Genomic DNA, 107,501 nt, shown 5'->3' with positions numbered 1-107,501 from the left:
CGACGATTCTCCCGAGCCCATCTCGGAGCTACGCCCCGAGGTCGAACGGTTGTGCATCCTCCTCCGCGATCTCGTCGTGGCAAACGGATCGAAGGCGCCGGTCATCGGCCCGAGCTGGCACACCGCGGCCCGGTTGATGCTCGTCAACGATGGGCGCGACCCTGTGGCCGTCGAACGACTCATGCGCTGGTGCCAGGCGGACAGCTTCTGGCGCGGCAATGTCCTGTCGATGCCGAAGTTCCGGAAGGGCTACGACCAGATCCGTCTCCATGCCGAGAGGCAGCGGATCGAACGGCAAGAGCAAGTCAAGGTCCCGAAGGATCAGCAGATCCTCGACGTCATCGAAACGGGCAGGCGAATGCAGGCCGAACACGACCGAAAGGCGCTGAGCGCATGAATTACGACGACATTGGCAAGCTCATCGCCCGGGTGAAGGTCGGCGATAACCGCGACGTCGGCAAGCTCGGCCTGCTGCACGAGGAATGGTTTCAGTCCCTCGGCCATCTGCCCCTCGACGAGTGCTTGGCCGCAGTGGTCATGCACCGACAGGAGCGGCCCGGGGTGTACCTCGAGGCCGGGCACATCATCGCGAACGTGCGGCTGATCCGATCGAGGCAGGAGCGCGCCGAGCGGATCGTGACCGCCATTCAGCGCGGCGCGATCGCGGCGCCGGTGATCACGCTCGACCGGGCCAAGTTCGAGGCCGAGACTCAGGCTTCGATTCGCGAGCATCGCATTGCTCGCGGTGTCGATCCTGATACGGGCAAGCCTTTCGCCTCGGTGGATCCGTGATCGACATGGTGAGCGTCTCCGTGCAAATGACGGCCGTCGACATGTGGAAGCTCGAGTCCATCGCTGAGCGCCGCGGCATGACGCTAGCCGACTTCCTGTTCCGCTCGGCTCTCGCCGTGTGCGGGGCAGGCGCACCGGTCGGCGCCGAGTCGATCGTGATCTTCCACCGGGCCGGAATGAAGGTGTCAGAGATCGCCCGCCGCCTGGACATGACGAACCTGGCAGTGAAGGACCGGCTGCACCGACTGGGGCTCAAGCCGAACAGCAACACCAAACGAAAAGAGACCAGGAAATGACCGCACGAGCAACACCGGGCACCGGCGATTCCTTCGACTGCGGCTGCCCGGAATGCCCCGATTTTGACAAGACAACGATCGGGACTTCCCGCACCATGGCAGCCCTCGCGGCACACGACAAAAAGTTCCATCCGCTGACTTACGAGCCTGCACGGCACCCGCGGAGTGTGCGGGATTTGCCCGCCATGATCGACCCTGCGCCCGCTGACGGGGTCACAAGCGAAATGCAGACGACTGCACGCCGAAGCCGTGAAATCGACGGAGACGGGCGCGTAGCGCTTCCGAGTATTCGACAAACCATCAATGAAATGAGCAGGAATTGAGCACACCAACACCCACCGTCACCGTCTACACGAAAGACGATTGCCGCCAGTGCGTCGCCACGAAGGCGTGGCTGACGAAGCGCGACATCGCATTCACCGAGGTCGACATCCTCACCGACCCGAAGAACCTCGAAGGGGCCAAGTCGCTCGGCCTCGGCTCGGCGCCCGTCGTCATCGTGTCGTTCGGGAATCCTCTCGACGACGTCGCCTGGGCCGGGTTCAACCCGAACAAACTGACCGAATACCTGAGCACCACCAATACCGAAACGAGCAAGTAGCCATGGCTGGAGAGACCGTAATCACTGTGGTGGGCAACCTAACCTCCGATCCAGAACTCAGGTACACCCAAAATGGCCTGGCCGTCGCCAACTTCACCATTGCGAGCACGCCACGCACCTTCGACCGGGCCAAAAACGAATGGGTCGACGGCGACGCCCTGTTTCTCCGCGCGTCCGTCTGGCGCGAGTTCGCCGAGCACGTGGCCGGCAGCCTCACGAAGGGCGCTCGCGTCATCGCCTCTGGTCGCCTCAAGCAGCGGTCGTATGAGACGAAAGAAGGCGAGAAGCGCACGTCGATGGAACTGGAGATCGACGAGATCGGCCCGTCGCTGAGGTATGCGACGGCGAGCCTGACCCGTGCGCAGTCGGGCAATCGCGGCGCTCCCGCACCCGGTGGCCAAGGCAACGACGAGCCCTGGGCACCGACCGGGCCCGCCGCGCCGGCCGCTGCAGGCCCGGCATCCGGCGGCGATGTTTGGAACAAGCCGGGCAACTTCTCGGACGAGACACCGTTCTAAGCGCATGACCCGGGGGCGGCGCTCGTCGCCCCCGCCAACAATTTCACAGAGGGCAGGTCGCATGAAGAAACTACTCGAGGCGAATGTCGCCTACGGCCGCCGTCGGATCGCGCAAGTCTTCGGTGACTTCTGCGAGCTGGCCGCCCTGGCGATCCGCAACACCGTTGACCCTAATGGGCACGCCGAGCGGGAAGAACGATACATGCGCATCATCGGCGAGTACTCCCCCGAGGAGGCTGCCCGGTTCGGCGAGATCCTCGCGAAGCTCACCGAGCAGCTGGGCGGCGACTTGTCCGACGTGCTCGGCCAGCTGTACATGAGCTTGGAACTCGGCAGCGACGACATGGGCCAGTACTTCACCCCGTTCGACGTGTCGCGGATGATCGCGCAGATGACGTGCACCGGGTTCGAGGAGGTGCTGGCCAACCAGGCGTTCATCACCGTGTCGGAGCCGACATGCGGCAGCGGCGGCATGATCGTCGCTCTCGCGGATCGGATGCGGGCGGCGGGTTTCAACTACCAGGAGCAGCTGCACGTGACGGCGCAGGACCTCGAGCGCACCTCGGTGCACATGACGTACATCGCGCTGTCGCTTCTGCATATCCCGGCGGTCGTGATTCACGGGAACACGCTCACGGTCGAGGTCTTGGACAGCTGGTACACGCCCGCGCATATCCTCGGCGGCTGGTCGAGCAGGTTGCGGGCCCGGGAGGCGGTGCGGCAAGTCGCCGCGCTGACTGCCGCCCCTGCAGCAGCGCCCGCCGTCGCGCCGAGACCGCTCGCCCCGCCGGCGCCCGCCGCGCTCCCTGCCGATCCCGGCGCGGATATCCCGCTATTCGATTTCGACTTCGCGTAAATTCGCCCACCTATTCACAAGGCACCGTCATCTGGCCGGTGCCTTTCGCTATACCCCAAAGAGGGAATCATGACGGAGCAGTTCGCAGCGTGCGGGGATCACTCGGCGCTGAACAGCATGGAGTTTGAGCGGGCGCTGGAAATTGCCCGCGAATGCGATGAGTGCCTGGTCCAGGTGAGGACGTGACCGTGTTCGCGATCGGGGATCTCGTCTACGAGCAGCTCTACGACCCGAGCAGCCCGCGCTGGAATGCCTCAATCGAGGAGCGCATCGCCGAGGGGCATGTCTACGGGCAGCGCAAGCTCATGCTGCTATCGGGGATCATCCCGAACTACAACGGCTCGGAGTACGCGCAGAGCATGGGCCGCGACCTGCCTAACCGCATCGTGACCCGATACTGGCTGGTCGATCCTGACCGGCCGAACGACGAGTCGCACATGTCGTGGGTCGAATCCGACTGGTGCGTGCTCGAATCTGCGGCAGCCGACGAGGGGATGCTCTGGTGAGCCGCCCGAGGGCCCTCATCAGGTGGGCATCACGGCATCTCGCTGCTGAGCGTGACGGGCTGGTGCTCGACCCGGAAGAGACCGAGATGGCAGAGGCCGCGTACGCGCACGCATTCGACGAGCAGATGAAGGGCGCTCGCGGACTCAACCTGCTGTTCCCGAACGGGGAGCGGGTAGCCGCATGACCTACAAGCCGGGGATGAACAGAGACCAGATACTTGCTATCGCTCCCGCAAGTAGGCCAATACCGACCAGCGAAATATCCCACCTGACTGCGGTGCGGTTCTCTCGTGGCGCGACGGTGATGTCAGACCAGACCTTGTCGTGGTCGGCGATTGTTCCGACCACTGATCCCCGACTTTCAACAAGGAGGAGCGTCTTGGCGAGCGCCCGGTTCGAGCGCCGCAGCAGCCGAGCGAATGCCAAAACAGGCAGCACGGCAGCAATGACGAAAAGCAAGCTCAACCACGATCGAATCTCCATGCTTCGCACTCTATCGGGACAGGGGTGACCGCCCCGACATGGCCGGCTATCGCAGCCGCCGCCGATTCACTCCGCACCGTAGGCGGTGTCTACGACTACGTAGCTGCCGCCCTTGAGTACGACCACCGGGGCTTAGCCCCCACAACGAAAGCGACGAAATGACCAACTACGAAACCATCTATGACGAGGCCAGCAGGGAGAACTCGCCTGGAATTGGCCGTGGCAACTTCCCGGCCGGCATCACTGCTGTGGTGGCGGCTGCGAAACGGGAGGCGCTGACCGACTTGCTCGTGCAGTTCCCGTCTCATGGGTTGCTCGGATTCAAGGCTGTCATCGAGCAGCGACTCAGCGAAGTTCAGGCCACCCAGTGACCCGCCGCATCCGCACCACGCGCCAAGCACGCCGACTCCGACACAAGGCCAGCCTCGTTGTGGCGAAGCGCAAGGTGGACGCGCTGCACGCCGAATGGTTTTGGGCTGCGGTCGCTGCGGCTGCGGTTCAGCTCGACAACTGGGCCGTGGGTCGCGCTGGGCAGATTCAGGCCGAGCGCGCCGAGGCTGTGGAGCGGGCAGAGATCAAGGGAGAGCAGCAATGACAACCAAGATATCAACGGAGCGAGTGCGCGACCTGTTCTCATTGGCGACTGCCTGGCGGAGTGAGGACCCACGAGGCGGCACTGACCTCAGCGGTCTGCGCGCATCAAACCGGGCCGAGTTCGACATGTGGCTGGCCGAGCACGACCGGACTGTAGCTGCAGATGCCCGGAACGATGCGATGGTCGATGCAGTTGCTTGGGCGCGGTCATGCTCTGGCGAATCTGCCGATATGGCTGCTGACTATATCCAAGAAATGGCCACCCAGTGACCCCGTGGGAGATATTCGGCATGGTAGCGGCCAGCGTCGGGTTGGTGTTTGTCATCATTGCGGTCGCGCTGATTCTGGGGCGGATTTTTTACCGGCCCGAACCAGAGCGTTTGCCGAAATCGCCGACGTGGACCGAAACGCGGACCTTTCCGCAGTCTCAGGCATCCCTCGACAAGCGGGCAGAGATGAAGCGGGGCGACGAATGAGGACGTGCGGGCGGCAAGGATGGCCCGACGACGAGCAGGACTATGACAACCCTTGCGTCTGCGGTCTCGCCACCGGCCATAAGGGCTTGCACCAGTGCGACCAAGAGGACGGCCAGTCATGGGCAGGTGGCATCCCCGCCGCCCCTGAGTCGCCCGCAACATCAGGGGGCGACTCGTGAGCAAGTCGGCGGATGAGCTGAAAAAGCTGAGCCCGGACGAATTCCGCAAGCGCCAGTTGATCATGACCTGCGTTTTCCGGTCGCTGTCCGACGCCGAGCGCGACGAGCTCACCTCGCTGATGGTCGCGACGGCCCGCCAGCCGCCCGCTCAGCCCCTCGCAGCACAACCGGCACCACCAACCCACACAACGGCCGTAGAGGCCAGAGACGAGCAATCATGATCAAGACCACCCGCAAGCCCGCACTGATCGCGACCCTGGCAACGGCAGCGGTGGCGACTCTGCTGCTGTCCGGCTGCACGAGCGATGCAGACCGGGCCAGCTACAACCTGTCGAAGTCGGCTGATCAGTTCGAGATCGAGCGCCGCGTCGTGTTCCTGAACGGGATCACCGACACCTACCTGCTCAGCATTGAGGGCCGCTGCTCAATCCAGGAAACGGGAGATCAGCTCGAAGTGACATGCAGGCTCGGCCCGGACGATTACAAGAAGCACTTTCTCGGGCTAAGCGACAACGTGTCCTACTTCGTGGAGCAGATGGAACCGGTTGACGTGAGCGTCTACCACTACCGGGTGATATTCAAGCCGGAAAACATCATCCCGGACATCGATGTTGAGGCGGGAAAGCAATGAGTAACGCGGAACTGAAAGCGGAGGCGCGCCAGCTCGCTGACTACTACGGAGCGACGGATGCAGGACCCCTGCTGCTCAAGTTGGTAACCGCGCTCGAAGCCGCTGAGTCGCCGACCAGCCAAATGCTGACCGAAGACGGCAGATCAACCGTCGTCGCGCTTGGTGACTACCTATTCGCGCACCACCCGACCGCCGAGCCTGACATCGCGAAAGCTGCGCTGGCTACGATCAAAGCCCTCGAAGCGGAGTCGCCGACCACTGTTGAGTGGGCGGATCGCGACGACATAACTGGACACGTGACCGTATGGCACATGCAGAAATGGCTTGAGAATGCACACCCTAAGGACTACCCCGGGTGCACCATCGTGAGCCGCAACGTCAGCCCGTGGATCACGGTGCAGGCATGACCGCCGCACGCCTCGTCGCCTGGGACTTGGGCGACTCCGAACCTGAGGGAGTCATCTCGGTGTGCGAGTCGGACGGTGACACCGACGGCGAGGACAGCATCTGCTGGGGCCGCACCCACGACGGAGACTGGAAAGGCTACAAGAACGGCGGCAAGGTCTACCTGTCGTGGGACGAACTGACCCGACGATGGGGACCTATCGCAGAAATGGTGACGGGATGACCGCCGCACGGGATGAGCTGGCACGCGCAATCGAGTCCGGCCAGCCGCCGGCGCCCATCCCACGGTTGAAGATCACGTCCCTGGTCGGTGGCGGTCACGAGATCCGCGTCAAGCAATCCGAGATCAACGGCCTGACCATGAGCGAACTCACCGCGGCGATCTGCTCCCTGCGCATCGGAGGCAGGCGCATCGGGCCCGACGACCTCAGCCCCGCTATCGAGAAACAGCACCCACACCGATGGGTGATCCCCATCAAGAACGGAGACACCGAATGGCCACTGACCTGCTCGACGCGCTCGATGCCCTGACCAAACCGCGAACCACGAAAACCGTGCAGGAGAAAAACGGGATCACCTGCGTCTCACCGGTCGAGCTCCCCTCGCTGCTCGACCGGCTCGAAGACGCCATCCGGGGCACGGTCGGGATCGGTGGAGGTGGCGCGCTAGCCAACGAGCGGAACATGCTCAACGCCGGCAACCTTTACACGGCCGTCATGATCACAACGATGGTCAAGGAGTGGGCGAGGGGTGCAGGGATCGTCACGCACCCCACGGACAAGCCCGGCCCGCTGCTGCGATCCTGGTACGTGCTGTTCTCGCAGACGGAACGCTACCGAGAAGACCACAGCTTCTACCTGCGAAAAATGCAAGGGTGGGCCAAGCAGATCGAGGGACTGTTCGACCCGCCGCGAACCCGTGACCTGCCCAACGAATGCCCGCTGTGTGGTGCTGGCACATGGTGGAAAGACGGCAATGAGTATCAGCGCCCACTGCTGCTCACGTTCCACGACGGACCCGAGATGATCGAGGCTGGCAAGGGCGAGTGCCGGGCATGCGAAGCGGTCTTCGGGCTGCGTGAGTTGTCCTATGCGATCGACGCGAAAGAACAATCCGCACGCTGACCCGTTTGGCGTGAATTTGTGGCATAATTGTACCGATATCGGATACGTGTCACTTCTTCCGGTTCAACCCTTTCAGAATGGCCGTCACCTTCCCCCAAGGTCGCGGCCATTCTGCATTTAAGCTTTCGGTCGCACCCCGACACACATACGCCCTTTCATAGGCCACCTCGGCGAGTCGCGACCGGAACCTCTTGCCAGGCCCTCTCTCCTGGTCATGCCGGTACTGGATCTCCGGTGCAAGAAGAAACGATCTGGCGGGTGAAGTGCAGGGCCTACGAGCCTGAGTCACCGCCATCCGCCCCCAACACTTGCCACTGTTGCCGAAAGGTTGCAGCCGCACACCGGGAGCTCACCGGCGGCAAGAATCGAGCGACAACTGAACACGCGCGAGCCACGACGGTAGATATCGGGGCGCATTGGGACATGGTGCAGCGGCAAGCACGGCGGTCTCCAAAACCGCAGACCGAGGTTCGATTCCTCGTGGCTCAGCGAACACAGGGTAGCGACCCACCGCGCGCACGGGAGAAGCCTTGGTGGACCGAGGGGAATGCCCGTGCGCCACACACTTGGCCCCGCCGCCAATCATCGACATTCGAGCGGGGAAACAGGCTGATGACCCACCATCTGCTCGCGGGCGTGAAAGCCACGGCGAGAGTCCACGGGTACCTAGATCCGCGTGGACACCACAAATCTTGCGTGGCCTTCGACGGCACGCGGCCCAACACTGATCGATCGGTGCTGGGTGTCAACTGGCGCGAAGACCCGGCAGGGTTGCCAGCTACCGCCGACCAACTTTCGAGGGGTGGCCATGAGCGCACAGACGAAGCGCGACCTTGATGCCGCAATCGCCGCCCATTTCGGTGACGCATGGGACGGCGCAATCCTCACCGGGTACGTCCTCCAAATGGCCGGCGTCACCATGGCTGATATTGAAGACGGCGAACAGACTTCCTTTTTCCGTGAAGTTGCGGAGGTCCAGGCCAGCCACGTCACCTNAGACGGCGAACAGACTTCCTTTTTCCGTGAAGTTGCGGAGGGCCAGGCCAGCCACGTCACCCTCGGGCTGCTCGATTACTGCCACACCATGTTCCGTAACAACATCACGCGACGGAGCGACGATGAAGGTTGACCCGCGCACCTGTTCCGAGTGTGGCCGCCGCTATCCATGCATCTCACTTGCCACGTACTGCTCCCACCTGCCGGAACCAGCACGGCCGTGACCTACGACCCCGACGAGATCGAGGAAGCGTACAACTCCCAGTTCGACGCCGAACACGAGGTTGACGAGGCTTTAGCTACTTGGCGTCGCGCTTGGCGATGTACGCCGCGTAGGCCTTGTGCACGCCGGTCTCGGTCATGCCGAGGTGCTGGGCGATCTCGCGCCAGGTGATGTTCTCGCGGCGCGCGGTTTCGATTCGCTCGCCGCGATCCTTGTTGTAGTCGTAGGCGCCGATGTACTGGAGGTCTTCGATCACGGCTTCACGGTTAGTCATAGTGTCAGCATACAGAGGATATTACCGAAGTAGATATAGACAAGTGTCTAGTAACTGTTGTATAGTAAAGACATGACAACGACACAAAACCACGAGCACACCATAGTCGCCCAGAACTGTGCACACCGCGAAGACCTCACCTGGGCCAACGATGGACGCAGCCAGTACATTCGCGCAGACGGCGTGATGATCAAGAAGGTCGTCGGCGTCTCCGGTTGGTGGCAGGTACTACTCCCGAACGGCGACTCGCCCCAGACGCCCACCGAAAGCGGCGCGTGGCTCACGAGCATTTCCGCATCCGGCAACTCGTTGAGCTGGTGCAAGTACCTAGCCGCGATGATCACGCCCGAGTCGCCCGTGTTCACCCCGCCCGTTTACGTCAGCCGGGCACGCTGATGACCCGCAGCAAGGCGGTTCAGGCGATGCTCAGGCCGGTTGCGAGCGAGACGACCCGCACGGACCTCGTAGCCCTATTCGTCCGGTACAACAACGCCGAATCCGCGCGCAGCATCGCAGGCTATCAACGGTTCACGAACGCCGCCACGAGCGCCGAATACAAGGCTGCCGCAGACGCCGCACTCGCCGCTCATCAGGCCATGCTTGACGGGATTCTTGCGCTGGACATTCCCGCATGAGCGTCGACCTCGCCAATCCTGCACGAACGAATCTCAGCCTAGAGATTCGCGGCCTGCGCCTCACGCTCGCAATCACCAAGGACGAGCGCGGAGCAGCCACGCTGGCGCTGAACATCAGCACCACATAGTCTCGCCCCGGCCAATCGCCGGAGCATGGCGGTACGGCTCACTGGGAGCGCGCCGGGATAACCGATACGTAGGCGGTTCGAAACCGCAGCCGCCAACCAATCAGCGCTCATCCTCACGGGTGGAGCTAAAGCTTTGAGAGAGAGCAGACCATGGCCCGCATTACCAGAGCAGCAGCACTCGATCCTGACGGCGACGGATGGTTCCTAAACAAACTAATCTCAACTCTTGTCTCGGCCACAAACCCGGACGGCACACCCTACGCCCTACCAATTGCCGCATCAGCGCCGACCCCATCTGACATTGTTTCCGGCCGGAAATCATTCAGCATCACAACCGTTGCAACGACACTGGTTACCATTCCGGCCGGAAGAACATGGTCGGGACAGATCGGGGCATCCGTCTCTTGCTCGGTTGCGGCGGGCACCACAGTGCCCGGGCTGGCATCAGCACAAATTTCTATCGCGGGCACAAGTTCAGCGCCGGCCGCAGGGATCTATCTAGGTGTTGATGCACGGGCAGGGGCAGGACTCTCAAGCTCGGCGAACGGCGCACAGTCGGCAAACTTTGCTTCCGTACCTATCGTCATTGCCGCTCCCGCTGCAAACAGCGTGTCGGTGCAGGTGGCTTCCACTACCAGCGGCACCAGCGCCTTGGTCGATGCGTTCGCCCTCGGGAAGCTGCTCTGACCCGCGATCGCAACTACCGCAGACGCCAACTCAGTAGGCGTTGAATGCGTCCACGACTGGTGCGTCATTCGTGCCAGAAACTGTGCACTCTACAGTGACTCGCATCTCAGCATTGAACTGATTGACTACCTCTGTTCCAGCCTTCAGGAACATCGTGTCGCCCTCGACAATGTGAGTGCCATCCCACCGCCAGGCGGCGTCGAACCCATAGGGGAATTCAGTGACTCCCGACTGGTCACAGGCAATGATCGAAGCGCTAAACGTCAGTCCAGAGGGAGTCACATCTCCTGATGCCACCACGGGAGCCTGCGTCTCCTCCAGCGTCGGCTCAGCGGAGGGTGCGACTTCCTCCACTTCGCGCGGCTCGACCTCAGGCTTACTGATGGACAACACAACTTCGGCGCCATCGTCCACGGACTCGCCAGCCGCCGGCACAGTCGCCCCAGCATCCCAGTTCGACGCCACAAACACGGGCCCTGAAGCATCCCACTCGACGTCGAAGCCCGCCGCCTCCAACTCATCCCGAGCATCGGCACCGTTCATGCCCGATACGTCAGGCACGATAACCGCCGACGAGCACCCGGTGAGCAGCAGGATCGCTGCAGCGGCCATAGCAAGCGTGATCTTAGACATAATTCCCCCGACGGTAGATGTCAGGTCAGGCTAACAGGGTCACGGCTTCCACCACCGCCTCTGCATGCTCGTGATCGTCACCACACGCGCCTTCGCGATTTGGGCCAGCGCCTCCGCATACTTCGCCTTCCGCAGGATCTCGCGCCGCTCAAACGTGGCACGCCGTTCCGCCTTAGATTTCATGCCCAACAGCCTAGCGAGGTGACCGTGAGCCAGCACCATAAGTCGACCCGCAACATGCGCGAGCTGAAGCGGGTATTCCGTGAGGAATGCGAGAGCGAACCCCAGGCTGACGGATCTATCGGCGCCCGGTGCTGGCTGTGCCGGCAGCCCATCAACTTCGATGAGGACGGCCGGGAAGATTCCTTTCAGCTTGACCACTACTACCCGGCGAGCACCCACCCCGAGCACTACGAAGACCCCGCCAACTTTAGGCCGTCGCATGGGTCCTGTAACCGTGAGCGCGGCAACAAAGCACCACGCCCCGGGCTCGGCATTCTCAGCCGTGACTGGCTGGCATAGACCACCAACAGAGAAAGGCCACCCATCATGGCTCGCATTCAAATCCTCGAACTGCCCAGCGAAGTCGTGGGCGAGTACGTGCGCACCCCGTTCGCAATCGTCATAGATCAGGTCGAGACAGAACAAATCCCGACCTCGATCCATGGCGTCTCCTCGACTGAGTACTCGATCAGCCGCGCTGACTCCGAGGGGATCAAGGCCGCTACGGGAGCGGGCGGAGTCATCCTGAGCACCACCACATTGGACGTGGTGCTGTAATGGCTCAGCACGTCGGCAGCATCGAGGCCAAGCTACTCATCCAGATCGCAGACGGTGAACCCGTAGAGGTCGGCATGCTCGACATCGCACTCACCGGGGTCGCTACTTCATCCGGTGTCGAGCTCGGAGGGATCCAGAATGGGCTCGGCGCTGCGCTCATCGAAGCCGGCCAGTCGCTGCAGGGAGAGTCATGAGCACACATCTCCCACCCCGACAGCTAGATTTACTCGAGCAGGCAGTCATCGACGCGGCCCGCAACGCTGCAGCTCGACCCGGCCCTATCCCCATGGCCGATCTGAAAGACGCAGTGGCTTCGCTCGACCGGCAGCGTGCCTATATCGAGGAAGCCAAGCAGTTCAGCCAGGACCTGCCGTCCAGCGAGGTCATCACCGGAGCGCGAGCAACGGGCAAGACCACGGCCGCCGCCGAATGGGTGAAGGATGGCCGACGTTACCTGCAACCGGACGGACGCATGGTCAATGACCGCGTACTCTGCACCCTCGATATGCATATGGCCGAAGAGCACATGCTCAACCATGGCCTGACGAAGACTGAGGTCACGAGCTACCGCGTCCTGCGCGAGCAGCGAGGTGGCCCACGCGGTGAAGGCGCCAAGCAGTACGCGCTGGACGAATCGAACCACGTGCTCGCCCAACTGCTCAACCTGCGCAGCCTGCCCGCCCTGATGATCGTCCTCACGCCATGAACGCGCGACACGCTCGAAGGATCCGTCGCGGTGTCCTCATCGCCCAGTACCTCATTGCCGCCACAAGCCCGCGTGCCATCGTCACCTACACGCGTGAGCGCTGTAGCTCACGGCTCATCGCTCGGGCAGTCGAACGAACCCTGTCTAGACACCCGACAGTCGTGCGCCGGCAGGTAGAGCGCTGGCATGCAGCCCACGTCGACCACATGGATCAGATGGGCATCAGCATCAGCGTTGAAGCCATCATCAAAGCCTGTGTGACCTATCCCAAAGACGGATTCACCACCCGGGGGTAGGGGCGTCAAGATTTCAAAAGTCTGAATCGGCGGACTACCTCCCCACTTGAGGCTTCCTCTCTCCCCAACTTTTAGAGGGGGTCACGCGCATGCGAGAAAGGACGGTGAGTCATGGACCTGATCGCTGCGACTGAAATGTCAATCGAGGCTGCGGGCCTAAAACCCATTGACGCCGGCGCTGTGGAGGCTTTGCGGGCTCTGGCTCGAAAGATCCAGGCGTGGGACGTGATTGTCGAGTTCGCTCTCGATGATGCTGCCCAGTCCGAGTCCCGGCCTTCCGTCCCTCAGAACGACAACGTCTCAATCTCCGCATATCTGAAGTACTGCGACCAGCTCGGGTTCACACCTGCAGGTCGTAAGGCTTTGGAGCCAAAGGGCGGGCCGCTCCCCGCGCCGAAGGTTGAGAACGAACTTGAGCGTTTCAAGCGCGAGCAAGCAGAGAAGCGGCAGCAATCCGCGTAACGTCGTCTACGGCTTCGAGGAACCGCGCATCTGGACGAAGCCTCTCCGGCCGCTGACGCGTGCAACGTCGATGGGGTTCGAGGTCGTCGACTTCGCTCAAATGATCCTCGGTGTGACGCTCTACCCTTGGCAGATTTTCTTCTTGATCCACGCCCTCGAGATTCACGATGATGGCACCTACCGATTCAAACGGGTAATCGGCCTCGTCGCTCGGCAGAACGGTAAGACGAAACTGATCACCGTGCTCGCCGCGTGGTGGCTATTCGTTGATTCTGACCGGTTCCCCGAAGATGTGCACCCCCGCGACTTCAAGGTGCTCGGCACGGCGCAGAACCTCGACATCGCCCGGGATGCGTGGGCGGCAGTCGGCCGGTTCTGCGACCCGCTCGATGATGACTCGATTCCTGCACTCAGTGGCGGGACGAACAAGATCAGCGGCTCGCACGGGTTCGAAGCACTCATCCTCAAGAGCAAGACGGTCTACGAGATCCGCGCGGCCAACCGTGGCGCCGGCCGTGGCAAGTCTGCCGCTCGGGTCATCATGGATGAACTGCGCGAGCAACGAACGTGGGATGCCTGGGCAGCGATCTCACAGACGACGAAGGCTGTCTTCAACTCGCAGCTCATCGGCATATCGAACGCTGGCGACGCGGGCTCTCTGGTCCTCTTGCATCAGCGCAAGGCTGCGCTGGAGTTCATCGCCGCATGGGATTCGATGGTCGAGTCTGGCATTCAGGATCTGGAAGATTTCGCCAACGGGCACGACATGAGCCTCGGTATCTTCGAGTGGTCGGCGCCTGAGGATTGCGCCCCTGACGACGTGGCCGGCATCCTCCAGGCCAACCCCTCTATCGGGCATGGCGTCATCACTCTCGACTCGATCCGTGCCGACCGCGATGGCATGCCCGACCGCGAGTACCGCACTGAGGTGCTGTGCCAGTGGGTCACGGCCGCCGTAGCTACCTACCTCGACAACGGCGCGTGGATCGATTGCGCCGATGAGCCTGACGAGTTCTCAGCGGGTTCCATGCTCGCCGACGACTCTCCGCTTGTTCTCGGCATCGATACCTCGATGCCCTCACGTGCGATGACGTTCATGGCTATCGCAGGGTACCGGCCGGACGGCCTCATTCACGGCGAGGTCATCGTGATGCGCGCGGGAATGCTTTGGGCGCCGGCCGTCGCGGTAGCAGTATGCAAAGAGTTCGGTATCACCCACGTGGCCATCCAGTCCCGCGGGTGTGCGGCTGCCGAGTTCGTCGAGCCGCTGCGCGAAGCGGGCATCACGATCATTGAGATAGCCGGCACCGCCCTCGGGTCGAGCGCTGGGCGCACTCGAGACCGCATCCGTGACCGCACTATTCGCCACCGCTCGCAGCCGATCCTCAACATGGCTGTATCGGGCGGTGTGACCAAGCGCCTCGGCGAGGTCCAGGTGTGGGATCGCACGGCATCCGTCGTCGACATCGCCCCGCTCGTCGCCCTTTCGAATGCGCTCTACGGCCTCGAGACTCTGCCAGCCACCGACTCAACCGAAAGCTATTACGAGGAAAACGACCTCTTGGTCCTCTGACCTGAAAGGAGCCCGCATGCGCGAGTTCAAGCTGCTCACTGGCCAGCGCGTCATCGTCGTGAGCGACAGCGCGTCTCTCCGCGGTGTCGTCGATTCGGCCACTCGCTCGTCGATGACGCTGCGCGACGTTGAGTCTGTCGGCGGCCCATCGCCGTATCCGGTCGACGGCGTGGTCATCGTTCCGATTTCCAAGATCAACTATGTGCAGGTGACGTAATGGCGGCAACATTCCAGAGCCTGGGCACGATCGGCACGTGGGCGAGCACCTCGGGCCCGCTCGGTTTCGAAGTGCAGGATGACCGCAACCTCATGCTCGGCGGTGATAGCCAGTACGGTCCCGCCTGGGAGAACCAGCCCTCCATCCGCAAGGTAGTCGGGTTCGTCGCCCGCAACATCGCTTCGGTGCCGCTGCACATCTTCGAGCGCCGATCCGACGATGACCGAGTGCGTGTCACCGAGGGAAAGCTCGCTGATCTGCTGCGCCGGCCGTCGCGGGCGCCGGGAATGACGCCCTATCGGTTCTGGGAGAGCCTGCTCATCGACGGACTGGTCCATGACAAGTACTGCGCGAAGATCCTAAGCCACGATGACGGGTTCGAGCTCGTGCGAATCCCAGCTGTTTCGGTCCGATTCCTCAATGATGGGTTCGGCCAGATCCGCCGCGTGAAGATTCTCGGCACCGGTGGCCAGTCCAAGGACTTCGATCCTTCCGAATTCCTCATCGATGTCGGCTATTCAGAGCGTGGGGTCAACGGCACATCGCCGCTGCGCACTCTCCGCGACCTGCTCAGCGAGCAGAAGGAGGCGGTGGCCTACCGTCGATCGGTCTGGAAGAATGGCGCGCGCATCCCCGGCGTGCTCGAGCGCGAAAAGCCGTGGTCCTCCGAGACCGCGCGTGACCGGTTCACTCGCTCATGGCGTGCATTCACCGGCAGTGGCGGTCAGTCGGGTGGGACTCCGGTCCTCGAAGACGGCATGAAGTACAAGGAAGTCAACGCGTTCCGACCTCGGGACACGAACGACCTCGAAGGTCGCCGACTTTCGGACATCGAAGTGTGCTCGGCCTACTTCATCGCCCCCGAGCTGGTCGGGGCCCGCGAGGGCACCTTCGCCAACGTCAAGGCGTTCAAGCAGATGTTGTACGGTCCTGCGCTGGGCCCGTACATCTTCGCTTGGGAGCAGCTGCTCAATTCCACGCTGGTCGCTCTCATCGAACCCGATTCCAAGATCTACGTCGAAGCCAATATCGAGGCCAAGATGCGCGGATCGTTCGAAGAGCAGGCCGACGTCATGTCGACTGCAGTCGGTGGGCCATGGATGAGCCGGGCCGAAGGTCGCGCCCGCATGAACCTGCCTCACATCGACGGCACCGACGAGCTGATCGTGCCGCTGAACGTGCTCGTGGGCGGCCAGGCATCCCCGCAAGACGGCAAGGCGTTCGCTGACGTACTCGTGAAGTTCACGGAACATCAACGCCAGGTCGTCGCCTCCAAAAAGGCCGCCGGCGTTCTTGACTTTTGGGATCGCGCCCGGTGGGACCGCGAGTTGATCGATGACCTCGTGAAATCGGGTGTCCCCGAGTACACGGCTCGACCATATGCGCGGCTCGCGAACGATGCGGCCGAGCGCGAACTGCTCTCACCCGTCGAATAAGAATCTACCGAAAGAGGCCACCCACCCGGGTGGCTTTTTTATGCCCGAAGGAGGGCTCATGAAGACCAAATCATTCACCGTCGACCTGAAGGCAGACGGGCTCGCAGAGGGCCAGTTCGAAGGGTACGCGGCCGTCTTTGGAAACAAGGACAGCTACGGCGACATCATCATCGCGGGGGCGTTTGCTGACTCCCTGGCCGAGTACGGGCCGAAGGGCGCCGGCGTCCCCTGCTACTGGGCGCATCAGATGAACGACCCGTACATGAACATCGGCGTCACCGTCGAGGCCAAGGAAGACGATCACGGCCTGCTCGTCCGGGTGCAGCTCGACCTCGAGACGAATAACGCCAAGCAGACCCAGAAGCTGCTGCGCGAGGGCCGCGTCACGATGATGAGCTTCGCCTACGACATCATCGAGGGCGCCTACGTCGACTCCGAAGAAAAGGGCTTCTACTACGAACTCCGGAAGCTGAAGCTTCACGAGGTCTCCGTGGTCCCCATCGGGGCAAATCAGGAAACTGAAATTCTTTCCGTCAAGTCGGCAACCGAGTTGCTGATTGCGGATATCAAGTCTGGCCGGCCCCTGTCGGCCCAGAGCGAGGGCGATGTCCGGGCTGCTCATGCAGCGCTCGGGCACGTGCTCGAAACGGTCACAAGTGACGAGAAGTCATCCGGTGCCCCCGAGGTCAAGGACGAGGAACCCACACGGGTCAAGTCCGAGGAACCGACCGGCGCGCCCGCACTTCGAGACATGACGGCACAACTCACTATCTATGCCCTCCTGGGCAAGGAAGGGGATCAGAAATGACCCTCAAGGAAAAGCGTGCCGCTGCTCTCAAGGCAGCGGAAGCAATCATCAACGGCGCCAAGACCGCCGGCCGGTCGGCCACTGACGAGGAGATGACCCAGTTCGACGGGTTGGTCACCGAGGTCAAGGGTTTCGACACCGAGCTCGAGCGCGTCGCCCGGTCCGAGAAGTCGTTCGCCGACATCAAGGGGCTCTTCCGTGAGGAAGCCCCCGCAGCCAGCGCTACCGGCGAGGTTGAGGCCAAATCCCTCAGCGAACACTTCATCAAGAGCGTTGGTGTCGAGTCCCTGGCACGCACCCGTGGCGTCAAGGGCGCAGGGGTCTCCACCAAGACCGAGTTCAAGGCGGCGATCGATACGCAGGTGACCGGCGGCGGCGCGGTGGGCCCGCTCGACGCGTTCCTCGTGGAGACCGACCGCACTCTCGTGCGCGGCGCACAGGACCTCACCCCCGTCTCCAGCATGCTGGGTCAGGGAACGATCACCATCGGAAGTGCGATCCAGTACTTCATCGAGGGTGCTATCGAGGGCGATGTCGACGCGGTTCTCGAAAATGGCACGAAGGCGCAGCTGCACATCGCTGACCCGACGCCGCAGATCGCGTACCTGCGTACCCTCGCGGGCTACACGAAGGTCACCGACGAGTACTTCGAAGACCTCGCCCTGCTCGCTGGCGAGATCGACGGCCGCCTCGTGCGCCGCCTCGCCCGCGCCATCGAGCGCGAGGTACTGACCGGCAACGGAACCGGCGCCCACCTCACCGGCCTGCTCAACGTGTCGGGCGTGCAGACGCTGACCGCCACGGCCACGGGTGTCCCGCTCGCCGAGGCAATCCTCGACGCGACCACGCTCATCGAAACCAACACGGATGGGCTCTCGGCTGACGCCGTGCTGCTCAACCGTGCGGACTTCGTGTCCATGCGAAAGGCGAAGGACAGCAACGGCCAGTACTACGGCGGTGGATTCTTCTCCGGCGCGTACGGCAACGGCGCAGTCATCGACGGATCGTCCCTCTGGGATGGTCTGCGGATCGTCGTCTCCCCGTTCGTGCCCGTCGGCACCGCGCTCGTCGGCGCGTTCCAGGACGCAGCCACGCTCTACACCAAGGGCGGCGTGCGCGTCGAGATGACGAACTCCAATCAGGACGACTTCATCAACGACCGCGTAACCCTGCGCGCCCAGCGCCGCGCCGCGCTCGCCACCCGCGTTCCGGCCGGTCTCGTGAAGATCACGGTTACCCCCGCCATCTAGCTCCACTCCGCGGGAGGGGTTCGTGCCCCTCCCGCCCTAACTTTTGAAAGGAGCCCATCATGGGTTTGAGAAACTACGAGTACCGCGGTTCGACGTGGCAGTTCGACGAAGGCAAGCAGCCCGAAGGCGCGAAGGCGTGCAAGAGCCCGGCTGCCGCTGAGACCGTGCACGTCAAGGTCGACGCAGCGGCAATCGCTGCAGCAAAGGCGCTCACTGAGGCTGAAGCGGCTGCGGCGAAGACCGAGGCCGAGAAGGTCGCTGCCGAAGAGGCTGCTGTGCTCGCTGCCGCTGAGGCCGAAAAGTCCAAGACGCCGCTGAACAAGGCCGCCACCCCGGCGACGAAGTAGGAGTTGGTGGGCGTGACTCTTCCAGCAATCATCGGAGCTCAGGCATTCGATCAGGCGTTCTGGTTGAAAGCCGCGAATCAGACCGTTCGGAGCTACTGCGGTTGGCACGTCGCGCCCATCATTACCGAGTCGATCACCTTGGACGGCAACGGCAGCAAGACGCTGCTGCTGCCGTCCAAGAGGGTCACCGACGTCGTGAGCGTGCTCAACGATGGAATCGACGTGACGGCAACCGTTCGGAAATCTGAGAAGGGCATGCTCGAGCTCACGCGCGGCTGCTGGTCGGACGAGCTCGGCGCCATAGAGGTCACCTTCACGCACGGGTATGAGGCCGCGGATGATGTGGCCGGCGTAATCGCCGCCCTTGTGTCGCGTGCAGCATCCTCACCGGCGGGCATCGCTGCTCAGGCAGTCGGCCCCGCGAACGTGAAGTACGCGACGGGCCCGGGCGGTGTCCCGCTGTCTATTCCGCTTATGGCTGGCGAAATGCTCACGCTCGATGCATATCGAATCTGACCGGAAGGATTCCACGAATGGCTGCTCTGCAGAACCTCAATGGCTACACCGTCATCGTCCCCGATGATTCCGTGGACGCCTACCTCGCGACGGGCTGGTTCTTCGCGGGTTCGGAGCCCGCGCCCGAGCCTGTCCCGAAGAAGCGCGTGCGCAAGTCGCGCGCGCAACCGGCGACCTGATGGAATTCGCCGCCGGCCAGTCGGTACTCTGCGACCGGCGCAAGCTGATCACGGACCCGTACAACCCTGATTCCACCACTCAGGGCCCGTGGTCCGATGCACTGACGATCTCCGTCGACGGCGCGTTCATTGCTTCGTCGTCGAGCACGGCCGTGTCGAGTGCCACGCGGACTCAGATCCTTTCGGAGAAGAGCCTGTACTGCCCGCCTGAGGCGGATGTCGTGGAGGGTGACCGGGTTCGCCTGGGTGCTCGCACGTACACCGTCGAGGCTATCCCTGAGGCCGACACGAACCCATTCACGGGGTGGCAACCGGTCCAAGAAGTTCCGTTGACGGAGGTGCTCGGGTGAAATTCAACGAGTCATTCTTCGTAGAAATGGGCAAGTCGGCCGGCGTGCGGCGTCTGGTCAAGGACGTTGCTGATGAGGTCGCGATCGTGGCGCGCATGACTGCCCCGGTCGATACTGGCAACTACCGGAACGGCATCGTGGTGCGGATGCGGGAAACCTCGAACCGTGCTTTCGCCATCGTTACCGGCACCGACTGGAAGACGTTTCTGGTCGAGTCCAAGACGGGCAACCTCGTCAATGCTCTGCGGTACGTGGCTCGTGGCTGATCCGCTGGTTATCCACGCCGACCTGTCGATGTTTCTCACCACATGGTTTCGTGCTGCGCTCGCTGCACGGCCCGAGGAATACTGCCAGGGCGTCGTCGTCACCATTCGCGAGACGGATGATGCTCGGCAGTTGATAGTGCGCGTCGACGGCGGCCCCGATACCTCGGTGGTCAGCGCCAACAAGGATGTCGGTCTGTCGATCCTGGCCGGCACCAAAGAGAACCCGAAGGACGCGATCGATCTGGCGCTCATGGTTCATGCCTTGCGCTCGCAGATCCCCGGCCTCGAGCCGGGCAATCCGGTCGCCGCCGTCATCTCATCGCAGGGCCCGTTCGCCGTCGCTGACCTGCAGCCCATGGCGAGGCAGTACATCACCCTCGTTCTCGCCGTCACTGGCACCCCGCTGTAACCGAATTCCAACACTCACCGCCTCCGGTCACCGGGGGCATTTTCGCTTCTAAGGAGCAAACATGTCCATTGACAGCCTCGGAAATGACGTCACTGCCGTTGGAATCCCGGTAACGGGTTTCGCCGGTTTCGCCCCCAAGGGCACAGTTTTTCCCACCTCCACGGAGGGCGCCCTGCCCGGGTTCGTCCTCCCCGTCGATTTCGTCAAGGCCGGTCTCCTCACGGAGGACGGCGGCTTCGAGTGGACTCTCGAACCGGACGGCGACCCGATCAAGTTCTACCAGGACGGCTACTCGATCCCCTCGGGCCTCGCAAACGCGACCCTCGTGCTGAAGCTCGCGCAGTACGACGCCATGGTGCGGAAGCTGTCCTACGGCAAGACCGCCGACGCGAACGGTTATCTCACTATCGACGCCGGCGGGCACTCCATGGAGTTCGTCGCCTTCACCGAAGAGATCTTCAAGTCGGGCGCGATTCGTCGCCGCATCGCTGAGGTATCCGTCACGGGCGCGAAGGTCGACAAGTCCGAGCGTGGCGCCGTCAACGGCACCGAGCTCACGTGCGCTGCCAAGCGTTCCGCATCGCTGAACAACGACCACATCGGTGAATGGTGGCTTCCTGCATCGTCTGGCACTGCGCCGACTGTGACCGCCGCCAGCCCGTCTGGTGCAGCGACGGCCGCGACGGTAACGATCACTGGTACCGGATTCACCGGGGCCACCGCAGTCAAGTTCGGGGCGACCAACGCAACGAGCTTCAGCGTGGTCAACTCCACGTCGATCACGGCCGTCATGCCGTCCGGTACCTCCGGTTCGGCTGCGATTACGGTCACGACCGCATACGGCACGTCCAACTCGTTCGCATACACGCGAGCCGCGTAACCCGCTTCACCGCGGGCAGGGACCGTGATGGGAGCCCCTGCCCGCTTCATCCCATCGACCCATCCTTACCGGAAAGGCCATCATGGCAACCGCAAAAACCGCTCCGACTCCCGGCCCCAAGCCTGACTTTCTCGTGGTAGAGAACCACCTGAAGTGCCAGACCGGCGACGGCGAAGTCTCGCTCGACCTCCGCATCTCGCTCGAAAAGCTCGAACTCTTCATGAACATGGAGGACATTGAGCCGAAAGCACTGCCGCGGCACATTCTCAACGACATCGTGAACGCCGAAGACAAGGCGCGTCTCGAGGGTCTGACCGATGGTGTCGAGGCCTACAAGATCATCATGGAGTTCGCGAAGGCGATCGGCGGCCGTCTGGGGATGGGCCTGGGGGAATCCGTGCCCTCTATCGCTTCGTCGGAAAGCACAGAGCGGCCCTCCGATACGACTTCCGACACCGATTCGGAGTAAGTCTTTCCGAGATCGGGCGCAGCATCCCATTCGATGAAGCGTCCGATCTGATTGACGGACTCATGCGGGACTACGGCTCTCACCTTGGCGCTGATATGCGCGGGTGGGATTTCGCCGCCGGGTACGGCGAATTTATGACGGGGCTGCACGCTGCCGCATTCATGAACTCGAGCCGTGATTCGAAGATCCAGAAGGACCCGTTCGACCTGCCATTCCCCTGGCCCAAGGTCGCGGCCGTCGAAGACGTCACACCCGAAGAACGCGCCGCCTTGCGCGCATCACTTGAGCGCCGGTCGGCGTTCGCTCGCTAATCCCTGATAGGAGCTGCCATGTCGACCGTTGGAACCGCTGACGTTGCCATCTTCCCAAGCTTCAAGAACTTCCGGACGACGGTGGTTTCTGAGGTCGATGCAACCGCGTCCGATTCAGGCTCGCGTTTCAGCAATGTGTTTAGCAACGCAGTCAAGGGCATTGGCGCAGGCATCGCTGTCGGTGTCGGTGCTGCGATTGCGGGGATCGCTGCCGTGGCGGGCGCCGGACTGAGCCGCTCGCTCAACCTTCAGGACGCCAAAGCGCAACTGACGGGGTTGGGGCACTCAGCAGAGACTGTAAGCCAGATCATGGACAACGCGCTGGTGGCTGTCGAAGGTACGGCGTTCAGGCTTGATGCGGCTGCGGGCCTCGCGGCATCCGCTGTAGCGGCTGGTATCAAACCTGGTGAAGCTCTTACGCGCACGCTGCGCCTCACCGCTGACGCCGCGACCATCGGTAAGGCATCACTGTCCGAAATGGGCGACATGGTCAACAAGGTCGCTACAAACGGCAAGTTGACCACCGAGGTCCTGCAGCAGTTCCAGACCCGCCAGATCCCGCTGCTCCAGTTGGTTGCAAATGAGTACGGCGTAACTACTGAGGCAGCGTCTGAAATGGTCACGAAGGGCGAGGTTGATTTCGCCCGGTTCCAGTCCGCGCTCGAGGCCGGCGTCGGCGGGGCTGCACTGTCCTCCGGCGCAACGGCTCGCGGCGCCTGGGCAAACGTCGGCGCAGCGTGGTCGAAGCTTGGGGCCATGTTTGTGGGCTCGGCGGTCGACGGTGCGCCCGTACTCTTCACGGCCATTTCGGGGGCGGTGAAGCGATTGACAGTCGCACTCACTCCGCTATCTGAGCAGTTCAGTGGCAAAATGACCCCGGCCATTGCCGCTTTCGCCGGATGGATCGACACCATCGATTTCAGCAAGATCATCGGTGGGTTTCAGGGTGTCTACGACCTCGTTGCCAAGGGTGATTTCACCACCGGCCTACGGAATGCATTCAATATCGAGGAAGACAACCCGGTCGTCAACGTCATCCTGACGATCCGCGACGGTATCACCGGCCTGTATGCCCTGCTCGTAAACGGCGACTTCACCGGCGCTATGCACCGCGCGTTCAACGTCGAGGAAGACTCTCCGGTAATCGGTTTCCTGCTGGATCTCCGTACCGCTGTCGGCGACTTCTTCTCCGAGGTTGGCGCGGCGTTCAGCACGGGCGATTTCAGCACGATCTGGGATTCATTCGGGTCCATCGGGGCAACGCTCAGCCCGCTAATGCCTGTTTTCGCGGCTGTTGCCGAGGGTATTGGAGCGATCGCAGGCACCGTGGGCGCCATGATCTCAGCGGGTATCGGCGCGCTCGTGCCAATCATTGAGGCGTTCACGGGCGCCCTGGTCTGGCTCGGTGACCACAGCGAGATTATCGCGCCCCTGATCATTGGAATCGCGGCGGCGTTCGTGATCTACAAGACTGCTCAGACGGCTTCGAACGTCGCGTCTCTGCTATCCCTGCCGATTCAGGCGGCGCAACTGGCTACGTCCACTCTCAACTCGGCAGCACTATTCACGATGGCCGCTGCAACTCGGGGCGCTACGGCTGCTCAGGGAACCGCGAACATCGTCAACCGCGCGGCCACCCCGCCCTTGCTTAGCGCTAATGCTCAGCTCTTGCTGGGCACCGGGCACAAGATCAGGAGTGCAGTCGTCACTGGTGCGCTGGCGGTCAAGACCGGGGTGCTCGCGGTCGCGCACGGCGTAGCTACGGCTGCACAGTGGGCGCTCAACGCAGCCATGACTGCCAACCCGATTGCGCTTATCGTGATCGCGATTGCGGCGCTCGTAGCCGGCCTGATCTGGTTCTTCACCCAGACGGAACTTGGACAGGAAATCTGGGCTAATTTCAGCAGATTCCTTACTGAGGCATGGGCAAATATTCAACTCGTTGCGACGGCTACATTCACGGCCCTGGCTGCATTCTTCTCCGATACGTGGACGAATATTCAGGCCGCAACGGTCGCTGTCTTCGACGCAATAATTCAGTTCTTCACGGACACGTGGGCAAATATCACTGGAATGTTCTCAACGGCTATCGCGTTCTTGCTTGATCTCTTCTTCAAGTTCCATCCGTTGGGAATTATAATCGCGCACTTCGATGAGATCGTGGCGTTTCTAGCGGGATTCTGGCGGGGCGTACAGGACACTTTCGCTATCGCGTTCGCATTCCTGTTGGATCTGTTTTTGCGGTTCACCCCGCTTGGTCTCGTCATCACGAACTTCGACAAGATCGTCGCCTTCTTTTTCGGATTCTGGGAAGGCCTCAAGGCTGCTTTTGGGGCTGCCGTGGCATTTCTTCTGGACCTGTTCCTGAGATTCACTCCACTCGGCATCCTCATTTCTAACTGGGGCAAGATCACAGCATTCTTCGGAACGGCAATGTCGCATATCGGGTCCTCCGTGTCGACCGGAATCGATAGCGCGATTGGATTCTTCCGCGATCTCCCCGGCAGGGTCCTGGGCGCTCTTGGAAACATGGGCAACTTCCTGCTGGACGCCGGTAAAGACCTCATGGGCGGCTTCATCGACGGCATAGAAAGCATGCTCGGGGGCATCGGTGACGCCGTAGGCAACGCTATGGATTTCGTGGCCGACTTCTTCCCGCACTCGCCGGCCAAGCGCGGCCAGTTTTCCGGATCTGGTTGGCGCAAGGTGCTCGAGGCGGGGCAAGCGGTCGGTGATCAGTTCGGCGCCGGGCTTACCGCGGCTGAACCCAGCCTGACCGCGAAACTCGGCTCGATGGTCAACGCGAAAGCATTCTCCCCTCGGGTAGATACCTCAGCGCTAACCACCACGTCATCTGAACGTGACATCAAGCTGACTTACAACAATTTTGCAACACCGGGGCTTTCGAGTGCCGAGGAGTTATTCAAGCTCGGCCCCCAGCTGAAAGCGAGGACACGTTGAAAATCTTCTTGGAATCCCAGTCGGGTCGAATCGAACTCGTAACCGGACGCGACTCGGAGTTCCTGCTCGGGGAAAAGACGAGCGGGCTTGGGGTCGCTCAGAAGGTGTCGCGGTTGACTCGTGGCTCAGGGGTGGGGGCGTCGTATCGCGGCACTCGAACTGAAAGTCGACTAGCTGATCTGCATGTCTTCGTGCGGGGTGCCGATCGGACTGCCACTGGCACGCTGTATGAGCGCCTGGTGAGCATCGCCGTTCCTCGCGCGGGGGGACCCCTACCCCTGCTGGTCGCCGAGTATGCGGATGGACGTACCTTCGAGTTGCCGTTCGTCTATCTCAGTGGACTTGAGCTGTCGGGAACGGCATCCGGCCCGCGAATGGCAGAGTCGCTCATCTCCATCGAGTGCCCGGCCCCATTCTGGACAGCGCGCGACGCTCTCTCCTTCAGTGTGGCGAATGAGTCGTCAGGCGTGGGCCTGCTCCCAAATCTGGCGCAGTTGCCGGTTTCTCGGTCGGCGGCGATTGGCTCGATTACGTTGGAGAATCCGGGCGATGTTGATTCGGATATTTCGTGGACGATTACGGGGCCGGGTGGTCCAACTCCGATCAGTATCAACGGGGTCGGTTTCGTCTTCGAGGCCGTGTTGCAGTCGGGTGAAGTGATCACGATTGTGCGAACACCCACGGGCGTGAAGGTGCTCGATCAGGCCGGGGCGAATCGGTACGCCGATCTCGGGCCTGCTCCAAAGTTTCCACGCTTGCCGGCAGGAATCTCGGTTGTTGATATCGAAATGGCGAACGCGAGCCCCGGCGGGTGGGAGCCGACGACAGACATCATCCAGACGAACCGGGTCACGTCGCCGTCGTTGCGGGTGTCTGCTGAGGGTTGGCAGGCGTTCGGTGCGGGGTTGGCGCGAACGGCGACCGGGTTCTACGGCTCGGATGCTGGCTTTCTCGCGTTGACGTGGGCGGCGGCTTCTACCCCTGAGGCGGCCGTGCAGGTGCAGGTGCCAGCTGCGGTTGGTGATGTGCTGTCTGCGAGCTTGTCGGTGTTGTCGTCGGTCGCGCAGACGGTGCGGGTGATGACGCAGTTCGTGGACTATGCCGGCGCACCGGTCGGGCCGCTGACCCTTGGCGGGTCTGTCGAACTGCCGGCGAACACTCCGGTGGTCGTCGGCGTCGATAGTACCGATCTGGATCCGGCACCCGAGGGCACGGTGGGTTTCCGGTTCATGGCGTCTGTCGATGTCGTCGGCGGGCGGAGCTGGGCGGTGGGTGACACGTTCGCGGCGTCGCTCGGTATCGTCACCGCGTCCCCGGCCCGGACGGTGTTTTTCGATGGGTCGTTCGAGGGTGCGGGCTGGGCTGGCACAGCGGATGCGTCCGAGTCCGTTCTCTTTGATCGGGTGCGGGTGAATCAGTCCACGGTGCAGGGCTTCTACAAGCCGCGCAGAGAGGTCGTGTACTAATGGACGCGTCCGATCTGACTGTGGAGGTACGCGGCGCTGACCTCGTGCGGATCGGGCAGCTGGTCGATTCTGACCTGACTAACTTCGTGTGCGTGCCGCGCGAGAACGAGGTGGGTTCGTGGTCGGTGAAGCTGCCGGCCACGTACATCAACGAGGACGGTATCGAGGTTCCGCACGAGTTGTGTGCGGTGCTGCGCCGCCCAGCGTCAGGGATTGTGGTCACCGGCACGCACGGGAAGATCCTGTCGGGGCCGATGACGTACGCCGCGCAGACGCAATCAGCCGATGACCCTCCGGGAACGTGGACGATTGAGGGCATCTCGGACATGGCGGTCGTGAAGCGGGCGCAGGCGTACCCGAATCCGGCGTTGGTGTCGGCACAGGCATCGTCGCAGTCGCGGGCTACGGACTATCGGCGGGCCGCGGCGGAAACCCTGATGCGCGCCTTCGTGACCGCGAATATCGGCCCGAGCGCGCCGAGCGCACGCCGGGTCGCCGCGCTGACTCTGGGCACAGACCTGGGGCGTGGGCCGACATTGACAAAATCTCCCCGGTTCCAAAACCTGCTGGAGCTATTGCAAGAAATCGGCACCGGCTCCGGTCTGTTGTTCGATGTGGTGCAGGTGGGTGACGGTCTCGAATTTCAGGTGTCGGAACGCCTGGACGTGTCGGCTTCTGAGCGGTGGGACGTGGAAAACAATCAGCTCTCGTCGGTGAAGTACGCCTTCACAGGTCCCGGTGTGACGCACGTCATCGTTGCCGGGCAGGGCGAGGGTACCGCGCGGAAGATCATCGAAGTCACGACAGCCGCGTCACTGGCAGCTGCTGCCATCTGGGGCCGGTCGGAACGGTTCGTGGACCAGCGCAACACTAATGACGACGCCGAGCTGCTACAAGCCGGTCTGGAAGTCCTGGCCGATGAAGGCGCGGTCATCACGTCGCTAGAGATCGTACCGAGTGCGGACATGGCTGACGGATTCGGCAGCACATGGCTGCTGGGCTCGTGGGTGACGGTCGTCGTCGGGGATCAGGAGATCCGGGCACCGATCAGTGAAGTGATCCTCTCGGTCACATCGGAGGGGCTGCTCGTCGGCGCGACAGTGGGCGATCCGACCGGGTTCGAGTGGGATTCCCTTCTCAGCGCCCGCCAAACCAAAANGCCACGTACTGCTCCCACCTGCCGGAACCAGCACGGCCGTGACCTACGACCCCGACGAGATCGAGGAAGCGTACAACTCCCAGTTCGACGCCGAACACGAAGTTGACGAGCGATAACACGCTCCCCCGTGAGCATAGACAGCGTGAATAGTCTCCCGAAACACGGGGGTTAGACATTCCGCCAAACGGTGAAACCGCATAAAGACGCGGAAGTCGCCCAACCCAGCACCACCCGAAGCCCTGGCCGTCATGGTGAGGGCTTCCCTACGTTAGGACTCTCCCATGGCCCGCATTCAGATTCTCGAGTTGCCGATGGTCGAAGTTGACGGAGTGATGACCACCCCGTTCTCGATCATCATCGACCAAGTGGAGCATGAGGACATCACGGGCTTCGGCGGAGTGTTGATCCGGCGAGTCTCGGAGCTCACCCAAGATGAGGCTGACAAGATCGCCCTTCGAATGGGTGCTGTGTCTGCGATCCTCACCGCTTGCACACTGGACCTTGCCTAATGGCCGCCATGGGAACTGCACACGTCAAGATCATTCCCGAGATTGACCCCGCCGAACTGGATGCCGCGATGATCGAAGCGATCGCCGTTCGAGTGGCGGCAATCAACCGCGGCCCGAAGCTGAAGCTCGCCAAGTCCATCGTGATTGACGGAGACAAGGGCACGGTCGCCATTGACGGCACCTTGCTCGGGTATTTCCTTGACAAGGATGGGCCAACGTTCGAGCGGTCCGATCGCCCGGGTGGCCTCACCGTCGTGAATCTGCGCATCCTTACCCAGAGCGCCAAGTACACCGGGCCGGCGCGAGCATGAACCCCTGGCAGATCCTCGGCAACCTCGCCGCATGGTCCCTGATCGTCATCCTCGTGCTGGTCGTGGCCATGATCGCAGTCGCCGTCATCGTGAGCATCGACCGCACACTGCGTCCCAAGCGCATGATGCAGGCCAGCAGGGACCGACGAACGACGGTGTTCAGCGGTAAGCGACCTAGCTAACGCAGTCCAACGCTTCATCCGCGCCGGCCTCGCTTGAGCTGAAGTCGCTGGTTCCCCAGTCAGAGAACGCTGACGCCTCACCATTCACCGAGAACATAGAACCTGAGTACGGGTCAACCGTGATGTCGTCGTTGGTGGCCCACAGCCCGACGACATCTGTCATGCCCTCGCCATTGATCGTCGCCGCAACGAACCACACGTTCTCTCGTTCGCCAGCACGAACAGCAACGGCCGACGTGATGTTGTTCGCCGGCTCAATGCCAGCCACCCCAACATTGATCGCGTTTACTGTGGACTGCGCTACAGCGATGCACTCCGCCACCTCTGCTTCAGGAGTCGCTTCCGGGGCTGCTTCCGGCGTCGCGGTTTCGCTCGCTTCAGGGGCCACGTCGACAGTCTCGGCAACAGGTGCAGCAACCGGCACAGCAGATGAGCACCCGGCGAGCAGCAGAACGGCAGCAGCGGCCAACGTAAACGAGATCTTAGACATAGTTCCCCCAGTAGGTATTAGGGGCTCAGGCTAGCAGGGGGTGGCTCGTGGGCTGGGAGACATCAGACCGCCGTGACAGGCTTCCCCGAGACTGGCCCCGCCGCGTAGAGAACACTCGCGCAATAGCGGGCGGTCGATGCCAAGCAATCATGAACGCCGGCACACGCTGCGTCGAAGTTGGTACTGACTGCGACCACATCGAGCACGGCGACAATCACGACCAGGACAACCTGCAATGGCTATGCGGCTGGCACCACGACCGCAAGACAGCGAGAGAAGCACGAGCGGCACGGGCGCTGATGCCACGAGTGAGCGCGTACATGGAACCTGAACGGCATCCTGGGCTCAGATAGGATATAGAAAGACCCCCGCGACGCGTCAACGTCCGGGGGCATGACCAACCGGATAAGGGTTGATATGACCAAGAGTACCTGTACCGTCTGCGCCGTGGAGTTCACGAGCACGAATAAGAAGAAGTACTGCACGCCGCTCTGCGCCTCCCGTGCATACAACGCCGCACGCAAGGCGGACGGCCGACTCGCCACCCTCAGGGCGCAACTCAAGGATGAGCGCGCAACATGGCAGGCGGCCAATGCTCACAAGTATCGGGGCAAGTACTGGGACGCCCGTGAGTGTGAAGCATGCGGGATAAGCTACCGGGTTCGATCGAGTGAGCCGACGCGGGCGTGCAGCCTCTGGTGTGGCACGTTCCTCACGTACGGGGCATGGCCTCAGTGCAAGCTCAACATTGCCACGTGCCTTGAGTGCGAATGCCACTGGGTAGACCGAACGGGATACAGCCGATACTGCGAAGCCTGTGGGCGTAGTGGCGTCCATCACTTCAAGATCGACCAGGGCTTGCGACAGCGACTGTACGCGCTCGACAAGTGGACATGCTGGTTGTGTGGTGAAGGCGTCGACATGGAGGCTGACACGAACTCGGACTACGCGCCGTCGCTGGATCACGTAACTCCGCTATCACGTGGAGGTAGGCATAACAAAGCAAATCTGCGAACTGCTCACCGTATCTGCAATTCGTTGCGTCAGGATCGACCGGCATAAAAACGAGAGGGGGCAGGGGCCTCCTGCCCCACCCTTAGCTTTGCCGGGGAGGTGCTGTCTGTCAAACTGCCTACGGGTCTGGGAAATTCAGCACATGCGCCGCCATGAGCTATCGCGTCACGAGCTTTCGGCCCGTTCGCGGATTTAGTCAAACTTCGTAATTCCTGAGCCTTTAGTGAGCTTCGACAGTCCCACATTCCCTACACTTCCGCGTAATTACGCGGTTTATCCGTAACAATTCCTGATAGACTCAGGTTATGGAATTCACACGCTGCGAGCACTGCGGAATCCTCAACGCGCTCTCCCGCTCCGGTGCCCGGTTCTGCTCACCGAAGTGCCGCGTCTACTGGCACCGGGCCGCGGGCAAGCTCCCCTCTGAATTGACATCCCATGATCGTTGGATTCGACGCTCTGCCGAGAAGGTTCCACTGCAGCTCGACGGCCGTGCAGCGAGTTCGACCCGATCTTCTACATGGTCATCGTTCAAGGCGGCTTCCGCGTCGACGGTGGGCGCCGGCCTGGGGTTCGTTCTCAACGGCGACGGTATCGGCTGCTACGACCTCGACCACTGCATGGTTGGCGGCAAGCTCACCCCGACAGCCGCAGCGTTCATCGCGTCACACCCGGGCTTCTACTCCGAGGTTTCACCATCGGGTGACGGCGTGCACATCTGGGTTCACGCCGAGGGTCAGCGTGGCTCGAAGCGAGTCATCGACGGATTGAACGTCGAATTTTACACACGCGGTCGGTACATCACGATCACGGGCAAGGCAATCAAGACCACCGCATAACCGAAACGGCTGACGGTGTAACCCGAAACGGGAGGCACCACATGTCAGGCACCGGCCCCCCGCCGAAAGATCCGAGCAAGCGCGCTCGCACCAATAAGGATGTCGTCGCGCTCCGTATCCTCACCGCCATGCCGGCGCAGCAGCCCGAGCTTCCGTCGTTCACCGTTCAGGTCACGATCGACGGCGAGCTCGACACTCAAGAGTTCGAGTGGCCGTCGATGACGCGCGACTGGTGGGACATGCTCTCTCTGCATCCGCTCGTGGATGAGTTCATCGAAACTGACTGGTCATATCTGCTTGTAACGGCTCGAATCCATGCTGAATTCTGGCGCGGCAAGATGGCCCTGGCTGCTGAGCTGCGATTGCGTGAGGCCAAGTACGGGTTCACCCCTGAGGATCGCTTGCGCCTGCGAATCTCCCTGGCTCAGACCGTAGAGGCCGAGGGCAAGGTCGGTTCTAAGAAACCATCATCGTCGCGCGATCGCTTCGCGGGCATGGAAATCGCCGCTGAGGCATCTGGAGAATAACTCCGAAGGGGTGATTGCGTATCCCTTGGAAGCCGATGGATGGTGACCACTTCCCCTCGCTGGGTTATCACGTCGCCGACCAGATGCGCGAATACCTGGCCGCGCCCGACAACACGGATTTCACGCCGTTCGAGGTTACTCGCGAGCAGCTGGAATTTCTGGTGCGCTTCTACGAGGTAGATCCTCACGACGGGCACCGAGTAAAACACAGAGCCGTCTTGTCTCGCTCACGCGGGTGGGGCAAGAGTCCGTTCCTCGCGGCCATCGGAATTGCTGAAGCGCTGTTCGAGGTCAACTGGGCAGGTTGGGATGCTGACGGGCAGCCCGTGGGAAAGCCGTGGTCAGTCGATCGCACGCCGCTGGTACTCATTACCGCCGTGTCCGAAGATCAGGCGCGACGGAACACGTGGGGCCCGCTGCTCGAGATGATCCGTGAAGGTTCCGTGCTCGATGAGTTCAACGTCGACCCGATGGATACTTTCGTGGCGCTACCGAAAGGCAAGATCGAGATGGCGACCGCGGCTGCTCGAGCGATCAAGGGTTCTCGTGCAGTGTGCGCGATCATGGACCAGACCGAAGAATGGGTTCGAGGTAACGGCGGGGTTCGCCTCGCACAGACGCTCCGTAACAACGCTACGAAAATCGGCGGCGTGACGATTGAGTCACCGAACGCTTTCACCCCCGGTGAGAAGTCAGTCGCTGAGGATTCGGCGCGGTTCTGGGAGAACACGCAGTCAGGCAAGTACGCGAATCTGAAAGACGTTCGCTCGCTGCTCTACGATCACCGTGAAGCGCCGGCTGACACCGACATCGCGGATCACGAATCGCTGATCCGTGGCCTGCGCATCGCGTACGGAGACTCGAGCGGGCATCCTGGCGGGTGCATGATCCATAACCCGCCGTGCGCGCCGGGTTGGGCACCGATCGAGCGCATCGCCCTCGACTTCTACGACACCTCAAACGACCCGCAGACGATGCGGCAAGACTTCCTATCGCAGATCACGCACGCCTCGAACGCCTATATCTCGGCGCCCGAGTGGCGTGCGATTCTCGACACCGAAAAGGTAGTCACGAAGGCGGAGCCGATAACCCTCGGGTTCGACGGCTCGGAGGGCCGAAAGGTCGGCATGGGAATCGCCGACTCGACGGTCCTCATTGGCTACTCGGTAACACAGAAGCACCTGTTCCAGATCGGAGTATGGGAGCAGCCAGACGGCCCCTCTGGGGACAACTGGCGGCCGCCGACACTCGAGGTTGAGGCCGCGGTGCGTGAGGCGTTCAAGAACTACAACGTGATCGGCTTTTACGCTGACCCGTCTGCAGGTTGGGCTGGCCAGGTGAAAACGTGGGAGGCCGAGAATTTCAAGAAGCTCAAGGTCAAGATGACCACGGATGAGCCGATCAAGTGGCGCCAGAAGGACATCGGCCGCACCGTCGATGCTTTCGCCAACATGCATTCAGCAATCGTGAACGGCGAGATGACGCACGATGGGTCGAAAGCCCTGACGGCACACTTCCTCAACGCCCGCCGAGACCCCCGCCGAAACGGCTATGTGCTCATGAAGCCTGAGAACGATCAGGACTACTCCAAGATCGACGCCACATGGGGCGCGGCTTTCGCGCATGCATGTGGGATCGACGCGCTCGGTAAGGGCATCCAGAACACCAAGCAGAAGACAGCCCCCCGGCGACTTTATTAGGAGGTCAACGTGACGCCCGACGAATACCTCCCGCTGCTGACCAAGCGGCTCGACTCGGCACAGAAGCGCATCGCGCTGAATCGTCGATACTCGACAGGGAACGCACCCATGCCCGAGATGGGGCAGAACACCAAGGCGTCGTGGGTCGCATTCCAGAAAAAGGCGCGAACGGACTTCGGGGGGCTCACGTGCCGATCGCTCGCCGGCCGGATCATCCCGAACGGTGTGCGCGTCGGGGAAACGTCGACGGGCGCCGGCGTGCTGGCAGCTCGGAAGATCTGGCGCGACAACCGCCTCGGCGTCGTCTTCGCTGACGCGATCTGGAACATGCTCAGCGTCTCACGTGGCTATCTCGTCACCGGCGTGCGTGACGGCCTGCCGATCATCACGAGTGAGCTTCCCGAGCAGGTCATCACGATCCCCGATCCGGTGCAGAAGTGGCGCGCACGGGCAGCCCTGCGCGCGTGGCGGGACACAGAGACGGGTTTCGACCACGCATGGGTTCGGATTCCCGGCGTGCAGCAGAACTACATCCGCAAGTCGGCCAAGGCGAACGGCATGACGCGGGACACTGTTTCCGGGACCGACTGGGAGCAGTACGGACCGCCACAGCTGCACGATGGCGGCGTTGGCGTGTTCGTGCTCGACAACTACCTCGACGTGGCCGAGTTCGAGCCGCACATCGACATCATCGACCGTATCAACATGGGCAAGCTGAACCGGCTGGTCATCACGGCCATGCAGGCTTTCAAGCAGCGCGCGATCAAGGGTGGCCTGCAGAAGACGGACGAAGACGGCAACGACATCGACTGGGCCGGGATGTTCGAGCCCGCTCCTGGCGCGCTCTGGGATCTCCCTGAAGGCATCGACATTTGGGAGTCCGCACCAACCGACATTCGGCCGCTGCTGGAAGGTGAGAAGGAGGATGCACGCGACTTCGCGGGCACGACTCAGACGCCGATCGACGTGTTCATTCCTGACGGTCAGAACCAGTCGGCGACGGGCGCGGCCAACTCGCAGAAGGGCGAGATTTCCAAGGCGAAGGATCGCATCGAGCGTGCGGCCGCGGGAATGTCTGCGGCGATGCTCGACGCGCTGCGGATCATGGGGCTCGATGATGGCTCAACTGTCGATGTGCTGTTCGAGGCACCGGCGCACGTCTCCTTGAATGAGAAGATGCTCGCAGCGACTCAGGCGAAAGCGGCCGGCATGTCGGATCGGTGGATTGCTCGCAACATCATGAACATGACGCCGGATGAGATCGCCGAGAACGAGGCTGATCTTGCCGACCAGGGCCTATCGGCTCTGCTGGCGGGTGTGAGCAGTGGCGCAACCATCGGTTAGCCAACTGTCCGAAGCTCACCAGAAGGCGATGGCACTCATTCGCGAGCGGGTCGTGCTCTACGGCTCGACGGCGTGGGGCCAGTCGCGGGCGTTCCGTGACGCCGACATCGAGCGGATCATGGCGCGCGTGATTCCGGTCGTGCAGGCCGGGCAGATGCAGGCCGCGCAGGTCACGAACGCATACATTGGCCGCCTAGCCGTCCTGGCCGGCGTCACGTGGACGCCAGGGGTCGACCGTGACGCGATTATCGACTACCGCGGTATCCCTGCCGAAGAGGTGTACCGCCGCCCGGCCGTGGCGACGTACTCAGCGCTCGCCAAGGGCACGCCGTATCTCGATGCCGTCAAGGTCGGCGCGGCGCGTCTCGTGGGCATCATTGCCACGGACATGCAGCAGGCAAGCAACCGGCAAGCCAGCGCGGCAATCGCCGGATCTGGATTCTCTGCATTCCGGCGTCAATTGTCGGGCCGCGAGAACTGCGCGTTCTGCGTCATCGCATCGACGCAGCGCTACCTCAAGGGAGATCTGCTCCCGCTACACCCTGCGTGTGACTGCGAAACGATGCCGCTGCTCAGCGCGACCGATCCGGGTCAGGTCATCAATCGCAACTTGCTCGAGATGACGCATGCGGCCATCGATAAGCAGCTCGGTTTCACTGATCGCGGCGCGCGGGATCTCGACATCGGCAAGGTCAGTTCATCCGGCCAGCCGCTGTCGGACTATACGGACCTGATCGTCGTGAACGATCACGGCGAGCTAGGGCCGGTGCTCGGCTGGCGCGGCGCGAAGTTCACCGGTGCTGACGACCTGCATTCGCACTAACCAATCCACAGAAAGGCCCCGCTAACCCCGGGGCTTTTTTGTGCCCAAATTCTTCCCGCCAAGCGCGGGATAAGTCGCCGCAACGGTGGCTTTCACTAACCCGAAACGGGAGCTAAGAACCATGCCAAAAACTGCCGAAGAACTCGCCGCCGAAGAAGCTGCCGCAACGGCCGCCGCTGAAGCTGCGAAAGACAAGACACCGATCACCGACCCCGCGCTGACGGCGGCACTCGCCGACGTCGACAAATGGAAGGCGCTCTCTCGCAAGAACGAGGCCGACAAGAACTCGAACGCCGAAAAGGCGCAGAAGTGGGACGCCAAGGAAGACGGCGACCGCACCGATCTCGAGAAGGCAAACGCTCGCGCGGATGCCGCCGAGAAGATCGTCTCCGAGGGCACTGCCCGCGAAGCCACCAAGACCCTTCGGACTGAGGTCGCTACCGCAAAGAAGTTCGCTGATCGCAAGATCCCCGAATCGGCTTTGCGAGGCACCACCCGTGAAGAGCTTGAAGCGCACGCCGACGAACTGCTCCTGCTCATCCCCGCGCCGGCACCTGCTGCGGATGCGGACGGCCAGGGCGATAAGGGCGGCCGGATCGGTGACGGCGAAATGTCGGCAGACGACATCGTGGCGAAAGCCACAGCACGGTAACAACCCCGCCGCAATCAGCGTCGGTTCATTCCCCCGTTTCAAGGAGAAACAATCATGGCAAACATTTTCGTGAAGGGTCAGAAGCTCGCCGCAACCGCGCTTGCTCTGCTCCGCAAAGAGGTGAAGGCCCCCGGCTTGTTCACCCACAAGTTCGGCATCGCCGACTTCACTGGCGCTGAGGGTGACACCGTGGGCGTCAAGCGCCCCCCGGTGCTCGTGGCTCGCGACAAGGGATGGCGCAACGATGACGAAATCATCGTCGACAAGCTCGTCAACACCAAGATTCAGGTCAACCTGAACCGCCACCCGTACAGCGCCGTTGCGCTCTCACCCGAAGAGGCAACTCTCGACGAGGTCGACTACGTGCGCGACGTGCAGGTCCCGCAGGTCCAGGCCATTCTCGAATGGTTCGAGAACCTCGTGATCGGCGCACTCCGCGCTGCTTCGTTTGTGTTCGGCGTCACGTTCAACCCGGCCTCGACCAAGGCTGTTGAATCCGACCCGCGCAAGGTCGCCATTCGCGCCCGGAAGCTGTTCCAGAAGGCACACGTGCCCGCTGCGGGCCGCTATTGGCTCGTGGGTGCCAACGTGTCCGAAGAGGTCGCGTCCTACGACAAACTGCTCGAGGTTGACGCTTCCGGCCTGCCCGAAGCTCTCCGTGAGGGCGTCGTCGGCAAGCTCGGCGGGTTCGTCATCGTGGAGCTCGATTCCCTGGGCGACGACGAGAGCTACTTCGTGCACGAGTCGGCCATCGCGATCGCCGCAGTGGCCCCGACCGTGCCGCAGGGCGCCGTCAAGGGTGGTGGTGTCGCTGCTGGTTTCGGCCTCGCCGTGACCCAGCTCTGGGACTACGACTCCAAGACCCTCAAGGACCGCTCGGTCGTGCACGCGTTCGCTGGCGCCACTCCGGTCACCGACCCTGAGGTCGACGCTGATGGCGCGATCATCATCGACGTTGACGGAAACCCGCAGCTCGAGTTCAAGCGCGCCATCAAGGTCACATTCGGCGCGGGCGTCGCCGCTGAGAAGGCCGTCTACACCTCGACGGTGACCGGTTCCCCGACGGGCGGAACCTACACGCTGACCGCTGACGGCGAAACGACGGAGCCGATCGCGTACAACGCGACCAACGCCGTCGTGGCTGCTGCGCTCAACGCGCTCGATGGCATCTCCGGTGTGACCGTTTCGGGCACCAGCACCAAGACGATCACGCTCCCCGAGCGTGTCGTGCTCACCGGATCGGGCACCGGCCTCACCGGTGGAACCACTCCCGGCGTGACCGTTACCGCGGTCTAGTAGAAAGGTTGGTGAGATTGTGGCTGTAGTAAAACTGGCGACATCTGAGGATGTCGAAGCGGCGCTGGGCCGCAGTCTCACTGCCTCTGAGGCACCGCGGGTCGGGGTGATTCTGGATAAAGCTTCCGAGCTTTTCCGGGATCGCTCCGGCCAGCAGTTCACCGCGGGCCGCTCAACACGACGGTTCAAGGTGAACGGGGGCAAGGTCAGACTGACTCAGCGCCCCGTTACGGCTGTTGTCTCGGTCACCGACGATGACGGCAACCCGTATGAGTTCACTCGGTTTGATTCGGTACTGACGATCGACCTCCGCAGTCATTTGTTCGTACGCGTGACATACGATCACGGCGGCGAGGTCCCCGATCTCGTGCGTCTCTGCATCGCGGACATCGCCAAGGCCGTGCTGACGATTAACCCGAAAGCCGTCGAAGGACTCACGCAGTATTCCGAGGCGACGGGCCCATTCAATAAATCTGAAACGTACGCGACTTGGGCAATTGGCGGGGCGACTCGGCTCGCCCCCGACGACGTCGCATTCGCCGACACGTTCAAGATGAGGCTCGGCAGCCTGATCGTGCAGAACCGATGAGCGAGACAATCACGATCACACGCAAGGGGGTTCCAACGGGCGGCTATGACGAGGGTGGCTACCCGATTATCGGGGCTGACACGATCTTCCCTGTTGACATCATCGCGTTTGCTCCGCGTGGCTCCGATGAGTCGGCGACCACGGCCGGCCAGAAGGTTATTACGGGCGGGACTGTCTACGGATTCCCTGGCCTAATCCTGCTGTCCACTGATCGTCTCGACATTCGCGGCGAGACGTTGCAGGTCGAAGGTGAATCTGGTCTGTGGGCATCCCCATATTCCGGTGAATCCAAGGGCATCGAAGTTGCTGTGAAGAGAGCGAGCTGATGGCAACACGATTCAGGCAAATCAGGTCAATTTCCGAGATGATGACCTCACCCGAGATTGAGGCGGTGCTCGTCGGGATCGGTGAGCAGGTTCTCGCCGCGGCTGAATCTGACCCCAATCCCGAATATGTGGCATCCCTGCGGATGCAGACATTCCAATCGAGGGGCAAGAGCGGATCTCGCGTTGTCGTCCAAGTCGGCGCCGTGCCCGGTCTTGGAAACGCGGTTGAGGCGAAGCGCGGCACCATGGCGCGCGCACTGGGCTCGGTGGGGCTGTGAACATCCTTTTCCCGCCGACTACCGGCAAGCTATGCGCGGTCTTACGTACGGCTCTCACGGCCTCTCCGCTGGCCTATTCATCCGGAGTCGCGGTCGGCCCTGAGCTTCCCGCTACGAAGACTGCGCGCATGGTCACGATCATGGACAATTCCGGCCCTGACGATGGTGTGCAGACTCGCCGGCGCCAGGGTGTGAATGTCTGGGCGGCACGCGCGGATGCTGAATTGCTCGCGCTGCTGTGTATGGCGGTCTATCGCTCGTGCGCTGACGGCAAACCGATCACCCGGACCGCACAATTCAGCGGCCCTGCCCTGGTGCTGGACGATCCGAAATACGTGGTCGACGGCATCGAACTGACTCACCTGTTTTTCACCTTTCAAGTCTCAGCCCGAGGCAGCGACTACTAAATTCCCGCCCTGTTCTCCCGCAGGCAAATCGAGGCACGCCTCACCTAAGGAGATACATCATGGCTGGACAGTCAACCAGTGAAGTTCGCGTTGCCGTCGACGGCATCGTTTCCACCTGCCCCTACAACACGAGCACCCCGCCCACGTCGGCGGCTTCCTCGCTCGCTGCTCCGTGGGTCGACCTCGGCTATGTGAGCGAGGACGGCGTCACCGAAGCCACCGCGCAGAGCAGCGAGAAGATCCGCGCATGGCAGCGGGGCAAGGCCGTTCGCACCGTCATCACCGAGGGCGAAACTACGTACCAGCTCGTTCTCATCCAGACGAACAAGGACACCGTGGCGCTGTATTACGGCGCTGACGTGGAAGCTGACGGCTCCATCGTCGTGAACCCGATGAAGGAGCGCCCGCTGTTCGAGCTGAACCTCGACGTGATCGACGGCGAAGACATCGTGCGTGCCTATGGCCCCGAGGCTCAGGTCACCGAGGTCGGCGATCAGGTCTACGCGAATGGCGTCGCGATTGGCTACGAGGTGACCGTTACCTGTGCCGTCGTCGCTGACTGCGCCGGTTCCGGCAAGCCCGGTTCCGTCAAAAAGTGGTACAGCTCGCTTGCGGCTCCGGTCGTTCCCGTAATCACGACCGCGCTTCCTGCCAGCCAGGGCGCAGGCGAAGTCGTGACCCTCGTCGGGACCGGATTCACCGGCGTAACCGGCATCACCATCGGCGGCGTTGCTGCAACCGGATTCGACGTGCTCTCGGCAACGAAGATCTACGTCACCCTGCCGGCTGGCGCTGCCGGTTCCGCGCCGATCATCGTCACCACTGCGGGCGGCGCATCCACTGCTAAGGCGTACACGCGCGTTTAGCTCCCAAGTACCGCTGGCCGGGTGATCGGGAGATATCCCGGCCAGCGTTCCATCATCTCCCACCACTCCCAACGTAAGGATCTCCCATGGCACTAGAACTCTTCCACTTCACCGGCAATGACGGTACCAAATTCACCCTGCCGAAGGTCATCAAGTCGGGTGTGCTGCGCAAGGCGCGCAACGCCCGCGATGATGTCGACTACGCCTATAACGTGATTGAGCTTGTGGCCGATGGGCCCGCGCTCGACGCCTTGGATGAGATGACGGCCAAAGAGGTCGCCGACATCTTCAAGGATTGGATGCAGGGGATGCAGCCGGGGGAATCCTCGGCCTCCTCGGCCTCGTAGAGGATCATCCCGAACCGCTCGCACGAGATTTCCGCGAGCGGTTCGGACTGTCCTATCTGGACATCGGCTACGGCATCGTTTACATCGAAGCGTGGCATCTGTGCAAGTCGCTGCTCAAGGACCCCTCGTCGTGGCTCCATGCGTCCGTGGCGGGCTGGGATCACCCAGTGTCGCGCGAGTGGATCATCCTGGCGCAATCGTTCGACCTCGCCCATGCTGCGGCGTCTAAGCATCGCCCGAAAGCAATGCCGAGGCCGTGGCCTGACACGAAAAACAAGATCGGCGGGAAGAAGACGGTTCGACGGTCCATTGAGGACGTTCGCGCCATTCTTCGCCCGCAAAGCACGACCTAGCATGGCTCGTTCTCCCGCGAGATTTTCACTCAATCTCACCGGAGGACACCTATGGCTTCGATGTACCAGGCATTTATTGAGCTCGTGCCCGACGCCTCCAACCTGCGCAAAACCCTTGCTAAGGAATTCGACGCCGTTGGCCCCGAGGCTGGCCGAAACGCCGGAAAGGGTATCCACTCGGGCATCCTCGGGTCGATTGGCGGCCTTGCTGCACCTCTGGCCGCTGCGGTGGCTGGGCTCGGCATTGGCAAGATGCTTGCCGATTCCATTGGCAACGCTTCGGATTTTGCTGAGGCCGGCACTGCGATCACTGCGGTGTTCGGTGACGCTGACCAAACAGTGCAGAAGTTCGCGGCTGCCTCGGCGGCCGCTCTCGGGCAGTCAACCAATCAGACCCTCGACGCTGCACGCGTCTTCGGTACGTTCGGCAAGGCTGCGGGGCTGAGCGGGGAAGATCTCGCTGGGTTCTCCACCGACTTTATTACACTGTCTGCCGACCTCGCATCGTTCAACAACACGACCCCTGAGCAGGCGATCGAAGCGCTCGGCGCTGGCCTCCGTGGCGAGTCCGAACCGCTCCGGCAGTACGGCGTGCTTCTCGATGACGCAGCCCTCAAGGCGCGGGCTACCGAACTCGGCATTTACTCCGGCACCGGCGCCCTCACCGCTCAGCAGAAGGTTCTTGCATCTCAGGCTGAGATCATGGCTCAAACCGGGCTACAGCAGGGCGACTTCGCGAAGACCTCGGGCGGCCTAGCGAACCAACAGCGCATCCTCAGCGCTGGCCTCGAGAACCTATCTACCACGTTCGGCGCGCTGCTCCTGCCCGTCATGACGACCGTTGTCGGGTTCTTGAACCGCTCAGTGATCCCCGCTCTACAGAATGTCATGCCAGCCATCGCGGGCATCAAGTCGATTCTCATCGACGGCGATTTCACAGGTGCTTTCGGCAGGGCATTCGACATCCAAGAAGACTCAAAAATCGTGGACTATCTGTTCCGAATCCGGGAGGGCGTGCTTGGGCTCAAAGCGTTCATTCTCGATGGCGACTTTACGGGCGAATTTCGCTCTGCCTTTCATGTCGAAGAAGACTCGCCGATCGTGGACATGCTGTTCAATATTCGTGAGGCGTTCGGCACCATAGGTGCAGCGTTCGCCCCGCTTATCCCGCAGCTTCTCACGCTGTGGCAGGCGTTCTCTCCACTCACATTGATCCTCGCCGCGATTGGCCCACAGCTACCTGGGCTCGTGAATTCTTTTGTCGGGCTCGCGGTCGCTTTGGCTGGCGCGCTTGGTTCTGCTCTCGCTGACATCATGCCCTCGATCACGGCGCTAAGCGGCGCCCTCGTCACCATCCTTGCCGGCGTGCTCACCAACGTGCTCCCGCCCCTCATGGCGTTTGCAGGCTGGCTGGCTGACAACGTGCAAGTTGTCCTAGCGTTCGCTGTCGCGATCGGTGCAGCCGTTCTAGCGTTCCAGCTCTACACGGCCACAATGGCGATCGTTCGCGGCGCCACGGTCCTCTGGGCCGGGGTGCAGGCTGTCCTCAACGGGGTCATGGCGCTGAACCCGATCGGGATTATCGTCCTGGCGATCATTGCTCTCGTGGGCGCGATCGTCTGGGTTGCTACTCAGACGACATTCTTCCAAGAGGCGTGGGCCGTCATGGTTGACATCTTCATGAACACCATGGGTATGTTCTCGGATTTCTTTTCGAACACTATCGGCATGTTTGTGGATTTCTTCACGAACACGGTCGGCATGTTTGTGGATTTCGGTGCGGGCGTCGTCGCGTTCATCTCAGGTTTCTGGGAAGGAATGCAGGACACCTTCGCGGCTGCTCTCGCATTCCTGCTTGACCTGTTCTTCACATGGCACCCTCTCGGAATCTTGATCTCTCACTTCGATCAGATCGTGGCGTTCTTCTCGGGATTCTTCTCCAACACGGCCGGAATGTTCACAGATTTCTTCACCAATACCATCGGCATGTTTGTGAATTTCGGTGCCGGTGCGATTTCGCTCGTAGTCGATTTCATCAGCCGGATCATAGGCTTCTATGTCGGGCTCGCGGTGTCGATCGGGTCGACCGTTTCGGGTATGTGGTCTGCCGTGACCGGGTATTTTTCAGGATTCGTCTCTGGTGCCGTCTCGCTCGTATCTGGTTTCGCCTCAAGCCTGGTGTCGTTTTTTACCTCGATGTGGGCGGGTGCGACGGGCGCGGTTTCATCTGGCATCGCCACCGCAGTGGGCTTCATCGCTGGTCTACCCGGCAAGGCGCTTGCAGCGCTCGGTAATATGGGCTCCTTTCTGCTGACTGCGGGCGAGGATCTGATTCAGGGTTTCATCGACGGCATCGGCAACATGATCGGCAATGTCGGCGACGCTATCGGCGGCGTCATGGACTTCGTGGGCGGGTTTTTCCCGCACTCGCCCGCTGAGCGCGGCCCGTTCTCCGGTTCGGGTTGGCGCGCTGTTCTCACCGCCGGCACGGCGATCGGTGATCAGTTCGGCGCTGGCTTAGACGGTGCGCTGCCTGACGTTGGCTCCATGCTCGGATCGCGGGTCGATGTAGGGTCATTCACCCCCCGCATCGACCCGACGGCATACGGTTCGGCGTCGTTCGCTGCGGCGCGCTCATCTGACCGCGGCCTGACGCTCAACTACACGAACAACGGCACTCCCGGACTGTCGGCTGAAGAGGAACTATTCAAGGCCGGACGCAAGCTGAAAGCGAGGATCTAGTGCGGATTTATCTGGAATCAGACACGGACCGGATAGAGCTCGGCACTGACCGCGACTCGGAATATTTGCACGGTGACAAAACGACCGGGTTAGGCGTGGCGCAGAAAGTGTCCCGCCTAACCCGGGGCGCTGGCGCTGGCGCTTCATATCGGGGAACGCGCACCGATACCCGTCTCGCCGATCTAGATGTACGTGTATTCGGGTCTGACCGCCTGGCTACTGAGGCATCCTTTCGGCGCCTGGTCGACGTTGTGCTGCCTCGCAAGGGCTCACCGCTGCCTCGACTCGTGGCAGAGTACGGCGACGGCACATCGTATGAGCTGCCGTTCGTCTATCTCTCCGGCCTCGAAGTCGACTCAACAGTTTCCACTCCGACCCACACCCAGGCGCTTATCTCCATTGAGTGCCCCGCCCCGTTCTGGACTGCGCGCGATGCTCTCTCATTCCGAGTAGCGAACGAGTCGGCGGGTGTGGGGTTGCTCCCGAATTTGGCGCAGTTGCAACTGTCGCGATCGGCTGCGATCGGATCGGTGTCGTTGGAGAATCCGGGGGATGTTGAATCGGACATTTCTTGGACGATCACGGGCCCCGGTGGGCCGACGCCGATCAGTATCGACGGTGTTGGTTTCGTTTTCGAGTCGGTGTTGCTGTCAGGTGAAGTGGTCACGATTGAGCGCACGGCCACAGGGGTAACCGTTATTGATGGAAATGGGGCTAATCGGTACGCCGGTCTGGGCCCGGCTCCTAAGTTCCCACGTCTGCCCGCTGGTTTGTCGGTCGTAGATATTGAGATGGCGAACGCAAGTCCAGGCGGTTGGGCACCCACCTCTCAGGTCATTCTTACTAACCGTGTGACTTCGCCGTCGTTGCGGATTTCTGCGGATGGGTGGCAGGCGTTTGGTGCCGGGTCAGCGCGGACCGCGACGGGTTTCTACGGTTCGAATGCGGGGTTTCTGGCGTTGACGTGGGCGGCTGCGTCTACTCCTGAAGCAGCAGTGCAGGTACAGGTGCCGGCTGCGATTGGCGACGTTTTATCTGCGAGCCTGTCGGTGCTTTCGTCGGTCGCGCAGAGGGTGCGGGTGATGACGCAATTCATGGATTACACCGGCGCGCCAGTTGGACCGCTGACCGTGGGCGGCTCAGTGGAGCTCCCTGCGAATACTCCGGTGGTCGTCGGTGTGGATAGTACCGACTTGGACCCGGCGCCAGAAGGCACGGCAGGTTTTCGCTTGATGGCTTCTGTTGACGTGGTAGGTGGGCAAGGCTGGAAGGTGGGCGATACGCTTTCCGCTTCTCTCGGCATTGTCACCTCGTCGGCGGCGCAGACCGTATTTTTCGATGGTGATTTCGAGGGCGCGGGGTGGTCTGGTGCGGCGAATGCTTCAACATCTGTCCTCTTCGATCGGGTTCGGGTAAATCAGTCATCTGTGCAGGGCTTCTATAAGCCGCGCCGAGAGGTGGTGTACTGATGGATGTTGACTCGATGACTGTCGAGGTGCGCCGGCCTGACCGGCAGCGAGTGGGGCAGCTCGACGGCCCCGACCTCGCTAAGTTCCTCTGCGTACCGCGAAAAAACATGCTGGGTTCATGGTCGGTGAAGCTGCCCGATCAGGTGCTGGACGACCGGGGGCGACTCGTGCCCCATGCTCTGTGCTGGGAACTACGGCAGCCCGCGGCGGGTCTCATCATCACCGGCCCCCATGGTGTCATCCTCAGCGGCCCGATGTTCTACGCAGCGCAAGAGCAACTACCGGATGACCCCGAGGGGACATGGACCATCGAGGGTGTCTCAGACCTGGTGGAGACTGCCCGGCCGTTGGCGTTTCCTAACCCGGCGATTGCGTCGGCTCAGGCGTCGTCGCAGTCGCGGTCCCACGACGTGCGAACGGCGCCCGGTGAGACCCTGCTGCGCGATTACGTGGGCTTAAATATCGGTCCGGGCGCGCCTGCAGAACGCGCGGTCGCTGGCCTGACGCTCGCGGTCGATCAGGGCCGCGGTGCAACTCTCACCAAATCGCCCCGGTTTCAGAACCTGCTGGAACTGCTGCAAGAGATCGCGCTCGGGTCCAATCTGCTGTTCGATGTCGTGCAGATCGGCGATGGCCTACAGTTCCGCATCACGGAGCCACTGGACGCATCGCAAGAGCAACGGTGGGACGTAGACAACAACCAACTATCCCGCGCCAAGTACGGGTTCACAGCGCCGGGCTGCACGCACGTCATCGTCGCAGGCCAGGGCGAGGGCATAGCGCGAACCATCATCGAGGTGACGACGCCGGCCAGCCTTATCTCTGCGGCGATCTGGGGGCGCAGCGAGCGGTTCTCCGACCAGCGCAACACGGATGATCCGGCCGAGCTCATGCAGGCAGGCCTCGAAATCCTCGCGGCTGAGGGTAGCGTCATCACCGCGCTGGAAGTCGTGCCATCTGCGGATCTTGCGGATGGCTACGGCACCAAATGGCTGCTCGGCTCCATCGTCACCGTCGTGGTGGGCGATCAGGAGATCCGGGCGCCGATCACCGAACTGCCCATATCTATCACCCCCGAGGGTCTGCTCATCGGCGCAACCGTGGGTGATCCGGTCGGGTTCGAGTGGGATTCCATGCTCAGTGCACGCCAAACCAAAGCAGAGTCGCGGGTTTCCGCACTCGAACGAAATTAGAAGGAGATCCGATGGCCGAGAGGTCTTTCCCATTCGTGCGGAATGCGGGCACTACTACGGTGCCGGGCACCACGTCGGATGCGGAGTATTCAGAGATGTTCCGGCTTCTGGCTAGCACCGGAGTTATCTATGGAACTGATGGCGGCGGACTCAAACCGTTCGCCAATAGTTCCGGTCTGAACGTCTTCGTCCCGGCTGGACGCGCGTTCGTACGAGGGCACTATTACAAGAGCGATGCAGTCGTCACTCTTCCGATCTCGGCCGGGGAGAGCCTGGGCCGTATCGATTCAGTCATACTCCGCATGGAGTACGCGGGAGTGAATGACATTCACCTGGTCATTCTCAAGGGTGAGCCCTCCGCGAATCCAGTGCGGAAGGCTGTCACGCAGACGGAAACGGGCGTTTACGAACTGCTGCTGGGCACCGTGACTGCTGCGATCAACGCGGTCACGATCACCTCGACAGTGGTTGCTGATGCCCGCACATTCAGCAACGCGAACGGGAGCTAACTAATGAGCGCAACACTGTCCATTACCGGCATCGTCCCTCTAGGCGTCGCGGGCGAAAAGCATTACGTCACCGTTGAGGACCGAGCGTTAGCCGTTGCAGCGCGCGAGGGGGCGGTCGCGTCGGCCGCTGAGGCTTTGGCTTCGCAGGGTGCCGCCGTGAACGCTAAGGATGCTGCCGCGTTATCCCGAACGGCCGCGGCTGCTTCGGAGACGGCGGCGAAAAACTCAGAAAATGCCTTAGTTCTTCCCACGGGCCAACTCATCCTGAACATTCTTTCGGACCAAACTGACCCGGCTGCTGCTGCGGTAACCGCGATGTTCGTCCGGGTGGATCGCGCATCAATTGCTTTGGACACAGATGGTGTCCCGTACTTCACAGATGCGACTGTTTTCGCTGATGCAGTCCCGATCAAAATCGATGCTGACGGCATCCCATACTTCTCGACTCTTTAGGAGCATCACATGGCACAGTCACCGAATGTTCGTCTCGTCACTGAGGCTGTTCTCGCCACCAAGGCAGTGAACTTGAATCACCTGCTCAACTCCACCTTCCAGATCAACCAGCGCGGCTACCTGACCGGTGGCACGCTCGCGTCGGGTTCGTACGGGTTCGACCGGTGGAAATCCGCTGCGGCTGGTTCGACGCTCGCTTTCACAGCGTCACCGGCTGGGCAGACAGTCACCATCAACACTGGCGGCGTCATCGAGCAAGCCGTAGAACAGGGGAACCTGCCGGCGGGAACGTATGTGCTTTCCTGGGTCGGCACTGCCTCGGCCCGCGTTTACACGACTGGCGAGACCGCCCCGGCCTTTGCTGCCAGCCCCGTGGTCGTTGCACTCTCCGGTGCGGGCGATGTGCGTGTGCAGTTCACTGCGGTGACGGGTGCGAGGACACTCGCCAACCCGAAGCTTGAATCGGGTAGCGCGGCGACGGTGTTCAGCCGCAACGGCGCCAATGCGCAAGCAGAGCTCGCGGGGTGCCAGCGGTACTATCAGCGTCTCGGCGGCAACGGCAGTACCAACCTTGTGGGTGTCGGCTATTACACACAGACGAATGCTTTCGGCGTAATCGTCTTCCCTGCCATGCGCACGGCTCCGTCCACATCCATCAGCGACGCGAACGGCGTTGTGGTCTATGCCGGTGGCACTTCGCTACGTTCTACGATCGTCAACCTCGCGGGGGCGCAACCGACCAGTGTTGAAATTAGCATCGTCACTTCGGGAGTAGCGGGGCTTTACGCCGGCTGGGCAAAGCTTGAAAACACAATTAGCCCGTACATCGAGCTAAGCGCGGAACTGTAAGCCATGGATTATGTACTCGTAGAAACAGACATCAGTGGCACAGTTATAAAGCTGACCAACGCCAACGGCAAGGTGTGGTGGATTCCCATCAACCCAGCGAACCGGGATTATCGGGCGTACCTAGCCACCGTCAAATAATAAGGAGCCTAAGGGCTCCTTTTCTTTTGTCCATATGTAGTCACGCGGGAGTCCTCCGGGCTCCCGCTTTTGCATACCTGAAAGGAATCATGCCGTCAATAATCCTTGCCGCACATGGCGGCATCACCACACGGTTCAAGCAAGACATCGGCCGAGGGTTCCTGCACAACGGAATCGACCAAGGGCACTCGAACGGTACCGACTACGACCTCGAGATCATGGCTCCGGCTGACGGTGTGATCGTCTCCACCGGCAAGCAGGGCAGCTACGGCAACCGGCTCGTCATCCGGCACAGCTTCGGCAGGTCACTGCTCGCCCACCACGCGGCGCAACTGGTCAATGTCGGGGATCAGGTCACCCAAGGGCAGATCGTTGCTGTCATGGGCAACACCGGCACCAAGTACGTCCACTCCCATCAGGAACTGTGGACCACGAACGGCGAGCAGCTCGACCCGCTCGAACATCTCGGCACATCTGCTGCATCCCTCGTACCCGTCACCCTCACCGCCCTACCTCTCATTGGAGAAACCATGAACCTCTTCCACCTCGTGACCACTGACGGCGCTCAGGCATACATCTTCCAGGGTGTCGCCTCGCAGCAGATCATCAGCAGCGCATATCTGGCCGCGCTCGAAAAGGGCTACGGCGTCAAGGCCATCCAGGTCAACGAATACGACTGGGACGCGATCACCCAGACGCACAACGCCGACGTGCGGGCCATTGCCGCGACCTGTGGCGGGACGGCGTCGCCCGGGCTCACAGCCGCGCAGATCGTCGCACAGCTCGCCGTCCAGCTAGCCAAGTAAGTGCCAGCACCCGAAGAGCTGATGCCTGAGCTTTTCCCTCGCTGGTTCATCGACTGGGCCGGGTCGGTCACGCTGCTCGAGCTGCTGATCTACGCACTCGCCATTGCCGCTGTCCTCAAATGGGGCCGTCAATGGTGGGCCGCAGTCGTCGCCGGCGCGAAGGGCATCGTCGCATTCGCCGCGACCCTCGCCAGCATTCGCGGCCTGACCGCGTTCATCGCCCGGACCGATGCGACCCTCGCCGACCAGACGAAGACGATGGCGGCGCAGACAGACAAGATCGCGGGCATCTTCCACGAGACTCACAACAACGACGGCTCAAGCATCAAGGACTCTGGCGAACGCACTGAACTCGCCGTCGACCGGCTCGAGCGCGGGCTGCTCGCCATCTTCAAACGCCTCGACGCCGCCGGCATCCCTGCAGACGCTGACGAAGACCAGATCCGGCAAGAACTCGAAGACACCCATCCCAAGGAGACACCATGACCACCACTGAACTAGCTCTCGGCGATACCATCCGCATCCGTGCACTCGCTTACGTTCGTACCGGCGTGCCCGCACTGATCGGTGCGCTCCTCACCTGGCTTGCCAGTCGCATCCCCGCCGTCTTCGACTTCCTCGCCGCCGTCGATCCCGAGTGGCGCACGCTGCTGTACTCGCTCGTCACGGCGCTCGTGATCCTCGCCTACTACGCCCTTGCACGGTGGCTGGGGAAGCGCTGGCCGAAGATCGAGACGCTCATGCTGGGCAGCTCCAAGACGCCCGTCTACACCGCGTAACAAGACGAGATCAGAATGCAATGTCAGCATGACTGGAGGGTTGACCCTACCCGCGTAACCACAAGTAACCCGCCGATGTTCTACGCGACGTGCGCCGAGTGTGGACAGATGGAGACACGGCGAACGGCAATATTCGGGCATCGGGTTGACCCCATGAACCCGAAGACGTGGCCAACCGCATAACCCGTCATCCTCGCCCAGACTGAGCATTCTGACTCGGCCATGTTCTTGATCGGAGGGTTTCGTATATTGTTCGAACCGCTAGCCTTCACAGATGACAACGCATGCGGACGCCCCATCAGTAGTTCGCGCCGCCGAGAAGACCCTTTCATTTGCCCGCCAGGGACTTACGGACTATCTAGTACGGAAAGAACGCACTCAGGCAGGATTGCACAACGCAATAATCCACGGACGATCAGTGACGTTCGTTCTCCAGAATCTGAAGAATCTGCATCCTGATTTTGAAAAATGGTATGAGATCGTGGCGTCCCGATTGCGCGCAGATCCAAAAGCTAGGTGGTTCGTAGAGCTCCGCAATCGAATCGAAAAGCAAGGCCAGATCGGAGATTCGCATTCATCCTTCAAGATGTATAATTTCGATTCTTCAAAAATCAACACCATGAACCGGGATGCCCCCAGTGGGACCGTATCAATGTTTTTTGGGGACTCCATGGGGAGGTCGGGATGGGAGGTCCTCCTGCCAGACGGTTCTCTAACCGAGGTGTTCTTCGAACTGCCGCTAGAGATCGCTACATTTCAGCTTTCGATGGCTGAAGCTCCCGAAGGATTTTCTTTCGAGAAGGATCTACCCGACTGGCTCGATCAACTCGAGGCGATAGTACAAGAGGCACGTAGCAAGTTTGGCGGGGCGTCCAACTAAGCCGGATCATTTGAGGTTGGCGGCGTTTAATGCCAGCACCCCCGCAGTGGGACTACATTAACGGATCCCTGTTGCTTTAGCAACCCTGAGTCCTTCTTTGAAACGGGAGTGTGGGCGTCGCAGATTGGATCCCCGTACTGACATGTGGGCGGCTCAGGACCGACCGCTCAGAATGCGTCAACACCTATTGGCCCAGACTGACGGGTCATTCCCCACCCACCCCGTAGCCCGACCCGCACACCAACGCCCCTGGTCTCACTTCACCGTGAGGCTGGGGGCTTTTTTGTTTACAACCCGCACGCATTGTCCATGTCGCGTGAAGCCATATTGAAATCTATTTTGGTTGCATCCGAAAAGTTGGTGCCGAGCATCCCTATCGAATCTGACAGCGCTTGCAAAGCCTTGCCAATCTCAGTGTCACCTTCCTGCACGACGATAGCGTCAAGCTTGTCGGTCGCTGAAATTATACGTTCCCGCAACATCTGCCCACCAGCAGTCTTATCCTCGGTGTCTGCTGCAATCCCAACGGCATAACCAAAGTCTTCCAAAACAGGCCCCATATCATCGCAGGCGGTACTGGTTGGTGTTGACGTGCAACCGGTGAGGGTGAGTGCTGCAGCAATGATGATGGTGGTGGTGACGAGCTTGAACATTTGTGGTCCCCCGTTGCGTGCGTGTGGCGCAAGCCTATGCCCAAGGCTTAACGTGACATCGTTTTGACACCAATTGAATAACGACATCGCAATAGCCTGATCGAGGCGTACCGCAACATCGTTGAGGTCGTCGTCAAACAGGTCGGCATACCTAATCCAATCTTTGGCACTCACTGTCACGCCTAATTGGGGTCGCTCTTGATTAGGCGTGGCACTCTCTGTCACGCCTCGATTCGATAGCGTGGCAGCATGTCCGACTGGGGAACGAACGGCCGATTTGAGATTCAGCAGCGCACCCAAATGGCGACTGACGCAAGGCGAACGCGGGAAGCTGCGGAGGAATCGAATAAGGGCCGGGTGCACCTCTGGATCGTGACCTACATCTCGCTCGGCGTCGCCGTCTGTACTGTTCTCGCCTGCCACTCAGCAATTTGTGCGCCCACGCATCCCCTGTTGGAAGGTTAAAGCGGGAAAAACTTGACTGTCACATAGCGTGTCACGCTCAGGCTCACGGCAAATCTGTCACCATGACGTTAAGCCTGCGGCCTTCGGTCGCACGGCAGACGGGGGCACACATGGCTACTTACGGATTTAAACTACTGCGCGTTCAGCTCTACAACGGGCGAGGCCACACGGAGGTCAATTTTGGGCCGAAGGGCGAGCCTCACTACCTGGACAGGGTCGCTGGCGACATTGCCAACCAGCAAGAGAGACGAGTGCTGGAAGAAAAACAGAGAGCAGAGACCGCCGCGTCCGGCAGCGTCAATGCGGTAGACGCCGAAACGGGGCAGGACATCTATATCGCCGCAGACGACGTTGTTACGGGTACAGACGCTGCGTCTTTGCCAATCAACGTCTCAGAAAAACCTGCCGCAGTTGTGCGTATCGATGACTTTTGGAGACTGCGGTCTGCTCTCCTGATGCAAATCCAGTATGGAATTGTTGGCGACCATGACCGTGCCGTCGACCCTCAGGGGAAGATAGCGGATGCCGACCTCAGAGGGCTGGCCACGACGCGACCGTATCGCGCACTGCTCATTACTCCGGAAGAAGGCACCGTCGGGTTCTTGGCAGTCGAGGTCATCTCTCGTTCTCATGCCGGAACTGACCTTGCGCGCCGCCTTCATAACGCTGCTCATGGGCATAACCTCAAGCTCCGCGCGCAAGGCCCAGTAGCGGACGATGCGGCGGTAAAAGATCTCGTAAATCAGGGCCGCGTCAAAGAGGTTGAACTTTTCAAGACCATTGTCACCTCGGATGCGAGCACGCCCACGATGCGAAAGGTCAAAGTCACGTTTCCGATTGCAGTCGGAGCGTCTGAGGCCGCGGGTATCTTGAAGCGTGTCAAGACTTGGCTTCCGCGGAACTCAGGGTCGGCAGATAAGAACCCGATAAACGCAGCCGAAGAGGCTAAGGTGCTGGCGTCGATTTTGTGGAAAGACGCCGCACTGTTGGCCTTCGACGACGCCCGAGTCCAGGTGAAGTCGAAGCTAAGTAATCGTCGCCTCCAGCCCCTGGATAAGACTGAAGGATTCATTTACGACCTCGGTGAGGACGAGCTGGAAAAGAAGCAGTTTGTTCAAGCTGTCGCTAGCGTCGCTCAAGGACTTTTCGACTCAATCGGTATGGAGATGGAGTCGGATTGGTCCGAATGGCTTGACGAGGTTCCCAGTAAGCAGTAAGCAGTAAACAAGAACAAGTTAGATTGGGGTATGAGCATGTCAAGACTCAATGTTTTCGCGCTTATCGTCGATCAGTTCCGGTTCCTCCGGCACGTCGGCACCGGGAAAGCTGCAGTGGTCGTTCGAATCTTCCTCGTGGCACTCGGTCCCGTTTCTGGCGCAGTTTCAGTTCGACTTGGCTGGCAGCTCAACAGTGTCGGCGAGCTCGCAGCGGCATTGGGGCTGCTTGCCGGCGTCTTCATCTCTGCGTTCGCGATTGTTTTTTCTCTACGTCTCACGCTCGCCACACGCCCTTCTAGCAATCTCAAGCAGCGGGCATCACGTCTGATGGATGAAAGCGCCCTCACACTGTTGACCGCAGGTCTCGTCGCTGGTGTCGACGCGATCTGGGTGACAATTGTCTCAGCAGCAAACGACCCGAACACGCCTGTGAGTGTCTGGCCGACAGCAGTAACTGTGGCGATGAGCGCCATTGTCGCGGCCTATTTCTTTTTGGCAATTCGTCGTTTGCACATCCTCTACGTGGATACTTTTCCGCCCTTTTGGAAAGTGGAGAAAATGGCAGGACGGGCTGGCGCGGCGATAGATCTGGAAGAAGCTGCCCGTCGCGTTGCTATTCGCTCAGATACTCATGCGTAGTCCTCACCTAATAATGAGGTCTACGACCGGTCTAGCCTCTCCCAGCCAGCACTAATTTATTGCACAACAGAGTCCCGCCGCTCTCGTGAAGTGGCGAGGCTTTTTCGTGTGGCTGGGCAAGGTCGCGGCACGCCGGGTACAGACGGCCGCGGGGAACTGCTCGACCAGCTACGCCGCAGCTGCGTCCGGGCCCCGCTTGTAGACGGCCGTGACAGTGTATTTATCACCCAGGTTTTGGACATATACCAGCAGGCGGCCGGAAATGCCCGCGGTGTGATCGTCATGGATCAGCGCCCACTTGTCGCCATAGGCGGCACTCAACTCGCCAATGACCGCACCGCCCAACAAGACCGTGCCGCACACCTCTCCGGCGTACTTTCCAGACTCGGTAAGACCGAATGTAACCTCGGCTTCCCGACGCCGGCCGTTGGGGCGATGCGCTTCAGCGAGTGCATCCTGATAGGCGCCCGTTCGGTGCAGCTTGATTGTGGATTCTGCCGGGATAGGTCGAACCCATCCAGCAGGTGCGAGGGCGTCAAGCTCCGCGCCGACTGGAACGAAGACGGCCAGGAAGCGTGGAACATAGTCCCCATCCCTTACCTCACCAGAGAACATGGCCGCGTCCATCCCTGCTTCACGTCGAGCAAGGAGGACCTCATGCAACTTGGGCGAATGCGGGAGCTCTCCGACCTTGACGCCGCCGACCTTGGCAGTGATGTCAGAGCCGCGGACCCACGGCATCAGCTCCACCTCGACGTCACGGGGCATCCGTGCCAAAGCGGCCTGATATGCGCCGACGCCCCCAACCCAGAGTTCACCGGGCGTGCGCGAGGACCGAGCGGCGCGAGTGACCTGCGGAACGACAGGCGGAGCGACAGGCGCAGCAACCTGCGCAGGCTCGGCCACCTCAACGTCAATCTTCTGAGCGCGCTTCTTTACCCAACCAAACCATGCCATAGCAATCCCCCTGTGTAGCCACGAGCCTAGCGCGACGGGGGAGACATCCGTCGCCTTTGGCCAGCGCAATGCAAGGCAGAAATTGGCTACTTATTGGCTACTTTCAGTGAATATCTGTATGTAGTTACGGGTAGTCTTCCCTGGCAATCCGCTGAATACTACTCATAACTATGCGTCACCTTAGAACTTCAGCTTCCCAAGCTGATAGCGCGGGTTCGATTCCCGTCATCCGCTCCGAATAAGCACCGTCACGTTCTCAGTGGACAACTTCGTGTGGTGCAACCGGACTGTGACCACCCAAAGTTGTCCAGTCAGCGACGAGGTTGGTCGGCACCCACGTCGTGCCGAAAGTACGCCCCGAGCGTCGTCACCAGCCCACCTCGCCGGCCCGAAAACGACAGTCCGGACATGGGCGTTTGAGTACCCAGCTCCAGTCAGACGTGTCAGGAACGATAGGCATGGTTTCATGGTAATGCCCGCACTTCGCGGCGCTGCGGGCTCATCGTCAGGGTGCGCCCGCTAGCGTGGAATAGATCAAGGAGACAGATGACGGTACTCATTGCCGGATGCGGCGACCTCGGCACCGAGGTTGGCCTGCGGTTCGCGCGGCTGGGGCACGCTGTGGTCGGGCTGCGGCGCAACGCACGCCTGCTCCCCCCAGAAATCACCGGCCAGTCCATCGACCTGAGCGTCGAGAAGCCCGCCATCCCGCCAGACACCGAGTTCGTGGTCGTCGCGATCTCGGCCGGCAGCCCCACGGCCCTGGCCTATCGCGCCGCCTACCTAGATGGCCTGCGCAACCTGCTCGACGCGCTCAATGAGGCGCAGGTCACGCCGCGCCGCGTGCTGCTGGTCTCGTCGACGGCGGTCTACGACGTCAACGACGGCAGCCGGGTCGACGAGCAGACGCCGGCGAATCCGAGACCGGGCACCGATTCAATCGTGCTCGATGCCGAACGGATGCTCCACTCCAGACTCCCCGCCGCCACCGTTCTGCGCCTGGCCGGCATTTACGGCCCCGGCCGTGAACGCCTGATCGCCCAGGTACGCGCGGGTGCCGGGCTCTCCGCCCAGTCACGCCACACCAACCGCATCCACCGGGACGACGCAGCCGCCGCGATCGTTCACCTGCTGCTGCGTTCTGAGCAACCAGCGCCGCTCTATCTCGGCGTCGACAATGAGCCAGTGCGCAGTGACGAGGTGCTGACCTTTCTCGCCGCCGAGCTCGGCCTGCCCGAACCGGCGCTGAACGAGTCGGCGCTGAACGAGTCGGACCAGCCGACGCGCACCCGCGAAAGCCAAAGGGGCGGCGACAAGCTACTGAGCAACCAGCTTCTGCGCGATACCGGCTTCATCTTCAGCTACCCCACCTACCGGGAAGGATACCGGGCCATGCTGGCCGGACGCGGAATCCGCCACCCCTAACGGTGGCCCAGGCGGTCATACCCAGGCGGTCAGGCCCAGGCGGTCATACTCAGGCGGTCAGGCTCAGATCGGCATCCGATCCCACGGTCAACGCCATCGCGGACAGCATGGCGCCCAGCCGTGCTTGGTCCTCCGGGCTCACGTCGCGCACGGAGTGAGCGATGAGCGCCTCGAAGTCGTCGTAGATTTTCTGCGTGATCTGCTCCGCGGCCGGTGTCAAGGTCAAGAGCAGACTGCGTCGATCGTGCGGGTGAGCCACCCGAACCAGCAGTTGCAAGGCCACGAGTCGATTCGAGATCGCGGTCACTGCACCGGTCGTCATTTCCATCGATTCCGCGAGCAATTTCGGGGTAATGCTGCCCGCTTCGGCAACGCGAGCCACGGCGCGCAGCTCACTCCCGGTCAGACCGCTCTCGGTCGCGACCCGGTTTCGATTCCGATCCATGGCGCGCAGAAAAGCTAACGCGGATGCCGACAAGGCGTCCGGGGTGCGTCCGGAACTGTCCCGACCATACATTCGTTCTCCTGACCTCTGGTCTGTTGGTTTCGCCCAACTTCAGGCGCGCAAAATTGCCCGTGAGGGCATTCTGTTCTGTCAGTGTAGCCGCTAGATCAATTGCTAAGTTTCTTAACTCTTAAATAGTTTACTGTTTGAAGCAAATCCCGTATATTGAAACTCGCGCTGCCGAGCAGCGCGACGCGCAGAGTCCACGGTGGCAACGAAGCCCCCGCACGCTCCTAACCGGCAGCGCGCTCACGAACCTGTCACAACGAAATGGACAATGCAATGCAGAGCTATCGGTTGACGATCAATGACGACTGGTTTTACCTGTCGGCCGAGTACAACATTGCCGGTCTCAAGTCAGCACTGTCCGCCGCCGTGCACAGCGGCGGAGGCTTCGTCGACGTCGTCAGCCCCATGCGGGCGCACGTCTCCCTGCTGATCACGGCCCACTCCATGGTCAAGATTGAAACGATCAATGCCGTCGACCTCCCCGATATCAACGACGCAACCCCGGTGACCGGCCGGCAGTACCTGGACGACGACTACTGGCTGGACTGAAGCCCGCAAGTCGAATCGTTGGCCGGCGGCTATTGACGGTGCACAGACAGGCGGGTACATTCACGCGAACGGCTTAGTCCGCGCCACATCCAGGCCAACATGAAAGGCAGTTCTCATGAGTTTCCTCGGATTTCTCCTGCTCGGTCTCATCGCCGGAGCCATCGCGAAGGCGATCCTGCCCGGTCGCCAGGGCGGGGGCTGGCTTATCACCCTGCTGCTCGGGGTTGTCGGTGCCTTCCTCGGTGGCTGGCTCGGCGGGCTCCTGTTCAATGTCAGTCTGGAGGAGTTCTTCTCGCTGACTACCTGGGCCCTCGCTATCGTCGGATCGCTGATCGTGCTGCTTATCTACGGCGCGATCACTAACCGTCGCAAGGCCTGACCCGCCTCGGCACACAGCGCGTCACCCAATTCGGGTGGCGCGCTGTTTTTGCGCACCGATCCCCTTAAACGGGGAGATCAGGGCCACAATTAGTACCAATCCGAAGCGGATGGAGCTCCGAATAAATAGCAACCACGGGTTAGCCGTGAATCACCTAGGAGGCACCTGAAATGCGCACATCACCCAATCGCCTGATCGCCACCGTCTTCGGCGCGGTCTATGTTCTCGTCGGATTACTCGGCTTCGCCGTCACCGGCAGTGTCGGCTTCATCGCCACCGAGGGCGGATTGCTTCTCGGCATCTTCGAGGTCAACCCGCTGCACAACATCGCGCACCTCTTGATCGGAGCGGCCCTGCTCATCGCCGGACTCTCCAACGCCATGGCAGCCAAGGCCACCAACAGCACGATCGGTGCCGTGTACCTGCTTCTCGGAATCGTCGGATTCTTCATCGCGAGCACCTCGCTGAACATCCTGGCGCTCAACACCGCCGACCACTTCCTGCACCTCGCCAGCGCGATCGTGCTTCTCGGTGTCGGCCTCACCGCAGACAAAACGGTTCACAGCAAAGCCAACGCCTAACGCCGCACCGCTTCACTCCATCCCTTCGCGCACCAAGTCAATAGGAGCATCATGTCCCCGGTCGTTCGCACCTGGCTCGGCTTCGCCGCTTTCGGCGCCGCCCTGATCCATCTGGCCGTGGGTGTGACCGCTCCATTGCCCCTGTCGGTTCTGCTGGTCGGGTTCGGCATTGCCGAACTCGGCTGGGGAATCGCCACCCTCGCTGCTGGCCGGGTGCTGGTGCCCCGGATCATCGTGGGCGCGGCGCTCATCCCGGTCGTCATCTGGGGTACCACCGCCGTGCTCGGCAGTGGCCTCGGGGTGACCAGTGGCCAAACCGGCCTGCCGCTCTACCCGATGTCCGTCGCTTCACTCTTCAACATATTCCTGGCCGCTACGGTAGCCATCGCACTGCGCCGCTCTCCGACCGGGCCCCCTACGCCCGCGACCCCCAGCAGTGAAACGCGACGTGTTTCCGCAGCAGGCGCTGCCGCACCCAGCGGCTGGCGTTTTCTTACCGGCCTCGTCGTCGGAGGTTTTCTGCTCTCGGCGCTCACCACCCCGGCCCTCGCCGCCACGGAGGTCGGCTCTCATGCCGTGCCCCACGGTTCGCCCGGAGTGACCGAACCGACCATCCCCGACTCCGGCGGCCACGGAGCACACTAGAGTCCCTCGCAGAGCTCACCAGCGCACGACAGCACGAATCAGGCGGACAGCCCGGTTTCGGGGGCGGTTGGCTCCTGGCCCGACGCGTCAAGCCCCGCCAGGTTGGCCACCGGCGGCACCACCTCGATGTTCATGAACCGTTTGACGTTCTCGTCGACGATTATGTCGCTCGGTCGCAGTGGCCTGGTCAGGTACAGGCCATTGAGGCTGGTCAGCCGGCTCAGCGCAACGTACGTCTGACCGGGGCTGAACACCCGTGCTCCCAGGTCGACAATCGCCCGCTCGTAGGTCGCACCCTGCGACTTGTGAATGGTGACCGCCCAGGCCAACCGCAGCGGAAACTGCGTGAATTCCGCCACGACATCCCGACTCAGCTTCTTGGTCGCGGCGTTGTAGGTGTACTTGTACTTCTCCCACACCGTCGGCTCAACCTCGTGCACGTCACCGTCGATGTCGACGAACACCGTCGAGGTGACCTTGGTGACCGTGCCGATACTGCCGTTCACCCAGCGCGGCCCGCCATCGAGCGGGGAGTCGTTGCGCAAAAACATCACCTGTGCTCCCACCTTGAGCTCGAGCACCTCGTCGGCCGGAAACTGCTTTCCGCCGAAATCCCCGGTGATATCGGCCTTCGCGGTGAGCGATTTGCCCGACAGCTTCTTCAAAGCGGATGCGTTGATGCGGTTTACCGCATCATTGCGCGTCGCGAGGGTGATCACGCCCTCACTCGGCGGGGTTCGCATCCCCGCACCGTTGAGCGCACCGCCGATCTCGGCGGTGACCTGACCATGGCGCACGGCATTGAGCATGAGCTTGAAATCGTTGTCCCGCTGGCGGTGAATCTCGGTGAGCTCGAAGATGCGCAGCTCGGCATCCCGCCAGACCTTGGCGTCGAAGAACCACATCGACCGATAGTGGTCGGCGAAATAGGCGCGCTCGTCGGGGCCGCCGGGCACCGGGGCCAGCTGGTACGGGTCGCCGAACAGCACGATCTGCACCCCGCCGAACACCTCGAACGGGCGTTGGCGGGCCTGCCGCAAACTGCGGTCGATCGCGTCCATCAGGTCGGCGTTGACCATCGAGACTTCGTCGATCACGAGGGTGTCGATGGTATTGAGGAGCTTGCGCACCTGGTCGTTCTGGTCGATCGGGCTGTCGGCGATGACTCCGATCGGCAGGCGAAAGAGCGAGTGAATAGTCTGGCCACCCACGTTGAGCGCAGCGACACCGGTGGGTGCCGCAATCACGATCTGCTTGCTGGTGTTCCAGGACAGATGGTTCAGCAGCGTCGATTTACCCGTTCCGGCCCGACCGGTGACGAACACGTTCTGCTTGGTTCCCTCGATTGCCGCGAAGACCAGCGCCTGTTCACGGCTGAGCGGAATCTCGGACACGGCACACTTTCTCTGGCAGGCTCATGCTGCGCGGGGGACATACCACTGTAACGTCCCATGGGCCCACAGCGAGCACTGGATCGGGCACTGGCCGCAGGTCCGACCCGCCCCCCGTACAATATTTATGTGACCACCCCGGCCGAAAACCAGCGGGCGAGCGGGCGCCGCGGCAGAATGCTCCGGGCCGTCCTCGCCCTCGTGGTGGTCGCTGCCCTCCTCGCGGCCGGTCTCGTGGGAACCATCACCGCCCTCAATCGCACGGTGTACAGCGCCGGCGGATTTGTGGAACAGTACCTCGACGCCCTCGCTCGCGGCGATACCGTCGGAGCTCTCGCGCTCGGTGGGGTCATGCCTTCGGCTGCGGAACTGACCGCGGCGGAATTGACCGTCGAATTGCCCGAGACGCTGCTGCGGGCATCCATTTTGAGCGGTCTGAGCGATATCGAGTTGAAGAGTGACACGCCCAGCAATGCGGCCGGCGATGACACGCACCGGGTCGTCTTCGACTTTGATTTGAACGGCACAGCGTCGAGCATGGCGTTCACGGTCGAGCGGGCCGGAACCTTCGCTGGCGTCTTCAACGCCTGGACGTTTGCCGTCAGCCCGCTCGCTGTGCTGCAGGTGTCGGTGCTGCACGAACGCACCTTCACGGTCAACGGCCTCACGCTCGATACCCGCGCCCACGCGGCAGCGGATGCGCCAGCCACCTTCTCTTCCGGCGCCGCGTACCTCGCCTTCGCCCCGAACCGCTACACCATTGAACACTCCTCAGCCATGCTGACCGCGGAGAAGACGAGCGTGCGCGTGAGCGCATCCGGGGCCACCGCGGTCGAGATCGACGCCCTGCCTAACGAAAAGATGATTGCGCAGGTGCAGTCAGAACTGAACAAGTTCCTCGACGAGTGTGCCACCCAGACCGTGCTGCAACCGACCAGCTGTCCGTGGGGTATCACGATCGATGACCGCATCGAGGGCGTCCCGGCCTGGTCGATCACCGGTTACCCCGCGGTTGAACTCACCGCCGGCGAGCGGTACTTCGAGATGGTGGCGACGGCCGGACAGGCCCACATCGTGGTCGAGGTGCAATCCCTGTTCGACGGCGACATCAGCACCCGCGACGAAGACGTGCCGTTCACCATGGGGCTCAGCGTCATCGTGCAGCCCAGCGGCGCCCTGGCCATCCAGCTGCACTAGCCGCGCGGACTTTGCGCGTCGCGCTCGGTGATCCGGGCCAGGTTGGTATTGTAGGCGATCAGCTCGGCGTCTTCGTTGCGATCGGCCTTGCGATCCAGCCTTCTCGTGACCTTGGTGTCGTCGCGGCTCCACTGAATCGCCACGACAACGGCCAGCACAAAGGTCGGCAGCTCGCCAATGCCCCAGGCGACGCCGCCGCCCATCTGCTGGTCGGCGATGGCGGACAGACCCCAGGTGCGGCCCATCGCGCCGTACCAGTCGGCCAGGAGCAGCCCGGTGCCGCTCATCAGGGCGAGGCCGAAGAAGGCGTGGAAAGCCATCGTCACCAGCAGCAGCAGCAGTCGGAAGGCATGCGGCAGGCGGTACGGCACCGGGTCGATGCCGATCAGGGATTGCACGAACAGGTAGCCGGTGATCAGGAAGTGCACGATCATCCATTGGTGGCCGATGTGGTCGGTCGTCGCCCAGCTGAAAATGGACGTGTAGTAGAACACCCAGAGTGACACGCCGAAGAGTAGGGCAGCGACGATCGGGTTGGCGACGATGCCGGCGAAGCGCGAGTGCACGGCGGTGAGAATCCATTCGCGCGCCCCAAGGCTGCCGTCGTGGCGCTTGGCGATGGCGCGAGCTGCCAGCGTCACCGGGGCACCCGGAACCAGCATCAGGGGCACGAGCATGGTCAGCAACATGTGCATGAGCATGTGGGTGGAGAACAGGTACTTCTCGTACACGTTCACTCCACCGTTGGTGATGTAGAACAGGGTGAGGATGCCCAGAACCCAGAGCACGCTGCGATAGATCGGCCAGGAGTCGCCGCGGCGGTGCAGCCGCCAGACGCCGGCCAGGTAGAAGAAGATGCCGAAGGCGCAGAACAGGATCCAGGCGAGGTCGAAGCTCCACTCGGTGAAATAGCGGGAGAAGGTCAGCTCCGGCGGCAGGAGTTCGCCGGTGAGAATCTGGGCCGGTGTCGACTGCGGAATCTCGGTGGCGACAACCTGTTCGACCGGTGTCGCCGTGCGAGCGAGGGCGGCGGCTACGCCCGAGGCGAGCCCCATGAAGCCGAGTTCGGTCACCACGAGCCACCAGAACCAGCGACCGTGCGTCGAGTCGGTCCGCTGCATCCGCTTGATGAAGAACCGGCGTTGCAGAATGCCGAAGCCGCCGAGGGCGACGAGGGCAGCGACCTTCACGAGCACAAGCAAGCCGTACGGGCTGAACAGGTTGTCCCAGCTGCCGATGCGCAGTTCGGCGCTGACATAGCCGGAAGCGGCCACCACGACGAAGGAGACCAGGGCGAGGGAGGAATAGCGTGCAATCACCGAGCGGATGCGTTCGCCGTCGAGCTGGGTGCGCAGCACGATAATGGTCAGCAGGCCGCCGAGCCAGATCGCCGCGAAGACAAGGTGCAGGCCGAGGGCGGTGATCGCGGCGTTGTGGCCGGCAGCGCCCGCCGAGTGGCCCTGCTGGGCCATGGGTAGCAGCGAGAGCAGCGCCAGCACGGTGACGAAGATCAGGGCGGTCTGGTTGCGCACGGCGAAGCAGAGCACGGTCACGCCGGCGGCGATCAGCGTGGTCGCGAGCCAGGCCTGGCCGAGGTCGATCTGGCTGAAGAACTGTCCGACCGTGGCGCTGAACTGATCGCTGAAGCCGAAGGGAACGTTGGTGACCTGGAGAAAGGTCAGAAAGCCGGTGACAGCGGATGCGACGGCGAACAGTGCGGCCGAGGCTGCGGCGAAGTCGAGCGCGGTGCCGAACTCGCGTTCCCGGGGGCTGAGGGCGAAAAGCGTCAGCACGAGGGCACCGATCGTTCCGGCCGCGCTGATGTTGACAATGACCTTGGCGAGGGGAAGTCCCCAACGCACCACCGGCCCGGGGTCGGCCAGCAGTTGGGCCGAAGCTCCGCCGCCATAGGCGAGGGCAACAAGGGTGGACAATACAGCGACCAGCAGCAGGGCTGCCGGTCCGAGAACGCGGACGAGACGGGGCACCCGCCCAGCTTATTCGCCCAGCCCTGGGCATCCGTCTCGCCTGAGGCCGGCGCCCGGTGCCGGCGCGCGCCGAGCCGTGCGTTTTGGCCCGTTTGCGGGCCTTTTTCGAGGAGAAATTCACGTCTCGACGCGGCCCTCGATCGATATCGGAGGATGCCCGGGGACGCCAAAGGGGGCGCCGACCGTGGTCGACGCCCCCTTTCAGTACTGAAAGCTACTTCGCGGCAGCCTTGAGCTTGCTTCCGGCGGTCAGCTTGACGCGGTGGCCGGCAGCGATGGCGATTTCTGCACCGGTCTGCGGGTTGCGGCCGGTGCGAGCAGCGGTTGCGGTGCGCTCGACGCCCAACCATCCCGGGATGGTGACCTTGCCGTCAGCGGCAACGGTCTCGGCCAGGGTTGCAAAGAATGCATTCAGAACGCCGTCAACGGCGGCCTGGCTCTGTCCGGAGTCAGCGGCAACCTTGGCAACGAGCTCGGTCTTGTTCAGCGACTTGTCAGCCATTGAGTGTCCTCCTCGGACCTTCGTCTGTATAAACAGCGATATTCGTAATACGGATGCTTCTCGAGAGAGAAGCCCCGCTGGTCGGTTCGACCGAGTTGAAATCTAGCATTGATCCGCCAAAATCCCCGGATTTACGGCGATTTTCGACCATTTCAGGGCAGTTTCACCCGCTCAGGCACCCTATTTCGCTCTCCGCGAAAAGGTCGTGAACAACAAAACGGGATGTCGACCGAAGTCGACATCCCGTTTTGATGGTTCAGAAGCCGGCGAAACCGGCTGTCAACTGCTTACCAGCGCAGGAGTTACCAGCTGGACTTGGTGATGCCGGGCAGCTCGCCGCGGTGCGCCATGTCGCGAAAACGAACGCGCGAGATGCCGAACTTGGAGAGGTGGCCACGGGGACGACCGTCAACGGCGTCACGGTTGCGCAGGCGCACCGGGCTCGCGTTGCGCGGCAGCTTCTGCAGGCCCTTGCGAGCGGCTTCACGCGACTCGTCGGTGCCGGCAGGGTCAACCAGGGCCTTCTTGAGCTCAAGGCGCTTGACGGCGTAACGCTCGACGATGACCTTGCGCTGGTTGTTCTTGGCAATCATGCTCTTCTTCGCCATGTTTAGCGCTCCTCACGGAAGTCAACGTGCTTACGGATGACCGGGTCGTACTTCTTGAGTACCAGACGGTCGGGGTCGTTACGGCGGTTCTTCTTGGTCACATAGGTGTAACCGGTTCCAGCCGTGGAACGAAGCTTGATGATCGGACGTACGTCATGAGCCTTAGCCATTAGATCTTCACCCCACGAGCGAGAACGTCCTTGACGACGCTCTCGATACCACGAGCATCAATAACCTTGATGCCCTTTGCGGACAAGGTCAACGTGACCTTGCGACGAAGCGACGGCACGTAGTACGTCTTCTTCTGAACGTTCGGGTCGAAACGACGCTTGGTGCGTCGGTGCGAGTGCGAAATATTGTGTCCGAAGCCGGGAACAGCTCCGGTCACCTGGCATACAGATGCCATGGTTTCCTCCATTACCGAAGAGCGAATGCTCTTCCCAAGATCCCTTGTCGACGGGCAGAACCACATCGGCCCGGAGCTAACTCAAGGCCGGGGGAGAATCGCCCGCAATGTACGCACACAGGCGTAGCAGCTCTCAACGCTACTAGATCCGCGCGCCTCCCGCAAACTCTCCTGGCCGCGAGAGCGGGTGAACGGTTACTTCAGCGAGCACAAAGCAACCGTTCACCCGCTTTCGCGCAACTTGTTAAGCGGATGCTGCGGCTGCTGCTTGACTCGTCGCCGCGGCAGTGCAGGCGGCGCAAAGACCGAAAACGTCCACGACGTGGGCGGCCGCGGTGAAACCATTCTTGGCGGCGACGTCTTTCGCCCAGGTTTCCACGGCATCCGCTTCGATCTCGACCGTGAGCCCGCAATTGCGGCAGATCAGGTGGTGGTGATGATCATTGGTGCTGCACGCGCGATACAGGCTCTCGCCCTCCGGTGACTGCAGGGAGTCGGCGTCACCCTTGACCGCGAGGTCGGCGAGGGCGCGGTAGACCGTGGCGAGGCCGATTGGGGATCCGGTCGCGTGCAGGGCGGAGTGCAGCGCCTGGGCGCTGACGAAGCCGTCGTTGGCATCGAGGGCGCCTCGAACGGCCTCACGTTGCCAGGTGTTTCGCTTCATGACTTCAACCGTAGCGATGTTCGCGCGGGCTGGCGCGCATCCGCTTCTTGGGGCACCCGCGCGGCACCGACCAATCGCCGAGCGACCAGGGCGAGCAGAAAGAACGCCGCCGCGGTGAGGGCGATGCTGGGGCCGGCGGCCACATCGAGCGAGCGGGAGAGCAGCACGCCGATCACGCCGGACACCGCGCCGAGCACGGGGGCAATCACGAACATCTGCGAGGTCGTGCGCGAGACCAGGCGGGCCGCGGCGGCGGGGGCGGCGATCAGGGCGATGGCGAGGATTGCTCCGACGGCCGGCATCGCGGTCACGACCGTGGCCGTGATGAGCACTAGGGTCAGCAATTCGATCGGCCATTCTCGATAGCCCGCTGCGCGAAAACCGTTCACGTCGAAGGTCGAGAACATGATCTGTTTGCCCAAAACCACGATGGTCAGCACTGCGAATGCCAGCACGATGGTTACGAGCGTCACATCTCTGGTGGTCACCGTGAGAATCGAGCCGACCAGATAGGAGTCGACCTTGACCGGCAACGAGGGATTGAGTCCCTGCAGCAGAACACCGAGCGCGAATCCGGCGGTGAGCAGAATGCCCGATGCGACCTGATTTCCCTGTCGCTTGACGCGTCCGATCATGGTCATGATCCCCACAATGAGCACGCTAGCCACTGCGGCGCCGAGCGGGATGCTCACGCCCAGGATCGCGGCGCCGACCGCTCCCGGAAAGGTCGCGTGGGTGAGGGCCTGGGCGAAGAAGGTGCGCTGGCGCAGTACCACGAGGGTCCCGACAAGGCCACTGAGCGCGCCGATCAGCAGCGCGGCGAGGAGCGCCTGCTCGAAGTAGCCCATCAGCGCAGCACCGCGCCCGCCGTGCGACGAGGGCCGCCGATCCGGTCGATCCCGAGCCGAGCGACCAGGGCCAGCACGTAGCCGCCGACGAGCACGAGCACGACGGTGGCGCCGCTCGGCAGGTCGACACCGCGGTTCACCGAGGCTTCGTAGCCGAGCGCGAGGCCCAGCCAGGCGGCCAGAATCGCGAAACTGGCGGCGACCAGAAAGAGCAGCCAGAGGCGACGGGTCACCAGACGAGCGACCGCGCCCGGCACGATCAGCACGGCAAGCACGAGCAGGTTGCCGACCGCGCTACTGGCGGCCACCACGACCAGGGCGATGGCGACGTTGAGCAGAATGTCGAGGACGAGCGGGCGGTATCCGGCCGCAGCGGTGCCCTCGAGGTCAAAGGCGCGAAAGACCTGCTCCTTGAGCGTGAACCCCACGATAATCAGCGCAATCAGGCAGACCACGACGGTCTGATTGACCTCGGCCGTACTGACGGTCAACAGACGCCCGAACAGCAGCGCGTCGAGCTGGCCGACGTAATTTGTTTCCCGTGAAACCACGATGATTCCCACGCTGAACATGGCCGTGAAGACGATCGCGATCGCGGCGTCCGAGGTCACCGCGCGTTTGACGATCACCGTGAGCACGACGGCGGCGATGAGGGCCGCCACCAGTGCTCCGACAAAGAGTCCGTCACGACCACCCCAGACGAATCCGATCGCCACCCCGGGGAAGACGGCGTGGGTGAGTCCGTCGCTGATGAATTCGAGTCCGCGCAAGTTGACGAGTACGCCGACGAGGCCGGCGACGAGGCTCAGCACGACGAGCACGAGCAACGCCCGAGCCATGAATGGCAGGTCGAACGCGGTGATCAGCACAGTATTCATTACCGGCGTGACGGCATCCACTCAGTGCCCCCCGTGGCCGGGAACCACGATGGTGTGCTCGTCCATTTCGACGCCGACCGAGCCGAACGCCTGCTGCACGTTAGCGAGGGTCAGCACCGTATCGCGCGGCCCGAACGCCACCTGGGCGCCGTTGAGCAGCAGCACGCTTTCGCACACGGCGCGGGCCAGGTCGAGGTCGTGGGTGGATACCAGCACGGCGACCCCCTGCAGCTTGAGCCGCTTTACCGTTTCGATGAGGGCATCGCGGTTCACCTGGTCGAGTCCGTTGAAGGGCTCATCGAGCAGAAGCAAACGCGGGGCGGATGCGACGGCTCGCGCCAGCAGACCGCGCTGCTGCTGCCCGCCCGACAGCTCCCCGAACCGAGTCTTGGCTCGATTGCTGAGTCCGACGGTCTCCAGCGCCTCGGCGACAGCCTGCCGATCAGCCCTGGCCGGCATGCGCCACCAGCCGAGCGAGCGGTAGCGGCCCATCATGACGACTTGCTCGAGCGAGACCGGAAAGTGCGGGTCGAGCTGGTCGGTCTGGGGTACGTAGCCGATGTAGCCGGCGGGGGCTGGCCACTGGCCGAGCACCTCGACCGTGCCGTCCGTGCGGGTGATGAGTCCGAGAATGCCCTTGAGCAGGGTGGACTTGCCCGAGCCGTTCGGGCCGATCAGGGCAACGGCCTGACCCGGCAACACGGTGAAATCAATGCCGGTGAGCGCAGGCTCTGCGCCGTAGGCAAACGACGCTGCCGCCACTCGAAGAGCGGCGGCAGCGTTCGATGTTGGTGTTTCTTGAGAAGTGTTCTCGATCACGTGTTAACTATTGCAGTTCGGCGGGCAAAGCAGAGGGTGTGACGCCCCACGATTCGAGCATCAGCGTTGAATTGTGCAGCTGCGCCTTGATGTAGGTGTCGCCGGCGCTACCGTCGGGGCCGAGCGAGTCGACGTAGAGGGCGTCGTCACCGGAGTAGACGGTGACGCCGGCTTCGGTGGCGATCGTCTCGGCGGTTTTCGGACTGAGTGACGCCTCGGAGAACACGGCCGTCACACCGGTGGCCGTGATCGCCGCGACCAGTGAATCGATCTCGGCGGCGCTCGGCTCGGCGTTGTCGTCGAAGCTCGGAATCACCGATCCGACGTAGTCGATGTGGTAGGCCGCGGTGAAGTAGCCGAGGGCGTCATGGTTGCTCACGAGCAGGCGGTCGCTTTCCGGCACGGTCTCCACGTTGGTGCGGATCCAGTCGTCGAGCGCACTGAGCTGGGCGGAATACGCTGCGGCGTTGGCCTCAAAGTCCGCGGCGTTATCGCTGTCGGCAGCCACGAGGCCGTCGGTGATCGTCTGCACGATGGTCTCGGCGTTGTGCACGTCGGTCCAGATGTGTGGGTCTCCACCGTCGTGGGCGTCTTCGGCCTCGCCGGCGTGGGCGTCCGCTTCTTCGACAGCGTGGTCATCCTCCTCGGCGACTTCGTCGGAGTGATCTTCGCCGGCCCCAACCTCGGAGATGGTGATGCCCTCGTCGGCGTCGATCGTGACACCGTCGAAGCCCGACGCGGCGATGGCGTCGTCGAGCCACTCCTCGAGTCCGACACCATTGATGACGAGCACGTCGGCGGCGCCGAGCGCGGTCAGGTCGGCCGCGGACGGGTCATAGCTATGGGCGCTCTGGTTGGGCTGAATCAGCTGCGTGAGGTCGACGCCGCTGGCGTCACCGATCACATTGCGGGTGAAGTCGGCGACCTGGGTGGTCGTGGCGACGACCTTGAGTCCAGCGTCCGCGCTGTCGGCGCTGGCGGTCGTGCCGGCCGAGCACCCCGAAAGGGCGAGTGCGGCGGACGCGAGGAGTGCGGGAACGGCGAAATATCTCTTGTGCATGCTCCGAGATTAGCGCTGTTGATAATGATTGTCAAAACCATTAACCGTGTGCGCACACACCCGCTGACCGCGCTACAGGTCGGTGACGAGGTCGGGCGCCGGCACGCCCACAGGCCGCACCGGCAGCTGCGACCCCGTGCCGCAGCGTGTCGGCCCCGTACAGTCTGCGAGCACCGACCGCCGTCATCCTGCCCTCCTTGACTGCTTCACCAGAGGTCTATCACGATTGGGGCGCCACAACTGAGGACATTTCGAGAAGACTGGGCCAAATTTGACCGTAAGTTCTGACGAAAATCTCCACAGTTGCGTACCACGTTCTATTCCAGCAAGAGGGCCGGTTCCTCCATGATGCTCGCGACGTCGGCGAGAAAACGGCTCGCGACGTCGCCATCGACGACCCGGTGGTCGAAGCTCGCACCGATCGTGGTCACGTACCGCACCCGCACCTCGCCGTCGACGACCCATGGCTTCTGCTTGATCGTGCCGAGGGCCACGATTCCGGCCTCCGGGGAGTTGAGAATGGGGGTGCCGGTGTCCATACCGAACACGCCGATATTGGTGATCGTGATCGTGCCGTTGCTCATCTCGGCCGGGCTGGTCTTGCCGTCGCGCGCGGTCATGGTGAGCTTCTCGAGCGCCGCAGCGAGTTCGAGCAGGCTCATGTCCTGCGCTTCCTTGATGTTGGGCACGATCAGCCCGCGCGGGGTCGCCGCGGCAATGCCGAGGTTGACGTAGTGCCGCACGATGATTTCCTCATCGGTGAAGGTGGAGTTCACCGTTGGATTGCGGCGCACCGCCCAGATCATGGCCTTGGCCATAATCAGCAACGGCGAGACGCGAATGCCGGCGAAGTCGGTCGAGGCTTTGAGTCGCTTGACGAATTCCATCGTGCGGGTGGCATCCACGTCGACGAACAGGCTCACATGCGGTGCGGTGAAAGCGCTCTTCACCATGGCCTGGGCGATGGCTTTGCGAACGCCCTTCACCGGAATGTGCTCGTCGCGATCGACCGGCCATTCCGGCGTCTGGATGTTGCGGAAAACACTGGCCTGGGTCGCCCCGCGCAGCACGTCTTCCCGGGTCACGTCACCCACCGGGCCGGTCGCTTCGACGAGGGCGAGGTCGACGCCGAGGTCTTTGGCGAGCTTACGAATCGGCGGCTTGGCCATGACCGGGCCGACGGATGCCGCGCGCCGGGTCGGTTCCAGCGCCTCGGCCCGCGGGCGCACCGCGGGTTCGGGCGCCAGCGTCTCGTGGGCGACACTCGAGCCGCTGTGCCGACGCCGCCGGGTGGGCATCGTCGCGGCAGCGCCGCGGCCGACGAGAAGCGGTTCGGGCGCCTCATCGCTGATGCTGCTGCTGGTGTCCGTTGTGAGCGTGGTCGTGTCGGCGCTGTCAGTGTCGGACGTCTGCGCAGCGGATGAACCGGCATCCGCTGCCAAACCGGCCGCCAGCCGGTCTGCACTCGCGTCGGCGTTCGGCCCGCTATCGGAATGTATCGTGATGATCAACGTACCCACGTCGACCGTCGTGCCCGCCGCGACCAGAATTTCACCGACGACGCCCACGAACGGAGACGGCAGCTCGACCAGGGATTTGGCCGTTTCGATCTCGACCAGCACCTGGTTGATCGTCACGGTATCGCCGGGGGCGACCTTCCATTCCACGATTTCGGCCTCAGTCAGGCCTTCGCCGACATCGGGGAGGGTGAATTTCGACACGCTCATAAGGTGCCTTTCTTGAAGTTCATCAGTGCCAATTAGTAAGCGAGCGCGCGGTCCACGGCTTCGAGCACCCGGTCGGGACTCGGCAGAAAGTGTGTCTCGACCGCCGCCGGCGGGAAGGGGGTGTCGAAGCCGGAGACGCGCAGCACGGGCGCTTCGAGCGTATAGAACGCCCGCTCGGCGACCGTGGCGGCGATCTCGCTGCCGACACTGACAAAGCCGGGGGCTTCCTGGGTGACCACGAGGTGACCGGTCTTCTGCACGGAGTTCAGAATCGGTCCGTAATCGATCGGGGAGATCGAGCGCAGGTCGATCACCTCCAGGCTGATGCCCTCGGCTGCGGCCAATTCGGCGGCCTGCAGCAGCACGCTCACCATGGCGCCGTGGCCGACGACGGTCACGTCGGTCCCGGCCCGCACCACGCGGCTGGCGTGCAGCGGCGTTCCGCTCTGCTCGAACCGCACCTCACCCTTGGGCCAGTAGCGGCTCTTCGGCTCGAAGAAAATGACCGGATCGTCACTCGCGATAGCTTCCTGCATCATCCAGTAGGCATCGTGCGGGTTCGACGGGCTCACCACGCGCAGGCCGGGGGTGTGCGCGAAGTACGCCTCCGGGCTTTCCTGGTGGTGCTCGATCGAGCCGATGTGTCCACCGTAGGGAATGCGAATCACGACGGGCATGATCAGGCCGCCCTCGTGGCGGTTGCGCATACGCGCCAGCTGGCTGGTGATCTGGTCGAACCCGGGAAAGACGAATCCGTCGAACTGGATCTCACAGACCGGACGAAACCCGCGCATGGCCAGGCCGATGGCCGTGCCGATGATTCCGGACTCGGCGAGCGGGGTATCGAGCACGCGCTTGTCGCCGAATTCAGCGATCAGCCCCTCGGTGACCCGAAAGACGCCGCCGAGCGGGCCGATGTCCTCGCCCATCAGCAGCACCTTGGGATCGTCCAGCATCGCCCGGCGCAGCCCGGCGTTCAGGGCCTTCGTCATCGGCAGTGAAGCGGATGCCACACTCGTGTCAATTACAGCGGTCATCAGTTCTTACCCTCGTCGAAAGACGCTTCGTAGCGTTCCAGCCAGGCCTTCTGCTCGGCCACGAGCGGATGCGGTTCGGCATACACGTTGTCAAAGATCACCGATTGCTCCGGACCGGTGATCTCCAGCGCCCGCTTGCGGGTGTCGGAAGCGAAGTCGGCCGCTTCTTCATCGACGGCGTCGAGGAACTCCTGCTCGATCCCCCGGCCCTGCAGATAGCTGCGAAAGCGCACGATCGGGTCGCGGGCCACCCAGTAGGCAAGTTCGTCCGGATCGCGGTACTTGGTGGGGTCGTCGGCGGTGGTGTGCGCGCCGACCCGGTAGGTGAGTGCCTCGATCAGTGCCGGTCCGTGGCCGGCGCGGGCGTCATCCATCGACTTCGCGGTGACGGCGAAGCTCGCGAGCACATCGTTGCCGTCGATCTGAGTGCCGGGCATGCCGAAGCCACCGGCGCGCAGGTAGAGCGGAGTGCGCGACTGCCGGGCGACGGGTACCGAGATGGCCCAGTGGTTGTTCTGCAGAAAAAACACCTGCGGGGTCTGGTAGCTGGCCGCGAAGACCAGCGCCTCGTTGGCGTCGCCCTGCGAGGAGGCACCGTCGCCGTAGTAGACGATGACGGCCTGGTCGGTCTCCGGGTTGCCGGTCGCGGTCGACCCATCCAGTTGCATGCCCATGGCATAGCCGGTGGAATGCAGCGTCTGCGAGGCAAGCACGAGGGTATAGAGGTGAAAGTTTCCGTGTTCTTCCGGCACCCAGCCACCGAGGGTCACGCCGCGCAGCATCCGCAGAATATCAACGACGTCGAGGCCGCGGATCATGCCGACGACGTGCTCGCGGTAGGAGGGAAAGACGTGGTCCTGGGGCCTTGTGGCGTAGGCCGACCCGACCTGGGCGGCCTCCTGGCCGTGGCTCGGAACCCAAAGGGCAAGCTGTCCCTGGCGCTGTAGGTTGGCCGCTTCGGTATCGAACTTTCGCACCACGACCATGTCCCGGTAGAAGCGGCGGTGGTCCGCCTCACTGAGGCGATCGAGGTAGGGCAGAAATTCCTCGGCGGCGGCATTGGGTTCGAACGTGCCGTTCGGGGAGATCATGCGTACGCAGGTCTCGGCCCCATCGAGGCCGAAGGCTGCTGACGTGGGCGCTGCTGTCATGGGCGCTGCTGTCACGGGCGCAGTCGCATCGTTTCGGATGGCTGACACCGTACTAACCTATCTTTCGTGCCGGGTGACCGGCGGGAAGGGCGTCGACAAGATCCGCGCTCATTAATAGGAGTGTCGCCACAGCCTGCTCCTCACCGATCGACACCCGAATGCCCTCCGGCACGAAGGGGCGCACGATAAGGCCGGCCTCGCCGAGAGCCTCGGCCACGCTCGCGGTTTCGGCACCCGTGGGCAGCCAAAGAAAGTTGCCCTGCGGCTGGGGAATGTTCCAGCCCTGCTGGGTGAGTGCCGTCCAGGTTGCATCGCGACGCGCAGCAATGGTCCGAACCCGGTCAAGCAGTTCCTTTTCGGCGTCGAGCGAGGCGATCGCTGCCGCGGCTGCTGGCGCGGTAACCGAGAGCGGGATGGCGGTCGCGCGGGCGGCGTTCAGAATATCCACCGGCCCGAGGGCATAGCCGATGCGCAGTCCGGCCAGGCCGTAAGCCTTGGAGAAGGTGCGCAGCACGACCAGATTCGGGTAGCGGGCCAGGAGCGGCGGGCCGGTCACGGCATCCGCTTCGGTGACGAACTCGATATATGCCTCATCGAGAATGACCAGCAGATCGGTCGGGACAACGGCCATGAAGGCCTCGAATTCGTCCTTGGTGACGATGGTGCCGGTGGGGTTGTTGGGCGAGCAGACGATGACGACCCGGGTCGCCTCGCCGATCGCGGCGGCCATTTCGGGTAGGTCATGACCGTGATCGGCGCGGTTGGGCACGCGCACGCTGGTCGCACCCGCGACGGTGACGAGCGAGGGGTAGGCCTCGAACGACCGCCAGGAGTAGAGCACTTCATCGCCAGGGCCGGCGGCAGCGAGAATCAGCTGGGCCAGCAGGGCCACCGAACCCGAACCGATGTGCACCTGGTCGACATCGATGCTGTACTTGGCAGCGAGGCGTTCGCACAGGGCCAGCGCCGAGGCATCCGGGTAGCGATTGAAGGCCGTTTCGGCGGCGACCGCCGCCACGACCCCCGGAAGCGGGTCAAAGGGGTTCTCGTTGCTGGAGAGCTTGAAGTCACTGGCGTCAGCCGGTTTGCCCTGCTTATAGGCCGGGAGTGCGATGATCTCCGGGCGCAGGCGGACGGAGGGTCGGTCGGAGAGGCTCACTCGTGGAGTCTACGCCCGCATATATTCGCAATGGCGAATGAATGATTGCCCGCCTTTCGACCGCGCGGCCCGGGCGCCGCACCCGACGGCGCTTCCCGGTGAGATAGTAGGGACATGGCCAGATTCTTGATCAAGTTGATCGTCAACGCGGTGGCCCTGTGGCTCACCGCCCTGCTCGTCACCGGAGTGCACGTCATTCCGTACGCACCCGACTCGGGTGCGAGCGTGATCACCTACCTGCTCATCGCGCTCATCTTCGGGTTCGTGAACACCGTCGTCGGCGGCGTCGTGCGGGTCGTCGCATTTCCGCTGTACATTCTCACGCTCGGACTGTTCGCGCTCATCGTCAACGGCCTGCTGCTGCTACTCGTCGCCTGGTTCTCCGGTTTTCTGGGTTTTGGCCTCGTTGTCGATGGCTTCTGGTGGGGCGTGGTCGGTGCCCTGGTACTCGGAATCATCTCCTGGCTGCTCGGTCTGATCGTGCGCCCGGTCACCGACCGCAACTGAGCCGCGCCGTCACTTCGGCGCTGGCCCGGCCGGCAAGCGGATGCCGCGCCACAAGACGGCCTCGCCCTCCGCGCTCCCGACAATGCCGGTCACCGTGTCCTGAAAATTTTGCAGGTTCTCTTCTGGGGAGGCGTCGATGAGTTGCGCCGTCTCGCGGTAGCGATCAAGGTGGTGGGCCGGCACGTTCTCCCCAACCGGGGGTTCGGTCGTCGCGAAGACCTCGCGACGCACGGTGAGGCGATCCTCCGAGTCGATCAGGCATGACCCACCAAGAGCCGTCACCACGTCATCGCTGTGCTCAACGGTGAGCGTCGCGACACCGGACGGCACCGGAACACACGTTTCCGGCGCCCCAAAAGTGGCCACCGCCTGCACGTTGAACGCCTCAGAGGCAGCTACCTGCGTGGCCACGATGCCACCCTGCGAATGACCGGCCACGACTACTGGATCACCGGGTTCAATGCCGGCGGCCTGCATCGCCTCCATCACCGCCCGAAAGGACCCCGCGTTTTCCTGGGCAATCGCAGACACGTTCGCGGCGAGGTCGAAGGGCTCGTTCGTGGCGACAGGATCCCAGTCGACCGTCCCACCGATGTACACGGCCCAGGACGTTTGCTCGCCGTCACCATATTTCTCGATGCGAACCTGCGCCCCGCCCTTGGCGGCTTTGGGAATTCGCGCGGCCACGTCTCTCACCCCGGTGGGTGGCTTCAATTTTGCCAAAACACGGACCCGCCGCACCCTCACCGCACCTTCCCGCAACAGCCCGCCACTTCGCGCTACCGCGAGCACGGCGACCGCGGTGCTCGAGATGCCCGTCACACCCAGGCCGGTGTCTCCGAGAATCAGGTCAACTCCAAGCGGCACTCCCAGTGCGCCCAGAGCGACGTCATCGAGCGAAGAGACGAGCAGCTTGGCCATCAGGACCGTTTGCGGGTCCGTGATAACCCGTTGGTCGAGAACAAACCCGTATCCCGTCTCGCGCTTCACGAGCCCCGCCATCGCCCAGACGACCAATCCCAGAGCAGGCAGAGGGGTTGCCATGACTCCCAGGACCAGTGGAGTGGCTCCGAGCACGAGCATCAGCCTGATAATCGTCCCGACATCATGACCCACTTTCGCGCTCCCCAGCACGGCCAGTTGCAGGGCGCTGCGCTCAGCCCAGCCGTACCGTTCCGCGGCAGCCACCAGGGACTCGGCCAGGTCGCCGCTGCGCTGCTCCAGTTCGCTGAGCGCCCCACTGGCCCAGAGCAGGGGTATCCCTGCGTCCCCCGGCGTCCATTTCATGGCCCCGCCGGCGGAGTCGAGTTGCCGAATACTGTCCACCCTGACGCGAAAGTCCTCGGCCTGGGCTTGGGCATACCGCAGCATCTCGGCCTCGGCCAGTACGACATCCGTTGACACGATTGTGGTTCCCCCCACGGACACTGTCAGTTCGCTTCCACCCACGCCAACGTCGTACTCGCTCATTGCTCCGACTCCAGCTGCCAAATGTTCTGCCTTAACTGGTTCTGCGCTTCGTCCAGAAAGTTCACGACCAGGCCCAGGTCGTGAACAATCTCTGCGACCCGCTCGCGGTAGGCACGCTTCGCGGCCGACTGCCAGAATTCGCTCTCGTCCCCCCGGCGTAACCGTCCCTGTAAATCCACGACATCGGCGGTGAGGGCCTGCACCCGCAGCCGTTGAGCTCGAAACACGGAAAGCTGATCGGTGCGCCCCGATGCGATGAGTCCAGCCAGATCATCCATGGCACCTCCCCGACAGGACCGATCGTCGCAGAATCGCCGGCCACCGGGCATCCCCTCGACGATTCTGTGCACAGATTCCGGATACTGGGCATGTGCAGGAGCCGAATCTGCTCCACAATGGGATACATGTCTTTTGCGTCACTCACCCCCGACGAGTCGACGCCATTCCGCATCATTTTCGTCTGCACCGGCAACATCTGCCGATCGCCCATGGCCGAGGTCGTGCTGCGTGATCTGATCACGAAGCTCGGCCTGGGGCGACTGATCGCGACCAGCTCGGCCGGCACCGGAGACTGGCATGTGGGTGAGCAGGCCGACGGTCGCACGATTACCGCGCTGGCCAAGCGGGGTTATGACGGCAGCCACCACCGGGCTCGCCAATTCGATCCGCTCTGGTTCGCCGACCACGACCTGGTCGTCGTACTCGACCGCGGCCAGGAGCGCATCCTGCGGAACTGGGCGCTGGCTGATCGCGATCGCGCCAAGGTGCGCCTGCTGCTGAGTTTTGACGCCGATCAGGCCGCCCTGTGCGACGTGCCAGACCCCTACTATTCCGACGATGCGTTGTTTGACTCGGTATTGGGCATGATTGAGAGTGCCAACCACGCACTTTTGAAACAACTTGCACCCGCAATTCGACAGGGAGTCCAATGAGTCACCTACCCGTACAGGTTCTAAGCCCGCTTGACGGCCGCTACCGATCCGCCGTTTCCGATCTGGGCGAGTACCTGTCCGAGGCCGGCCTCAACCGCGCCCGGGTGCGCGTGGAGGTCGAGTGGCTGATCACCCTCACCGACCGCAGCCTGTTCGGCTCGGCCCCGCTGACCGCCGAGCAGAAGCTCGACCTGCGAGCCCTGGTGACGAATTTCGGGCAGGCCGAGATCGATGAGCTGGCCGAGCTCGAGGCAACCACCCGGCACGACGTGAAGGCTGTCGAATACCTCGTCCGTCGCCGCCTCGGCACGCTCGGCCTCGCCCACATCAGCGAGCTCACCCACTTCGCGGCGACCAGCGAGGACATCAACAACCTCTCCTACGCCCTCACCGTGCGTGATGCGGTGCAGACGGTCTGGCTGCCCAAGCTTCGCCTGGTCATCGACGCGCTGCGCAGCCGTGCTCTCGAATTTCGAGCGGATGCGATGCTGGCCCGCACCCACGGGCAGCCCGCGACGCCGACCACCATGGGCAAGGAACTCGCCGTGTTCGTCTATCGACTCGAGCGCATCGTGGCCCAGATCGACGCCGGCGACTACCTCGGCAAGTTCAGCGGCGCCACCGGCACCTTCGCCGCCCACGTCGCCGCCGAGCCGTCGGTGGACTGGCCCGCCGTCTCCCGCGAGTTCGTCGAGGGCCTCGGCCTCGGCTGGAACCCGCTCACCACTCAGATCGAGTCGCACGACTGGCAGGCCGAGCTGTACTCCCGCGCCTCCCACGCCAATCGCATCCTGCACAACCTGGCCACGGACATCTGGACCTACATCTCGATCGGCTACTTCCGCCAGATTCCGCAGGCCGGAGCCACCGGATCCTCCACCATGCCGCACAAGATCAACCCGATCCGGTTCGAGAACGCAGAGGCCAACCTCGAATTGTCCTGCGCCATTCTCGACTCGCTCGCCGCGACGCTGGTGACCAGCCGGCTGCAGCGCGACCTCACCGATTCCACCACCCAGCGCAACATCGGCGTCGGTTTCGGGCACTCGCTGCTCGCCCTCGACAACATTCTGCGCGGCCTCGGCGAGATCGACATCGACCGCGCCCTGCTCGAGCGCGACCTCGACTCCAACTGGGAGATTCTCGGTGAAGCGATCCAGACCGTGATTCGCGCCGAGGTCTCGGCCGGACGATCCTCGATCGAAGACCCCTACGCCCTGCTCAAGGAGCTGACCCGCGGCAAGCGCATCACCAGCGCCGATCTGGCCGCCTTTGTCTCAGCCCTCGATATCGGCCCGGCCGCGAAGACTCGCCTGCTCCACCTCACCCCGGCCGGCTATGTCGGCCTCGCCGACTCCCTGATCGACTTTCTGCGCTAGGAAGTCCTGATCGGTCAAACGGCGCACGTTGCGGATTGCTCCGGACGTGCGCCGTTTCATCACCGACCGGGGTAGACGATGACCTTCATCTGGCCGGGCTGGCGACCGGCGTTGAGGGCCTGCTCAGCGTCGGCAAGCGCAAAGGTGCTCGTGACCAGCACATCGAGGTCGACGGCGCCGCTCTCGACCAGCTGAATGCCGAGCGGCCAGGTGTTGGTGTAGCGAAAGACGCCGCTCAGCCAGATCTCCCGGTTCTGAATCCAGGAGACGGGCAATTCGACGGTGTCGTTGCCCATCCCGACGAGGATGGCCCGGCCACCCGGTCGCACCGCCAGAATTCCGGCCTGCACCGCCGCCGCAACTCCGGAGGCGTCGATGAACGCATCCACTTCCAGGCCTTCGACCGAGTCGACCCTGGGGTCGAGGGCGACGGTGGCCCCGTGCTCGAGGGCGAAGGCGCGACGGTCATCCGCGATATCCGTGATGTAAATTTTTGTGGCACCGAACGCGCGTGCAGTCTGCGCCAGGATCACGCCGATCGGGCCGGCGCCAGCTATGAGCACCGAGCTTCCCGGGCGAATGTCGGCGCGTTTGCAGGCCCAGATCCCGACCGAGAGTGGTTCGATCAGCGCGGCGGCCTCGTCGGAGATACTGTCCGGAATTGCATAAGCAAAGTCCGTTTGAATCGCCACGTACTCGCAGAACGCCCCGTCGATCGGCGGCGTCGCAAAAAACTCGATGTCGGGACAGAGGTTGTAACGGCCGGCCTTGCATTGCTCGCAGATGCGGCACGGCCGTTGCGGTTCGACCGCCACACGCTGCCCGATGCGAGCGGGGTCGACCCCCGAGCCGACCGCGGTGATGCGTCCGGACAACTCATGACCGAGAATCAGCGGATGCTCGACCACATACGGCCCAATTCGGCCGTGCTGGTAGTAATTCACATCGCTCCCGCAAACACCGACCGCGGCAACCTGCACAAGAACTTGGTCGTGTTCGAGGTCGGGAACGGGCACCGTGTCGACGGTGACCTCTCCGGCGGCGCGCAGCAAGGAGGCTTTCATCATGGTCACTGGGAGTTCTTTCGGTAGGCGTGTCGTGGCTGAGGCATCCGTCATGAGCGGTCCTCGATGGACAGGTACGACATGACGGTAGCGTGCGCGCCCTTTTCAAGGAGCGAATCCAACGCCGCCAGGTAGGCGGCGGCGAATCGCTCGTTGTCGGCGAGATTTCCGAACAGTTTCTCATTACGCACAAAGGCGAGCCGGTCGCTCCGCTGAGTCTGCGCGATGGCCACAAGCTCGGCACTCAGGGGGTCGACGACCGTGATCGGCTCGCCCTGTTCGTCGATGCCTTCGGCATACCGCGCCCAACTGGCGACGATAGCGGCCGAGCACTCGATCTCGCCACCGCTGGCGAGCTGGTCGTGAATGACCGGCACGAGCCATTTGGGAATTCGGTCGGATGACTCGGCGCAGAGCCGGGCGAGAGTGTCGCGCACCTCGGGGTTGGAGAACCGCGCGATCAGCGTGGCCTTGTAGTCGTCGAGGTCGATTCCGGGCACCGGTTTGAGCGTGGGTGTGCCCTCTCGGTCCATGTAGCGTTGGACGAATCTGCGGAGGGCGTCATCGGCCATGGCCTCGTGGGCATAGCGGTGGCCGCTGAGATAGCCGAAGTAGCACAGGGCCTGATGGCTGGCGTTGAGCAGCCGCAGCTTCATGTACTCGTAGGGCGTGACGTCCTCGACCAGCTGCACACCAGCCTGCTCGAGCGGCGGACGACCGAGACCGAAGTCGTCTTCGACGACCCACTGAAAGAACGGTTCGCAGACCACGGGCCAGCCGTCGTGCAGCCCGGTGAGGGCAGCAGCTTCGATGATGTCGTCGGCCGAGGTGACAGGGGTGATGCGGTCGACCATCGCGTTGGGAAAGTGCACGTTGTGCAACATCCACTCGCCGAACTCGGCGTCCTTCTGCACCGCGAAGGCCGAGAACATGCGTTTCGCCATGTCGCCATTGCCCTGAATATTGTCACAGGACTGCACCGTGAATGGCTCGAGCCCGCGTTCGCGTCGGCGACGGAGGGCCTCGGTGACATAGCCGAAGACGGTCATCGGCACGGCCCCGTCGACCAGGTCCGCGATGACTCCAGGGTGGGTCTGGTCGAATTCGCCGGTCACCCGGTCGAAGTTGTAGCCGCCCTCCGTGATCGTGAGCGACACGATACGGATAGCAGGGCTCGCCATTTTCTCGAGCACGGCCTCCGGATCGTCGGGCGCGAACAGGTACTCGACCATGCTGCCGATGATCGACGACTCGCGGTGGCCGTCCGGGTGTTTGAGGGTGACCGTGTAGAGGCAGTCCTGCTGGTCGAGCACTTCCTTCATTCTGCGGTCGCCCTCGAGCAGTCCGACCCCGCAAATCGCCCAGTCCTGGGCGAGGCCGGCGTTCATGAGCTCATCGAGGGCGACGGCCTGGTGGGCGCGGTGAAAGCCGCCGACACCGAAGTGCATGATTCCCGCAGTGAGGGTCGAGCGGTCGTAGCTGGGCCGGGCGACACCGGACTTGAGGTTGCCGAGTGTCGCCGTGCACAGTGTGGGCTGCGTCATCTACTTCACCGCTCCCATGGCGAGTCCGCGTACGAGCTGCTTTTGGGCAACCCAGCCGGCGATGATGACCGGAAGTACGGCGATGGTCGACGCTGCGGAGAGCACCGCAAGGAACTGGCCACGACCGTCGACAAAGCTCGCCAGAAACGGCGGCGTCGTGCGAGCGATCGAGGTCGTGAGCAGCGTGGCGAGAAAGTACTCATTCCAGGCGAAGATGAAGCAGATCAGCGCGACGGCCGCGATGCCGGGCAGCAGAATCGGCAATACCACCCGGATTAGTTCGGTGCGCAGGTTTGCCCCGTCGATCTGGGCGGCTTCAACGATCTCGCGGGGAACCTCGTTGAAGAACGACCGCATCATCCACACAGCGATCGGAAGGTTCATCGCCGCGTAGAGCAGGCCGATGGCGGTGATGTTGTCGAGGGCGCCGAGGGCCTTGAGAATGAAGAACACCGGCAGGATCGACGCCGCAGCCGGCAGGAAGCGCGTGGAGATGAAGAAGAACAACACGTCCTGCACGCGCTTGATCGGGCGGATGCTGAGCCCATAGGCCGCGGGGATGGCGAGGAGCAGCACGATCGCCGTCGACGAGATGCTCGCGGTGAGGGAGTTGAGCAGGTAGGTTCCCATGCCGCGGTCGAAGACGAGCTGGTACTGGTCGAAACTCAACGCGGTGAAGAGGGTCGGCGGGATAGAGGCCGCTGCGCCCTCGGTCTTGAAACTGGTGAAGACCATCCAGGCGATCGGAAAGAAGAACATGAGCACCAGAACCCACGTCATTGTCGTGATCAGGGTGCCCTTGAGTGTGCGCATCAGCGTTCACTTCCGTTCATGAATACTTTGAAAAGGGTGCGGAGAGCGATGGTGGCGACGGCGATCGTGACGATGACCGTGACGACCCCGAAGGCGGCGGCCTGCCCGACGTCGAGTCCGATAAACGCCCGCTCATAGAGCAGATAGGAGAGGGTCTTGGTGCCGCCCGTTCCTTTGGTCATGATCGCGATCGGGTCGAAGGCCTGCAGCAACATGATCGACCCGAGCAGGGTCGCGATTTCAATGTACTGGCGCAGGTGTGGCAGCGTCATCCACTGGAAGGTGCGGAAGGGACCGGCACCGTCGACGGACGCGGCCTCGAGCACTTCCCGGCTCTGGCTCTGCAGCCCGGCGAGCAGGATGAGCATCATGAACGGCGTGTACTGCCAGGTCAGCATCATGATGATGGTGAGCGCCGGAAAGTCGGTGTTCCAGGCGATCGAGGGCAGACCGATGAAGTTGAGTCCAACGTTGACCATGCCGACGTTGACGTCGAGCATCGACCACTTCCAGATGAGCGCCGCGGCGGCCGGCATCACCAGGAACGGCGTGATCATGAGGGTGCGTGCGAGGCCCTGGCCCATGAACTTGCGGTCGAGCAACACGGCAAAGAACAAACCGAAGACCAGCGACAGCACCACGGACGAGCCCGTGATGACGACGGTTGCCATCAGTGAAGGGAAGAAGTCGGGGCCGGTGAAGACGACCGCGTAGTTCTGAAAGCCGGCGAACGCGATCTCGGCCGGGCGAAGTTGATTCCAGTTCAGGAACGAGAAGTAGATCGTGACCAGAAACGGAATTTGGGTCAGTACGATCGAAAAGAAGAGTGCCGGCAACACGAGTGCCCGTGACGCTCGAGCCTTCTTGCGCAGGGAGAGTGCGGCGGCGTGCGATCTTTGTGCCGAGGGCTGTGCCGGCGCCGGAGGCGGGGCTGTCGTCAGGGTTGTCATTGCTTCTTCCTCATCGTTGAGGTGCTGCCGGGGGCCGTTCGACCGACCCCCGACAGCACGTACCTGGTGCCGTGCTACTTCTGCTTGTCGCCCGCGGTCTGGGCGATGACCTGGCCCTTATCCAGGGCCTCCTCCACGGTGGTCCGTCCGGCGATGGCATCAGCCACCAGCTGGGCGACCTGGTTTCCCACGTCCTGGAATTCTGGAATCGTCACGTACTGGATTCCGACCCACGGCTGCGGGTTGAGTCCTGGCTGCTCCGGATTGACCGCATTCATGACGTCGAGCGTGATCGGGGCGAAGGCGGCAGCGGCTTCCTCGTATTCGGGGATCGAGTAGGTCGACGTGCGCGCTCCCGGGGGAACCCGGGTCCAGCCGAGGGTCGTTCCGACTAGGTGCTGGTACTCCTTGCTCGTGGCCCACTTGACAAAGGTGGTCGCGGCTTCGGCGTTCTTCGTGGTCTTGGGAACGGCGAGGTTCCAGGACCAGAGCCAGCCCGATTCTTCTGTCTTGTAGACGGGAGCGTGGGTGTAGCCCATTTTGCCGGCAACGGCCGAAGTCTCGGGGTCCTCGAGGATCGACGCGGCTACCGATGCGTCGTACCACATGGCGACCTTGCCGGACTGGAGCTGGTTGAGGCACTCGGTGAAGCTGTTCGACACGGGGTCGGGCTCGCCAGCCGCCGCGAGCAGGTCGACGTAGAAGTTCACGCCTTCGACGAACTCGGGCGAGTTCACCTGCGCGTTCCAGTCTTCGTCGTACCACGCGCCACCGAAGGTCTGCACGACGGTGGTCAGCGGTGCGAACAGGTCGCCCCAACCGGGCTTGCCGCGCAGGCAGATGCCCGCAACGTCCGGTGTGTTGAGCGCTTTGGCTGCCGTCGCGACTTCCTGCCAGGTGGGGTGGTCGCTGATCGTGATTCCGGCCGCGTCGGTCATTTCCTTGTTGTACATCAAGATCGACGATTCACCGTAGAAGGGAACGGCATACTGCTTGCCGTCGACGGTGAGTGCTGTGCGCACGGCGGGAAGGGTGTCGTCTACGTCGTAGGTCGGGTCGTCGGCGAGGGCCGAGGTGAGGTCGGTGAGCCAGCCCTGGGCGCCCCACTGCGGTACCTCGTAGGCCCCGACCGTGACGATGTCGTACTGGCCGGCCCCGGAGGCCACGTCGGCGGTGACGGCGGCCCGCAAGTCGCCCTCTTCCATCTGCACGAAGTTGACGTTGATGCCGGGGTTGTCCTCTTCGAACGTTCCCTTGAGCTGTTCCATGTCCTTCATCTGCGGGTTGTTCACCGTGGCGAGGGTGAGTGTGACGCCTCCCGACGCCGCTCCGCCCCCGCCGGCACCGGTACAGCCCGTGAGCGCGAAGGCGGTCACGATGAGCCCCGCCCCCAGCGTGATCGCACGTTTCTTTCCAAGCATTGGAACTCCTTTGTCGTCGTTGCTCTTGCTGTGTGCGGGGGCGGGTGGGTAGAAATCCACCGCTCCGTCCGGAGCGTTCCCGCCGTCATCCGATTCTTGAAGTTACCCGAATTCGTTCGCGCCCTCCTAGTCCGCGCAGAGTACGATTCTGATACTTTCTTTCCATGGGATGCTGCGGCTACCCTGCATTATCGGCATCCGCTTGACTGGTCGGATCGGAGTTGTGATGAAAGCGTTACCCACGGACGAAACGCGACCCGTCGCCATGGCGGCCCGGTTCCTCGAACGCCCCGCGACGCGCGAGGTGATCCGACATCTGCCGAGCGAATCTTTTCGCTGGCTGGAGCACGATTACCCGAGCGAAATCGCGCGCTGGAACTACCACCCCGAGTACGAACTACACCTCATTCGGCACGGCACGGGCAGCTACATCATTGGCGACCAGGTCGGCCCGTTTGGGCCCGGTCAGGTGGCGCTCATCGGACCGGGGGTTCCGCACGATTGGATGAGCGACCTGCAGACCGACGAGGTGGTCTACAACCGCGACGTCGTGCTGCAGTTCACCGGCGAATGGTTCGAAAGGTGCGCGAGCACGTTGCCCGAACTCAATCCGGTGCGGGCGCTCCTGGAGTCCTCGGGCCGGGGCATTATCTTCACCGGGTCGACGGCAGCGCGTGCGGCCGCCGAGCTCGAACTCATTGGCACCGCGCAGGGCGCCCGCAAGGTCTCTCACGTGTTCGCCGTGCTGGCGACCCTGGCGGAAGCACCGGTCGACGAGAAGGCCTTTGTCGCCCGGGAATGGTTCTCCACGGCCGGTCAGGGCGACGGCAGACTCGCCGTCGAGGCTGGGCTGGCCTACATCTTCGACAACCTGTCAACCCGCATTCGCATGTCCGACGCCGCCCGGCTGGCCCACATGTCGGAGCCGACGTTTTCAAAGCACTTCAAGAAGTCGAGCGGGTTGACCTTCAGCGCCATGGTGAAGAAGTTGCGCATCGCGAATGCCTGCCGATTGCTGGCCCAGACCGACGACCCGATCGCCTCGGTGTCTCTCGGAGTTGGCTATTCCAACCTGGCCAACTTCAATCGACAGTTCCACACCGAGGTGGGAATGACTCCGAGCCGCTATCGGCGACTGGATGCCACTGAACGCCCGGCAGGACAGACCCCCAGTCTCGACCTCAAGACCCGGCGACCACCGTCGATACTCGAGTCCACGGCGGGCATCCCGGTCGAGGACTGTTGGGCTGGGCGTGCCACGTGACGCGCCAGCGTGCGGTCAGTGGCCGTTCTGCTCATCAAGGTCGGTCTGCTCCGACGCGTTCGGCTTCATGCCGAGCACGAGCATCGCAATCACCACGAGAGCCACGATGAAGGTGACGCCGAAACCAATCGCCGAAAGTATCAGGTCGCGGGTGGTCAATAGAATCGTGCCGGCGATGAACAGGCCCATCAGGCCGGAAATACCGAGCAGTTCGGCTGGTTTCAGCCGATCGGACCGGTTCGGCTGGTGCGCGGGATTGGGCAAACCGGGAGTCTTCTTGGCCATTTTTTTTCTGGGGACGCGTTTTGATGTCACAGGGAATCCGAATCGTTGGGGACGGGAACGCCGCGGCGCTGCCGCGGGGAATCCCACTTGAGGGAGAGCCCGGCAATGGGCAGGAAAACTGCGAGAAAGACCAGATAGGCCCCGAACAGCCCGACCGACACGACAGGGTTGGGCGGAAGCAGGAGGAACAGCAGCGCGAGGATGGCGGTGCCGATGCCGGTGAACAGCCAGTCCTTCGCGGGTAGTGCTCGCTTGCGCACGCGAATACCTGCATAGATCTCCAGGAACCCCGTGACGGCTCCCCAGACGCTCACCACGAACAGGAAAAACCCGTGCCCGCCGGGGTGAAAGGCGAGGGCCACTCCGCCAGCGACCATGCTCACGATGCCACTGATCAGGAACAGGCTGCGGTCGGTGGCGACGGTCAGGGTGCGAGGTCCCGACAGAATGAGCCAGAGTCCACTCGCGAGGGCGAATGCGCCGAACGTGATCACACCGAACTCGGCGGAGTGATCGCCATTGAAGGTAATGATCGCGGCCGGAATCAACGCGATCAGGGCGCGCCCAAAGGGCACGCGCCAGTACCCGGGACCGACGTTTGATGGCGCCTGGACCTTCGCCACGCACGACCTCTTCCGTTGCACAATTTTGTCCCCCTCAGTCTACGCGGCGAGGTGGTCGCGGGGCTGCGAGCGCGCTGCGTGCGGGGGTGCGTAGGGGAAGCTACCCGCCGGCGACCATGTCGGCGAACCGGGAGTAGTGGCCGTGGAAGGCGACCGTGACGGTACGGGTGGGGCCGTTACGGTGTTTGGCCACGATGAGGTCGGCCTCGCCGGCCCGCGGGTTGTCTTTCTCGTACGCGCTCTCGCGGTGCAGCAGGATGACCATGTCGGCGTCCTGCTCGAGCGAACCCGATTCTCGAAGGTCGGAGATGGCCGGCATCTTGTCGGCGCGCTGCTCCGGACCACGGTTGAGCTGGGACAGCGCGATCACGGGAACCTGCAGTTCTTTGGCGAGCAGCTTCAGCGCGCGCGAGAATTCACTGACCTCCTGCTGACGTGATTCGACCTTCTTACCGCTCGTCATGAGCTGCAGGTAGTCAATGATGACCATCTTGAGCCCCACCCGTTGCTTGAGACGGCGACACTTGGCCCGAATCTCGACCAGGGTCATGTTCGGGCTGTCGTCAATGTACAGCGGCGCATCGTTGATGCGACCACGGGTGGACGCGATCGTGGTCCAGTCGCGGGCCTCGACAGTTCCCTTGCGCATGCTCTGCAGGGGAACGGATGCCTCGGCTGCGAGCAGACGCATCGCAATTTCACTGCGCCCCATTTCGAGGGAGAAGAAGATGCTGGGCATGTTGTTGTGGATCGAAGCCGAGCGCGCGAAGTCGAGTGCGAGGGTGGACTTTCCCAGTGCCGGACGGGCCGCGACGATGATGAGCTGGCCGCCGTGGAATCCGTTGGTGAGTTCGTCGAGGTCAGCGAAGCCGGTCGGTACGCCGCTCATCTGGCCGTCTTTGAGCTTGGCCGCCTCGATCTCCTCGATGGCGGCGGTGACGGCATCGGTCAGCGGAACGTAGTCTTCGGTTTCGGTGCCGCCGGTGACCGAGTAGATTTCGGCCTGGGCGGTGTTGACGAGGTCGAGCACCTCGCCCTCGCCGGCGTAGCCCATTTGAGCAATGCGGGTACCAGCCTCGACCAGGCGGCGCAGCAGGGCACGCTCAGCCACGATCGTGGAGTAGAAGCCGGCATTGGCTGCCGTGGGCACGAGGCTTGTGAGGGTGTGCAGGTAGTCGGCACCACCGGCCCGCGACAGCTCTCCGAGTTTGGTGAGCTCGTCGGTGACCGTGATGACGTCGGTGGGCTCACCCTGCGCGTAGAGCGAGAGAATGGCATCGAAGATGATCTCGTGCTTGGGAATGTAGAAGTCCCCGCCGCGCACGGTCTCGACGACATCGGCAACGGCGTCTTTACTGAGCATCATGCCACCGAGGGCGCTCTGCTCGGCCAGCAGGTCGTGTGGCAGGGCACGCTCCGACTTCCAGGCTTCAGCGGGCCGCTCGCCTCGATTTTGGTCGACGGCACCGCCGCGGACTGACGAAGCGTACTCGTTTGACGCTGGCTGGTTGGCCAGGCCCAGGTGAGCGATCGACACTCGGTACCTCTTTCTTCGTGCACTTCGGAGAATCCGTGTGCTTTCAGGTGTATCAGGACCCACCGACACGGGCCACGATGCACCAGCTTGAGCTGGAAACCGGCACTGCATCACCCTAGGTAGGTAGCAGCGCCCCCACAAACCCCCTTGTGGATAACTCTGTGGAGAATCTGCGCGAAACGCCGTGCAGATTGTGCAGAACCTGTGCACTCAGTTGTGGATAAATAGTTGAAATGAGTCCCATAAATAGCTTTGATCAGCAATTTCATTGATTATCAAGGCTGTGAAGAAAGTAGCCTCAACCAACCGTTGAACCTTGACGAGACGAATGCTCACCTGTGCACAAAAGCGTTGCGTTTACCCTGACAAAATGTCTCTTAACGCCACATAGCGGAGGGTTCCTTTTGGAACCCTCCGCTATGGAAGAGGCAAACGTGCCGGTAACTCGCGGAACCGGCAGTGACCTTACTTGGCTGCGACGACCACCAGGGTGATCGTGGCGCTGAGCTCGTCGCGAAGACGAACCGTTGCCGTGTGCTCACCGGTCAGCTTGATCGCGGTGAGTTCAATCTTGCGCTTGTCGACCACGCCGAGACCGGCGGCTGCAACGGCGTTAGCCACATCCGTGGTCTTGACCGAACCGAACAGACGTCCGCCGGCGCCGGCCTTGACGACCAGGGTGACCTTGGTGTTCTCAAGCTTGACCTTGAGCGCCTCGGCCTCTTCGAAGGTGGCGTGCTCGCGCGCTGCGCGGGCTGCCTTGATCTGCTCGATCTGCTTCTCGCCACCGCGGGTCCACGCCACAGCGAAGCCCTTGGGAACGAGGTAGTTACGAGCAAACCCGTTCTTGACGTCTACGACGTCGCCGGGTGCACCGAGGCCGGAGACCTCATGCGTCAGAATCAATTTCGACATTTGGTTTCCTTACCGGCCTGAGCCTGCGTAGGGCAGCAAAGCCATTTCGCGGGCGTTCTTGACGGCACGGGCGATGAGGCGCTGTTCCTGAACGGAAACGCCTGTAATGCGGCGGGCACGGATCTTTCCGCGCTCGGAGATGAACTTGCGCAGGGTGGGGACATCTTTGTAATCAATGACACCAACCCGAATCGACTTCGCGGGAGCGGCGTTCTTGCCACCCTTTGCTCCGCGAAGCGGCTTGCGGCGGTCGCCGCTCGACTTTCCAGCCATGATTTCCTTACTTTCTAAAAGAAGACGTTAGCTCCGCGCGAGGCGAGGCTTAGAAGGGGGTCTCGTCGCTGAAGTTGCCTGGGCTGTTCCAAACGTCCCCACCGGAGGCTGCGGGCGACGCAGTCTTGGCGGGTGCGCTGGGAGCCCACGGCTCATCATTGCCCTGGCCACCGGCAGCAGGAGCGCTGCTACGGGGGCCAGACGACTGCGCGCGAGTGAGGGAAGCGGTGGCGTAGCGCAGCGAAGGACCAATTTCGTCGATCTCGAGCTCCATGCTCGTGCGCTTTTCACCTTCCTTCGTCTCATACGAACGCTGCTTGAGACGACCGGAAGCGATGACACGCGAACCCTTGGTCAGTGAACCTGCCACGTGCTCGGCGAATTCACGCCAAACGCTCGCACGCAGGAACAGCGCGTCGCCATCTTTCCACTCGTTGGCCGCACGATCGAACGTACGCGGAGTGGAAGCGATGGTGAAGTTGGCAACCGCCAGCCCGTTCTGCGTGTAACGCAGTTCCGGATCGCTGGTGAGGTTGCCCACCACGGTGATTACGGTCTCGCCAGCCATGGGCTACTTGTCGCTTGCCTTGTCGGCAGCAGCGGCCGGAGCCGGAGCGGCCTTGGCAGCAGCAGGCTTAGCGCCAGCAACCTTCGCGGCCGGAACCGCGGTGGAGGCAGCAGCAACCGGAGCAGCAGCGGCCGGAGCCTCTGCCACAACGGCCTCGGCAACGACCGGCGCGGTATCAACCTTCGGGGCAGCGGCAACCTTGGCGGCCGGTGCTGCGGCAGCTGCAGCGGCAGCGTCAGCCTTGGCAGCGATGACCTTCGGGTTGGCAGCCTTGCGGGCAGCCTTCTCGGCGGCCAACTTGCTCGCGACGACGACCTGGGCGATGCCCTCTTCGGCGCGGAGCACCTTGGTGCGCATGACGGCCTCGGACAGCTTCAGCTGGCGGTCGAGCTCGACCGTGGCTGAGGCGTTCGCGGTGAAGTCGACAACGGCGTAAATGCCTTCGGTCTTCTTGTTGATCTCGTAAGCGAGACGACGACGACCCCAGACATCAACCTTGTCAATGGTTCCGCCATCGTTGCGAACAACGTTGAGGAACTTGTCAAGGCTGGGAGCTACGGTGCGCTCATCGATCTCGGGATCGAGGATAACCATAAGTTCGTACTGATGCATGACTAACCCACCTCCTTCGGACTAAAACGGCTGCAGACTTTCTGCAACAGGAGGGTTGTGCATGTGCTGCCGGCGCTGGTCCGGGGAATCCGGCACGCAGGCAACCTGCCCAGACTACCGGATGTTGGCAGCTTTTGCCACTGCGCTCCTACCGGTTCCGCCCTGCCCACCACTCCTGCAGCCGGCGGGTGGCTTCCGCTTCGCCCAGCGGACCGTCGTCGAGTCGCTGTTCGAGCAGATACCGGTAGGCCTCGCCGACCTCACGCCCCGGCTTCAGTCCGAGCACGGCCATGATCTGCTCGCCGTCGAGGTCGGGGCGCACGGCACCGAGCTCTTCCTTCTCGTTGAGCTCGGCAATGCGGTGTTCCAGGTCGTCGTACGCGAAGCCGAGCCGGTCGGCCTTGCGCCGATTGCGTGTCGTCACGTCGGCCCTGGTCAGAATGTGCAACCGCTCCAGCTGGTCACCGGCATCGCGAACATAGCGGCGAACGGCGGAGTCGGTCCAGGCGCCCTCGGTATACCCGAAGAACCGTAGGTGCAGCTCGATTAGCCTGGACACCGCGTTGATCGTGTCATTGTCGAAGCGCAGGGCGCGCAGTCGCTTCTTGGCCAGCTTCGAGCCGACCACGTCGTGGTGGTAGAAGCTGACGACCCCGCCCGGTTCAAGTTTGCGGGTGGCCGGCTTGCCAATGTCGTGCAGCAAAGCTGCGAGCCGCACGATCAGGTCGGGTGCCTCCAGGTTGCCGCGGGATTTCTCGTAACCCATCGCCTGCTCGAGTACCGTCAGCGTGTGCTGATAGACGTCTTTATGGTGGTGGTGTTCGTCGATCTCCAACTGCAGGCCGGGAATCTCCGGCAGCACGATCTCGGCTAGTCCCGATTCCATCAGCACCTCGATGCCGGCGCGCGGGTCCGCTGATACGAGCATCTTCGAGAGCTCGTCGCCGATGCGCTCGGCCGACACGATACGGATGCTGTCGCACATCTTTTCCATCGCGAGTGCCGTGTCCAGATCCAGCGTGAAACCCAGCTGGCCGGTGAATCGGGCCGCGCGCAGCATCCGTAATGGATCGTCTCCGAAGGAGACCTCCGGGGTGCTCGGGGTGCGCAGGCGCCCGGCCAGCAGGTCGTCGATGCCACCGGACGGGTCGACCAGGGTCAGCTGCGGCAGGCGCAGCGCCATGGCATTGACCGTGAAGTCCCGGCGGAGCAGGTCGGGTTCGAGGCTCGTACCGAAGACCACGTCGGGTTTGCGGGTGGTCCCGTCGTAGCTGTCGGCGCGATAGGTGGTGATTTCCACGGTTTCACCGGCCAGGCTCGCTCCGATCGTGCCGTAGGCCCGACCGATGTCCCACTGTGCCTCGGAGAGTGGTTTGACGAGCGCGAGAATCTGATCCGGCGTCGCATCCGTCGTGAAGTCCAAGTCATGCACTGGCCGATCGAGGAACGCATCTCGCACCGGACCGCCGACCAAGGCCAGCTCATGGCCGGCCGCCGCAAATGCGTTCGCCAGACGGGAAACCGTGGGAGAGGCAGCCAGGTCGCCCAGTCGTGCGAGGGCTGCCGCGACGCTCTGCATATGCCCATATTAGTTGCCAGCGCGCGGCGCGAAGACGCGGTGCAGGTGGCTTCCGGCTGGCACGCCGTAGAATCCCCCTATGGTGGCCGAGTCAGATTCCGCGCATCGGCCCGCGCTCCCGGCTGCCGCACGCACTGCCGTGCGCCCGGCCCAGCGCACCCGCAGGGCAGGGCGCTTGCGGCCGACGGCGGGGTTACTGGTGGGCATCCTCACCCTGGCCGCGCTGATTCTGACGCCAGTCAATGGGCTCTCTGCAGCCCAGGCCCAGGCTCCACGGACGGCGGTCGAAACCGCCACGACCGCCGCCGATTCGGTCGGGATCACCATATCCGGCACGAATTCCTCCGAGCTGTCGCCCGGCCAGGATCTGCTCCTGACGGTTGCCGTGCAGAACAATACCGATGCGGCGATTCCGATCGGCCGGGTCGATGTGTACCTCGCCGACCTCGCCCTCACGACCCGAGCGGCCCTCGAGTCCTGGCTCCGCCCGGACGCTGACGCCAATTCGGGCGATCAAATGCTGAGCGTGCCGACTACGCAAGCTATTCCGGCCGGTGCGAACACGAATCTGTCGATCACCGTTCCCGCTGCCTCCCTCCGCTTGACCGACCAGAACGCCTGGGGGGCGCGCGGTGTTGCGGCCATTCTCACGGTCGATGATGTTGTTCGCTCCGAGGGCCGGGGAACGTTTGTCTGGTCACCGGGCAGCGCCACCACCCCGGTCAGGCTGGCGTCGATCATGCCGATCACGACCCCGGAAAGCGCGACCGGCCTGATTACAGCCAAGGCGCTCGAGTCCTATACGAGTTCGGTCGGCCTGCTCTCACGCCAGCTCGATTCCGTGATCGACCTGCCAACGATGGCTATCGCCATCGACCCGCAGATCATCGCGTCCATTCGAGTTCTGGGCAGCAAAGCTCCCGCGTCCGCGGTGGCCTGGCTCGATCGCCTTGCCACGGCGAGCAACGACATTTTCCCGCTTGGCTACGCCGACGCCGATATCTCCCTGCAGGCCCAGGCCGGAGCGTCCACCCTGCGCGCACCGACGTCCTTCGCGCAGGCCATCGATCCGAGTTTGTTCGTTGTCCCCTCGAACACTCCCGTTCCTGAGACGACCAGCGACGTGCCGAGCGTCACCTCCGGCACATCCATTCAGACCACGCCGTCACCGACTCCGACGCCCGGCCCGACGGTGACGCCGGGCGAGACGGTCATTCCTACAACCAGTGACCTACTGGCCTGGAATTACACCAGCACGACGATCGGCTGGCCCAGCGCAGGCCAGGTCGCCAGCACCGACCTCGACGTGTTCGCCGCGAGTGGGCTGACCACCACCATCCTCTCCAGCGGAAATGTGGAGCAGTCCGACGTCTTCACCCCGAACACCGCGGTTACCCTCCCCACCGGGCTCGGCCTGGTCAGCGACAGCGCGCTGTCCTCGGCCATTCGTGCTGCCGCCGATGCCACGACCGACCATGACTGGCGGGTCAGCATGTCGGAAGCCGCCTCGCTGCTGGCAATCGTTTCGGCCGAGAACCCGAACTCGGCGCGCACGCTGCTGGCCACGTTTGATCGCAGCAGTCCGACCCCCGCCAACCGGGTCGAGCAAACCATGGCCGCCGTGGCCGGTCTTTCCTGGGCGGATGCCGTCTCCCTTCAGGCGGCGCAGGAGTCCACTCCGGCCACCACCGTGACGTTCCAGAACGAGGCAATCGACTCCGGCAGGGTCACGCTGGCCCGTTCCCTGCTCGACCGTGAGGGCGCGGTCGCTGACTTTGCCACGATCCTGGCCGATCCGATCGTGGTGACGGCCCCCCAGCGCCTCGACCTGCTGGCACTACTGGATACCTCATGGAACGTGCAGTCCTCGGCCTGGGCTGACCATGTCGCGGCCAGTCTGGCGTCATCCTTCGACCTCATGCATGCCGTCACCGTGACTACGCGCGGGCCGATCATCGTCGTCGGTAGCCAGGTCGACCTCCGCATCACCCTCAACAACGCCCTGGAACAGGCCGTGACCGTGCGCACCGAGGTCGTACCGTCGAATGGGCGCCTCGTTGTGGGCGACACACTCGAGACGATCATCCAGCCCAACTCCGCGCAGGCGGTGTCCGTGCCGTTGAGCGCTGCGGTCGGAAACGGTGACGTCGTTCTTCGGGTCACCCTGTTCACCCTGAACGGCACCCCCCTCGGCCAGCCCGCTCCCATCGACGTCACCGTGCGCGCCGACTGGGAAGGCGTCGGCGCGAGCATTTTTGCGATCCTGGTCGTGGGTTTCTTCGGATTCGGTATTTGGCGCAATATCATCAGCCGTCGGCGGGAACACTCCGCCGAAACATCCGCTGGTGAAAATGCGGCGGGGCAGCTGACGGTGACCCCCGATGTCTAACACGCCGACCAGCACGGGCGGCAGCATCGGCCGGGCCAGCGCCTTCCTGGCCTCCGGCACGATCGTGTCGCGCCTTCTCGGCTTCGTCAAGCTCATCGTGCTGGCCGGCATGATCGGCCAACTCGGCGATAGCGCCGATGCGTTCGCGCTGGCCAATCAGCTGCCCAACACCGTCTACGTCATCGTCGCCGGCGGAATCCTCACGGCTGTTCTGGTGCCGCAGATCGTGCGTGCCAGCCAGCACCGCGACGGCGGTACGGCCTACATCAACAAGCTCCTCACCCTTGCCCTGTCGATTCTCGCGGTGACGACGATCCTCGGCACGCTGTTCGCGCCGGCCATCACCGGATTCATTGGCATTAACCTGCCGGCCGACCAAAAGAACCTCGCCATCGCCTTCGCCTACTGGTGCCTGCCGCAAATGTTTTTTTATGGCCTGTACACGTTGCTCGGCGAGGTGCTCAACGCGCGCAGAATGTTCGGACCGTTCACCTGGGTTCCGGTGCTCAATAACGTCGTGGCGATCGCGGGCCTATTGGTGTTCGGCGCCATGTACGGTGCCGATGCCGCCGGCAACCGAGCGGCCGGTGAATTCACCCCTGCCATGATCGCGGTCCTGGCCGGCAGCGCCACCCTCGGCGTGATCGTGCAGGCCGTGGTGTTGTTCTACTTCTGGAAGCGCATCGGCCTGCGCTATCGCCCCGACTTTCACTTTCGCGGCGTCGGCCTCGGAGCCGCCGGCAAAATGGCCACCTGGACCTTCGGCATGCTGCTGCTGACCACCATCGCCGGGATCGTCGAGACGCAGGTCGTTTCGCTCGCCACCGGTGAGGCGTCCATTGCGGTGCTCGCCACCGCCTGGCTCATCTTCATGTTGCCGCACTCGGTGATCACCGTCTCCGTCGCCACCGCCTATTTCACCCGCATGAGCGAGCATGCTGCGCTGGAAAAGTTCGATCTGGTCAGAACGGATGCGTCCTCCGCGATCCGAGGCACCACCCTGATCATCGTGCTCGCGACGGCCGTGATCGCCGTGTGCGCGTATCCGTTCGCCGCGGTATTCGTGGCACCGTTCGAGCAGGTCCAGGGCATCGGAAACGTCATCATCGCCTTCATTCTCGGACTGATCGCATTCTGCATCCTGTTCGTGCTGCAGCGCACCTTCTACGCCCTCGGGGACACCCGTACGCCGTTCTTCTTCACTCTGTTCCAGGTGGTGCTGATTGTGCTCGGGGTCGCGGGCTGCGCGGGGCTGCCGGTGGAGTGGATCGCGGTCGGGATCGCCCTGGTCATCACCGTGTCCGGCGTGCTCCAGTGCCTGCTGGCCGCCGTACTGCTGCGGCGCCGCCTCGGCGGCATCGACGGCCGACGCATCCTGCGCAGCCTGGTGAAGTACCTCGCCGCGGCGATCATTCCGGTCGGCCTGGGAATCACACTGTTGTTCATTCTCGGCGGAAACGTCGAGGACGGTTTTGCCGTCGCGTCCCGACTGACCGCCATCCTCTCCATGCTCCTCATCGGGCTCGTCATGGCCGCGGCGTACTTCGGCTTGCTCCTGGTCATGCGCAGCGCCGAGCTGACGGCCTTTCTCGCGCCCCTGCAGCGGCGCCTGGGCTGGTAAGGCCTTCGGTCCGGACACACGGCTCAGCGCTCCCGTGAGCGCCTCAGGATAGTCTTCCGCCAGCTGAACACTGCCTCGCAAGCTGGGAGGGTGAGGAATAGCATCCGATTAGGATGTGTTGTATCGAAATGTGAGGCGGGATATCGCCCGTCTCGCCCCCCACTGCAAGGAGCGTGCGCGTGCGTCAGATCATCATCATCGGTTCAGGACCGGCCGGTTACACCGCGGCGATCTATGCCGCCAGAGCCAACCTCAAACCGCTTCTGATCGCCAGCTCCGTTGAGGCCGGCGGCGAATTGATGAACACGACCGATGTTGAAAACTTCCCGGGTTTCCCGGAGGGCGTGCAGGGCCCCGATTTGATGACCAAGATGCAGGAACAGGCCGAACGGTTCGGCACCGAGGTCGTCTACGACGACGTCGAGTCGGTCGACCTGTCCGGCCCGATCAAGACGGTCACCCTCGGCAATGGCGATGTTGAACAGGCGCTCACGGTCATTTTCGCTACCGGTTCCGCCTACCGCAAGCTCGGCCTCAGCGACGAAGAGCGTCTGTCCGGCCACGGCGTCTCCTGGTGCGCCACCTGCGACGGCTTCTTCTTCAAGGGCAAGGAAATCGCCGTCATCGGCGGCGGCGACTCGGCCATGGAAGAAGCAACGTTCCTGACCCGGTTCGCCTCCAAGGTGCACGTCATCCACCGCAAGGGTGAGTTGCGCGCCTCCAAGATCATGCAGGAGCGTGCCTTCGCCAACGACAAGATCGAGTTCATCTGGAACTCCGAAGTCGTCGGCATCACGGGCGCAGAGGCCGTCGATGGACTGACCCTGCGCGATACCGTCTCCGGTACCGAGACCAGCCTCCCGGTCGGCGGCGTGTTCGTGGCGATCGGCAACGACCCGCGCACCCACCTCGTGCACAAGCAGCTTGACCTCACCCCCGAGGGCACCATCGCCGTCGCAGGCCGGTCGTCACTGACCAGCCAGCCGGGCGTGTTCGCGGCCGGTGATGTCATCGACTCCAGCTACCGGCAGGCCATCACCGCAGCCGGCTCCGGCTGCGCGGCCGCTCTCGATGCCGAGCACTACCTCAGCACACTTTCCCAGAACCTGCTGGCCTCGGCCAGCGAACCCGAGCTCGTTTAATTTACCCAAGAAGGAGATACACATGACTGCACGCGCTGTAACAGAGGCCAACTTCGACCAGGAAGTCATCAACAACGAGAAGACCGTGCTGGTGGACTTCTGGGCCGAGTGGTGTGGCCCCTGCCGCGCCGTCAGCCCGATCCTCGACCAGATCGCGGCCGAGAACTCGGACAAGATCGACATCGTCAAGCTCAACGTCGACGAGCACCCGGCCCTGGCCGCCAAGTACCAGATCACCTCCATCCCCGCGATGAAGGTCTTCCAGAAGGGCGAGGTGGTCAAGACCGTCATCGGCGCCAAGCCGAAGCCCCAGCTGGAGAAGGACCTGGCCGATTACCTGGTCTAACTGATCCATTGCACTACCCGACCCGCCCGGTTTCGACCGGGCGGGTTTTTTTGTGCCCGGTGCCACCCCATACGATGAAGTGAACAGCAGAACGGATGTGACGTGACAAATCAGGGTTCCACTGACGTCAGCGCTGTGCAGTCAAGTACTGTACAGGCCGGAAACAACCTCGACCCGTGGTACCACCACTACGCCGAACGAGCCGCGGGCCTGAAGGCCTCCGAGGTCCGTGCTCTCTTCGCCGTGGCCTCCCGCCCCGAAGTGGTGTCGTTGGCCGGCGGCATGCCGTACGTTGCGGCACTGCCCGAGGACCTCGTCATCAACGCCATGGACCGGGTCATGCGCGAGAAGGGTGCCACAGCCTTACAATACGGCTCTGGTCAGGGAATTCCCTTATTGCGCGAGCAGATTCTCGACGTCATGGCGCTCGAAGGAATCAAGGCCAACGCCGATGATGTCGTCGTGACAACCGGCTCCCAGCACGCCCTCGAACTGGTCAGCAAACTGTTTCTCGACCCCGGCGATGTCGTCATCTCCGAGGGCCCGAGCTACGTCACCGCCATGGTGATCTTCAAGTCTTACCAGGCCGAGGTCGACCACGTTCCGATGGACGAAAACGGCCTCATCCCGGCCGCGCTGATCGAGCACATCGCTGCCCTCAGGGCTGCCGGGCGCACGATCAAATTTTTGTACACTATCCCAAGCTTTCACAACCCGGCCGGGGTCACCCTCAGCTGGGAACGCCGTCTGGAAATTCTCGAGATCTGCCGGTCGAACAACATCCTGGTCCTCGAGGACAATCCATATGGCCTGCTCTATTTCGACAAGCCAGCCCCGGATGCGATCCGCTCGCTCGAGCGCGACGGCGTCGTCTACCTGGGTACCTTCTCGAAAACCCTCGCCCCCGGCTTCCGGGTCGGCTGGGCGCTCGCCCCACACGCGATCCGCGAGAAACTCGTGCTCGCCAACGAAGCCGCCGTGCTCTCTCCCAGCTCGTTCACGCAGATGGTCATCTCGGAGTACCTCTCCACGGCCGATTGGAAGGGCCAGATCAACACCTTCCGCGGCGTGTACCACGAGCGCAAGAACGCCATGCTCTCGGCGCTCGACGAGTACCTTCCCGACCTCACCTGGACCAACCCCACCGGCGGCTTCTACGTCTGGGTCACCCTGCCCGAACAGCTCGATTCGAAAGCGATGCTGCCCCGCGCGGTGAAGGAACTCGTGGCCTACACGCCCGGAACAGCCTTCTACGGTAACGGTGATGGTCGCCAGAACATGCGGCTTGCCTTCTGTTATCCCACGCCGGACAACATTCGGGTGGGTGTCCGTCGTCTCGCCACGGTGATTCGCGGGGAACTCGACCTACTCGATACTTTCGCCGGAACGGGCGCGCTCGGCGCAGCACCCGACCGGCCCGGAGCCAGGAATCAGCGCTTCGCTGGCCCGCCGGCCAATATCTCCTAAATTCGCCACCTTACCCGTATTCAGCTAGGAAAAGTCCTGATCATGAGTGAATTCATCCCCCTGAAAATCACCATCCTGGCCGGTGGCATCTCGCACGAGCGCGACGTTTCACTCCGCTCGGGCCGAAGGGTGGCGGATGCCCTCACCGGCGAAGGTCACACGGTGACGGTGCTCGACCCCGGTGCCAACCTGCTCACGACCCTCACCGAACAAGCTCCCGACCTCATCTGGCCTACTCTGCATGGCGCCACCGGCGAGGATGGCGCCCTGCTCTCCCTGCTCGAAACAACCGGGATTCCTTTTCTCGGCTCCCGCGGGCCGGCCGCAGCCCTCGCCTGGAACAAGGCCACCGCCAAAGAACTCGTGCTGCGCGCCGGCTTTGCCACTCCCCCAGCCATAGCTCTCTCGACCGAGACCTTTCGGGATCTCGGCGCCACGAGCGTTCTCGAGCATCTGGTCAGCGCGATCGGCCTGCCCCTGGTTGTGAAACCAGCACAGGGCGGCTCCTCGCAGGGCGTCACGATCGTGCGTACGCCCGCTGATCTGCCCCGCGCCATGGTCGACGCGTACACCTACGCCGATACCGCCCTGGTCGAGGCGTACGTGGACGGCACCGAGGTCACCGTAGCTGTGATCGACTCCGGCGACGGCCCCACTGCACTGCCCATCGTGGAAATCGTGCCCGTCGACGGCGTTTACAGCTTTGAGGCACGCTACAACGCAGGCGAAACGGACTTCTACACCCCCGCTCGCCTCGCCGACGCGGTCTCGGCAGCCGTCTCCGACACCGCAGTGGCAATTCACACCCTGCTCGGCCTGCGCCACCTGAGCCGAGTCGACCTCATTGTCGACGCAGCGGGCACCCCCTGGTTCCTCGAGGCCAATGTTTTCCCCGGTCTGACCGAGACATCTCTGGTACCCCAAGCCATCGAGGCCGCCAAGCAGACCCTTGGCGGCACCTACTCGACCCTGGCCACCCACGCCCGCGCCTCCCAATAACCTCTCTCTCTCTCTCTCTCTCTCTCTCTCTCTCTCTTGCGTTTCACGTGAAACATCGCGGCAGCACCTTCCCCAGATCGTTTAGCTGAGGGCGATGGCGGTCTTGGAAGGCTCGACCGACGGGTTGGGCATTCGTGTACCTTCAGTCTGCCCAGCCTGCGGGACCGAGGCCACACTCCCGTGCAACCACCGTTGATTGAGCTTGCCGAGATCGCCATGCAGCAGCTTCACCGTGCCTACCGAATTCCGGGACACACACACGCGACACGCACGGCATCGGGCATGTTTCACGTGAAACTCCAGTGACCACCTTGGTGCAGGTTCATTCCCCGAAAGTGCAGGCGGAATCAGATCATGCGCCGTGTGCGAGTTTTCGGTGTTCGCGGGGAGTCTCCGCGCGCTTTTCGTGAAGACACTCCGCAAAGGCTGAATACTTCAGCTGAGGAGCGCGTTACCGTACACCGCAGACCAGACCGCCTTCATTGCAAAAAATGCCTTTGCACAGCCAGGATGTGATGTGATGTGATGTGATGATGTTTCACGTGAAACACCACAACCGAATTCCCGCAAACAACTCGCGCGATGCCAATTGCGGTGGCGGTGGCGGTGGAGGCAAAACCGACCAACGGATTGAGTACGTTTCACGTGAAACGTAGGCACGAGCTAGCTGGCGCTGAAGCCAGGCTCTCCCAAAACGGTCAGAATGCGATTTAGATCACCGATTGTCGCGAAATCTACTGTGATCTGGCCTTTTCGTGCGCCCAGATTGATCTTGACCCGGGTGTCGAGACGATCTCCGAGGTGTTCGGCGATCTCATCGAGGTGTCCCTGGCGCCGTCCAGGCAACGACTTCACAACAATTTTCTTGGGACCAGCGGACGCTGCCGCCTCCGCCGCACGAACCGAAAGGTCCTCTTCGACAATCTTGTCGGCCAGGCGCAGCATGCCGGCCGGGTCCCCGAGCGAGAGAATGGCGCGAGCGTGACCCGCCGATAGCACCCCCGCTGCGACACGCAACTGAACCGGTTCCGGCAGTTTGAGCAGTCGCAAAGTGTTGGTGATCTGCGGACGCGAGCGCCCGATCCGGCTCGCCAGTTCTTCCTGGGTAATGCCAAAATCCGCGAGCAACTGCTGATAAGCGGATGCTTCCTCGAGCGGATTCAGCTGCGCACGGTGCAGGTTCTCCAGGAGTGCGTCACGCAGCATGTCCACGTCGGCAGTGTCGCGAACGACGGCCGGGATAATATCCAGCCCAACTTCCTTGGTGGCGCGTAACCGGCGCTCACCCATGACGAGTTCATACTTGCCGGGCTCGTCGGGCAACGGGCGCACCACAATGGGCTGCAGCACCCCGACTTCGCGAATGCTGTGCACGAGTTCGGCGAGGTCATCCTCATCGAAGATGGTGCGCGGCTGGGCCCGGTTGGGAACGATATCCTGCGGGTTGAGGTGCGCGAGGCGCGCTCCGGGCACGGGAACCAGCGCGGGGGAGGCATCCGCTTCAACGGTCACGGCGCGGGGAAAGAAGACGTCGACCGGGCGCGGAGCCGAAGCGTCATCCTGCACCGGAATGAGTGCACCAATACCGCGGCCAAGCCCGGTTCTCTTTGCCATCAGTATTGCTCTCTCTTGTGGGGCTTTTCGTTCGATTGGGGCTGATCTGCGGTTCTCGGTGCCCCCCGATGGGCCATTTCTGCTGCCGCTTCGAGATAGGAGAGCGATCCTGCCGAGTTCAGGTCGTAGCTGACGACGCTCTGACCATAGCTCGGGGCCTCAGAAACCCGCACAGAGCGCGGAATTGCCGTATTAAGGACCTCTTTAGGGAAGTGATCACGCACTTCCTTGGCTACCTGGGTCGCCAGATTGGTACGGCTGTCGTACATGGTCAGGAGAATCGTCGACACGACCAGATCCGGGTTGAGGTGTTTCTCGATCAGCTTGATGTTTTTGAGCAGCTGGCTCAGCCCCTCGAGCGCGTAGTACTCACACTGAATGGGAATGAGCACTTCTCGCGCCGCGACAAACGCATTGATCGTCAGCAGTCCCAGGGACGGCGGGCAGTCAATGAAGACATAGTCGTAGGGCTCGGTCATTTCGGCGAGGTACAGGTCGAGAGCACGACGCAGGCGCTGTTCGCGCGCAACCAGGGAGACCAGTTCAATCTCGGCACCGGCCAGGTGAATCGTGGCCGGAACGCAGAACAGAGCACCGAATTCAGGGCTCTTCTGCACGACCTCGATCATGGGCATGTCGTTGATGATGACGTCGTAAACGCTGGGCGTTTCGGCTCGGTGCTCGACACCAAGGGCGGTTGAAGCATTGCCCTGCGGGTCGAGATCGATGACCAGCACCCGGGCTCCCTGACGCGCGAGGGCCGCGGCAAGGTTGACAGCGGTCGTGGTCTTGCCAACCCCACCCTTCTGATTGGAGATGGTCAGGACCCGGGTTTTCTCGGGTTTGGGCAGTTCGCCGGCAGCAATGACCTGGCGCCGGCGGGTCAGCTCAGCGATTTCGCGGGCGAGTGGCGGTGCAGCCTCGATCCCGGCCGCCTTGGCAACGCGCTGATCTTCAGCAGGATGTTTCACGTGAAACCTTTACGTTCGACGGTTGATGAGCCACCCGAAAGGGACCCCCGAACACCAATTCTTGCGGCATTCGGGACTAGTCCACTGTAGCCCGGATGACCCGGGTTACCTCCGGCAGCACGCCAGCACCAAGGGTAATGACCTCGACATCGCGCAGGCCGTACTTGCGAATGGCCTTCGCCGCGGCTTCAATTTCGCGCTGGGCGCCCTCGCCCTTCATGAGGATGAGCTCCCCGCCTGAGCGAACTAGGGGAGCAGTCAGTGGGATCAGCTTACCGAGAGCGCTCACGGCTCGTGCCGTGACCTGATCAAGCGGATGCTTCAGGCGCGCTTCCTCCGCACGCGCCCGCACTACAGTGACATTCTTCAAGCCGAGCACCGCCACCTGGTCATTCAGCCAGGCGACTCGCCGTTCCATCGGTTCGATCAGAACGAAGTTCACGTCGGGGCGAGCGATGGCCAGTACGAGGCCGGGGAGGCCGGAGCCGGAGCCAACGTCGCCCACAAGGCCGGGGCGCAGCAGGGGCGCTACGATCGCGCAATTAAGAATGTGACGCGACCACAACCGGGGGAGTTCAAGCGGGCCGATCAAGCCCAATATTTCTCCCTGATCAGCCAAATTACCCGTAAAAGCTCGGATCAGGTCGAGTTGGGCTCCGAACAAGTTCGCAGCTTCCGCCGGTTCCTTCTCGAGTTCAACGAGCTCAGGATCGGCAGTTCCCGGTGTGAGGGGTTCGGGCACGCGCGGTCCCGGTGTGGCTGACTCCGACATAACGGCCGGAATCTACGCTGCGGTAATGACGGTATGGCGGTCGCGGCCCTCACCGGACGACTCGGATCGGTATCCGCTCGTTGACACGATGTCGTGCACGAGTTTGCGCTCGTAAGAGGACATGGCAGGCAGGTCGGCCTCGGTCGCGCCGGCTTCGATGCGGGCAATGGCACGGGCAACGAGCGCCGCCAGCTCAGCTTCACGAGCCTCACGAGATCCGCCGATGTCGAGAATGAGACGGGAGAATGATCCCGTCTTGTTCTGCACCGCGAGGCGGGTCAGCTCCTGCAGCGCATTGACTGTTTCTGGCTTGGACAACACCCGCAGGTTGTCCGCGTCGGACGCCTTGACCGAGAGATAGGCCCGACCATTCCGAGCATCAATGTCGATGTCACCATCGAGGTCGCAGATATCAAGGAATTCCTCGATATAGTCCGCAGCGATGTCGCCCTCACGTTCGAGTTGATCGGTCGTGAGAGGAGTCTCGATGCTCGCGACGGAACCCGTTTCTGGAACGTCCGGGGACGGATCCGTTGCAGCAATTCCAGTGGGGAGCGCCGTGCTGTCGCCTTCGACAGCACCGTACGCCGTGATATCGACCTCAGCGCTGTTGACCTCGGTGAGGTCGATCTTTTCCGTCACGGTGATCTCCACTACTTTTTCGGGCCGGTTTGCTTCTTAGCGCGGGCCTTGCCGACCGGCTGCTGACGCTGTACCGGCTTGGCGGGCTCCTCAACCACAATGATGTCACCATCGGTCGCGATGAGCTTGCCCTTGCGGGCCATGCGTTCTTCGCGAGCCTTAGCGGCCTCACTGCCGGGCGTCGGCATGTTTCGGATCACCAGGAACTGCTGAATCATGGTCCAGAAGTTGGAGGTGAGCCAGTAGAACATGACGCCGAGCGGGAACGCGACACCGGAGAAGGCGAAGACGAGGGGGAGCAGGTAGAGCATGATGCGCTGCTGCTTGAACATGGGGCTCGCCTTGGTTTCCGGCGACATGTTCTTGGAGACGATCTGCAGCTGGGTGATGAACTGCGACGCGGTCATCAGCACGACCATGGTGGCCGCGATGATCATGACTGTGCCGTTGAAGGGGTCACCGGCAGTCCACAGCGACCACTGGGAGGCGAAGGTGTCGTGCAGGGGTGCATTCCCAAAGAGCGTGGCATTGCCGAAGCTCTCGGCGAGGCTCTGATTGAGCGGGCCGACGCCGGCCTTGGCGCGCTGGGCGTCGTTGAGCACCGAGAACAGTGCGAAGAAGATTGGCATCTGTAGCAACAGCGGCAGGCAAGAGCTCAGCGGGTTGGTACCCGTCTTCTTGTACATCGCCATGGTCTCGCGGGACATTGCCTCACGCGAGAACTGGTCTTTCTTGCCCTTGTACTTGTCCTGGATCTTCTTGAGTTGTGGGGCAACCTCGAGCATCTTGCGCTGGCTCTTGATCTGCCGCACGAAGATGGGAATGAGGGCGGCACGCACGACCAGAACGAGGCCGACGATGGACAGCACCCACGTGAGACCGTCGTCGTAGCCCAGTCCCGCGATTCCGATCTGGGAAAACAGCCAGTGGAAGGCTACAAGCAGCAGCTCGACCACCCATTTCAGAGGCCAGAGGATCGTACCTATGAGGTCCATACTGTGGGTTAGCCCTTTCCGTGGCTGGGTGCAACGACAAAACCGAACGACGTCAAACGAAAGCGACGCGTGCTTTTGAGAGGTACATCATCGATGCCGCCTTCAGACCACGGATGACAATGGCTCAGTCTCCGTGCAGCGAGGACGCTTCCCCACGCTAGTCCGTGTTCCTGAACGGCCCCCAGTGCGTAGGCCGAGCAAGACGGGTAAAACCGGCACACATCCCCGTAGAGGGGCGAAATCACGGCGCGATACACGCGAAGAATCAGCACGCCCACATTGCGCGGGAGCAGAATAATCGTCGCGAGTACGGGGTTCATCGGCCCGGGCTGCCTTTTCGCATTGGGAGGGGGCGAGACAGGGAACGTTGAACCTCGTCGTGCAGCGTCTGCCACGCGGCGTCGCGCGCCGTCGGCAAAGCACGGATGACGACATCCGTTCCCGGCGTCACCGCGGGGAGCAGCTCGAACGTGACCGCCTTGAGGCGGCGGCGAACGAGATTGCGCCTCACGGCGTCACCCACATTCTTAGCGACGATGAATCCGAAGCGAACCGGGCCGACAGCATCCGTTTGAGCGGAACCGGGCCGACCGTCACTTTTGCGTATGTACAAAACGGTGTGCGCACCAACGATCCGCACACCGCGCCGAACCACGCCCTGGTAATCACTGCCGCTCGTGATGCGATTTACGTGAGCGAGCACGAGAACCTGGCGACCACGAGAACTTACGCGGAGAGTTCGGTGCGACCCTTGCGACGGCGAGCACCGAGAATGGCGCGGCCCGCACGGGTGCGCATGCGCAGGCGGAAGCCGTGCACCTTGGCGCGACGGCGGTTGTTCGGCTGGAAGGTTCTCTTGCTCATAGTTCAATCTCCACGTATTTGAATCACCGCTGGCCAATTTCCCCTCGGCCAGAACAGCGGCGCGCACAGAAGTTGGAAGCCCGCGGGATGGGGTCAACTGATTAAAACTACGGCCTCGGTAACGTCTGGTCAAACTCAGCGCCCGAATCGAGTGATTCTCCACAATAATGACTCCAACGCAGAAACCGAACGTTCGGGCGCAGGAACTGCAAAATTAGCCTCCACGACCGGGATTGACTACCGTAAAGACAAGTTATCCACAGGCAGGTGCCCTAAACCTGAGAATTCGACCGGTTTTATACACAAGCGGTGGATAACTTTGATCCAGTCCTGACGAACGTACCGGTACCACCCGAACGAAGGTGCGCCGGTCTTCACAGTTGAACAGAGTTATTTCGAACCACACAGATTGTAGGAACCATGGCAGACGTTGAAGCGCCGATAGCCGAAACTTGGCGGTCCGTCCTGACCACCCTGGAGTCCGACGCCACGATTACGCCCATGCTTTACGGCTTTCTCAGTCTGGTCGAGCCGAAAGGTATCGCCGCTGGCACCTTCTATCTTGAGGTACCCAACGAGTTCACGGCCAGCATGCTCAATCAGCGAATGCGGGTTCCGCTGCTCACCGCAATGGGTCAGCTCGATGAGGCCACCGCGGTGTCCACCTTCTACGTCGTCGTGAATCCCGAACTCGAGCAGGAGTCGTTGCGCCCGGTTCAGCAGACAATGACCCCGCCCGACGTCATTACGCCGGCACCGCCGCAATCGGTGTTCGAGAGTGCCGCCCCCGCGGGGCCGCACGAGACGCGACTCAACCCCAAATACAGTTTTGACAATTTCGTCATCGGGCAATCCAACCGCTTCGCTCACGCGGCCGCTGTTGCCGTGGCCGAAGCGCCGGCCAAGGCCTACAACCCGCTCTTCATCTACGGGTCGTCCGGGCTGGGCAAGACCCACCTTTTGCACGCGATCGGTCACTACGCCATGAGCCTGTATCCGGGCATTCGGGTACGTTATGTCAGTTCCGAAGAGTTCACCAACGATTTCATCAATTCCATCGCCAACAACCGTGGCTCAGCTTTTCAGGCTCGGTACCGCAATATCGACATTTTGATGATTGACGACATCCAATTTCTGCAGAACAAGGCGGAGACCCAGGAAGCCTTCTTCCATACTTTCAACACCCTGCACGACCACAACAAGCAGGTGGTCATCACAAGTGACCTGCCGCCAAAACACCTCACCGGTTTTGAAGACCGAATGCGCAGCCGCTTCGAGTGGGGTTTGATAACGGATGTCCAGGCTCCCGACCTCGAGACCCGCATCGCCATTCTGCGAAAAAAGGCCCAGAGCGAGAAGCTGCAGGTGCCCCACGACATTCTGGAGTTCATGGCGTCGAAGGTATCGTCCAACATTCGCGAACTGGAGGGAACACTGATTCGGGTCACTGCCTTCGCAAGTCTGAACAAGACTCCGGTCGACATGGACCTCGTTCAAACGGTGTTGAAGGACCTCATCACCCTGGACGAAGACAACGTCATTGCTCCGGTCGACATCATCACCAACACGGCTAATTACTTCAAGCTCTCGGTCGATGACCTGTACGGGTCGAGTCGCTCGCAGGCCATCGCCACGGCCCGCCAAATCGCCATGTATCTGTGTCGTGAGCTCACGAATCTGTCGCTGCCCAAGATTGGGCAGCTGTTCGGCAATCGAGACCATACGACAGTGATGTACGCCAATAAGAAGATCAGTGAGCTCATGAAGGAGCGACGGTCGATTTACAATCAGGTCACTGAACTGACCAATCGCATCAAGCAGGATCACCGGTACAAGTAAGCCTGAATCCACCGGTTGACCTTGAGGTTTTGACGGCGCGTTAAACCGAGAATGCCCCTCTGACCAGCTAAAATAGTTGTTATCTAGACAAGCTAT

Annotated in this window: 139 protein-coding genes, 1 tRNA gene and 1 pseudogene (1 of these 141 running past the window's edge); 95 read left to right on the top strand and 46 right to left on the bottom strand. The window is 62.5% G+C overall.

Features of this window, described 5'->3' with window-relative positions:
• The 9 genes from E3T43_RS07450 to E3T43_RS07410 form a co-directional block, all read left to right on the top strand.
• On the top strand, positions 1–397 hold the end of the coding sequence (locus E3T43_RS07450) for a hypothetical protein (protein WP_134471919.1). The gene continues 482 nt to the left of window position 1, outside the view; 397 of the gene's 879 nt are visible here — the last part of the coding sequence; its start codon lies off the left edge, out of view; its stop codon occupies positions 395–397.
• On the top strand, positions 394–792 hold the full coding sequence (locus E3T43_RS07445) for a hypothetical protein (protein WP_134471918.1): 399 nt from the start codon (positions 394–396) through the stop codon (positions 790–792). Before E3T43_RS07450 ends, E3T43_RS07445 begins: the two co-directional genes overlap by 4 nt.
• Entirely contained in the window at positions 789–1,088 is a 300-nt protein-coding gene (locus tag E3T43_RS07440) for a hypothetical protein (protein WP_134471917.1), read from the top strand. The genes E3T43_RS07445 and E3T43_RS07440 overlap by 4 nt, the downstream gene beginning before the upstream one ends.
• Entirely contained in the window at positions 1,085–1,411 is a 327-nt protein-coding gene (locus tag E3T43_RS07435; RefSeq protein ID WP_134471916.1) for a hypothetical protein, read from the top strand. Before E3T43_RS07440 ends, E3T43_RS07435 begins: the two co-directional genes overlap by 4 nt.
• Positions 1,408–1,689, top strand: a complete 282-nt coding sequence (locus E3T43_RS07430; protein WP_134471915.1) for a glutaredoxin family protein — start codon at positions 1,408–1,410, stop codon at positions 1,687–1,689. The genes E3T43_RS07435 and E3T43_RS07430 overlap by 4 nt, the downstream gene beginning before the upstream one ends.
• A 2-nt stretch (positions 1,690–1,691) precedes the next feature.
• Positions 1,692–2,207, top strand: a complete 516-nt coding sequence (locus tag E3T43_RS07425) for a single-stranded DNA-binding protein (RefSeq protein WP_134471914.1) — start codon at positions 1,692–1,694, stop codon at positions 2,205–2,207.
• A gap of 61 nt (positions 2,208–2,268) precedes the next feature.
• A complete protein-coding gene (locus E3T43_RS07420) occupies positions 2,269–3,063 on the top strand; it encodes an N-6 DNA methylase (protein ID WP_134471913.1) in 795 nt (264 codons plus the stop codon).
• Between the two features lie 182 nt (positions 3,064–3,245).
• Entirely contained in the window at positions 3,246–3,569 is a 324-nt protein-coding gene (locus E3T43_RS07415; protein WP_134471912.1) for a hypothetical protein, read from the top strand.
• On the top strand, positions 3,566–3,754 hold the full coding sequence (locus E3T43_RS07410) for a hypothetical protein (protein ID WP_134471911.1): 189 nt from the start codon (positions 3,566–3,568) through the stop codon (positions 3,752–3,754). The genes E3T43_RS07415 and E3T43_RS07410 overlap by 4 nt, the downstream gene beginning before the upstream one ends.
• 1 nt (position 3,755) lies before the next feature.
• Here E3T43_RS07410 and E3T43_RS07405 read toward each other — a convergent pair whose 3' ends face one another.
• Positions 3,756–4,052, bottom strand: a complete 297-nt coding sequence (locus E3T43_RS07405; RefSeq protein ID WP_134471910.1) for a hypothetical protein — start codon at positions 4,050–4,052, stop codon at positions 3,756–3,758.
• Between the two features lie 158 nt (positions 4,053–4,210).
• Between E3T43_RS07405 and E3T43_RS07400 the strand changes: the two genes are divergently transcribed.
• From E3T43_RS07400 to E3T43_RS07350, 11 genes are all read left to right on the top strand, one after another.
• The gene (locus tag E3T43_RS07400; RefSeq protein ID WP_134471909.1) at positions 4,211–4,423 is read left to right on the top strand and encodes a hypothetical protein; all 213 of its coding nucleotides are present in this window, start codon (positions 4,211–4,213) and stop codon (positions 4,421–4,423) included.
• Entirely contained in the window at positions 4,420–4,647 is a 228-nt protein-coding gene (locus E3T43_RS07395) for a hypothetical protein (RefSeq protein WP_134471908.1), read from the top strand. Before E3T43_RS07400 ends, E3T43_RS07395 begins: the two co-directional genes overlap by 4 nt.
• On the top strand, positions 4,644–4,916 hold the full coding sequence (locus E3T43_RS07390) for a hypothetical protein (RefSeq protein ID WP_134471907.1): 273 nt from the start codon (positions 4,644–4,646) through the stop codon (positions 4,914–4,916). Before E3T43_RS07395 ends, E3T43_RS07390 begins: the two co-directional genes overlap by 4 nt.
• Positions 4,913–5,122 (top strand): hypothetical protein, encoded by a 210-nt coding sequence (locus tag E3T43_RS07385; RefSeq protein WP_134471906.1) that lies wholly within the window; start codon positions 4,913–4,915, stop codon positions 5,120–5,122. Before E3T43_RS07390 ends, E3T43_RS07385 begins: the two co-directional genes overlap by 4 nt.
• Positions 5,123–5,297: 175 nt before the next feature.
• Entirely contained in the window at positions 5,298–5,522 is a 225-nt protein-coding gene (locus E3T43_RS07380; RefSeq protein ID WP_134471905.1) for a hypothetical protein, read from the top strand.
• Positions 5,519–5,932: a hypothetical protein gene (locus E3T43_RS07375; RefSeq protein WP_134471904.1), complete on the top strand. Its 414-nt coding sequence runs from the start codon at positions 5,519–5,521 to the stop codon at positions 5,930–5,932. The genes E3T43_RS07380 and E3T43_RS07375 overlap by 4 nt, the downstream gene beginning before the upstream one ends.
• On the top strand, positions 5,929–6,339 hold the full coding sequence (locus tag E3T43_RS07370) for a hypothetical protein (RefSeq protein ID WP_134471903.1): 411 nt from the start codon (positions 5,929–5,931) through the stop codon (positions 6,337–6,339). The genes E3T43_RS07375 and E3T43_RS07370 overlap by 4 nt, the downstream gene beginning before the upstream one ends.
• Positions 6,336–6,560, top strand: coding sequence for a hypothetical protein (locus tag E3T43_RS07365; protein ID WP_134471902.1), 225 nt, complete (start codon positions 6,336–6,338; stop codon positions 6,558–6,560). Before E3T43_RS07370 ends, E3T43_RS07365 begins: the two co-directional genes overlap by 4 nt.
• Positions 6,557–6,868, top strand: coding sequence for a hypothetical protein (locus E3T43_RS07360; RefSeq protein ID WP_134471901.1), 312 nt, complete (start codon positions 6,557–6,559; stop codon positions 6,866–6,868). Before E3T43_RS07365 ends, E3T43_RS07360 begins: the two co-directional genes overlap by 4 nt.
• Positions 6,832–7,461, top strand: a complete 630-nt coding sequence (locus E3T43_RS07355) for a hypothetical protein (protein WP_134471900.1) — start codon at positions 6,832–6,834, stop codon at positions 7,459–7,461. The genes E3T43_RS07360 and E3T43_RS07355 overlap by 37 nt, the downstream gene beginning before the upstream one ends.
• A 417-nt stretch (positions 7,462–7,878) precedes the next feature.
• Positions 7,879–7,950: transfer RNA gene (locus E3T43_RS07350), tRNA-Trp, on the top strand.
• Positions 7,951–8,756: 806 nt separating this feature from the next.
• Here E3T43_RS07350 and E3T43_RS07340 read toward each other — a convergent pair.
• On the bottom strand, positions 8,757–8,954 hold the full coding sequence (locus tag E3T43_RS07340; RefSeq protein WP_134471898.1) for a hypothetical protein: 198 nt from the start codon (positions 8,952–8,954) through the stop codon (positions 8,757–8,759).
• Between the two features lie 72 nt (positions 8,955–9,026).
• Between E3T43_RS07340 and E3T43_RS07335 the strand changes: the two genes are divergently transcribed.
• From E3T43_RS07335 to E3T43_RS07325, 4 genes are all read left to right on the top strand, one after another.
• Complete coding sequence (locus E3T43_RS07335; protein ID WP_134471897.1) at positions 9,027–9,350, top strand: hypothetical protein; 324 nt, start codon at positions 9,027–9,029, stop codon at positions 9,348–9,350.
• On the top strand, positions 9,350–9,589 hold the full coding sequence (locus tag E3T43_RS07330) for a hypothetical protein (RefSeq protein WP_134471896.1): 240 nt from the start codon (positions 9,350–9,352) through the stop codon (positions 9,587–9,589). The genes E3T43_RS07335 and E3T43_RS07330 overlap by 1 nt, the downstream gene beginning before the upstream one ends.
• Positions 9,586–9,717, top strand: coding sequence for a hypothetical protein (locus E3T43_RS19495; protein WP_255454182.1), 132 nt, complete (start codon positions 9,586–9,588; stop codon positions 9,715–9,717). Before E3T43_RS07330 ends, E3T43_RS19495 begins: the two co-directional genes overlap by 4 nt.
• A gap of 150 nt (positions 9,718–9,867) precedes the next feature.
• The gene (locus tag E3T43_RS07325; RefSeq protein ID WP_134471895.1) at positions 9,868–10,404 is read left to right on the top strand and encodes a hypothetical protein; all 537 of its coding nucleotides are present in this window, start codon (positions 9,868–9,870) and stop codon (positions 10,402–10,404) included.
• Positions 10,405–10,434: 30 nt separating this feature from the next.
• On the opposite strand, the gene E3T43_RS07320 is transcribed toward E3T43_RS07325, so the two are convergent.
• The gene (locus E3T43_RS07320) at positions 10,435–11,037 is read right to left on the bottom strand and encodes a PASTA domain-containing protein (RefSeq protein WP_134471894.1); all 603 of its coding nucleotides are present in this window, start codon (positions 11,035–11,037) and stop codon (positions 10,435–10,437) included.
• Between the two features lie 39 nt (positions 11,038–11,076).
• Entirely contained in the window at positions 11,077–11,220 is a 144-nt protein-coding gene (locus E3T43_RS18700) for a hypothetical protein (protein ID WP_166791259.1), read from the bottom strand.
• An 18-nt stretch (positions 11,221–11,238) separates the two neighbouring features.
• Between E3T43_RS18700 and E3T43_RS07315 the strand changes: the two genes are divergently transcribed.
• The 26 genes from E3T43_RS07315 to E3T43_RS07200 all read left to right on the top strand — a co-directional run bounded on the left by E3T43_RS07315 (position 11,239) and on the right by E3T43_RS07200 (position 28,880).
• Complete coding sequence (locus E3T43_RS07315; protein ID WP_198414325.1) at positions 11,239–11,559, top strand: hypothetical protein; 321 nt, start codon at positions 11,239–11,241, stop codon at positions 11,557–11,559.
• Between the two features lie 27 nt (positions 11,560–11,586).
• The gene (locus tag E3T43_RS07310; protein ID WP_134471893.1) at positions 11,587–11,817 is read left to right on the top strand and encodes a hypothetical protein; all 231 of its coding nucleotides are present in this window, start codon (positions 11,587–11,589) and stop codon (positions 11,815–11,817) included.
• Positions 11,817–12,011 (top strand): hypothetical protein, encoded by a 195-nt coding sequence (locus E3T43_RS07305; protein WP_134471892.1) that lies wholly within the window; start codon positions 11,817–11,819, stop codon positions 12,009–12,011. The genes E3T43_RS07310 and E3T43_RS07305 overlap by 1 nt, the downstream gene beginning before the upstream one ends.
• The gene (locus tag E3T43_RS07300) at positions 12,008–12,523 is read left to right on the top strand and encodes a hypothetical protein (protein ID WP_134471891.1); all 516 of its coding nucleotides are present in this window, start codon (positions 12,008–12,010) and stop codon (positions 12,521–12,523) included. Before E3T43_RS07305 ends, E3T43_RS07300 begins: the two co-directional genes overlap by 4 nt.
• Before the next feature lie 161 nt (positions 12,524–12,684).
• Positions 12,685–12,819: a hypothetical protein gene (locus E3T43_RS19490; RefSeq protein WP_255454181.1), complete on the top strand. Its 135-nt coding sequence runs from the start codon at positions 12,685–12,687 to the stop codon at positions 12,817–12,819.
• A 111-nt stretch (positions 12,820–12,930) separates the two neighbouring features.
• Complete coding sequence (locus tag E3T43_RS07295) at positions 12,931–13,281, top strand: hypothetical protein (RefSeq protein ID WP_134471890.1); 351 nt, start codon at positions 12,931–12,933, stop codon at positions 13,279–13,281.
• A complete protein-coding gene (locus tag E3T43_RS07290; RefSeq protein WP_134471889.1) occupies positions 13,232–14,854 on the top strand; it encodes a terminase in 1,623 nt (540 codons plus the stop codon). The genes E3T43_RS07295 and E3T43_RS07290 overlap by 50 nt, the downstream gene beginning before the upstream one ends.
• A gap of 16 nt (positions 14,855–14,870) precedes the next feature.
• Positions 14,871–15,071 (top strand): hypothetical protein, encoded by a 201-nt coding sequence (locus E3T43_RS07285; protein ID WP_134471888.1) that lies wholly within the window; start codon positions 14,871–14,873, stop codon positions 15,069–15,071.
• Complete coding sequence (locus E3T43_RS07280; protein WP_134471887.1) at positions 15,071–16,507, top strand: phage portal protein; 1,437 nt, start codon at positions 15,071–15,073, stop codon at positions 16,505–16,507. The genes E3T43_RS07285 and E3T43_RS07280 overlap by 1 nt, the downstream gene beginning before the upstream one ends.
• A 58-nt stretch (positions 16,508–16,565) precedes the next feature.
• The gene (locus E3T43_RS07275; protein WP_166791257.1) at positions 16,566–17,315 is read left to right on the top strand and encodes an HK97 family phage prohead protease; all 750 of its coding nucleotides are present in this window, start codon (positions 16,566–16,568) and stop codon (positions 17,313–17,315) included.
• Complete coding sequence (locus tag E3T43_RS07270) at positions 17,312–18,565, top strand: phage major capsid protein (RefSeq protein ID WP_134471885.1); 1,254 nt, start codon at positions 17,312–17,314, stop codon at positions 18,563–18,565. Before E3T43_RS07275 ends, E3T43_RS07270 begins: the two co-directional genes overlap by 4 nt.
• 59 nt (positions 18,566–18,624) lie before the next feature.
• Positions 18,625–18,912, top strand: a complete 288-nt coding sequence (locus E3T43_RS07265; RefSeq protein ID WP_134471884.1) for a hypothetical protein — start codon at positions 18,625–18,627, stop codon at positions 18,910–18,912.
• A 12-nt stretch (positions 18,913–18,924) separates the two neighbouring features.
• Entirely contained in the window at positions 18,925–19,428 is a 504-nt protein-coding gene (locus E3T43_RS07260) for a hypothetical protein (RefSeq protein WP_134471883.1), read from the top strand.
• Positions 19,429–19,445: 17 nt separating this feature from the next.
• Complete coding sequence (locus E3T43_RS18690; RefSeq protein WP_166791256.1) at positions 19,446–19,607, top strand: hypothetical protein; 162 nt, start codon at positions 19,446–19,448, stop codon at positions 19,605–19,607.
• A complete protein-coding gene (locus E3T43_RS07255) occupies positions 19,607–19,957 on the top strand; it encodes a hypothetical protein (protein ID WP_134471882.1) in 351 nt (116 codons plus the stop codon). The genes E3T43_RS18690 and E3T43_RS07255 overlap by 1 nt, the downstream gene beginning before the upstream one ends.
• On the top strand, positions 19,954–20,223 hold the full coding sequence (locus E3T43_RS07250; protein ID WP_198414324.1) for an HK97 gp10 family phage protein: 270 nt from the start codon (positions 19,954–19,956) through the stop codon (positions 20,221–20,223). Before E3T43_RS07255 ends, E3T43_RS07250 begins: the two co-directional genes overlap by 4 nt.
• A complete protein-coding gene (locus E3T43_RS07245; RefSeq protein ID WP_134471881.1) occupies positions 20,216–20,632 on the top strand; it encodes a hypothetical protein in 417 nt (138 codons plus the stop codon). The genes E3T43_RS07250 and E3T43_RS07245 overlap by 8 nt, the downstream gene beginning before the upstream one ends.
• Positions 20,633–20,693: 61 nt before the next feature.
• Positions 20,694–21,512 (top strand): IPT/TIG domain-containing protein, encoded by an 819-nt coding sequence (locus E3T43_RS19020; protein WP_198414323.1) that lies wholly within the window; start codon positions 20,694–20,696, stop codon positions 21,510–21,512.
• Between the two features lie 82 nt (positions 21,513–21,594).
• On the top strand, positions 21,595–21,981 hold the full coding sequence (locus tag E3T43_RS07235; protein ID WP_134471880.1) for a hypothetical protein: 387 nt from the start codon (positions 21,595–21,597) through the stop codon (positions 21,979–21,981).
• A 95-nt stretch (positions 21,982–22,076) separates the two neighbouring features.
• On the top strand, positions 22,077–22,292 hold the full coding sequence (locus E3T43_RS07230) for a hypothetical protein (RefSeq protein ID WP_134471879.1): 216 nt from the start codon (positions 22,077–22,079) through the stop codon (positions 22,290–22,292).
• An 18-nt stretch (positions 22,293–22,310) separates the two neighbouring features.
• Positions 22,311–25,253, top strand: a complete 2,943-nt coding sequence (locus E3T43_RS07225) for a tape measure protein (protein ID WP_134471878.1) — start codon at positions 22,311–22,313, stop codon at positions 25,251–25,253.
• Positions 25,254–25,492: 239 nt separating this feature from the next.
• Positions 25,493–26,719: a phage tail family protein gene (locus tag E3T43_RS07220; protein WP_241978865.1), complete on the top strand. Its 1,227-nt coding sequence runs from the start codon at positions 25,493–25,495 to the stop codon at positions 26,717–26,719.
• Positions 26,719–27,984 carry a siphovirus ReqiPepy6 Gp37-like family protein gene (locus E3T43_RS07215; RefSeq protein WP_134471876.1) on the top strand — a complete coding sequence of 422 codons (1,266 nt, stop codon included), beginning with the start codon at positions 26,719–26,721 and terminating at the stop codon, positions 27,982–27,984. The genes E3T43_RS07220 and E3T43_RS07215 overlap by 1 nt, the downstream gene beginning before the upstream one ends.
• Before the next feature lie 175 nt (positions 27,985–28,159).
• Positions 28,160–28,387: a hypothetical protein gene (locus E3T43_RS07210; protein WP_134471875.1), complete on the top strand. Its 228-nt coding sequence runs from the start codon at positions 28,160–28,162 to the stop codon at positions 28,385–28,387.
• 8 nt (positions 28,388–28,395) lie between these two features.
• Positions 28,396–28,698 carry a hypothetical protein gene (locus E3T43_RS07205; protein WP_134471874.1) on the top strand — a complete coding sequence of 101 codons (303 nt, stop codon included), beginning with the start codon at positions 28,396–28,398 and terminating at the stop codon, positions 28,696–28,698.
• Positions 28,695–28,880, top strand: coding sequence for a hypothetical protein (locus tag E3T43_RS07200; protein WP_134471873.1), 186 nt, complete (start codon positions 28,695–28,697; stop codon positions 28,878–28,880). The genes E3T43_RS07205 and E3T43_RS07200 overlap by 4 nt, the downstream gene beginning before the upstream one ends.
• Here the strand turns inward: E3T43_RS07200 and E3T43_RS07195 are convergent.
• On the bottom strand, positions 28,873–29,349 hold the full coding sequence (locus E3T43_RS07195; RefSeq protein WP_134471872.1) for a hypothetical protein: 477 nt from the start codon (positions 29,347–29,349) through the stop codon (positions 28,873–28,875). The two genes, E3T43_RS07200 and E3T43_RS07195, sit on opposite strands and share 8 nt — an antisense overlap.
• A gap of 414 nt (positions 29,350–29,763) precedes the next feature.
• On the opposite strand from E3T43_RS07195, the gene E3T43_RS19690 reads away from it, so the two are divergent.
• The 25 genes from E3T43_RS19690 to E3T43_RS07065 all read left to right on the top strand — a co-directional run bounded on the left by E3T43_RS19690 (position 29,764) and on the right by E3T43_RS07065 (position 50,549).
• Positions 29,764–30,432 (top strand): HNH endonuclease, encoded by a 669-nt coding sequence (locus tag E3T43_RS19690; protein WP_134471870.1) that lies wholly within the window; start codon positions 29,764–29,766, stop codon positions 30,430–30,432.
• Between the two features lie 257 nt (positions 30,433–30,689).
• Positions 30,690–31,223, top strand: a complete 534-nt coding sequence (locus tag E3T43_RS07180; RefSeq protein ID WP_134471869.1) for a DNA primase — start codon at positions 30,690–30,692, stop codon at positions 31,221–31,223.
• 128 nt (positions 31,224–31,351) lie between these two features.
• The gene (locus tag E3T43_RS07175) at positions 31,352–31,750 is read left to right on the top strand and encodes a hypothetical protein (protein WP_198414322.1); all 399 of its coding nucleotides are present in this window, start codon (positions 31,352–31,354) and stop codon (positions 31,748–31,750) included.
• 35 nt (positions 31,751–31,785) lie between these two features.
• A complete protein-coding gene (locus tag E3T43_RS07170) occupies positions 31,786–33,450 on the top strand; it encodes a hypothetical protein (RefSeq protein WP_198414321.1) in 1,665 nt (554 codons plus the stop codon).
• 9 nt (positions 33,451–33,459) lie between these two features.
• A complete protein-coding gene (locus tag E3T43_RS07165; protein WP_134471868.1) occupies positions 33,460–34,794 on the top strand; it encodes a hypothetical protein in 1,335 nt (444 codons plus the stop codon).
• A 28-nt stretch (positions 34,795–34,822) separates the two neighbouring features.
• Entirely contained in the window at positions 34,823–35,617 is a 795-nt protein-coding gene (locus E3T43_RS07160; RefSeq protein ID WP_134471867.1) for a hypothetical protein, read from the top strand.
• Positions 35,618–35,738: 121 nt separating this feature from the next.
• On the top strand, positions 35,739–36,269 hold the full coding sequence (locus tag E3T43_RS07155; protein WP_134471866.1) for a hypothetical protein: 531 nt from the start codon (positions 35,739–35,741) through the stop codon (positions 36,267–36,269).
• Positions 36,270–36,323: 54 nt separating this feature from the next.
• Positions 36,324–37,565: a hypothetical protein gene (locus E3T43_RS07150; protein ID WP_134471865.1), complete on the top strand. Its 1,242-nt coding sequence runs from the start codon at positions 36,324–36,326 to the stop codon at positions 37,563–37,565.
• Between the two features lie 19 nt (positions 37,566–37,584).
• Positions 37,585–38,154 (top strand): hypothetical protein, encoded by a 570-nt coding sequence (locus E3T43_RS07145; protein WP_134471864.1) that lies wholly within the window; start codon positions 37,585–37,587, stop codon positions 38,152–38,154.
• Positions 38,151–38,480: a hypothetical protein gene (locus E3T43_RS07140; protein ID WP_134471863.1), complete on the top strand. Its 330-nt coding sequence runs from the start codon at positions 38,151–38,153 to the stop codon at positions 38,478–38,480. The genes E3T43_RS07145 and E3T43_RS07140 overlap by 4 nt, the downstream gene beginning before the upstream one ends.
• A 38-nt stretch (positions 38,481–38,518) precedes the next feature.
• Positions 38,519–38,758, top strand: coding sequence for a hypothetical protein (locus tag E3T43_RS07135; RefSeq protein ID WP_134471862.1), 240 nt, complete (start codon positions 38,519–38,521; stop codon positions 38,756–38,758).
• A gap of 128 nt (positions 38,759–38,886) precedes the next feature.
• Positions 38,887–39,165: a hypothetical protein gene (locus tag E3T43_RS07130; protein ID WP_134471861.1), complete on the top strand. Its 279-nt coding sequence runs from the start codon at positions 38,887–38,889 to the stop codon at positions 39,163–39,165.
• Between the two features lie 59 nt (positions 39,166–39,224).
• Positions 39,225–40,031 (top strand): IPT/TIG domain-containing protein, encoded by an 807-nt coding sequence (locus tag E3T43_RS07125; protein WP_134471860.1) that lies wholly within the window; start codon positions 39,225–39,227, stop codon positions 40,029–40,031.
• Positions 40,032–40,117: 86 nt separating this feature from the next.
• Entirely contained in the window at positions 40,118–40,378 is a 261-nt protein-coding gene (locus E3T43_RS07120) for a hypothetical protein (protein WP_134471859.1), read from the top strand.
• Positions 40,327–40,731: a hypothetical protein gene (locus E3T43_RS07115; RefSeq protein ID WP_134471858.1), complete on the top strand. Its 405-nt coding sequence runs from the start codon at positions 40,327–40,329 to the stop codon at positions 40,729–40,731. Before E3T43_RS07120 ends, E3T43_RS07115 begins: the two co-directional genes overlap by 52 nt.
• 51 nt (positions 40,732–40,782) lie before the next feature.
• On the top strand, positions 40,783–43,473 hold the full coding sequence (locus E3T43_RS07110) for a hypothetical protein (RefSeq protein ID WP_134471857.1): 2,691 nt from the start codon (positions 40,783–40,785) through the stop codon (positions 43,471–43,473).
• A gap of 287 nt (positions 43,474–43,760) precedes the next feature.
• Positions 43,761–44,942, top strand: a complete 1,182-nt coding sequence (locus tag E3T43_RS07105; RefSeq protein WP_241978864.1) for a phage tail family protein — start codon at positions 43,761–43,763, stop codon at positions 44,940–44,942.
• On the top strand, positions 44,942–46,135 hold the full coding sequence (locus E3T43_RS07100) for a siphovirus ReqiPepy6 Gp37-like family protein (protein ID WP_134471855.1): 1,194 nt from the start codon (positions 44,942–44,944) through the stop codon (positions 46,133–46,135). The genes E3T43_RS07105 and E3T43_RS07100 overlap by 1 nt, the downstream gene beginning before the upstream one ends.
• Positions 46,136–46,146: 11 nt before the next feature.
• Positions 46,147–46,644 (top strand): hypothetical protein, encoded by a 498-nt coding sequence (locus tag E3T43_RS07095; RefSeq protein WP_134471854.1) that lies wholly within the window; start codon positions 46,147–46,149, stop codon positions 46,642–46,644.
• Between the two features lie 3 nt (positions 46,645–46,647).
• On the top strand, positions 46,648–47,097 hold the full coding sequence (locus tag E3T43_RS07090; protein ID WP_134471853.1) for a hypothetical protein: 450 nt from the start codon (positions 46,648–46,650) through the stop codon (positions 47,095–47,097).
• A gap of 9 nt (positions 47,098–47,106) precedes the next feature.
• Complete coding sequence (locus E3T43_RS07085) at positions 47,107–47,946, top strand: hypothetical protein (RefSeq protein ID WP_134471852.1); 840 nt, start codon at positions 47,107–47,109, stop codon at positions 47,944–47,946.
• 227 nt (positions 47,947–48,173) lie between these two features.
• Positions 48,174–48,890: a M23 family metallopeptidase gene (locus tag E3T43_RS07080; RefSeq protein ID WP_134471851.1), complete on the top strand. Its 717-nt coding sequence runs from the start codon at positions 48,174–48,176 to the stop codon at positions 48,888–48,890.
• Positions 48,891–48,911: 21 nt separating this feature from the next.
• Positions 48,912–49,376 (top strand): hypothetical protein, encoded by a 465-nt coding sequence (locus E3T43_RS07075; RefSeq protein WP_134471850.1) that lies wholly within the window; start codon positions 48,912–48,914, stop codon positions 49,374–49,376.
• Positions 49,373–49,669 (top strand): hypothetical protein, encoded by a 297-nt coding sequence (locus E3T43_RS07070; RefSeq protein ID WP_134471849.1) that lies wholly within the window; start codon positions 49,373–49,375, stop codon positions 49,667–49,669. Before E3T43_RS07075 ends, E3T43_RS07070 begins: the two co-directional genes overlap by 4 nt.
• Positions 49,670–49,943: 274 nt before the next feature.
• Positions 49,944–50,549, top strand: a complete 606-nt coding sequence (locus E3T43_RS07065; protein WP_134471848.1) for a hypothetical protein — start codon at positions 49,944–49,946, stop codon at positions 50,547–50,549.
• A gap of 287 nt (positions 50,550–50,836) precedes the next feature.
• Here the strand turns inward: E3T43_RS07065 and E3T43_RS07060 are convergent, their stop codons facing one another.
• A complete protein-coding gene (locus tag E3T43_RS07060; protein WP_134471847.1) occupies positions 50,837–51,376 on the bottom strand; it encodes a hypothetical protein in 540 nt (179 codons plus the stop codon).
• A gap of 75 nt (positions 51,377–51,451) precedes the next feature.
• Here E3T43_RS07060 and E3T43_RS07055 point away from each other — a divergent pair, with 75 nt between their 5' ends.
• The 3 genes from E3T43_RS07055 (at position 51,452) to E3T43_RS07045 (ending at position 53,523) form a co-directional block, all read left to right on the top strand.
• Positions 51,452–51,667, top strand: coding sequence for a hypothetical protein (locus E3T43_RS07055; protein WP_134471846.1), 216 nt, complete (start codon positions 51,452–51,454; stop codon positions 51,665–51,667).
• Between the two features lie 110 nt (positions 51,668–51,777).
• The gene (locus tag E3T43_RS07050; protein ID WP_134471845.1) at positions 51,778–52,884 is read left to right on the top strand and encodes a hypothetical protein; all 1,107 of its coding nucleotides are present in this window, start codon (positions 51,778–51,780) and stop codon (positions 52,882–52,884) included.
• 36 nt (positions 52,885–52,920) lie between these two features.
• Positions 52,921–53,523 (top strand): hypothetical protein, encoded by a 603-nt coding sequence (locus tag E3T43_RS07045; protein ID WP_134471844.1) that lies wholly within the window; start codon positions 52,921–52,923, stop codon positions 53,521–53,523.
• 168 nt (positions 53,524–53,691) lie between these two features.
• Here E3T43_RS07045 and E3T43_RS07040 read toward each other — a convergent pair whose 3' ends face one another.
• Positions 53,692–54,480: a hypothetical protein gene (locus tag E3T43_RS07040; RefSeq protein ID WP_134471843.1), complete on the bottom strand. Its 789-nt coding sequence runs from the start codon at positions 54,478–54,480 to the stop codon at positions 53,692–53,694.
• 546 nt (positions 54,481–55,026) lie between these two features.
• Here E3T43_RS07040 and E3T43_RS07035 point away from each other — a divergent pair.
• A complete protein-coding gene (locus tag E3T43_RS07035; protein WP_134471842.1) occupies positions 55,027–55,905 on the top strand; it encodes an NAD-dependent epimerase/dehydratase family protein in 879 nt (292 codons plus the stop codon).
• 49 nt (positions 55,906–55,954) lie between these two features.
• Here the strand turns inward: E3T43_RS07035 and E3T43_RS07030 are convergent, their stop codons facing one another.
• Positions 55,955–56,422, bottom strand: coding sequence for a MarR family winged helix-turn-helix transcriptional regulator (locus tag E3T43_RS07030; RefSeq protein WP_134471841.1), 468 nt, complete (start codon positions 56,420–56,422; stop codon positions 55,955–55,957).
• 270 nt (positions 56,423–56,692) lie between these two features.
• On the opposite strand from E3T43_RS07030, the gene E3T43_RS07025 reads away from it, so the two are divergent.
• The 4 genes from E3T43_RS07025 to E3T43_RS07010 all read left to right on the top strand — a co-directional run bounded on the left by E3T43_RS07025 (position 56,693) and on the right by E3T43_RS07010 (position 58,573).
• Complete coding sequence (locus E3T43_RS07025; RefSeq protein ID WP_134471840.1) at positions 56,693–56,968, top strand: hypothetical protein; 276 nt, start codon at positions 56,693–56,695, stop codon at positions 56,966–56,968.
• A 115-nt stretch (positions 56,969–57,083) separates the two neighbouring features.
• Positions 57,084–57,347: a GlsB/YeaQ/YmgE family stress response membrane protein gene (locus E3T43_RS07020; RefSeq protein WP_134443421.1), complete on the top strand. Its 264-nt coding sequence runs from the start codon at positions 57,084–57,086 to the stop codon at positions 57,345–57,347.
• 170 nt (positions 57,348–57,517) lie between these two features.
• Positions 57,518–57,928, top strand: a complete 411-nt coding sequence (locus E3T43_RS07015; protein ID WP_134443422.1) for a DUF4383 domain-containing protein — start codon at positions 57,518–57,520, stop codon at positions 57,926–57,928.
• Positions 57,929–57,979: 51 nt separating this feature from the next.
• The gene (locus tag E3T43_RS07010) at positions 57,980–58,573 is read left to right on the top strand and encodes a hypothetical protein (protein WP_134471839.1); all 594 of its coding nucleotides are present in this window, start codon (positions 57,980–57,982) and stop codon (positions 58,571–58,573) included.
• A gap of 38 nt (positions 58,574–58,611) precedes the next feature.
• Here the strand turns inward: E3T43_RS07010 and E3T43_RS07005 are convergent, their stop codons facing one another.
• On the bottom strand, positions 58,612–59,967 hold the full coding sequence (locus tag E3T43_RS07005; RefSeq protein ID WP_134443424.1) for an ATP-dependent RecD-like DNA helicase: 1,356 nt from the start codon (positions 59,965–59,967) through the stop codon (positions 58,612–58,614).
• A gap of 126 nt (positions 59,968–60,093) precedes the next feature.
• Between E3T43_RS07005 and E3T43_RS07000 the strand changes: the two genes are divergently transcribed.
• Positions 60,094–61,161 (top strand): hypothetical protein, encoded by a 1,068-nt coding sequence (locus tag E3T43_RS07000; RefSeq protein WP_134471838.1) that lies wholly within the window; start codon positions 60,094–60,096, stop codon positions 61,159–61,161.
• Here E3T43_RS07000 and E3T43_RS06995 read toward each other — a convergent pair.
• The 14 genes from E3T43_RS06995 to E3T43_RS06930 form a co-directional block, all read right to left on the bottom strand.
• Positions 61,158–63,149 carry a cytochrome c oxidase assembly protein gene (locus tag E3T43_RS06995; protein ID WP_134471837.1) on the bottom strand — a complete coding sequence of 664 codons (1,992 nt, stop codon included), beginning with the start codon at positions 63,147–63,149 and terminating at the stop codon, positions 61,158–61,160. The two genes, E3T43_RS07000 and E3T43_RS06995, sit on opposite strands and share 4 nt — an antisense overlap.
• A gap of 214 nt (positions 63,150–63,363) precedes the next feature.
• A complete protein-coding gene (locus E3T43_RS06990; protein WP_092447981.1) occupies positions 63,364–63,651 on the bottom strand; it encodes an HU family DNA-binding protein in 288 nt (95 codons plus the stop codon).
• A 302-nt stretch (positions 63,652–63,953) separates the two neighbouring features.
• Positions 63,954–64,259, bottom strand: coding sequence for a 30S ribosomal protein S14 (gene rpsN, locus E3T43_RS06985; protein WP_092110538.1), 306 nt, complete (start codon positions 64,257–64,259; stop codon positions 63,954–63,956).
• A 2-nt stretch (positions 64,260–64,261) separates the two neighbouring features.
• Positions 64,262–64,429: a 50S ribosomal protein L33 gene (gene rpmG / locus E3T43_RS06980; protein ID WP_035880539.1), complete on the bottom strand. Its 168-nt coding sequence runs from the start codon at positions 64,427–64,429 to the stop codon at positions 64,262–64,264.
• Positions 64,429–64,665 (bottom strand): 50S ribosomal protein L28, encoded by a 237-nt coding sequence (gene rpmB, locus E3T43_RS06975; protein ID WP_035835252.1) that lies wholly within the window; start codon positions 64,663–64,665, stop codon positions 64,429–64,431. The genes rpmG and rpmB overlap by 1 nt, the downstream gene beginning before the upstream one ends.
• 244 nt (positions 64,666–64,909) lie before the next feature.
• Positions 64,910–65,329 carry a Fur family transcriptional regulator gene (locus E3T43_RS06970; RefSeq protein WP_134471836.1) on the bottom strand — a complete coding sequence of 140 codons (420 nt, stop codon included), beginning with the start codon at positions 65,327–65,329 and terminating at the stop codon, positions 64,910–64,912.
• Positions 65,326–66,177 carry a metal ABC transporter permease gene (locus E3T43_RS06965; protein ID WP_134443428.1) on the bottom strand — a complete coding sequence of 284 codons (852 nt, stop codon included), beginning with the start codon at positions 66,175–66,177 and terminating at the stop codon, positions 65,326–65,328. The genes E3T43_RS06970 and E3T43_RS06965 overlap by 4 nt, the downstream gene beginning before the upstream one ends.
• The gene (locus E3T43_RS06960; protein WP_134471835.1) at positions 66,177–67,055 is read right to left on the bottom strand and encodes a metal ABC transporter permease; all 879 of its coding nucleotides are present in this window, start codon (positions 67,053–67,055) and stop codon (positions 66,177–66,179) included. The genes E3T43_RS06965 and E3T43_RS06960 overlap by 1 nt, the downstream gene beginning before the upstream one ends.
• 21 nt (positions 67,056–67,076) lie before the next feature.
• Positions 67,077–67,874, bottom strand: coding sequence for a metal ABC transporter ATP-binding protein (locus E3T43_RS06955; RefSeq protein WP_241978863.1), 798 nt, complete (start codon positions 67,872–67,874; stop codon positions 67,077–67,079).
• Between the two features lie 7 nt (positions 67,875–67,881).
• Positions 67,882–68,934: a metal ABC transporter substrate-binding protein gene (locus tag E3T43_RS06950; protein WP_134471834.1), complete on the bottom strand. Its 1,053-nt coding sequence runs from the start codon at positions 68,932–68,934 to the stop codon at positions 67,882–67,884.
• Positions 68,935–69,251: 317 nt separating this feature from the next.
• A complete protein-coding gene (locus tag E3T43_RS06945; protein WP_134471833.1) occupies positions 69,252–70,661 on the bottom strand; it encodes a dihydrolipoamide acetyltransferase family protein in 1,410 nt (469 codons plus the stop codon).
• Positions 70,662–70,693: 32 nt separating this feature from the next.
• Positions 70,694–71,698, bottom strand: coding sequence for an alpha-ketoacid dehydrogenase subunit beta (locus tag E3T43_RS06940; protein ID WP_134443432.1), 1,005 nt, complete (start codon positions 71,696–71,698; stop codon positions 70,694–70,696).
• Positions 71,698–72,849: a thiamine pyrophosphate-dependent dehydrogenase E1 component subunit alpha gene (locus E3T43_RS06935; RefSeq protein ID WP_134471832.1), complete on the bottom strand. Its 1,152-nt coding sequence runs from the start codon at positions 72,847–72,849 to the stop codon at positions 71,698–71,700. Before E3T43_RS06935 ends, E3T43_RS06940 begins: the two co-directional genes overlap by 1 nt.
• Before the next feature lie 52 nt (positions 72,850–72,901).
• Positions 72,902–74,008 (bottom strand): histidinol-phosphate transaminase, encoded by a 1,107-nt coding sequence (locus tag E3T43_RS06930; protein ID WP_134471831.1) that lies wholly within the window; start codon positions 74,006–74,008, stop codon positions 72,902–72,904.
• Positions 74,009–74,122: 114 nt separating this feature from the next.
• Between E3T43_RS06930 and E3T43_RS06925 the strand changes: the two genes are divergently transcribed.
• A complete protein-coding gene (locus E3T43_RS06925) occupies positions 74,123–74,515 on the top strand; it encodes a phage holin family protein (RefSeq protein WP_134471830.1) in 393 nt (130 codons plus the stop codon).
• A 9-nt stretch (positions 74,516–74,524) separates the two neighbouring features.
• Here the strand turns inward: E3T43_RS06925 and E3T43_RS06920 are convergent, their stop codons facing one another.
• Positions 74,525–75,985: an alpha/beta hydrolase gene (locus E3T43_RS06920; RefSeq protein WP_134471829.1), complete on the bottom strand. Its 1,461-nt coding sequence runs from the start codon at positions 75,983–75,985 to the stop codon at positions 74,525–74,527.
• Positions 75,982–76,263, bottom strand: coding sequence for a hypothetical protein (locus E3T43_RS06915; RefSeq protein ID WP_134471828.1), 282 nt, complete (start codon positions 76,261–76,263; stop codon positions 75,982–75,984). Before E3T43_RS06915 ends, E3T43_RS06920 begins: the two co-directional genes overlap by 4 nt.
• Before the next feature lie 126 nt (positions 76,264–76,389).
• Between E3T43_RS06915 and E3T43_RS06910 the strand changes: the two genes are divergently transcribed.
• The gene (locus E3T43_RS06910) at positions 76,390–76,917 is read left to right on the top strand and encodes a low molecular weight protein-tyrosine-phosphatase (RefSeq protein ID WP_134471827.1); all 528 of its coding nucleotides are present in this window, start codon (positions 76,390–76,392) and stop codon (positions 76,915–76,917) included.
• Entirely contained in the window at positions 76,914–78,296 is a 1,383-nt protein-coding gene (gene purB / locus E3T43_RS06905) for an adenylosuccinate lyase (RefSeq protein ID WP_134471826.1), read from the top strand. Before E3T43_RS06910 ends, purB begins: the two co-directional genes overlap by 4 nt.
• 59 nt (positions 78,297–78,355) lie before the next feature.
• On the opposite strand, the gene E3T43_RS06900 is transcribed toward purB, so the two are convergent.
• The 5 genes from E3T43_RS06900 to E3T43_RS06880 all read right to left on the bottom strand — a co-directional run bounded on the left by E3T43_RS06900 (position 78,356) and on the right by E3T43_RS06880 (position 84,088).
• Positions 78,356–79,363: an NAD(P)-dependent alcohol dehydrogenase gene (locus E3T43_RS06900; protein ID WP_370449902.1), complete on the bottom strand. Its 1,008-nt coding sequence runs from the start codon at positions 79,361–79,363 to the stop codon at positions 78,356–78,358.
• Positions 79,364–79,410: 47 nt separating this feature from the next.
• Positions 79,411–80,904, bottom strand: coding sequence for a mannitol dehydrogenase family protein (locus E3T43_RS06895; RefSeq protein ID WP_134471824.1), 1,494 nt, complete (start codon positions 80,902–80,904; stop codon positions 79,411–79,413).
• The gene (locus tag E3T43_RS06890; RefSeq protein ID WP_134443440.1) at positions 80,905–81,717 is read right to left on the bottom strand and encodes a carbohydrate ABC transporter permease; all 813 of its coding nucleotides are present in this window, start codon (positions 81,715–81,717) and stop codon (positions 80,905–80,907) included.
• Positions 81,717–82,667, bottom strand: coding sequence for a carbohydrate ABC transporter permease (locus E3T43_RS06885; RefSeq protein WP_134443441.1), 951 nt, complete (start codon positions 82,665–82,667; stop codon positions 81,717–81,719). The genes E3T43_RS06890 and E3T43_RS06885 overlap by 1 nt, the downstream gene beginning before the upstream one ends.
• 74 nt (positions 82,668–82,741) lie before the next feature.
• On the bottom strand, positions 82,742–84,088 hold the full coding sequence (locus E3T43_RS06880) for a sugar ABC transporter substrate-binding protein (protein WP_134471823.1): 1,347 nt from the start codon (positions 84,086–84,088) through the stop codon (positions 82,742–82,744).
• A gap of 226 nt (positions 84,089–84,314) precedes the next feature.
• Between E3T43_RS06880 and E3T43_RS06875 the strand changes: the two genes are divergently transcribed.
• Complete coding sequence (locus E3T43_RS06875) at positions 84,315–85,352, top strand: AraC family transcriptional regulator (RefSeq protein WP_241978862.1); 1,038 nt, start codon at positions 84,315–84,317, stop codon at positions 85,350–85,352.
• Positions 85,353–85,367: 15 nt separating this feature from the next.
• On the opposite strand, the gene E3T43_RS06870 is transcribed toward E3T43_RS06875, so the two are convergent.
• The 8 genes and pseudogenes from E3T43_RS06870 to E3T43_RS06835 form a co-directional block, all read right to left on the bottom strand.
• Positions 85,368–85,616, bottom strand: coding sequence for a hypothetical protein (locus tag E3T43_RS06870; RefSeq protein ID WP_241978861.1), 249 nt, complete (start codon positions 85,614–85,616; stop codon positions 85,368–85,370).
• A gap of 47 nt (positions 85,617–85,663) precedes the next feature.
• On the bottom strand, positions 85,664–86,260 hold the full coding sequence (locus E3T43_RS06865) for a hypothetical protein (RefSeq protein ID WP_134471821.1): 597 nt from the start codon (positions 86,258–86,260) through the stop codon (positions 85,664–85,666).
• Positions 86,261–86,360: 100 nt separating this feature from the next.
• Entirely contained in the window at positions 86,361–87,668 is a 1,308-nt protein-coding gene (dnaB, locus tag E3T43_RS06860) for a replicative DNA helicase (protein WP_369828705.1), read from the bottom strand.
• Positions 87,669–88,262: 594 nt separating this feature from the next.
• On the bottom strand, positions 88,263–88,712 hold the full coding sequence (gene rplI, locus E3T43_RS06855; RefSeq protein ID WP_134443445.1) for a 50S ribosomal protein L9: 450 nt from the start codon (positions 88,710–88,712) through the stop codon (positions 88,263–88,265).
• Positions 88,713–88,721: 9 nt separating this feature from the next.
• Positions 88,722–88,985 carry a 30S ribosomal protein S18 gene (gene rpsR, locus E3T43_RS06850; protein WP_035835236.1) on the bottom strand — a complete coding sequence of 88 codons (264 nt, stop codon included), beginning with the start codon at positions 88,983–88,985 and terminating at the stop codon, positions 88,722–88,724.
• Between the two features lie 49 nt (positions 88,986–89,034).
• Entirely contained in the window at positions 89,035–89,553 is a 519-nt protein-coding gene (locus E3T43_RS06845; protein WP_092448003.1) for a single-stranded DNA-binding protein, read from the bottom strand.
• Positions 89,554–89,796: 243 nt separating this feature from the next.
• A pseudogene (gene rpsF, locus E3T43_RS19185) lies at positions 89,797–90,165 on the bottom strand (30S ribosomal protein S6); the annotation flags it as partial.
• Positions 90,166–90,313: 148 nt separating this feature from the next.
• Positions 90,314–91,744 carry a CCA tRNA nucleotidyltransferase gene (locus E3T43_RS06835; RefSeq protein WP_134471820.1) on the bottom strand — a complete coding sequence of 477 codons (1,431 nt, stop codon included), beginning with the start codon at positions 91,742–91,744 and terminating at the stop codon, positions 90,314–90,316.
• Positions 91,745–91,823: 79 nt separating this feature from the next.
• Here E3T43_RS06835 and E3T43_RS06830 point away from each other — a divergent pair, with 79 nt between their 5' ends.
• The 6 genes from E3T43_RS06830 (at position 91,824) to E3T43_RS06805 (ending at position 99,708) form a co-directional block, all read left to right on the top strand.
• Positions 91,824–94,133 carry a DUF6049 family protein gene (locus E3T43_RS06830; protein ID WP_134471819.1) on the top strand — a complete coding sequence of 770 codons (2,310 nt, stop codon included), beginning with the start codon at positions 91,824–91,826 and terminating at the stop codon, positions 94,131–94,133.
• A complete protein-coding gene (gene murJ, locus E3T43_RS06825) occupies positions 94,126–95,754 on the top strand; it encodes a murein biosynthesis integral membrane protein MurJ (RefSeq protein ID WP_134471818.1) in 1,629 nt (542 codons plus the stop codon). The genes E3T43_RS06830 and murJ overlap by 8 nt, the downstream gene beginning before the upstream one ends.
• Positions 95,755–95,933: 179 nt before the next feature.
• Positions 95,934–96,896, top strand: a complete 963-nt coding sequence (gene trxB / locus E3T43_RS06820) for a thioredoxin-disulfide reductase (RefSeq protein WP_134471817.1) — start codon at positions 95,934–95,936, stop codon at positions 96,894–96,896.
• Positions 96,897–96,918: 22 nt separating this feature from the next.
• A complete protein-coding gene (trxA, locus tag E3T43_RS06815; RefSeq protein WP_092448009.1) occupies positions 96,919–97,242 on the top strand; it encodes a thioredoxin in 324 nt (107 codons plus the stop codon).
• A gap of 102 nt (positions 97,243–97,344) precedes the next feature.
• Complete coding sequence (locus E3T43_RS06810) at positions 97,345–98,709, top strand: PLP-dependent aminotransferase family protein (RefSeq protein WP_241978860.1); 1,365 nt, start codon at positions 97,345–97,347, stop codon at positions 98,707–98,709.
• 42 nt (positions 98,710–98,751) lie between these two features.
• Positions 98,752–99,708, top strand: a complete 957-nt coding sequence (locus E3T43_RS06805) for a D-alanine--D-alanine ligase (protein ID WP_134471816.1) — start codon at positions 98,752–98,754, stop codon at positions 99,706–99,708.
• Between the two features lie 663 nt (positions 99,709–100,371).
• Here the strand turns inward: E3T43_RS06805 and E3T43_RS06800 are convergent.
• From E3T43_RS06800 to rpmH, 8 genes are all read right to left on the bottom strand, one after another.
• Complete coding sequence (locus tag E3T43_RS06800) at positions 100,372–101,322, bottom strand: ParB/RepB/Spo0J family partition protein (protein WP_166791252.1); 951 nt, start codon at positions 101,320–101,322, stop codon at positions 100,372–100,374.
• Positions 101,322–102,293, bottom strand: a complete 972-nt coding sequence (locus E3T43_RS06795) for a ParA family protein (protein WP_174844331.1) — start codon at positions 102,291–102,293, stop codon at positions 101,322–101,324. The genes E3T43_RS06800 and E3T43_RS06795 overlap by 1 nt, the downstream gene beginning before the upstream one ends.
• 76 nt (positions 102,294–102,369) lie before the next feature.
• Positions 102,370–103,035, bottom strand: a complete 666-nt coding sequence (gene rsmG / locus E3T43_RS06790) for a 16S rRNA (guanine(527)-N(7))-methyltransferase RsmG (protein ID WP_241978859.1) — start codon at positions 103,033–103,035, stop codon at positions 102,370–102,372.
• Between the two features lie 42 nt (positions 103,036–103,077).
• Complete coding sequence (locus tag E3T43_RS06785; protein ID WP_241978866.1) at positions 103,078–103,554, bottom strand: R3H domain-containing nucleic acid-binding protein; 477 nt, start codon at positions 103,552–103,554, stop codon at positions 103,078–103,080.
• Between the two features lie 164 nt (positions 103,555–103,718).
• Complete coding sequence (yidC, locus tag E3T43_RS06780; RefSeq protein ID WP_092448013.1) at positions 103,719–104,702, bottom strand: membrane protein insertase YidC; 984 nt, start codon at positions 104,700–104,702, stop codon at positions 103,719–103,721.
• Between the two features lie 8 nt (positions 104,703–104,710).
• Entirely contained in the window at positions 104,711–105,022 is a 312-nt protein-coding gene (gene yidD / locus E3T43_RS06775) for a membrane protein insertion efficiency factor YidD (RefSeq protein ID WP_104132961.1), read from the bottom strand.
• Positions 105,019–105,405, bottom strand: a complete 387-nt coding sequence (gene rnpA / locus E3T43_RS06770) for a ribonuclease P protein component (protein WP_134471813.1) — start codon at positions 105,403–105,405, stop codon at positions 105,019–105,021. The genes yidD and rnpA overlap by 4 nt, the downstream gene beginning before the upstream one ends.
• A gap of 23 nt (positions 105,406–105,428) precedes the next feature.
• Positions 105,429–105,566 carry a 50S ribosomal protein L34 gene (rpmH, locus tag E3T43_RS06765; RefSeq protein WP_010204566.1) on the bottom strand — a complete coding sequence of 46 codons (138 nt, stop codon included), beginning with the start codon at positions 105,564–105,566 and terminating at the stop codon, positions 105,429–105,431.
• Positions 105,567–105,986: 420 nt separating this feature from the next.
• Here rpmH and dnaA point away from each other — a divergent pair, with 420 nt between their 5' ends.
• Complete coding sequence (dnaA, locus tag E3T43_RS06760; protein ID WP_134471812.1) at positions 105,987–107,405, top strand: chromosomal replication initiator protein DnaA; 1,419 nt, start codon at positions 105,987–105,989, stop codon at positions 107,403–107,405.
• The last annotated feature ends 96 nt before the right edge of the window (positions 107,406–107,501 follow it).

It is taken from the genome of Cryobacterium sp. Hh7 (assembly GCF_004403155.1).
Classification (GTDB): domain Bacteria; phylum Actinomycetota; class Actinomycetes; order Actinomycetales; family Microbacteriaceae; genus Cryobacterium; species Cryobacterium levicorallinum.
Note: the sequence above shows the minus strand (reverse complement) of the source record. Positions and strands in the feature narration are given on the sequence as shown.

Excerpts from the sequence above, each read along its gene's own strand:
- E3T43_RS07445 (WP_134471918.1), top strand. The coding sequence starts at position 394 with ATGAATTACGACGACATTGGCAAGCTCATCGCCCGGGTGAAGGTCGGC.
- E3T43_RS07435 (WP_134471916.1), top strand. The coding sequence starts at position 1,085 with ATGACCGCACGAGCAACACCGGGCACCGGCGATTCCTTCGACTGCGGC.
- E3T43_RS07425 (WP_134471914.1), top strand. The coding sequence starts at position 1,692 with ATGGCTGGAGAGACCGTAATCACTGTGGTGGGCAACCTAACCTCCGAT.
- E3T43_RS07420 (WP_134471913.1), top strand. The coding sequence starts at position 2,269 with ATGAAGAAACTACTCGAGGCGAATGTCGCCTACGGCCGCCGTCGGATC.
- E3T43_RS07405 (WP_134471910.1), bottom strand. The coding sequence starts at position 4,052 with ATGGAGATTCGATCGTGGTTGAGCTTGCTTTTCGTCATTGCTGCCGTG.
- E3T43_RS07400 (WP_134471909.1), top strand. The coding sequence starts at position 4,211 with ATGACCAACTACGAAACCATCTATGACGAGGCCAGCAGGGAGAACTCG.
- E3T43_RS07390 (WP_134471907.1), top strand. The coding sequence starts at position 4,644 with ATGACAACCAAGATATCAACGGAGCGAGTGCGCGACCTGTTCTCATTG.
- E3T43_RS07375 (WP_134471904.1), top strand. The coding sequence starts at position 5,519 with ATGATCAAGACCACCCGCAAGCCCGCACTGATCGCGACCCTGGCAACG.
- E3T43_RS07370 (WP_134471903.1), top strand. The coding sequence starts at position 5,929 with ATGAGTAACGCGGAACTGAAAGCGGAGGCGCGCCAGCTCGCTGACTAC.
- E3T43_RS07365 (WP_134471902.1), top strand. The coding sequence starts at position 6,336 with ATGACCGCCGCACGCCTCGTCGCCTGGGACTTGGGCGACTCCGAACCT.
- E3T43_RS07360 (WP_134471901.1), top strand. The coding sequence starts at position 6,557 with ATGACCGCCGCACGGGATGAGCTGGCACGCGCAATCGAGTCCGGCCAG.
- E3T43_RS07355 (WP_134471900.1), top strand. The coding sequence starts at position 6,832 with ATGGCCACTGACCTGCTCGACGCGCTCGATGCCCTGACCAAACCGCGA.
- E3T43_RS07340 (WP_134471898.1), bottom strand. The coding sequence starts at position 8,954 with ATGACTAACCGTGAAGCCGTGATCGAAGACCTCCAGTACATCGGCGCC.
- E3T43_RS07335 (WP_134471897.1), top strand. The coding sequence starts at position 9,027 with ATGACAACGACACAAAACCACGAGCACACCATAGTCGCCCAGAACTGT.
- E3T43_RS07330 (WP_134471896.1), top strand. The coding sequence starts at position 9,350 with ATGACCCGCAGCAAGGCGGTTCAGGCGATGCTCAGGCCGGTTGCGAGC.
- E3T43_RS19495 (WP_255454182.1), top strand. The coding sequence starts at position 9,586 with ATGAGCGTCGACCTCGCCAATCCTGCACGAACGAATCTCAGCCTAGAG.
- E3T43_RS07325 (WP_134471895.1), top strand. The coding sequence starts at position 9,868 with ATGGCCCGCATTACCAGAGCAGCAGCACTCGATCCTGACGGCGACGGA.
- E3T43_RS07320 (WP_134471894.1), bottom strand. The coding sequence starts at position 11,037 with ATGTCTAAGATCACGCTTGCTATGGCCGCTGCAGCGATCCTGCTGCTC.
- E3T43_RS18700 (WP_166791259.1), bottom strand. The coding sequence starts at position 11,220 with ATGAAATCTAAGGCGGAACGGCGTGCCACGTTTGAGCGGCGCGAGATC.
- E3T43_RS07310 (WP_134471893.1), top strand. The coding sequence starts at position 11,587 with ATGGCTCGCATTCAAATCCTCGAACTGCCCAGCGAAGTCGTGGGCGAG.
- E3T43_RS07305 (WP_134471892.1), top strand. The coding sequence starts at position 11,817 with ATGGCTCAGCACGTCGGCAGCATCGAGGCCAAGCTACTCATCCAGATC.
- E3T43_RS07300 (WP_134471891.1), top strand. The coding sequence starts at position 12,008 with ATGAGCACACATCTCCCACCCCGACAGCTAGATTTACTCGAGCAGGCA.
- E3T43_RS07295 (WP_134471890.1), top strand. The coding sequence starts at position 12,931 with ATGGACCTGATCGCTGCGACTGAAATGTCAATCGAGGCTGCGGGCCTA.
- E3T43_RS07285 (WP_134471888.1), top strand. The coding sequence starts at position 14,871 with ATGCGCGAGTTCAAGCTGCTCACTGGCCAGCGCGTCATCGTCGTGAGC.
- E3T43_RS07280 (WP_134471887.1), top strand. The coding sequence starts at position 15,071 with ATGGCGGCAACATTCCAGAGCCTGGGCACGATCGGCACGTGGGCGAGC.
- E3T43_RS07275 (WP_166791257.1), top strand. The coding sequence starts at position 16,566 with ATGAAGACCAAATCATTCACCGTCGACCTGAAGGCAGACGGGCTCGCA.
- E3T43_RS07270 (WP_134471885.1), top strand. The coding sequence starts at position 17,312 with ATGACCCTCAAGGAAAAGCGTGCCGCTGCTCTCAAGGCAGCGGAAGCA.
- E3T43_RS07265 (WP_134471884.1), top strand. The coding sequence starts at position 18,625 with ATGGGTTTGAGAAACTACGAGTACCGCGGTTCGACGTGGCAGTTCGAC.
- E3T43_RS18690 (WP_166791256.1), top strand. The coding sequence starts at position 19,446 with ATGGCTGCTCTGCAGAACCTCAATGGCTACACCGTCATCGTCCCCGAT.
- E3T43_RS07255 (WP_134471882.1), top strand. The coding sequence starts at position 19,607 with ATGGAATTCGCCGCCGGCCAGTCGGTACTCTGCGACCGGCGCAAGCTG.
- E3T43_RS19020 (WP_198414323.1), top strand. The coding sequence starts at position 20,694 with ATGTCCATTGACAGCCTCGGAAATGACGTCACTGCCGTTGGAATCCCG.
- E3T43_RS07235 (WP_134471880.1), top strand. The coding sequence starts at position 21,595 with ATGGCAACCGCAAAAACCGCTCCGACTCCCGGCCCCAAGCCTGACTTT.
- E3T43_RS07230 (WP_134471879.1), top strand. The coding sequence starts at position 22,077 with ATGCGCGGGTGGGATTTCGCCGCCGGGTACGGCGAATTTATGACGGGG.
- E3T43_RS07225 (WP_134471878.1), top strand. The coding sequence starts at position 22,311 with ATGTCGACCGTTGGAACCGCTGACGTTGCCATCTTCCCAAGCTTCAAG.
- E3T43_RS07210 (WP_134471875.1), top strand. The coding sequence starts at position 28,160 with ATGGCCCGCATTCAGATTCTCGAGTTGCCGATGGTCGAAGTTGACGGA.
- E3T43_RS07205 (WP_134471874.1), top strand. The coding sequence starts at position 28,396 with ATGGGAACTGCACACGTCAAGATCATTCCCGAGATTGACCCCGCCGAA.
- E3T43_RS07200 (WP_134471873.1), top strand. The coding sequence starts at position 28,695 with ATGAACCCCTGGCAGATCCTCGGCAACCTCGCCGCATGGTCCCTGATC.
- E3T43_RS19690 (WP_134471870.1), top strand. The coding sequence starts at position 29,764 with ATGACCAACCGGATAAGGGTTGATATGACCAAGAGTACCTGTACCGTC.
- E3T43_RS07180 (WP_134471869.1), top strand. The coding sequence starts at position 30,690 with ATGGAATTCACACGCTGCGAGCACTGCGGAATCCTCAACGCGCTCTCC.
- E3T43_RS07175 (WP_198414322.1), top strand. The coding sequence starts at position 31,352 with ATGCCGGCGCAGCAGCCCGAGCTTCCGTCGTTCACCGTTCAGGTCACG.
- E3T43_RS07170 (WP_198414321.1), top strand. The coding sequence starts at position 31,786 with ATGGATGGTGACCACTTCCCCTCGCTGGGTTATCACGTCGCCGACCAG.
- E3T43_RS07160 (WP_134471867.1), top strand. The coding sequence starts at position 34,823 with ATGGCACTCATTCGCGAGCGGGTCGTGCTCTACGGCTCGACGGCGTGG.
- E3T43_RS07155 (WP_134471866.1), top strand. The coding sequence starts at position 35,739 with ATGCCAAAAACTGCCGAAGAACTCGCCGCCGAAGAAGCTGCCGCAACG.
- E3T43_RS07150 (WP_134471865.1), top strand. The coding sequence starts at position 36,324 with ATGGCAAACATTTTCGTGAAGGGTCAGAAGCTCGCCGCAACCGCGCTT.
- E3T43_RS07140 (WP_134471863.1), top strand. The coding sequence starts at position 38,151 with ATGAGCGAGACAATCACGATCACACGCAAGGGGGTTCCAACGGGCGGC.
- E3T43_RS07135 (WP_134471862.1), top strand. The coding sequence starts at position 38,519 with ATGATGACCTCACCCGAGATTGAGGCGGTGCTCGTCGGGATCGGTGAG.
- E3T43_RS07130 (WP_134471861.1), top strand. The coding sequence starts at position 38,887 with ATGGTCACGATCATGGACAATTCCGGCCCTGACGATGGTGTGCAGACT.
- E3T43_RS07125 (WP_134471860.1), top strand. The coding sequence starts at position 39,225 with ATGGCTGGACAGTCAACCAGTGAAGTTCGCGTTGCCGTCGACGGCATC.
- E3T43_RS07120 (WP_134471859.1), top strand. The coding sequence starts at position 40,118 with ATGGCACTAGAACTCTTCCACTTCACCGGCAATGACGGTACCAAATTC.
- E3T43_RS07110 (WP_134471857.1), top strand. The coding sequence starts at position 40,783 with ATGGCTTCGATGTACCAGGCATTTATTGAGCTCGTGCCCGACGCCTCC.
- E3T43_RS07100 (WP_134471855.1), top strand. The coding sequence starts at position 44,942 with ATGGATGTTGACTCGATGACTGTCGAGGTGCGCCGGCCTGACCGGCAG.
- E3T43_RS07095 (WP_134471854.1), top strand. The coding sequence starts at position 46,147 with ATGGCCGAGAGGTCTTTCCCATTCGTGCGGAATGCGGGCACTACTACG.
- E3T43_RS07090 (WP_134471853.1), top strand. The coding sequence starts at position 46,648 with ATGAGCGCAACACTGTCCATTACCGGCATCGTCCCTCTAGGCGTCGCG.
- E3T43_RS07085 (WP_134471852.1), top strand. The coding sequence starts at position 47,107 with ATGGCACAGTCACCGAATGTTCGTCTCGTCACTGAGGCTGTTCTCGCC.
- E3T43_RS07080 (WP_134471851.1), top strand. The coding sequence starts at position 48,174 with ATGCCGTCAATAATCCTTGCCGCACATGGCGGCATCACCACACGGTTC.
- E3T43_RS07075 (WP_134471850.1), top strand. The coding sequence starts at position 48,912 with ATGCCTGAGCTTTTCCCTCGCTGGTTCATCGACTGGGCCGGGTCGGTC.
- E3T43_RS07070 (WP_134471849.1), top strand. The coding sequence starts at position 49,373 with ATGACCACCACTGAACTAGCTCTCGGCGATACCATCCGCATCCGTGCA.
- E3T43_RS07065 (WP_134471848.1), top strand. The coding sequence starts at position 49,944 with ATGACAACGCATGCGGACGCCCCATCAGTAGTTCGCGCCGCCGAGAAG.
- E3T43_RS07055 (WP_134471846.1), top strand. The coding sequence starts at position 51,452 with ATGTCCGACTGGGGAACGAACGGCCGATTTGAGATTCAGCAGCGCACC.
- E3T43_RS07050 (WP_134471845.1), top strand. The coding sequence starts at position 51,778 with ATGGCTACTTACGGATTTAAACTACTGCGCGTTCAGCTCTACAACGGG.
- E3T43_RS07045 (WP_134471844.1), top strand. The coding sequence starts at position 52,921 with ATGTCAAGACTCAATGTTTTCGCGCTTATCGTCGATCAGTTCCGGTTC.
- E3T43_RS07040 (WP_134471843.1), bottom strand. The coding sequence starts at position 54,480 with ATGGCATGGTTTGGTTGGGTAAAGAAGCGCGCTCAGAAGATTGACGTT.
- E3T43_RS07035 (WP_134471842.1), top strand. The coding sequence starts at position 55,027 with ATGACGGTACTCATTGCCGGATGCGGCGACCTCGGCACCGAGGTTGGC.
- E3T43_RS07030 (WP_134471841.1), bottom strand. The coding sequence starts at position 56,422 with ATGTATGGTCGGGACAGTTCCGGACGCACCCCGGACGCCTTGTCGGCA.
- E3T43_RS07025 (WP_134471840.1), top strand. The coding sequence starts at position 56,693 with ATGCAGAGCTATCGGTTGACGATCAATGACGACTGGTTTTACCTGTCG.
- E3T43_RS07020 (WP_134443421.1), top strand. The coding sequence starts at position 57,084 with ATGAGTTTCCTCGGATTTCTCCTGCTCGGTCTCATCGCCGGAGCCATC.
- E3T43_RS07015 (WP_134443422.1), top strand. The coding sequence starts at position 57,518 with ATGCGCACATCACCCAATCGCCTGATCGCCACCGTCTTCGGCGCGGTC.
- E3T43_RS07010 (WP_134471839.1), top strand. The coding sequence starts at position 57,980 with ATGTCCCCGGTCGTTCGCACCTGGCTCGGCTTCGCCGCTTTCGGCGCC.
- E3T43_RS06990 (WP_092447981.1), bottom strand. The coding sequence starts at position 63,651 with ATGGCTGACAAGTCGCTGAACAAGACCGAGCTCGTTGCCAAGGTTGCC.
- rpsN (WP_092110538.1), bottom strand. The coding sequence starts at position 64,259 with ATGGCGAAGAAGAGCATGATTGCCAAGAACAACCAGCGCAAGGTCATC.
- rpmG (WP_035880539.1), bottom strand. The coding sequence starts at position 64,429 with ATGGCTAAGGCTCATGACGTACGTCCGATCATCAAGCTTCGTTCCACG.
- rpmB (WP_035835252.1), bottom strand. The coding sequence starts at position 64,665 with ATGGCATCTGTATGCCAGGTGACCGGAGCTGTTCCCGGCTTCGGACAC.
- E3T43_RS06970 (WP_134471836.1), bottom strand. The coding sequence starts at position 65,329 with ATGAAGCGAAACACCTGGCAACGTGAGGCCGTTCGAGGCGCCCTCGAT.
- E3T43_RS06965 (WP_134443428.1), bottom strand. The coding sequence starts at position 66,177 with ATGGGCTACTTCGAGCAGGCGCTCCTCGCCGCGCTGCTGATCGGCGCG.
- E3T43_RS06960 (WP_134471835.1), bottom strand. The coding sequence starts at position 67,055 with ATGAATACTGTGCTGATCACCGCGTTCGACCTGCCATTCATGGCTCGG.
- E3T43_RS06950 (WP_134471834.1), bottom strand. The coding sequence starts at position 68,934 with ATGCACAAGAGATATTTCGCCGTTCCCGCACTCCTCGCGTCCGCCGCA.
- E3T43_RS06945 (WP_134471833.1), bottom strand. The coding sequence starts at position 70,661 with ATGAGCGTGTCGAAATTCACCCTCCCCGATGTCGGCGAAGGCCTGACT.
- E3T43_RS06940 (WP_134443432.1), bottom strand. The coding sequence starts at position 71,698 with ATGACCGCTGTAATTGACACGAGTGTGGCATCCGCTTCACTGCCGATG.
- E3T43_RS06935 (WP_134471832.1), bottom strand. The coding sequence starts at position 72,849 with ATGACAGCAGCGCCCACGTCAGCAGCCTTCGGCCTCGATGGGGCCGAG.
- E3T43_RS06925 (WP_134471830.1), top strand. The coding sequence starts at position 74,123 with ATGGCCAGATTCTTGATCAAGTTGATCGTCAACGCGGTGGCCCTGTGG.
- E3T43_RS06920 (WP_134471829.1), bottom strand. The coding sequence starts at position 75,985 with ATGAGCGAGTACGACGTTGGCGTGGGTGGAAGCGAACTGACAGTGTCC.
- E3T43_RS06915 (WP_134471828.1), bottom strand. The coding sequence starts at position 76,263 with ATGGATGATCTGGCTGGACTCATCGCATCGGGGCGCACCGATCAGCTT.
- E3T43_RS06910 (WP_134471827.1), top strand. The coding sequence starts at position 76,390 with ATGTCTTTTGCGTCACTCACCCCCGACGAGTCGACGCCATTCCGCATC.
- purB (WP_134471826.1), top strand. The coding sequence starts at position 76,914 with ATGAGTCACCTACCCGTACAGGTTCTAAGCCCGCTTGACGGCCGCTAC.
- E3T43_RS06900 (WP_370449902.1), bottom strand. The coding sequence starts at position 79,363 with ATGATGAAAGCCTCCTTGCTGCGCGCCGCCGGAGAGGTCACCGTCGAC.
- E3T43_RS06895 (WP_134471824.1), bottom strand. The coding sequence starts at position 80,904 with ATGACGCAGCCCACACTGTGCACGGCGACACTCGGCAACCTCAAGTCC.
- E3T43_RS06890 (WP_134443440.1), bottom strand. The coding sequence starts at position 81,717 with ATGCGCACACTCAAGGGCACCCTGATCACGACAATGACGTGGGTTCTG.
- E3T43_RS06885 (WP_134443441.1), bottom strand. The coding sequence starts at position 82,667 with ATGACAACCCTGACGACAGCCCCGCCTCCGGCGCCGGCACAGCCCTCG.
- E3T43_RS06880 (WP_134471823.1), bottom strand. The coding sequence starts at position 84,088 with ATGCTTGGAAAGAAACGTGCGATCACGCTGGGGGCGGGGCTCATCGTG.
- E3T43_RS06875 (WP_241978862.1), top strand. The coding sequence starts at position 84,315 with ATGAAAGCGTTACCCACGGACGAAACGCGACCCGTCGCCATGGCGGCC.
- rplI (WP_134443445.1), bottom strand. The coding sequence starts at position 88,712 with ATGTCGAAATTGATTCTGACGCATGAGGTCTCCGGCCTCGGTGCACCC.
- rpsR (WP_035835236.1), bottom strand. The coding sequence starts at position 88,985 with ATGGCTGGAAAGTCGAGCGGCGACCGCCGCAAGCCGCTTCGCGGAGCA.
- E3T43_RS06845 (WP_092448003.1), bottom strand. The coding sequence starts at position 89,553 with ATGGCTGGCGAGACCGTAATCACCGTGGTGGGCAACCTCACCAGCGAT.
- E3T43_RS06835 (WP_134471820.1), bottom strand. The coding sequence starts at position 91,744 with ATGCAGAGCGTCGCGGCAGCCCTCGCACGACTGGGCGACCTGGCTGCC.
- E3T43_RS06830 (WP_134471819.1), top strand. The coding sequence starts at position 91,824 with ATGGTGGCCGAGTCAGATTCCGCGCATCGGCCCGCGCTCCCGGCTGCC.
- murJ (WP_134471818.1), top strand. The coding sequence starts at position 94,126 with ATGTCTAACACGCCGACCAGCACGGGCGGCAGCATCGGCCGGGCCAGC.
- trxA (WP_092448009.1), top strand. The coding sequence starts at position 96,919 with ATGACTGCACGCGCTGTAACAGAGGCCAACTTCGACCAGGAAGTCATC.
- E3T43_RS06805 (WP_134471816.1), top strand. The coding sequence starts at position 98,752 with ATGAGTGAATTCATCCCCCTGAAAATCACCATCCTGGCCGGTGGCATC.
- E3T43_RS06800 (WP_166791252.1), bottom strand. The coding sequence starts at position 101,322 with ATGGCAAAGAGAACCGGGCTTGGCCGCGGTATTGGTGCACTCATTCCG.
- yidC (WP_092448013.1), bottom strand. The coding sequence starts at position 104,702 with ATGGACCTCATAGGTACGATCCTCTGGCCTCTGAAATGGGTGGTCGAG.
- yidD (WP_104132961.1), bottom strand. The coding sequence starts at position 105,022 with ATGAACCCCGTACTCGCGACGATTATTCTGCTCCCGCGCAATGTGGGC.
- rpmH (WP_010204566.1), bottom strand. The coding sequence starts at position 105,566 with ATGAGCAAGAGAACCTTCCAGCCGAACAACCGCCGTCGCGCCAAGGTG.
- dnaA (WP_134471812.1), top strand. The coding sequence starts at position 105,987 with ATGGCAGACGTTGAAGCGCCGATAGCCGAAACTTGGCGGTCCGTCCTG.